115 protein-coding genes and 1 pseudogene (2 of these 116 cut by a window edge) are annotated in these 115,343 nt (G+C 42.0%); 89 read left to right on the top strand and 27 right to left on the bottom strand.

Annotation, left to right across the window (positions count from 1 at the left end):
- The 8 genes from GQY27_RS09860 to GQY27_RS09890 form a co-directional block, all read left to right on the top strand.
- A protein-coding gene (locus tag GQY27_RS09860; protein ID WP_160033789.1) for a thiamine pyrophosphate-dependent enzyme crosses the window boundary here: on the top strand, positions 1-2,175 show its 3' portion. 123 nt of this gene lie to the left of the window's left edge; only the last 2,175 of its 2,298 coding nucleotides appear in the window; the start codon falls outside the window, past its left edge; its stop codon occupies positions 2,173-2,175.
- 323 nt (positions 2,176-2,498) lie between these two features.
- Positions 2,499-4,133 carry a formate--tetrahydrofolate ligase gene (locus tag GQY27_RS09865; protein ID WP_160033791.1) on the top strand — a complete coding sequence of 545 codons (1,635 nt, stop codon included), beginning with the start codon at positions 2,499-2,501 and terminating at the stop codon, positions 4,131-4,133.
- A 188-nt stretch (positions 4,134-4,321) separates the two neighbouring features.
- On the top strand, positions 4,322-5,488 hold the full coding sequence (locus tag GQY27_RS09870) for a DUF4317 domain-containing protein (protein WP_160033793.1): 1,167 nt from the start codon (positions 4,322-4,324) through the stop codon (positions 5,486-5,488).
- A 195-nt stretch (positions 5,489-5,683) separates the two neighbouring features.
- Positions 5,684-6,199: a DUF4241 domain-containing protein gene (locus GQY27_RS09875; RefSeq protein ID WP_160033795.1), complete on the top strand. Its 516-nt coding sequence runs from the start codon at positions 5,684-5,686 to the stop codon at positions 6,197-6,199.
- 14 nt (positions 6,200-6,213) lie between these two features.
- Positions 6,214-6,300, top strand: a complete 87-nt coding sequence (locus GQY27_RS22165; RefSeq protein ID WP_527250287.1) for a tRNase toxin domain-containing protein — start codon at positions 6,214-6,216, stop codon at positions 6,298-6,300.
- A 5-nt stretch (positions 6,301-6,305) separates the two neighbouring features.
- Entirely contained in the window at positions 6,306-6,812 is a 507-nt protein-coding gene (locus tag GQY27_RS09880) for a Cdi1I family immunity protein (protein ID WP_236570544.1), read from the top strand.
- A gap of 381 nt (positions 6,813-7,193) precedes the next feature.
- Positions 7,194-8,426 carry a cation:proton antiporter gene (locus GQY27_RS09885; RefSeq protein ID WP_160033799.1) on the top strand — a complete coding sequence of 411 codons (1,233 nt, stop codon included), beginning with the start codon at positions 7,194-7,196 and terminating at the stop codon, positions 8,424-8,426.
- A 29-nt stretch (positions 8,427-8,455) separates the two neighbouring features.
- On the top strand, positions 8,456-8,944 hold the full coding sequence (locus tag GQY27_RS09890) for a cation:proton antiporter regulatory subunit (RefSeq protein WP_160033801.1): 489 nt from the start codon (positions 8,456-8,458) through the stop codon (positions 8,942-8,944).
- A 154-nt stretch (positions 8,945-9,098) separates the two neighbouring features.
- On the opposite strand, the gene GQY27_RS09895 is transcribed toward GQY27_RS09890, so the two are convergent.
- Positions 9,099-10,040 (bottom strand): helix-turn-helix domain-containing protein, encoded by a 942-nt coding sequence (locus tag GQY27_RS09895; RefSeq protein ID WP_160033803.1) that lies wholly within the window; start codon positions 10,038-10,040, stop codon positions 9,099-9,101.
- 226 nt (positions 10,041-10,266) lie between these two features.
- On the opposite strand from GQY27_RS09895, the gene GQY27_RS09900 reads away from it, so the two are divergent.
- The gene (locus tag GQY27_RS09900; RefSeq protein WP_160033805.1) at positions 10,267-11,286 is read left to right on the top strand and encodes a glycoside hydrolase family 88/105 protein; all 1,020 of its coding nucleotides are present in this window, start codon (positions 10,267-10,269) and stop codon (positions 11,284-11,286) included.
- A 12-nt stretch (positions 11,287-11,298) separates the two neighbouring features.
- Positions 11,299-13,482 (top strand): 1,3-beta-galactosyl-N-acetylhexosamine phosphorylase, encoded by a 2,184-nt coding sequence (gene gnpA, locus GQY27_RS09905; protein ID WP_160033807.1) that lies wholly within the window; start codon positions 11,299-11,301, stop codon positions 13,480-13,482.
- Between the two features lie 138 nt (positions 13,483-13,620).
- Here gnpA and scfB read toward each other — a convergent pair whose 3' ends face one another.
- Positions 13,621-15,012 (bottom strand): thioether cross-link-forming SCIFF peptide maturase, encoded by a 1,392-nt coding sequence (gene scfB / locus GQY27_RS09910; protein ID WP_160033809.1) that lies wholly within the window; start codon positions 15,010-15,012, stop codon positions 13,621-13,623.
- A gap of 18 nt (positions 15,013-15,030) precedes the next feature.
- A complete protein-coding gene (gene scfA / locus GQY27_RS09915; protein ID WP_160033811.1) occupies positions 15,031-15,180 on the bottom strand; it encodes a six-cysteine ranthipeptide SCIFF in 150 nt (49 codons plus the stop codon).
- 210 nt (positions 15,181-15,390) lie between these two features.
- Between scfA and GQY27_RS09920 the strand changes: the two genes are divergently transcribed.
- The 3 genes from GQY27_RS09920 to GQY27_RS09930 all read left to right on the top strand — a co-directional run bounded on the left by GQY27_RS09920 (position 15,391) and on the right by GQY27_RS09930 (position 18,430).
- Positions 15,391-16,008, top strand: coding sequence for a sugar O-acetyltransferase (locus GQY27_RS09920; RefSeq protein ID WP_160033813.1), 618 nt, complete (start codon positions 15,391-15,393; stop codon positions 16,006-16,008).
- A gap of 295 nt (positions 16,009-16,303) precedes the next feature.
- Entirely contained in the window at positions 16,304-17,854 is a 1,551-nt protein-coding gene (locus GQY27_RS09925; RefSeq protein WP_160033815.1) for an acetamidase/formamidase family protein, read from the top strand.
- A gap of 102 nt (positions 17,855-17,956) precedes the next feature.
- A complete protein-coding gene (locus GQY27_RS09930; RefSeq protein ID WP_160033817.1) occupies positions 17,957-18,430 on the top strand; it encodes a hypothetical protein in 474 nt (157 codons plus the stop codon).
- A gap of 104 nt (positions 18,431-18,534) precedes the next feature.
- Here the strand turns inward: GQY27_RS09930 and GQY27_RS09935 are convergent, their stop codons facing one another.
- The 4 genes from GQY27_RS09935 to GQY27_RS09950 all read right to left on the bottom strand — a co-directional run bounded on the left by GQY27_RS09935 (position 18,535) and on the right by GQY27_RS09950 (position 22,468).
- The gene (locus tag GQY27_RS09935) at positions 18,535-19,887 is read right to left on the bottom strand and encodes a uracil-xanthine permease family protein (protein WP_160033819.1); all 1,353 of its coding nucleotides are present in this window, start codon (positions 19,885-19,887) and stop codon (positions 18,535-18,537) included.
- Positions 19,888-19,926: 39 nt separating this feature from the next.
- Positions 19,927-21,291: a guanine deaminase gene (gene guaD, locus GQY27_RS09940; RefSeq protein WP_160033821.1), complete on the bottom strand. Its 1,365-nt coding sequence runs from the start codon at positions 21,289-21,291 to the stop codon at positions 19,927-19,929.
- Between the two features lie 136 nt (positions 21,292-21,427).
- Positions 21,428-21,805, bottom strand: a complete 378-nt coding sequence (locus tag GQY27_RS09945) for a class I SAM-dependent methyltransferase (protein ID WP_160033823.1) — start codon at positions 21,803-21,805, stop codon at positions 21,428-21,430.
- Between the two features lie 237 nt (positions 21,806-22,042).
- Complete coding sequence (locus GQY27_RS09950; protein WP_160033825.1) at positions 22,043-22,468, bottom strand: GNAT family N-acetyltransferase; 426 nt, start codon at positions 22,466-22,468, stop codon at positions 22,043-22,045.
- A gap of 213 nt (positions 22,469-22,681) precedes the next feature.
- On the opposite strand from GQY27_RS09950, the gene GQY27_RS09955 reads away from it, so the two are divergent.
- Both GQY27_RS09955 and GQY27_RS09960 read left to right on the top strand, forming a co-directional pair.
- Entirely contained in the window at positions 22,682-23,533 is an 852-nt protein-coding gene (locus GQY27_RS09955; RefSeq protein WP_160033827.1) for an aminoglycoside phosphotransferase family protein, read from the top strand.
- 43 nt (positions 23,534-23,576) lie between these two features.
- Positions 23,577-24,146 carry a GNAT family N-acetyltransferase gene (locus GQY27_RS09960; RefSeq protein WP_236570545.1) on the top strand — a complete coding sequence of 190 codons (570 nt, stop codon included), beginning with the start codon at positions 23,577-23,579 and terminating at the stop codon, positions 24,144-24,146.
- Between the two features lie 53 nt (positions 24,147-24,199).
- Here GQY27_RS09960 and GQY27_RS09965 read toward each other — a convergent pair whose 3' ends face one another.
- Together GQY27_RS09965 and GQY27_RS09970 are read right to left on the bottom strand one after the other, a co-directional pair.
- A complete protein-coding gene (locus tag GQY27_RS09965) occupies positions 24,200-27,304 on the bottom strand; it encodes an MMPL family transporter (protein ID WP_160033831.1) in 3,105 nt (1,034 codons plus the stop codon).
- A gap of 315 nt (positions 27,305-27,619) precedes the next feature.
- A complete protein-coding gene (locus GQY27_RS09970) occupies positions 27,620-28,261 on the bottom strand; it encodes a TetR/AcrR family transcriptional regulator (RefSeq protein ID WP_160033833.1) in 642 nt (213 codons plus the stop codon).
- Between the two features lie 184 nt (positions 28,262-28,445).
- Here GQY27_RS09970 and GQY27_RS09975 point away from each other — a divergent pair, with 184 nt between their 5' ends.
- The 14 genes from GQY27_RS09975 to GQY27_RS10035 all read left to right on the top strand — a co-directional run bounded on the left by GQY27_RS09975 (position 28,446) and on the right by GQY27_RS10035 (position 41,283).
- Complete coding sequence (locus GQY27_RS09975; protein WP_160034013.1) at positions 28,446-29,822, top strand: MATE family efflux transporter; 1,377 nt, start codon at positions 28,446-28,448, stop codon at positions 29,820-29,822.
- A gap of 219 nt (positions 29,823-30,041) precedes the next feature.
- On the top strand, positions 30,042-31,661 hold the full coding sequence (locus GQY27_RS09980; RefSeq protein WP_160033835.1) for a Na/Pi cotransporter family protein: 1,620 nt from the start codon (positions 30,042-30,044) through the stop codon (positions 31,659-31,661).
- 320 nt (positions 31,662-31,981) lie between these two features.
- Positions 31,982-32,296: a DUF2628 domain-containing protein gene (locus GQY27_RS09985; RefSeq protein WP_160033837.1), complete on the top strand. Its 315-nt coding sequence runs from the start codon at positions 31,982-31,984 to the stop codon at positions 32,294-32,296.
- A gap of 220 nt (positions 32,297-32,516) precedes the next feature.
- Positions 32,517-33,545, top strand: coding sequence for a helical backbone metal receptor (locus tag GQY27_RS09990; protein WP_160033839.1), 1,029 nt, complete (start codon positions 32,517-32,519; stop codon positions 33,543-33,545).
- Positions 33,546-33,605: 60 nt separating this feature from the next.
- Entirely contained in the window at positions 33,606-34,559 is a 954-nt protein-coding gene (locus GQY27_RS09995) for a FecCD family ABC transporter permease (protein WP_160034015.1), read from the top strand.
- Positions 34,560-34,562: 3 nt separating this feature from the next.
- Complete coding sequence (locus GQY27_RS10000; RefSeq protein ID WP_160033841.1) at positions 34,563-35,336, top strand: ABC transporter ATP-binding protein; 774 nt, start codon at positions 34,563-34,565, stop codon at positions 35,334-35,336.
- A 19-nt stretch (positions 35,337-35,355) separates the two neighbouring features.
- The gene (locus GQY27_RS10005; RefSeq protein ID WP_328802985.1) at positions 35,356-35,877 is read left to right on the top strand and encodes a HugZ family pyridoxamine 5'-phosphate oxidase; all 522 of its coding nucleotides are present in this window, start codon (positions 35,356-35,358) and stop codon (positions 35,875-35,877) included.
- Positions 35,878-35,930: 53 nt separating this feature from the next.
- Entirely contained in the window at positions 35,931-36,392 is a 462-nt protein-coding gene (locus tag GQY27_RS10010) for a DinB family protein (RefSeq protein WP_160033843.1), read from the top strand.
- A 292-nt stretch (positions 36,393-36,684) separates the two neighbouring features.
- Positions 36,685-36,819, top strand: a complete 135-nt coding sequence (locus tag GQY27_RS21915) for a hypothetical protein (RefSeq protein WP_268893025.1) — start codon at positions 36,685-36,687, stop codon at positions 36,817-36,819.
- Between the two features lie 31 nt (positions 36,820-36,850).
- Positions 36,851-37,114, top strand: a complete 264-nt coding sequence (locus tag GQY27_RS10015) for a B-box zinc finger protein (RefSeq protein ID WP_160033845.1) — start codon at positions 36,851-36,853, stop codon at positions 37,112-37,114.
- A 61-nt stretch (positions 37,115-37,175) separates the two neighbouring features.
- A complete protein-coding gene (locus GQY27_RS10020) occupies positions 37,176-37,973 on the top strand; it encodes a prolipoprotein diacylglyceryl transferase (protein ID WP_160033847.1) in 798 nt (265 codons plus the stop codon).
- Between the two features lie 27 nt (positions 37,974-38,000).
- Positions 38,001-39,443 (top strand): radical SAM protein, encoded by a 1,443-nt coding sequence (locus GQY27_RS10025; RefSeq protein ID WP_160033849.1) that lies wholly within the window; start codon positions 38,001-38,003, stop codon positions 39,441-39,443.
- Between the two features lie 146 nt (positions 39,444-39,589).
- Positions 39,590-40,165, top strand: coding sequence for an RNA polymerase sigma factor (locus GQY27_RS10030; protein ID WP_236570546.1), 576 nt, complete (start codon positions 39,590-39,592; stop codon positions 40,163-40,165).
- Positions 40,162-41,283 carry a DUF4179 domain-containing protein gene (locus GQY27_RS10035; RefSeq protein ID WP_160033851.1) on the top strand — a complete coding sequence of 374 codons (1,122 nt, stop codon included), beginning with the start codon at positions 40,162-40,164 and terminating at the stop codon, positions 41,281-41,283. Before GQY27_RS10030 ends, GQY27_RS10035 begins: the two co-directional genes overlap by 4 nt.
- Before the next feature lie 108 nt (positions 41,284-41,391).
- On the opposite strand, the gene GQY27_RS10040 is transcribed toward GQY27_RS10035, so the two are convergent.
- Positions 41,392-42,516 (bottom strand): ROK family transcriptional regulator, encoded by a 1,125-nt coding sequence (locus GQY27_RS10040; RefSeq protein WP_160033853.1) that lies wholly within the window; start codon positions 42,514-42,516, stop codon positions 41,392-41,394.
- A 249-nt stretch (positions 42,517-42,765) separates the two neighbouring features.
- On the opposite strand from GQY27_RS10040, the gene GQY27_RS10045 reads away from it, so the two are divergent.
- The 7 genes from GQY27_RS10045 to GQY27_RS10080 all read left to right on the top strand — a co-directional run bounded on the left by GQY27_RS10045 (position 42,766) and on the right by GQY27_RS10080 (position 49,540).
- Entirely contained in the window at positions 42,766-43,542 is a 777-nt protein-coding gene (locus GQY27_RS10045) for an SDR family oxidoreductase (protein WP_160033855.1), read from the top strand.
- Between the two features lie 47 nt (positions 43,543-43,589).
- Positions 43,590-45,119, top strand: a complete 1,530-nt coding sequence (locus tag GQY27_RS10050) for an FGGY-family carbohydrate kinase (protein WP_160033857.1) — start codon at positions 43,590-43,592, stop codon at positions 45,117-45,119.
- 75 nt (positions 45,120-45,194) lie between these two features.
- The gene (locus GQY27_RS10055; protein WP_160033859.1) at positions 45,195-46,523 is read left to right on the top strand and encodes an MFS transporter; all 1,329 of its coding nucleotides are present in this window, start codon (positions 45,195-45,197) and stop codon (positions 46,521-46,523) included.
- 106 nt (positions 46,524-46,629) lie between these two features.
- Complete coding sequence (locus GQY27_RS10060) at positions 46,630-47,091, top strand: hypothetical protein (RefSeq protein WP_160033861.1); 462 nt, start codon at positions 46,630-46,632, stop codon at positions 47,089-47,091.
- 579 nt (positions 47,092-47,670) lie between these two features.
- The gene (locus GQY27_RS10070; RefSeq protein ID WP_160033863.1) at positions 47,671-47,991 is read left to right on the top strand and encodes a nucleoside triphosphate pyrophosphohydrolase; all 321 of its coding nucleotides are present in this window, start codon (positions 47,671-47,673) and stop codon (positions 47,989-47,991) included.
- A gap of 165 nt (positions 47,992-48,156) precedes the next feature.
- Positions 48,157-49,176 carry a WXG100 family type VII secretion target gene (locus GQY27_RS10075; protein ID WP_160033865.1) on the top strand — a complete coding sequence of 340 codons (1,020 nt, stop codon included), beginning with the start codon at positions 48,157-48,159 and terminating at the stop codon, positions 49,174-49,176.
- Positions 49,177-49,186: 10 nt separating this feature from the next.
- Positions 49,187-49,540 carry a PIM7 family immunity protein gene (locus GQY27_RS10080; RefSeq protein ID WP_160033867.1) on the top strand — a complete coding sequence of 118 codons (354 nt, stop codon included), beginning with the start codon at positions 49,187-49,189 and terminating at the stop codon, positions 49,538-49,540.
- A 475-nt stretch (positions 49,541-50,015) separates the two neighbouring features.
- Here GQY27_RS10080 and GQY27_RS10085 read toward each other — a convergent pair whose 3' ends face one another.
- Together GQY27_RS10085 and GQY27_RS10090 are read right to left on the bottom strand one after the other, a co-directional pair.
- Positions 50,016-50,240: a hypothetical protein gene (locus GQY27_RS10085; RefSeq protein WP_236570547.1), complete on the bottom strand. Its 225-nt coding sequence runs from the start codon at positions 50,238-50,240 to the stop codon at positions 50,016-50,018.
- A gap of 99 nt (positions 50,241-50,339) precedes the next feature.
- Complete coding sequence (locus GQY27_RS10090) at positions 50,340-50,516, bottom strand: hypothetical protein (protein ID WP_160033871.1); 177 nt, start codon at positions 50,514-50,516, stop codon at positions 50,340-50,342.
- Between the two features lie 324 nt (positions 50,517-50,840).
- Here GQY27_RS10090 and GQY27_RS10095 point away from each other — a divergent pair, with 324 nt between their 5' ends.
- From GQY27_RS10095 to GQY27_RS10105, 3 genes are read left to right on the top strand one after another with little or no spacing between them, the layout of a single operon-like run.
- Positions 50,841-51,224, top strand: a complete 384-nt coding sequence (locus tag GQY27_RS10095; protein WP_160033873.1) for a hypothetical protein — start codon at positions 50,841-50,843, stop codon at positions 51,222-51,224.
- Between the two features lies 1 nt (position 51,225).
- A complete protein-coding gene (locus GQY27_RS10100) occupies positions 51,226-51,714 on the top strand; it encodes a hypothetical protein (protein ID WP_160033875.1) in 489 nt (162 codons plus the stop codon).
- Positions 51,715-51,761: 47 nt separating this feature from the next.
- On the top strand, positions 51,762-52,241 hold the full coding sequence (locus GQY27_RS10105) for a GNAT family N-acetyltransferase (protein ID WP_160033877.1): 480 nt from the start codon (positions 51,762-51,764) through the stop codon (positions 52,239-52,241).
- Between the two features lie 22 nt (positions 52,242-52,263).
- Here the strand turns inward: GQY27_RS10105 and GQY27_RS10110 are convergent, their stop codons facing one another.
- Together GQY27_RS10110 and GQY27_RS10115 are read right to left on the bottom strand one after the other, a co-directional pair.
- A complete protein-coding gene (locus GQY27_RS10110) occupies positions 52,264-52,848 on the bottom strand; it encodes a GNAT family N-acetyltransferase (protein ID WP_160033879.1) in 585 nt (194 codons plus the stop codon).
- A 275-nt stretch (positions 52,849-53,123) separates the two neighbouring features.
- The gene (locus GQY27_RS10115; RefSeq protein ID WP_160033881.1) at positions 53,124-54,095 is read right to left on the bottom strand and encodes an aldo/keto reductase; all 972 of its coding nucleotides are present in this window, start codon (positions 54,093-54,095) and stop codon (positions 53,124-53,126) included.
- Positions 54,096-54,321: 226 nt separating this feature from the next.
- Between GQY27_RS10115 and GQY27_RS10120 the strand changes: the two genes are divergently transcribed.
- Positions 54,322-54,513, top strand: a complete 192-nt coding sequence (locus GQY27_RS10120) for a hypothetical protein (RefSeq protein WP_160033883.1) — start codon at positions 54,322-54,324, stop codon at positions 54,511-54,513.
- Positions 54,514-54,640: 127 nt separating this feature from the next.
- On the opposite strand, the gene GQY27_RS10125 is transcribed toward GQY27_RS10120, so the two are convergent.
- The gene (locus tag GQY27_RS10125) at positions 54,641-54,976 is read right to left on the bottom strand and encodes a nuclear transport factor 2 family protein (protein WP_160033885.1); all 336 of its coding nucleotides are present in this window, start codon (positions 54,974-54,976) and stop codon (positions 54,641-54,643) included.
- Between the two features lie 135 nt (positions 54,977-55,111).
- Here GQY27_RS10125 and GQY27_RS10130 point away from each other — a divergent pair, with 135 nt between their 5' ends.
- Together GQY27_RS10130 and htpG are read left to right on the top strand one after the other, a co-directional pair.
- Positions 55,112-56,428, top strand: coding sequence for an Imm26 family immunity protein (locus GQY27_RS10130; protein ID WP_160033887.1), 1,317 nt, complete (start codon positions 55,112-55,114; stop codon positions 56,426-56,428).
- A 101-nt stretch (positions 56,429-56,529) separates the two neighbouring features.
- Positions 56,530-58,416, top strand: a complete 1,887-nt coding sequence (gene htpG / locus GQY27_RS10135; protein WP_160033889.1) for a molecular chaperone HtpG — start codon at positions 56,530-56,532, stop codon at positions 58,414-58,416.
- A gap of 80 nt (positions 58,417-58,496) precedes the next feature.
- On the opposite strand, the gene GQY27_RS10140 is transcribed toward htpG, so the two are convergent.
- From GQY27_RS10140 to GQY27_RS10155, 4 genes are all read right to left on the bottom strand, one after another.
- Complete coding sequence (locus tag GQY27_RS10140) at positions 58,497-59,174, bottom strand: DUF1796 family putative cysteine peptidase (RefSeq protein ID WP_160033891.1); 678 nt, start codon at positions 59,172-59,174, stop codon at positions 58,497-58,499.
- Positions 59,175-59,255: 81 nt separating this feature from the next.
- Positions 59,256-59,522, bottom strand: a complete 267-nt coding sequence (locus tag GQY27_RS10145) for a hypothetical protein (protein WP_201450715.1) — start codon at positions 59,520-59,522, stop codon at positions 59,256-59,258.
- Positions 59,523-59,655: 133 nt separating this feature from the next.
- Positions 59,656-60,297 (bottom strand): hypothetical protein, encoded by a 642-nt coding sequence (locus GQY27_RS10150; protein WP_160033893.1) that lies wholly within the window; start codon positions 60,295-60,297, stop codon positions 59,656-59,658.
- Positions 60,298-60,492: 195 nt separating this feature from the next.
- The gene (locus GQY27_RS10155) at positions 60,493-61,509 is read right to left on the bottom strand and encodes an NAD(P)H-binding protein (protein WP_160033895.1); all 1,017 of its coding nucleotides are present in this window, start codon (positions 61,507-61,509) and stop codon (positions 60,493-60,495) included.
- Between the two features lie 238 nt (positions 61,510-61,747).
- Between GQY27_RS10155 and GQY27_RS10160 the strand changes: the two genes are divergently transcribed.
- The 18 genes and pseudogenes from GQY27_RS10160 (at position 61,748) to GQY27_RS10245 (ending at position 76,289) form a co-directional block, all read left to right on the top strand.
- Positions 61,748-62,455, top strand: coding sequence for a response regulator transcription factor (locus tag GQY27_RS10160; RefSeq protein WP_160033897.1), 708 nt, complete (start codon positions 61,748-61,750; stop codon positions 62,453-62,455).
- A gap of 5 nt (positions 62,456-62,460) precedes the next feature.
- Positions 62,461-63,681, top strand: a complete 1,221-nt coding sequence (locus tag GQY27_RS10165; RefSeq protein WP_160033899.1) for a sensor histidine kinase — start codon at positions 62,461-62,463, stop codon at positions 63,679-63,681.
- A 170-nt stretch (positions 63,682-63,851) separates the two neighbouring features.
- Positions 63,852-65,126, top strand: coding sequence for an ArnT family glycosyltransferase (locus tag GQY27_RS10170; RefSeq protein ID WP_236570548.1), 1,275 nt, complete (start codon positions 63,852-63,854; stop codon positions 65,124-65,126).
- Positions 65,101-65,853 (top strand): annotated as a pseudogene (locus tag GQY27_RS10175) (glycosyltransferase family 2 protein). Before GQY27_RS10170 ends, GQY27_RS10175 begins: the two are co-directional and overlap by 26 nt.
- Complete coding sequence (locus GQY27_RS10180; RefSeq protein WP_236570549.1) at positions 65,837-66,388, top strand: DUF2304 domain-containing protein; 552 nt, start codon at positions 65,837-65,839, stop codon at positions 66,386-66,388. Before GQY27_RS10175 ends, GQY27_RS10180 begins: the two are co-directional and overlap by 17 nt.
- Before the next feature lies 1 nt (position 66,389).
- Positions 66,390-66,734, top strand: a complete 345-nt coding sequence (locus GQY27_RS10185; protein WP_160033901.1) for an EamA family transporter — start codon at positions 66,390-66,392, stop codon at positions 66,732-66,734.
- 230 nt (positions 66,735-66,964) lie between these two features.
- Positions 66,965-68,359, top strand: a complete 1,395-nt coding sequence (gene hemG / locus GQY27_RS10190; RefSeq protein ID WP_160033903.1) for a protoporphyrinogen oxidase — start codon at positions 66,965-66,967, stop codon at positions 68,357-68,359.
- A gap of 125 nt (positions 68,360-68,484) precedes the next feature.
- Positions 68,485-68,652: a DUF3934 family protein gene (locus GQY27_RS10195; protein ID WP_160033905.1), complete on the top strand. Its 168-nt coding sequence runs from the start codon at positions 68,485-68,487 to the stop codon at positions 68,650-68,652.
- A 235-nt stretch (positions 68,653-68,887) separates the two neighbouring features.
- Positions 68,888-69,106, top strand: coding sequence for a hypothetical protein (locus GQY27_RS10200; protein ID WP_160033907.1), 219 nt, complete (start codon positions 68,888-68,890; stop codon positions 69,104-69,106).
- A 69-nt stretch (positions 69,107-69,175) separates the two neighbouring features.
- Positions 69,176-69,712, top strand: a complete 537-nt coding sequence (locus GQY27_RS10205) for a hypothetical protein (protein WP_160033909.1) — start codon at positions 69,176-69,178, stop codon at positions 69,710-69,712.
- A 113-nt stretch (positions 69,713-69,825) separates the two neighbouring features.
- Positions 69,826-69,993, top strand: a complete 168-nt coding sequence (locus tag GQY27_RS10210; RefSeq protein ID WP_160033911.1) for a hypothetical protein — start codon at positions 69,826-69,828, stop codon at positions 69,991-69,993.
- A gap of 156 nt (positions 69,994-70,149) precedes the next feature.
- Positions 70,150-70,671, top strand: a complete 522-nt coding sequence (locus GQY27_RS10215) for a GNAT family N-acetyltransferase (protein WP_160033913.1) — start codon at positions 70,150-70,152, stop codon at positions 70,669-70,671.
- Positions 70,672-70,867: 196 nt separating this feature from the next.
- Positions 70,868-71,491 (top strand): deoxynucleoside kinase, encoded by a 624-nt coding sequence (locus GQY27_RS10220; RefSeq protein ID WP_160033915.1) that lies wholly within the window; start codon positions 70,868-70,870, stop codon positions 71,489-71,491.
- Positions 71,488-72,141, top strand: coding sequence for a deoxynucleoside kinase (locus GQY27_RS10225; protein ID WP_160033917.1), 654 nt, complete (start codon positions 71,488-71,490; stop codon positions 72,139-72,141). Before GQY27_RS10220 ends, GQY27_RS10225 begins: the two co-directional genes overlap by 4 nt.
- 299 nt (positions 72,142-72,440) lie before the next feature.
- Positions 72,441-73,793, top strand: a complete 1,353-nt coding sequence (locus GQY27_RS10230) for a sodium-dependent transporter (protein WP_160033919.1) — start codon at positions 72,441-72,443, stop codon at positions 73,791-73,793.
- A 189-nt stretch (positions 73,794-73,982) separates the two neighbouring features.
- Positions 73,983-75,023 (top strand): hypothetical protein, encoded by a 1,041-nt coding sequence (locus GQY27_RS10235; RefSeq protein WP_160033921.1) that lies wholly within the window; start codon positions 73,983-73,985, stop codon positions 75,021-75,023.
- 37 nt (positions 75,024-75,060) lie between these two features.
- Positions 75,061-75,582: a hypothetical protein gene (locus tag GQY27_RS10240; protein WP_160033923.1), complete on the top strand. Its 522-nt coding sequence runs from the start codon at positions 75,061-75,063 to the stop codon at positions 75,580-75,582.
- A 71-nt stretch (positions 75,583-75,653) separates the two neighbouring features.
- Positions 75,654-76,289, top strand: a complete 636-nt coding sequence (locus GQY27_RS10245; RefSeq protein ID WP_160033925.1) for a DUF975 family protein — start codon at positions 75,654-75,656, stop codon at positions 76,287-76,289.
- A gap of 81 nt (positions 76,290-76,370) precedes the next feature.
- Here GQY27_RS10245 and GQY27_RS10250 read toward each other — a convergent pair whose 3' ends face one another.
- Positions 76,371-77,411 carry a serine hydrolase domain-containing protein gene (locus GQY27_RS10250; RefSeq protein WP_160033927.1) on the bottom strand — a complete coding sequence of 347 codons (1,041 nt, stop codon included), beginning with the start codon at positions 77,409-77,411 and terminating at the stop codon, positions 76,371-76,373.
- Positions 77,412-77,643: 232 nt separating this feature from the next.
- On the opposite strand from GQY27_RS10250, the gene GQY27_RS10255 reads away from it, so the two are divergent.
- From GQY27_RS10255 to GQY27_RS10270, 4 genes are all read left to right on the top strand, one after another.
- Positions 77,644-78,516, top strand: coding sequence for a polysaccharide deacetylase family protein (locus tag GQY27_RS10255; protein WP_236570550.1), 873 nt, complete (start codon positions 77,644-77,646; stop codon positions 78,514-78,516).
- 24 nt (positions 78,517-78,540) lie between these two features.
- On the top strand, positions 78,541-79,218 hold the full coding sequence (locus tag GQY27_RS10260; protein WP_160033929.1) for a YkyA family protein: 678 nt from the start codon (positions 78,541-78,543) through the stop codon (positions 79,216-79,218).
- 172 nt (positions 79,219-79,390) lie between these two features.
- Entirely contained in the window at positions 79,391-80,272 is an 882-nt protein-coding gene (locus GQY27_RS10265; RefSeq protein WP_160033931.1) for a radical SAM/SPASM domain-containing protein, read from the top strand.
- 93 nt (positions 80,273-80,365) lie between these two features.
- Entirely contained in the window at positions 80,366-83,683 is a 3,318-nt protein-coding gene (locus tag GQY27_RS10270; protein ID WP_160033933.1) for a DEAD/DEAH box helicase, read from the top strand.
- Between the two features lie 87 nt (positions 83,684-83,770).
- On the opposite strand, the gene GQY27_RS10275 is transcribed toward GQY27_RS10270, so the two are convergent.
- Entirely contained in the window at positions 83,771-84,007 is a 237-nt protein-coding gene (locus GQY27_RS10275) for a DUF896 domain-containing protein (protein ID WP_160033935.1), read from the bottom strand.
- A 221-nt stretch (positions 84,008-84,228) separates the two neighbouring features.
- Between GQY27_RS10275 and desA the strand changes: the two genes are divergently transcribed.
- From desA to relB, 12 genes are all read left to right on the top strand, one after another.
- Positions 84,229-85,296 carry a Delta(5) desaturase DesA gene (gene desA, locus GQY27_RS10280; protein ID WP_160033937.1) on the top strand — a complete coding sequence of 356 codons (1,068 nt, stop codon included), beginning with the start codon at positions 84,229-84,231 and terminating at the stop codon, positions 85,294-85,296.
- A gap of 124 nt (positions 85,297-85,420) precedes the next feature.
- Entirely contained in the window at positions 85,421-86,542 is a 1,122-nt protein-coding gene (locus GQY27_RS10285) for a sensor histidine kinase (protein ID WP_160034029.1), read from the top strand.
- 16 nt (positions 86,543-86,558) lie between these two features.
- Complete coding sequence (locus tag GQY27_RS10290; protein ID WP_160033939.1) at positions 86,559-87,158, top strand: response regulator transcription factor; 600 nt, start codon at positions 86,559-86,561, stop codon at positions 87,156-87,158.
- A gap of 223 nt (positions 87,159-87,381) precedes the next feature.
- The gene (locus GQY27_RS10295) at positions 87,382-88,131 is read left to right on the top strand and encodes a methionine ABC transporter ATP-binding protein (RefSeq protein WP_236570551.1); all 750 of its coding nucleotides are present in this window, start codon (positions 87,382-87,384) and stop codon (positions 88,129-88,131) included.
- Complete coding sequence (locus tag GQY27_RS10300; protein WP_160034033.1) at positions 88,131-88,802, top strand: methionine ABC transporter permease; 672 nt, start codon at positions 88,131-88,133, stop codon at positions 88,800-88,802. Before GQY27_RS10295 ends, GQY27_RS10300 begins: the two co-directional genes overlap by 1 nt.
- Positions 88,803-88,849: 47 nt before the next feature.
- The gene (locus GQY27_RS10305; RefSeq protein WP_236570552.1) at positions 88,850-89,710 is read left to right on the top strand and encodes a MetQ/NlpA family ABC transporter substrate-binding protein; all 861 of its coding nucleotides are present in this window, start codon (positions 88,850-88,852) and stop codon (positions 89,708-89,710) included.
- A gap of 237 nt (positions 89,711-89,947) precedes the next feature.
- Positions 89,948-91,852 (top strand): PAS domain S-box protein, encoded by a 1,905-nt coding sequence (locus GQY27_RS10310; RefSeq protein ID WP_160033941.1) that lies wholly within the window; start codon positions 89,948-89,950, stop codon positions 91,850-91,852.
- 387 nt (positions 91,853-92,239) lie between these two features.
- Positions 92,240-92,851: an ECF transporter S component gene (locus GQY27_RS10315; protein ID WP_160033943.1), complete on the top strand. Its 612-nt coding sequence runs from the start codon at positions 92,240-92,242 to the stop codon at positions 92,849-92,851.
- Positions 92,852-92,889: 38 nt separating this feature from the next.
- Positions 92,890-94,344 (top strand): ABC transporter ATP-binding protein, encoded by a 1,455-nt coding sequence (locus GQY27_RS10320; RefSeq protein WP_160033945.1) that lies wholly within the window; start codon positions 92,890-92,892, stop codon positions 94,342-94,344.
- Positions 94,335-95,129, top strand: a complete 795-nt coding sequence (locus GQY27_RS10325; protein ID WP_160033947.1) for an energy-coupling factor transporter transmembrane component T family protein — start codon at positions 94,335-94,337, stop codon at positions 95,127-95,129. The genes GQY27_RS10320 and GQY27_RS10325 overlap by 10 nt, the downstream gene beginning before the upstream one ends.
- 162 nt (positions 95,130-95,291) lie before the next feature.
- Positions 95,292-95,573 (top strand): family 4 glycosyl hydrolase, encoded by a 282-nt coding sequence (locus tag GQY27_RS10330; RefSeq protein ID WP_236570553.1) that lies wholly within the window; start codon positions 95,292-95,294, stop codon positions 95,571-95,573.
- 413 nt (positions 95,574-95,986) lie between these two features.
- A complete protein-coding gene (gene relB / locus GQY27_RS10335) occupies positions 95,987-96,415 on the top strand; it encodes a type II toxin-antitoxin system RelB family anti-toxin (protein WP_160033949.1) in 429 nt (142 codons plus the stop codon).
- 108 nt (positions 96,416-96,523) lie between these two features.
- Here the strand turns inward: relB and GQY27_RS10340 are convergent, their stop codons facing one another.
- Entirely contained in the window at positions 96,524-97,321 is a 798-nt protein-coding gene (locus GQY27_RS10340; RefSeq protein ID WP_160033951.1) for a formate/nitrite transporter family protein, read from the bottom strand.
- A 522-nt stretch (positions 97,322-97,843) separates the two neighbouring features.
- Between GQY27_RS10340 and GQY27_RS10345 the strand changes: the two genes are divergently transcribed.
- The 8 genes from GQY27_RS10345 (at position 97,844) to GQY27_RS10380 (ending at position 104,711) form a co-directional block, all read left to right on the top strand.
- The gene (locus GQY27_RS10345; RefSeq protein ID WP_160033953.1) at positions 97,844-98,779 is read left to right on the top strand and encodes a metallophosphoesterase family protein; all 936 of its coding nucleotides are present in this window, start codon (positions 97,844-97,846) and stop codon (positions 98,777-98,779) included.
- Positions 98,772-99,428, top strand: a complete 657-nt coding sequence (locus GQY27_RS10350; protein ID WP_160033955.1) for a glycerol-3-phosphate responsive antiterminator — start codon at positions 98,772-98,774, stop codon at positions 99,426-99,428. Before GQY27_RS10345 ends, GQY27_RS10350 begins: the two co-directional genes overlap by 8 nt.
- A gap of 272 nt (positions 99,429-99,700) precedes the next feature.
- Positions 99,701-101,029 carry an ABC transporter substrate-binding protein gene (locus GQY27_RS10355; RefSeq protein ID WP_160033957.1) on the top strand — a complete coding sequence of 443 codons (1,329 nt, stop codon included), beginning with the start codon at positions 99,701-99,703 and terminating at the stop codon, positions 101,027-101,029.
- A 14-nt stretch (positions 101,030-101,043) separates the two neighbouring features.
- Positions 101,044-102,159, top strand: a complete 1,116-nt coding sequence (locus tag GQY27_RS10360) for an ABC transporter ATP-binding protein (RefSeq protein ID WP_160033959.1) — start codon at positions 101,044-101,046, stop codon at positions 102,157-102,159.
- Between the two features lie 4 nt (positions 102,160-102,163).
- Complete coding sequence (locus GQY27_RS10365; RefSeq protein WP_236570554.1) at positions 102,164-103,051, top strand: carbohydrate ABC transporter permease; 888 nt, start codon at positions 102,164-102,166, stop codon at positions 103,049-103,051.
- Between the two features lie 91 nt (positions 103,052-103,142).
- Positions 103,143-103,970 (top strand): carbohydrate ABC transporter permease, encoded by an 828-nt coding sequence (locus GQY27_RS10370; RefSeq protein WP_236570555.1) that lies wholly within the window; start codon positions 103,143-103,145, stop codon positions 103,968-103,970.
- Between the two features lie 46 nt (positions 103,971-104,016).
- A complete protein-coding gene (locus tag GQY27_RS10375; protein WP_160033963.1) occupies positions 104,017-104,292 on the top strand; it encodes a hypothetical protein in 276 nt (91 codons plus the stop codon).
- A 152-nt stretch (positions 104,293-104,444) separates the two neighbouring features.
- On the top strand, positions 104,445-104,711 hold the full coding sequence (locus GQY27_RS10380) for an excalibur calcium-binding domain-containing protein (protein ID WP_160033965.1): 267 nt from the start codon (positions 104,445-104,447) through the stop codon (positions 104,709-104,711).
- Positions 104,712-104,817: 106 nt separating this feature from the next.
- Here GQY27_RS10380 and GQY27_RS10385 read toward each other — a convergent pair whose 3' ends face one another.
- From GQY27_RS10385 to GQY27_RS10400, 4 genes are all read right to left on the bottom strand, one after another.
- Complete coding sequence (locus GQY27_RS10385) at positions 104,818-105,015, bottom strand: hypothetical protein (RefSeq protein ID WP_160033967.1); 198 nt, start codon at positions 105,013-105,015, stop codon at positions 104,818-104,820.
- 368 nt (positions 105,016-105,383) lie between these two features.
- Positions 105,384-106,532 (bottom strand): mannitol-1-phosphate 5-dehydrogenase, encoded by a 1,149-nt coding sequence (locus tag GQY27_RS10390; protein WP_160033969.1) that lies wholly within the window; start codon positions 106,530-106,532, stop codon positions 105,384-105,386.
- Positions 106,533-106,570: 38 nt separating this feature from the next.
- Positions 106,571-108,538, bottom strand: a complete 1,968-nt coding sequence (locus tag GQY27_RS10395) for a PTS mannitol transporter subunit IICBA (protein WP_160033971.1) — start codon at positions 108,536-108,538, stop codon at positions 106,571-106,573.
- On the bottom strand, positions 108,535-110,670 hold the full coding sequence (locus GQY27_RS10400) for a BglG family transcription antiterminator (RefSeq protein ID WP_160033973.1): 2,136 nt from the start codon (positions 110,668-110,670) through the stop codon (positions 108,535-108,537). The genes GQY27_RS10395 and GQY27_RS10400 overlap by 4 nt, the downstream gene beginning before the upstream one ends.
- Before the next feature lie 436 nt (positions 110,671-111,106).
- Between GQY27_RS10400 and GQY27_RS10405 the strand changes: the two genes are divergently transcribed.
- Complete coding sequence (locus GQY27_RS10405; protein WP_160033975.1) at positions 111,107-111,526, top strand: organic hydroperoxide resistance protein; 420 nt, start codon at positions 111,107-111,109, stop codon at positions 111,524-111,526.
- 153 nt (positions 111,527-111,679) lie between these two features.
- On the opposite strand, the gene GQY27_RS21495 is transcribed toward GQY27_RS10405, so the two are convergent.
- Entirely contained in the window at positions 111,680-111,844 is a 165-nt protein-coding gene (locus GQY27_RS21495) for a hypothetical protein (protein ID WP_201450716.1), read from the bottom strand.
- A 173-nt stretch (positions 111,845-112,017) separates the two neighbouring features.
- Between GQY27_RS21495 and GQY27_RS10410 the strand changes: the two genes are divergently transcribed.
- The 4 genes from GQY27_RS10410 to GQY27_RS10425 all read left to right on the top strand — a co-directional run.
- The gene (locus GQY27_RS10410; RefSeq protein WP_160033977.1) at positions 112,018-112,395 is read left to right on the top strand and encodes a hypothetical protein; all 378 of its coding nucleotides are present in this window, start codon (positions 112,018-112,020) and stop codon (positions 112,393-112,395) included.
- A gap of 292 nt (positions 112,396-112,687) precedes the next feature.
- Entirely contained in the window at positions 112,688-113,158 is a 471-nt protein-coding gene (locus GQY27_RS10415; RefSeq protein ID WP_160033979.1) for a GNAT family N-acetyltransferase, read from the top strand.
- Positions 113,159-113,571: 413 nt separating this feature from the next.
- Positions 113,572-115,308: an ABC transporter ATP-binding protein gene (locus GQY27_RS10420; protein ID WP_160033981.1), complete on the top strand. Its 1,737-nt coding sequence runs from the start codon at positions 113,572-113,574 to the stop codon at positions 115,306-115,308.
- Positions 115,301-115,343 carry the start of an ABC transporter ATP-binding protein gene (locus GQY27_RS10425; RefSeq protein ID WP_160033983.1) on the top strand. The gene runs 1,799 nt beyond the window's last position, so the window shows 43 of its 1,842 coding nt (coding positions 1-43); the start codon lies at positions 115,301-115,303; the stop codon falls past the right edge of the window. Before GQY27_RS10420 ends, GQY27_RS10425 begins: the two co-directional genes overlap by 8 nt.

Genomic DNA, 115,343 nt, shown 5'->3' on the forward strand with positions numbered 1-115,343 from the left:
TATTTCCCAATTACGCCGTCTACAGAAATCGCTCAATATCTTGATATGATGCGTACGCGCGGCGAACACGATATCAAGCTGATTCCAGCTGATGGTGAACACGGCTCTGCCGGTATTTGCTATGGTGCAGCTGCTGCCGGAGCACGGGTATTTAACGCCACTAGCGCAAACGGGTTCCTGTATATGATTGAACAGCTTCCCGTGCAGGCAGGTACTCGTTTTCCGATGGTCATGAATCTGGTAACACGAGCGGTCAGCGGCCCACTGGATATCCGAGGGGATCATTCCGATCTTTATTACGGCCTGAACACCGGCTGGGTAATACTGACAGCCCGTTCACCGCAAGCAGTATATGACCTCAATATCATGGCGCTGCGTATTGCTGAACATGAAGACGTACGTCTGCCCGTTATCGTGGCTTATGACGGCTTTTTCACATCGCATCAGAAACGCCGGGTACAAATATTTACGAACCGGGAAACGGTGCAGAAGTTTGTAGGGGAGCAGGCGCCGGCATTCCCGCATGTGCTGGACGAGAACAATCCGATCGTCGTTGGGGCTTATATGAACGGCGACGATTTGATCAACAACCACTATCAGCAGTCAAACGCCATGTACCGTGCGGGCGAGGTATTCAAGGAAGTGGCAGAGGAGTACGCGGCTTTGTCGGGAAGATCCTATTCACCGCTTGATCTGTACCGCATGGAAGATGCGGAGGTCGCTTTATTCCTGCTCAATTCCGCGGCCGAATCGTCTAAAGACGTCGTAGACCGGCTTCGGGCAAAAGGGATTAAAGCGGGCGTAATCAGCCCGAATATTATTCGTCCGTTTCCGGCAAAAGAAATCCGCGAAGCGCTGACTGGTGTCAAAGCGCTGCTTGTGGGTGAACGTGCCGATTCTTATGGTGCGAATGGCGCTAATCTGACGCATGAGGTCAAATCGGCCTTGCAAGATTTACGCGGACCGCAGCCGATTGTGCTTTCCCGCATATTTGGCCTTGGCGGGAAAGATTATTACGCAGATGATGCCGAAGCTTTCTTTGCCTTGACGATCGAGGCAATGGAGCTGGGCTATGCAAAGGTTCCGTTTGATTATTACGGTCAAACACCGGGAGATGAGGCGAAAAAACTGCAGCCGGTTATTGCACCGATGAACGGAGACAGCTATAAATCCGGTCTGATTACCGTAAAAGTGGATGAGGCAACAAACAAGCTGGCTGTTAGAGTACCGCCGATGCGGGCACTTGCCGCCAAGCCGAAACGCTTTGCATCGGGTCATGGAGCCTGCCCGGGCTGCGGTATTTTCCCAGCACTGGAGCTCTTTTTCAAAGGGATCGAAGGTAATGTCGTTACTTTATTCCATACTGGCTGCGCTTATATCACCACAACGGGTTATCCGTATAACTCGCATAAACAGAGTTTCATTCATAACTTGTTCCAGAATGGGCCGGCTACTTTATCGGGTACAGTAGAAGCGTTCCTGGAGAAGAAACGCCGGGGAGAAATCGAAGTTCCCGAGGATTTCACATTTGTCATGGTCACCGGGGACGGCGGTATGGATATTGGTATGGGTTCAGCAATTGGGACGGCGCTCCGGGGCCATAACCTGATTATTCTGGAATATGATAACGAAGGTTACATGAATACGGGAGCACAGCTTTCCTATTCCACTCCTTTAGGACATATGACCAGTACGTCTGGCGTTGGCAAACAGCAACAGGGTAAACATTTCCATCACAAAGATACGGTGCAGATGATGGCAGCGGCGCATATTCCCTATGTATTTACAGGGACAGAAGCATTTCCGCAGGATCTTGTGAAAAAGGCGGCAAAAGCACAGTGGTACGCCCAAAATGTAGGTACCGTCTACGGTAAGCTGCTAATCACATGTCCGCTAAACTGGAAATCAAGCGATAAGGATGGGGAAAATATTGTTCGTGCGGCCGTGAATTCATGCTTCTTCCCGCTGTATGAAGTGGAGCAGGGAGAAACGAATATTACGTATGATCCTGATGCGAAGAAGAAACGCATTCCGCTTGCTGACTGGCTGAAATATATGGGCAAATCAAAACATCTGCTTAAGGATGAAAATAAAGAAATGCTTGCAGAGTTTGAGAGAGAAGTAGAGCGGCGCTGGTCGATTCTGAAAGCCAAGCACGAGAACCCGCTGCTTTAATGGCGAAAGAACATTCGCAGAAGTACAAACGGTGAGTGGCTAAAAAAGCGCTGGTTACAGCAGAGGCTAAATCACTGGCAAGGGATAATAGGGTAACTAAGCTAGCTTTATTCCTAATCTGTGTCCTCATTTTCAAAAAATGAGTATGTACTAAAATCGCCTCAAGATGGTTACCTATCTTGAGGCGATTTTTTTTATAATATAGAAGGAATAACGGAAAAGATAGAGAACGACCGGATGTAGAGAGAGCAGGATTTTGAGGGCTTGTGAATTCATGTTAACATCTGAATAGTGAATTAAACAGGAGAGGTATGAAGGCATCTATGAAACCAATTACAGAAGTTGCAGCAAAGCTAGGGCTGGATATGGATCAGCTTGAACTTTACGGAAAATGGAAAGCAAAGTTATCCGAGGATGTATGGGAATCCATCTCACATCGTCCAGACGGAAAGCTTATTCTTGTTACCGCGATGAATCCAACGCCAGCAGGAGAGGGCAAGACGCTCACAACGATTGGACTCACACAAGGATTGAATCGGATTGGACGGAAGGCTGCCGCCGCACTGCGTGAACCATCGCTCGGACCATGCATGGGCATGAAAGGCGGAGCCACAGGCAGCGGTAAAGCACAGATTGTGCCGGCTGAGGACATTAATCTCCACTTTACGGGCGATATCCATGCGATTACAGCAGCACATAATTTGCTCGCAGCACTCATCGATAACCACATTTTCCAAGGAAATGATCTGCGTCTTGACCCAGCTCGTATTGTCTGGAAACGGGCGCTTGATATGAATGATCGGCCGCTGCGTCAGATCGTCATTGGTATCGGCGATAACAACGGCACCGTGCGCGAAGATGGCTTCCTTATTTCGACGGCTTCGGAAGTAATGGCGGTGCTATGTTTAGCTGAAGATATGGATGATTTAAGAGAGCGGCTGAGCAGGATCGTGGTGGCATACGACATGGACAAGCGGCCAGTGACGGCGGGTGAGCTTCGGGCTGTAGACGCGATGTGTGCCCTGCTTAAAGATGCAATCCATCCGAACCTGGTACAGACGATTGAAGGTGACCCGGTGTTCGTCCACGGCGGGCCGTTTGCGAACATCGCCCACGGATGCAGCAGCATACGGGCCACCCGTCATGCTCTTAAGCTGGCGGATTACGTTGTGACAGAAGCAGGATTCGGTGCAGATCTCGGCGCGGAGAAATTCATGGACATTAAGTGCCGTAAGGGGAATCTGCATCCTTCGGCTGCGGTTATTGTCGCGACTGTACGTGCGTTAAAATACAATGGCGGTGTACCGAAGCAGGAACTTCTGGCGGAGAATGCGGAAGCGATACATACTGGTTTCAGTAACTTACGCCGGCATGTGGAGAACATGCGTACCTTCGGTGTACCGGTAATCGTTGCGATTAACCGCTTTGCGACAGATAGAGAGGCAGAGCTGGCGCAGGTTGCAGAGCTCTGTGCAGGGCTTGGTGTAAAGGCCGTTATCTCAGATGCCTGGGAACATGGCGGCGAAGGCTGCCGCGAGTTGGCGCAGGAAGTGGCGGAGCTTGCTGATGGGTCTGCAGGAGAAACGTTCCAGCTGCTTTATCCTAATGACATGCCGATTACGGAGAAGATTGAGACAATTGTTACGCGAATTTACCGCGGAGCTGGAGTCAAATATCGCCCGGCTGCGAGGCGAGCACTAGAGGAACTGGAGCGGCTTGGTGTGCGAGACCTTCCTGTCTGCATGGCGAAGACACCATACTCTTTTACAGATCGACCTGCTGTACTCGGGGCGCCGGAAGATTTTACAATTGAAGTTCAGGATATCCGCTGGTCTGCTGGTGCAGGGTTTGTTGTCGTCCTGACCGGGAAAGTAGTTACGATGCCAGGGCTGCCTGTAGAGCCAGCGGCATGGCGCATAAGACTTGATGAGGCTGGGCATATCGAAGGCCTGTTCTAATATGCGGCGTTAGACAGCTGTCCTTCGTAAAGTGATGATTATAAACAAACGATCCTGTAAGATGTGCTAAAATATCTAGGCAAAGCCTTTCTAGCGAATGCTCTTTCTTTTCGTATATACTGGAATCAATTTCATAACTCATTAAAACGATAAAACCAATTAAGTTCTTAGGAGATGTATGACGAACCATGAACAAGAAAGAAGTCGCGCACATACGCAAGCAGTTTAAGATGGATCATGATTTACTGAATATTTACGATATTCTTAACGTGTACATTATGAAGGAAACAAACGAAGTATATCACTGGGAGCGGAATCCTTTTGAATTAGTGGAGCGTGAGAAACAGGAGCTGCACATGGGCAATTTTAAAAAACTGCTCACTGGTGAATTAGATCAGAAATTATTCGAACTTAAGTTTCAAGAAGAAGCAGAAGAACCGGCGCAGGTGCTGTTGCACCAAGCTTTAGTAACAGGTGATCCCGAAGAATGGCAGGACCTTATGCTCCTGCTCGTAGATAAAATGTTGGTGGATGCCAAATATGAACGGGATACCGTAATTACGTTCGTGCGTGGACAGTATTACTTGCCGACCAAAGCCAGAAATGAAGAGGCTGAGGAAAGTGGGAAGGATGAAGTGTTTGCACATCCATTTATTCTATGCAGCGTGAATTCCACGGAGAAGCAGAAGAAGACTCTCTTATTTGACTATGTAGAGAGAGAATATAAGTACAATGTGAATGTAGATCCGATTATCAAGCTCAGTTCGCCGGAGCAAGGGTTCTTTTACCCAAGTGTGACGGACAACTACTCTGATGTGAACCGGATTCTATATTGTACGGGGAAATCAAACTTTCCTGATCCACATTTCATCGAACAGGTCTTAACTGCCGAAAGGTCTGTGACGGCGCTGGAAGAGAGAGCAATCTTCGAAGATATCGTGAAGGAAGTGGCGGGTGAAGAACTGGATGCTTCTACCATCGCACAGGTGTACGAGGAGATTCAGTATGTGATTGAAACGAACGAGGAGGAGGAAGAACCTCCGAAGCTGGATTATAAAGATTTAGAACGTGTCCTGACGGTAAGTGGAGTAGAGAACGTGACGCCCGAGAAAGTGGAACGGGCTTTTGAAACGATTATTGATGATAGGAACTATGAGCTGAAAGCAAGCAGCGTCATGCCGAAATATACTACAAAATCGATTAAAATCGATACCAAGGTAGCCACGATTTCAGTCAGCCCGCAGGATTTAAAGTATGTGAAACAGGTGAATTTTCAAGGGAAACGATGTATCATGATTGAGGTCGATGAAGATGTTGTAATTGAAGGTTTTACGCTTAGTACGGAGACGTTATAGAATCAGGTTCACAGTATTTGATTTTAGATTAACGGCATGAGTAATTCCAAGTTATGCTTTAAATAAATTTTTGAAAAATAACGGAGCTCCCTCACGAGGTTGCTTCGTTTTTTCGTCTATATCGGAAGGAAATATTAAGGAGGAAGATTATGTTAGAATAAGATCAACAAATTGCAATTATTGGAGGTAATCTTCTTGATCATTCAATTAGGTAAATTCGAAGTGAATTCTGGGCAACTGGTTGTCGCTGACCCTTGTTATGAACTAGATACCAATACCGTTATCATGGGTGTGTTAGAGCTTGCTGCGAATGGTCCTTGGATCGCGGAAGTAGAGAAGGTAGAAATTCCAGATTGGGGTGAAGCTAACGCTAAATTGACGGCTTATCATGAGTCGGTTGCCGAACAGGGAGCATTCCTAGAGTGGATTAAGTGTCCATTCGTGGTTGGAGTGGTTAGTGGACAGGCTGGGATTTTTGATAGTAACCATTACCGAATTCCTGATGAGGCTAATCACAGCGGTAATAATGATTCGGACAGCGAATGGTATTTAGCCTGTTGTGATATCACCGACAATGGGGAAGAAGCGGGTGTCCTGACGGGTGGCGTTGTATCTCGTACCGGTATGGGTGATGGTGCTTACGGTGTGTATATGGCAGTGAATGGGCAGAGTCAGGTAGTTGGTGTGAAGATTGTATTTATTAAGAATTAACTCTGTACTAACGAATCACATTCCTAGAAAAGAAATTAACTGATGGTCGGGGAGTAAGACTAAATAAAGACGGAACATTTAAGGGGTTTATTGACCAATAGAGGGAGTGGTTCGTTTGGAAAACGTTGAAATTATACTAGAGGACTTCCGAAAAGATGAGTTAGATAAGTTAATTTCTGATGAACTTAATATTGACTTAGTAGAGGTGAAGTCCTCCCATTTCTTTGACAACAAAAGTGGAACAGATATTGAATTTCATCAAATCAAAAGTTTCAGGGACGCACTTTCACCAATTGGAACGGGAAATGTTTTTCTGAAACAAGTGGAAATAGGATGTAGTTTAAAAGATGTGCTAATAATATTTTCCTTTGATGAAGAAATTGGAGATATTACATTTAATTTTTCCGAGAATGAGCTATACGAGGGCAAGAGTTCTGATGTAAGGCTGAACGTCAAAAAAATATTAGAAACTCTAGTAGATCTAAAAGAAAAATTTAATATTCCAAATATCAGGATCGGTTTTGAGCCTGCATCTGACGATGATACTTGCTTAGTGAAAATTGGTCAGGAAATAGTTGATTTTGAGAGTGCCGTAGAACGTATTTTGAGCTAACAATCCGAGATTTTGAAGGACATACACACACTATTGAGATTCTTTTATTGGTGGGGCTACCCAGTGCCGACTGAACCCATCAATCAACCTATAATGCATTTAGAGAAGTACTGGATATCCATATAATGATGATAAACTTTCAAAGCTCAAATTTTGAATTTTTGACATTTGAAGGTTTCTATGCAGGATAGATCTGGAACATATAGCATATTTATAGACAAACAAGGATTCTGCTTAATGCAGGGTCTTTTTTTATAGACCGATTTCAGCTCCCGAAAAAAAGTTTACAAAAGTTCACCAATTTATAAAATCGGTGGAAAATTTAATGCTATAATGGAAGTTGGTCTGCTGAAAATGTACATAGGAGGGAGATGAAGTTGTATGGACCATATGATTTTCGAAGTTGGAACCGCTTTATTACTTATTGCGATCTTTTCACTGATTGCAGGTAAATTCAAGTTTTCAATCATACCCTTTTTAATTGTTTTGGGGATGTTAGTTGGGCCGCACGCCCCGACGCTGGGTTTGATTGATTTGACCTTCATTGAAAGCAATGAAGTGATCACATTTTTAGGACGGATCGGGGTTCTGTTTTTATTATTTTATATAGGACTCGAGTTTTCCGTATCTAAATTAATTAAATCAGGCCGCAATATTGTGTTTGGTGGAACGGTATATGTTCTGATCAATTTTATTATTGGTTTAGCCTACGGTTTCATGGTCGATTTTCCGTTATATGAAACGTTAATTATTGCAGGGATGTTATCTGTATCCTCTACGGCCATAGTGGCAAAAGTACTCGTTGATTTCAGACGGACAGGTAACTCTGAAACAGAGCTCATCCTGGGTATGATTTTGTTTGATGATTTGTTCCTCGCTGTTTTCCTATCCGTGATGTCTGGTTTACTATTAGGGGGAGCAACGTCCATTGGCGGTATTCTGCTATCTGTAGCACTCTCGATGGGGTATATGTTGCTGTTCTTCGTCATCGCAAGAAAAGGGACGCCTTTGCTAAATAAGCTGCTGAATATTACATCCAATGAAATATTCATTATCGTTGTATTCTCACTTTTGTTCTTTATCGCTGGTTTTTCCGAGACTCTGCATGTAGCAGAAGCAATCGGGGCTCTATTATTTGGGCTAGCTCTATCGGAAACAACCCACAGTAAGAGGATCGAGCAGCTCGTGGTTCCGTTCCGAGATTTCTTTGGTGCTATCTTCTTCTTTAGCTTTGGTCTAAGTATTGATCCGTTAACACTGGGTGATGCTGCTTGGATCGCCGTTGGAGCTGTTGTGTTAACCATGATAGGGAATATTCTAGCAGGAATGATCGCTGGACGAAATGCGGGACTATCTCATAAAGCTTCGACCAATATTGGTCTTACGGTGATGGCTCGGGGAGAGTTCACGATCATTGTAGCTAATTTAGGTATATCAGCTGGATTGTTACCGATTTTAAAACCATTTTCGGCATTATACGTGTTAATATTGGCCATTCTTGGACCACTACTAGCGAAAGAATCAAAACATATCTATAATGGCTTAAATAAACTGTTTAGATGGAACCAAGTAAAGGAAAAACCGAAAGAGGAAAAATGGAACGAAACCATCTGATCTTGTTTAAATAATGGAGGTATACAAATATGGGAACTATAAGAGAATCTGATCTTCCTGGAATAGGAAAAAAGTATCAACTGGAAGCAAATTCAGGCAGCAAGATCGTGGTAGTCATCCATAATGATGGAAGAAGAGAGCTTTATCATTTTTTAGATGAGGATCCAGATGAGTGCATCTCTCAAGTAAGCTTGGATGATGAAGAGTCCAGACAGATTGCTTCGATTATTGGAGGCATGCAGTACAAACCTAAGGCACTTGATACGGTTCAAGTGACGCTTGATGAACTTGTCATTGAATGGTGCAAAATAGAACCGCATTTTAAAAGCATTAATAAAACGATCGAGGAATTACATGTTAGAGCTCGCACTGGTGCAACGATCCTTGCTATTGTAGAGAAGGGGAAACAAAAGATTAATCCTGGGCCGCAAGATAGAATTATGCTAGGGATGACGCTTGTTGTAGCCGGAGAGAGAAAACAAATTAAGCAGCTGAATGATCTGTTGTTAGAAGGGTAACAACAAAGGTTCGGTTGCCTTGATACAAAAAGTCGGTATACACCAGCTAATACCGTCTTAATGAACGACAAAAGACGCTTGGGATTCAATCCCTAGAAGCGTCTTTATTTTGTTTATTTTCATTCATTTACTTCTCTTACTTCCTCCCATCCGGCTATATCCACCCCGTAAACTCCAGTATAGATGCATTCGCAGATTGCGCTTCCAATTGCACCCCTTTACGCCACTGTTTAGGAGACATCCCCATAAGCTTGGAAAAGCACCGATTAAAGCTGGATATGGATTGAAATCCAACTTGCTCAGATATAGACAAAATGGAATCATTCGTCAGTTTTAATTGCTTGCAGGCTTCTTCAATTCGGGTGCTGTTTAGAAAATCGAGTGGAGACGTTCCCATCATTTCATGGAACTTTCTGCGGAAGTGTGTTGGGCTTAAATGGCATAAATCAGCCAGAAAATCAATAGTGATCGGTCTCATATAGTTTTTCGTAATATATTCTAGAACCGGTGAAATAACAAAATCACCTTTTACATTTTGCTCGATTTCTTGATCTGCCAAGGGGGTATGCATGGAGTGAATTCTAAGGAGTTCAATATATAAGGATAATAATAAACCGTAGGCACTTTCTCGGTAGTGAGTATTCTGCTGTTTTAGTTCTTCTACGACCGACGTTGCAAGGGTGTGAACCTTCGGATGGTTCTCTTTGTTTACTATGCAGTTCATTCCTTTTAGCATCTGAAGGTTGGGTTCGAAGTTGTGGTATGTACCTTTAAATGAATACCTAAAGAGGTCTTCCGGTGAAAAGAAGAGATAGGACCAGCGGCTGGCTGTATTTGGTGAACTATACGTCGTATGAGGAAGATACCTCGGAATAAAGGTTACATCGCCGGCTTGAAAAGGGACAGACTCTCCTTTGATCTCCATAAAGCCGCTATCTGAATGACAAATACCTATCTCCAAATGGTTATGAAAATGGAGATGATCGCTTTTGATGTCGGAAATCTTCCAGCGTTCACCGCTTAAGAGCAAGATCGGAAAGTTAAGAGGCAAGCTGTAGTGACGGTATTCAATGACCGGTTTCTTTTTTCTGGGCATACTCCATACTCCCATTCCGTTGATTTGTGCCTAGTATAGGATAACATTATGTCAAATTCAACCTTATATATGTTATAAATGGTTGGATTTGCGTAGTTTTGATTTGAATATGCTTAGATATAGCCCGTAAAGCGAATTACAATAGTATTATTAAAGCGCTTCCATTAGTGTGTCGGATCGCTCTCAATCACCATTTAAAATATGTATGAACGAGAGGAGAATACAGATGCTTCAATTAAATTATGACAGGGAAGAAATCGTAGGGATCATCGACAAAGTCGTCAAAAAAACAATGGCGATGGACTTAACTTGGGACTGGCCTTGCGGTGTGGCCTATTATGGGGTATCCAGAGCCTATCAAACAACAGGAAATAAAGAGTATCTGAATATGCTGATCCAGTGGGCAGATGAATATATCGAGCTTGGCCTGCCGCATTGGACGGTGAACACCTGTGCTATGGGGCATATGCTGATTACATTGTATGAAGAAACAGGGGATCAGAAATATTGGGATATTGTGATGAGCAAGGTGGATTATCTCCAGAACCATGCGCTTAGATTCGGTGATAACGTTCTGCAGCATACCGTATCGGCTAATAATGATTTTCCGGAACAGGCTTGGGCAGATACCTTGTTTATGGCGGCATTTTTCCTGCTCCGTGTAGGAACCAAATTGAAAGATGAGGCAATGATCCAGGATGCCCTAAATCAATATTACTGGCATATCAAATACCTGCAAGATCCTATCACCGGTTTTTGGTACCACGGCTATAACCATGTCAATCAGGATCATATGTCCGGATTTTTCTGGGGAAGAGCAAATGCTTGGGGAGCTTATACGATGTCGCAAGTGAAAATGCTTTTGAAAGATTGGTATTTGTATCCTCAGTGCATGGATGTGGAGTGTTCGCTTCGAGATCAACTTGCAGGGATAAAGCTTGTCCAGACAGAGAATGGATTGTGGCGAACAATACTTGATGATGTGGAATCTTATGAAGAAGTGTCTGCCTCTTGCGGTATTGCGGCTGCGATGATCAATAACGGCAATCCGCTGCATACCAAATATGTGCAAAAAGCGCTGAAAGGTGTCCTAGACCATATTACTGAAGATGGACGAGTACTCGGTGTATCAGGTGGTACAGCAGTGATGAAAGACCGGGAAGGGTATCGCAATATTCCAAAAGACTGGATTCAAGGCTGGGGCCAAGGCCTCGCACTTTCTTTTCTATCCGATATGCTTACATAGGAGGAATTAATCTTGTCTAAAAAAACAACGGGATCCTTTACTCTGCCAGGAGAATCAGGTTATGAGGCACTGACACTGCAGTTAGCAGAGCGGTGGGGTGCGGATGTAATCCGTGATAGTGACGGTACGAAATTATCCGATGAGATTATTAACGCGGGATACGGTATTTATTCTACGATTTGTATCATTAGAGATCATAACGAATGGGCAAGCGAGAATCTGGATAAGCTGCAGCAGTGTTTTTTAATTACAAATCCGAAGGTCGCTGTACAAGATTATATCTCGATCTATCTAATGGAGGACTTCTTTGACGAGCAGTTCCGAGTTAATGACTCCAAAGAGGCGCTGAAGTACTGGCAGGTGTATGACCGAACAACTGGGGAAGAAGTGCCCAGAGAACAATGGAACTATGAAAGAGAATCAGGAAATGTAGTCATCAGCGGAATTACTCCATGGCATAAATACACAGTGAGCTTCATGGTCTACCGGATCTGGGAAGAGATCTCCATGTACAATCACACAACGAATCACTGGGACAAAGAACATTTGATGCAGATCGATCCGATGTATGCGGACACGCAAAAGTATCTGCTGGAGTGGATGGAAGCTTGGTGCGAGCAGCATAAGGAGACAACCGTTGTTCGGTTTACCTCTTTATTTTATAATTTCGCCTGGATTTGGGGCAGTAATGAACGCAATCGCCATCTGTTCACGGACTGGGGATCCTATGATTTTACGGTAAGTTCAAAAGCACTGGATCTTTTTGAAAAGAAATATGGATATTCGCTAACGGCCGAAGATTTTGTGAATGGCGGAAAATATCGCGTCAGTCATATCCCAGCGGAGCAGCGAAAGCTGGACTATATGGCATTTATCAATGATTTTGTCATCGATTTCGGAAAGCAATTAATTGATATTGTCCATAAGCATGATAAGCTTGCGTATGTTTTTTACGATGACAGCTGGGTGGGGATGGAGCCGTACAATGACCCCTTTCAGGAATTCGGTTTTGATGGGATGATTAAATGTGTATTCTCTGGTTATGAAGCAAGGCTTTGTTCCGGTGTGAAAGTAGATACGCATGAGATACGGCTTCATCCTTATCTTTTCCCTGTTGGTTTAGGCGGGCTTCCTACCTTTATGGAGGGCGGAGAGCCTACACTTGATGCGAAAAAGTATTGGATCAATATCCGGCGCGCTTTGCTGCGTGAGCCGATTGACCGGATTGGACTGGGCGGATATTTACATCTGGTAGAGCCATACCCCGATTTTTGTGATTACATTGAGAAGATTGCGAATGAATTCAGAGAGATTAAAGAGCTGCACGATAAAGGAAAACCGTATCATATCAAGACAAAGGTAGCTGTTCTGCATAGCTGGGGCAAGCTGAGAGCCTGGACATTGTCTGGACATTTCCACGAAACGTATATGCACGATTTGATTCATATCAATGAAGCACTATCGGGGCTGCCGATTGAAGTTCAGTTCATTGATTTTGAAGATATCCGTCTGGGTGCTTTGCAGGACTGTGATGTAGTTATTAATGCGGGATCTGCCGGTTCAGCTTGGAGCGGCGGAGATCATTGGAATGATCACAAGTGTGTGGACTTACTGACAAAGTGGGTGTATGAGGGCGGTACTTTTATTGGAGTTAATCAGCCATCGGCAGTGGAAGGGTACGACACCTTTTTCAGAATGTCACATGTTCTCGGTGTAGATGAGGATACCGGTGCAAGGGTGGCTCATGGAAAATGGGCATATGAGGCTTCGGACGAGTATGGATTAGTACCTGAAGGAGCAAGTATAGCACCAAAGAATAACATTTATCTTACGGATGGATCAGCTGCAGTCGTGAGTGAAGTGAGTGGAATGTTGACGCTGTCTACTCATGTCTTCGGAAAAGGCAAAGGGATTTACCTTCCTTCTTTCGAATTCAGCTTAGAAAACACAAGATTACTGCTGAACATCATACGTTTTGCAGGTGATGAGTTACATGAAACAAAATATATTACAGATAACTTATATACAGAGTGTGCTTATTATCCAGAAAGTAACATATTAGTTGTGATTAATAACAGTGATGAGGTTCAAAGAACAACGATCGATACGGAGTATGGAAAACAAACCGTGGAACTTGAGCCGTATGACACGGTAATAAAAACGATTGGTGAATTGATAATTAATAAAACAGACTAAAGGATATCTGAAAGTTTAATTAGCTAATGCAAATCAAGGTAAAAATACGTTGTCATGTTATAAACAGAGAAAGTACACCACATATAAGTGTGATGTACTTTCTTATCTTTTCTTACATGTTAAGGAAAAGAGATAACTTTAAGAGTCACTTTCCATTGCTCTCATCGACTCAGCAACCTTCACCATCATGGAGCATTCCACACGCTTACGGAAGACGTCACAGCTAAAGTCATAGGTGCCGTTGATCGAACCTGTTGCATGCAGAGCATTAGCAGGGCAGCCGCCGCTGCAATAAAGTTTCGCCCAGCAATCTTTGCATTCCGGTTTTGAGTAACAGTTACTCTCCTTGAATTGACACTGCAGATCCGTCTGTGTGATCCCATCCCACAGATTGCCCATGCTGTAATCTTCATCTCCGACGAACTGATGACAAGGGAACAGCTCGCCCCATGGCGTTACCGCAAGATATTCTGTTCCCGAACCGCATCCCGTAATTCTTTTCTGGATACAAGGTCCTTCGGAGAGGTCCAGCATGTAATGATAGAATGTGAAGCCTTCTCCTTGTTCGTCACGCTTGATCATTTCTTTAGCGAGAATTTCATACTGGTTATAAATCTCTGGGAGATCTTTTTCAGTTAGTGCGTAAGGCTCCCGTGGATCACAGATAACCGGCTCCATCGAGATTTTATCAAAACCAAGGTCCGCGATATGAAAAATATCATTTGTGAAATCCACATTATTCCCCGTGTAGGTTCCCCGCACATAGTATTCTTGGTCTCCGCGCTTTTGAACGAATTCTTGGAACTTCGGCACAATATGGTCATAACTGCCTTTTCCATTCACCGTTGTACGCAGCCGGTCATGAACTTCTTTTCTACCATCCAGACTAAGTACCACGTTGTACATTTCCTGATTTAAAAATTCGGTAACTTCATCGTTCAGCAGCATGCCGTTTGTCGTAAAAGTGAAGCGGAATTTTTTCTTATATTCTTTTTCTTTGCTTCTGGCATAAGCAACAATCTGTTTAACGACTTTCCAGGCCATAAGCGGTTCGCCGCCGAAGAAATCAATGTCTAGGTTCCGGTGATGACCTGAATTCTCTAGAAGGAAATCGATCGCTTTTTGTCCAACCTCATAGCTCATGATTGCCCGGTTGCCGTTATATTTCCCTTGACTCGCGAAGCAGTAATCACATGATAGATTGCAGGTATGTGCAACATTGAGGCACAGCGCTTTCACATATGTTTTACGATTTCTTAAATCCATAGAAAGATTCTCATACGGATCGCTTGTAAAGAGCTGGCCTGTTTCTTTGAGTTCCTCAACAGCTGCGATCGTATCGCGAATATCTTTCTCCGTAATGTCTGCGTCTTGCTTATATTCTTCAAGCATCAACTTCAGAATGTCTTCTGGGGGTGTCTGCTCATAGAGTCCAATAATTTTATATGCCAGATCATCAACAACATGCACCGAACCGCTGTAGGTATCGAGCGCGATATTGTATCCGTTCAGTTGATATTGATGAATCATTCTTAGTAATCAAGCTCCTTACTTGTTCATTGGGTTTTCACAACGCTGGTTAGCAACCCCGCAAGAAGTCTTGCAAGCGGATTGGCAAGAAGTTTGGCAAGCACCGCATCCGCCGTATTTTTCTGTATCCATTAGTCTGCGAGTACTTAGTGTTACAATTCTTTTCATCCTGATAACTCCCCTGTCTTAAATTCATTTCAAAAGTAACAAAATGATATGTACTTCAATGAGTTATGGTATCTATAACCAAGGAGGTATAGCAATCAAATAGATCACACTTGGGATAACTTTAGAAGATTTCTAGAAAAAGTTGTAATGATCCTGCTATTCAAGATAAGCTTATCCAGAGTACATATTCACCAAGAAAGGCGTGATCATATGAATATATATGAAAAAATGCATTCAGGCGAAATTTATAGCTGCACCGATGAAGAGTTGATGAATAAACAAATGAAATGCTTAGAAAAGCTCTATGATTTTAATGCAACGCGTCCATCTGAAGGAGAAAAGCGCCAAGCGCTTTTGAAAGAGATGTTTGCTGAAATTGGAGATGACTGCTATATTGAGCCTCCGTTTCATGCCAATTGGGGTGGAAAGCATGTGCATTTTGGAAGCAATGTGTATGCTAACTTTAATCTGACGATGGTAGATGATACGCATATCTATGTCGGGGATTATACAATGTTTGGCCCAAATGTGACGGTTGCTACCGGAGGTCATCCCGTTCTGCCCGAGCTGCGTGAGCCTGTAACCCAGTTCAACATCCCCGTTCATATCGGCAGGAATGTATGGATTGGTGCAGGTGCTGTGATTCTTCCAGGCGTAAAGATTGGTGATAACACAGTGATCGGTGCAGGCAGTGTGGTAACCAAGGATATTCCAGCGAGTGTGGTTGCCGTGGGGAATCCATGCCGTGTGCTTCGCGAAATCAATGAGCATGACAAGGAGTACTATTATAAAGACAGAAAAATAAATATAAAAATGGATACCGTTTAGTAAAAACGAATAAGAAATTATCAATAAGAGAAGTCGCCAATAGGGCGGCTTTTTTGTTGTCTTACGATTAGTATTTCTAGGATCAATCCACATTTTAGATAAGCCCACATCCTCATATTTCCGACTCTTAATCACTTCCTTCATGCTTAGAACCATCGAAAACAAAGTAATTGATCAAATATTAAATTCAACCTAATAAAAATGTTTATATTGTTCATGGAAAAACCGTTTGCTATAATCAATCCCATATTAAGTAAGAAAAAGTAACATATACTAAATATTGAGGGGATGAATTATGAAAAAACGTAATTTATGCAAATTTTATGTTGCCTTATCCATGTTTCTTTTGGTGAATCCGAGTTATGGAGTTAGTAATGCTAACGCAGATAAGGTGGGTAGCCTCCCTAAAACTCACTATCTCGCAGCAAATGCAGATAATATCCGCTGGGGGAACATCGGAGTAGGCAAGCCTGTCCTTACCGTAAACTCAGGAGATATTGTTACTGTCGAGGCAGTGACCCATCATTCGGGGGACGATTATGAACGAATGATTCAAGGGGATGAAGGAGTAGAGGATATTTTTCATTGGACTGAGAATGAGAAAAAGGAGTCGGATCGCGGACCGGGCGTACATATTATGACAGGGCCAATTGCTGTCGAAGGAGCAGAGCCTGGAGATGTACTTGAAGTCAAGATACTCGATATGAGGCTGCGTCCAAATGGGAATGAGCAGTATGCAGGTAAAACGTATGGTGCCAATGTTGCCGCCAACTGGGGGTACTTATATGGTGAGATGATTGAAGAACCAATGAAGCGTGAAGTGGTAACGATCTATGAGATGGACACAAGCGGGGGAGTAGATTACGCAAAGGCACTGTATAATTTCAAATGGACTCCTCAGACCGATCCAAATGGAAAGGTACATTCGACAATTGACTATCCGGGTGTGATTGTTGATCATGATACGATTGATAAAAATAATAATGTGCTGAAAGACATCCAAATTCCGGTGAAGCTCCACTTTGGAACGATGAGTGTAGCACCAAAAGAAGCGGATATTGTGGATTCGGTTCCTCCTTCTTATTATGGCGGGAATATTGATGATTGGCGTATCACCGAAGGGGCTACGATGTACTATCCAATCTCCGTTCCCGGAGCATTACTTTCTATAGGTGACCCACATGCGGGGCAAGGAGACTCTGAACTGAATGGAACAGCCATTGAGACTTCGGTAACTGGCGATATCCAAGTTATTCTTCATAAAAAGTCATCACTGAACAAAAAGTTGAGTGGACTTAACTTTCCATTACTTGAAAATGAGAATGAGTGGGTTGTACATGGATTTAGCTATGCGAATTACTTAGAAGAGCTAGGGGAAAATGCTCAAGAGGACATTTATAACAATTCATCTATCGACAAAGCGATGAAAGATGCAGCGCTTAAAACTAAGGCTTTCCTGATGAAAGGGATGAACTTAACCGAAGATGAAGCCTATTCATTAATGTCGGTATCCACCGATTTTGGTATAACTCAAGTCGTTGACGGTAACTGGGGCGTTCATGCTGTGATAGGAAAGAAAATGTTCGGCGACTCTGAACGAAAATTAATGCGACTGCGTGACAGTTTTGATCAATTCGGAGCAGAATTGGACTGGGAGCCTAGAGCGAAAAAGATTTCAATTACCTATAACGGGAACACGCTGACTGCAGTAATAGGAGAAACGACAGCTGAATATAATGGAGAAGTTATAAAGTTAATTGCACCTATTGAGATGATTGATAATCAGGCTCAAGTTAGTGAGTATTTTGTTAGCTTCTATAAAGCGAAAATGTCCATCAAGATGTGAACGAAAACCGCTGTGTTACTGTATATTTGAAGGAATGATCGGCTCAACCGGGAATAATATAATTATCTAAGAAAGTTTCTTTCACCAAGAAGGAGGGGGGGCATGCGTCAGTCTATTATCATCCTGCTCTGCTGTACATTGCTTGTAGTAACGGGATGTGCTCCTAGTAAAGAAATTCGTAGCGATAAAGTGAAAGAGTTTAAAGAACGTATGCTGTTTACCTATGAAAATATAGAAGAGCTGTCCATCCTGTTTACGGAGACGACAATGGTATTTCGTTATCAGATAAATAATGAGGAAGAAAAGGGACAAATTTTCGAGGAAAGTCGCAATTTTTTTCTAAGCAGTGAAGTTCAGGAAGGAATCGTAAAGGGAATGTTTGTAAAAGAGCATGCTGACCGAAATTTTTCATATCCAGATGTGGAAATTTCTTTTTCACTAGGCAGCAAGCAGTTGACTGATTTCAAGTATACGGCGAGCTACTATGGTTCGAATACGGATCCGGCCGTCGTTGATCATTATGACACTTGGTATTATTTCAATAGAGAAGGTGAAGTAGCGCAGGTAAAAGAATAGGAAAACGCGTAAGAAGCTACTCGTATGGAGCAGCTTCTTACGCGTTTTTAGAGTTAAAAGTATAAATTTAGATGCATTCTTTTGAGTCGATATAGTATTCTATCTTACTTTGCACTCGGCAGTATTTTATTGAGCACAATCGCGGTAACCGAGGCAACCAGTATAGGAGAGCCCAAGATATACTGCACGAAAGTAGGCATGGAAGATAAGAATTCATCAGGAATGAGCACTAAAGCAAGTGTGAAAATCATCGGAATCGAAATAATGTACACTTCTTTTTCGCCCATGGTTTGATTCTTGATTACTTGCAGTCCGTTAATAGCGATAATTCCGCAGATGATGGAGAATACACTGCCGATGACGGCAGATGGAATCGAAGAGATCAGCACGGCGAGTTTACTAAGACAACCGAAGAGGACGAACCATCCTCCTACCGCGAGAAAGACGCGGCGGCTGGCGATACCGGTGATCGAAATAATTCCCGCATTTGTAGAATAACCAGTAACCGGAGTCGAACCGAGCAGGGATGCAACCAGGCAGCTGATACCTTCGCCAACCACACCTTGGTTAATATTCTTATCCGTTAACGGCCGATCAATTACGTTACTGATGGCAAACCAAGTACCTGTTGTTTCTGCCATGAGTACGAGATAAACAATGACCATAGTAATAATCGCTGAAAGATTGAAAGAGAATCCAAAATCTTTAAAAGGAATCTGCGGCATGCTGAACCATTTCGCATTAGCGACTGCTGAAAAATCCAGAACGCCCATAAAGCTTGCTGCAATACATCCAGCGATTAATGCCATAAGTACGGATGTGATTCGGAAGAAAGATCCTTTTTTACCTAAAAGAGAACCAAGAATAACGAAAAACATGAGTACAGCACCGGTAATCAGTGCTAACAGAACATTTTGCTGAACGGTAGCACCGGAAGCTTCATAAATATTATCTTGCAGTGCAACAGGCAGTAGTGATAGTCCTACGTTAAAGATAATCGTACCGCCAACGACAGGCGGAATGAAGTTTTTGACAATCGTATTATAAACACCGGTAAATCCTAGACCGATTACAAGCAACGAACCCACCAAACTTGCACCGAGAACAGAACTCCAACCTAATTCCCCGCCGCCGCTAGCAGCATAAATGCTGATGATCGCACCCAGCGGAACATAAGACGGGCCTTGGGCCATAGGCAGTTTCATACAAAAATAGGATTGTACGATCGTACCGATCCCTGCAGCAATAAAGGTAGATTGAATCAAAGCACTTGACTGATTGGATTGTAATCCAAGTAATATTGCGACTAGGAAAGGCACCACATAGATATCCATAGCGAGTACGTGTTGTAAGCCTAGGAAGGCAGATTTGAAGAAAGGTACTTTCTCATCCGGTAAGATCGTTAGATGTTGTGATCTTATTTCTGTATGATCTTGATGCTCTACTTGTGTTTTCACTCCTGATGCACACCTCGGTTTTTCTCTATTTTTTAATTCCTAGCGTGTATGAACTTTCTCGCCTTGCACCCAGACTTCACGGATATGCTCAGGCCTTACAAGGTACATCATTTTTTGGAAAACATCATGTAAATCTTCATCTTTATTATAAATAGGTAACTTAGCAGTGGGTAACTTCGTATCGATCACCTGTGCATCCCATACATAGCTTTCTTTAATACGACCGATCGGTAAGCTTAAGCTTTCTCCGCCGCCGGCTGTCGCCAGATAGAATGCTTCATTAACGGTAATCCGTGAGTCCGGAACGCCGCGATCCTCCGCAGGAATGTTAGGATTGACACCATCTTCCAGCATACGGGAAGAAATGACCGCTTGTCTTATGTTATCGAACAGACTAGGAGAGAAACCACCGGAAATATCAGATCCAAGGCCGATCTCTACCCCTTTGGAGTGGAACTCTTTAACAGGGATGACGCTGTTCGCAAAATAAGCATTAGATACAGGACAATGAGCAATCGCTGTTCCGGTCTCCGCAAACAATTCGACATCATTGTTGTCCAGAAAGTTGCAATGAGCCATGACCGATTTATCACGAAGCAAGCCAAAATCATTCAGGGCAAAAGCATCGTTTTTATTAAAACGATCTTGTACATATCCATGTGCCCAGTCACTTTCACTGCAATGGGACTGAACATAGGTATCGTATTTCGCTGCCAGTTCTCCGAGTCCTTGTAAACCTTCATCTGTACAGCTTGGAATGAATCTTGGTGTCACGACAGGGTAAACCCCTTGTTTGGTAGTTTGGGCTAGTTCCTGTACAGCGATAATGAATTCTTCCGTATCGGCTAGAGCAGTCTTCGTATCTACATCTCGATAGTTTTCTGGATTACCCTCGGGGTCGTCCATCACTACTTTTCCGACGAGCCCCCGCTGACCTTTACTTGCACAAATCTCAGCGAGCAGGATACTTGCTTCTTTATGCACAGTTGCAAAATAAAGAGCGGTTGTGGTCCCGTTGGCAAGTAAGGTGCTTACCACATCATCATAGACTTCCTTGGCAAAAGCGAGATCCGAGAACTTAGACTCCAGTGGAAAGGTGTAGGTATGTAACCAATCATAGAGGGGAATGTCAAGTGCAGTTCCAGACTGAGCCCACTGCGGCGCATGTACATGCAGATCGACGAAACCAGGCAAGAAATATTGCCCTTCCTCTAGGGAATGGAAGTTAGGTTTTCCTTGATATGCGTCTAGTATTGTTTGATATTCTGCGTCATGGGGCGCTACAATCTTTTCAATAATTCCATCTGTATTAATACAGAAAAGATGATTTTTTAAGATATCAATTTCTTTAGGAGACTTACTGGTAAACGCTGTGCCTTGAAATATTTGCTTATAATTCTTCATACTTACCGCCTTAATGTTCGTTTTTATGATGTGTTTTGTTATTATAATCTGTGAAAAATGATTAGTCCATAATAAAAGGCGGATATATGTAAGCTTTTGCCTTTCATCTCTTAAGAATAACAAAAGAGATACTCTCCTATGAGTATCCCTTTTTAGTAAGGTTTTGTGTTACATGCGTTGTTACTTTCGAGCTATGATCAAGCTGTTCCGCGTCCATCTGCAGAAAACGGACATTAGGTATGCCAGACTTCGCAGCATTTTTAGTTGCGGTTTCCATCATTCCTGTGGAATGGTCAATCCCAACGAGTAATAGTCCAGCATCGGCAATGGAGAGGATTGCTTCGCCCCCGCCCGTTCCGATATCAAGCAGGAGATCTGACTTCTTCGTTACTTTTGTTACTTCATTATAAAAGTCCCACGGTAATGCCTCCGAGACACATTTCATCTTACTAAAATCCCAGCCAATGCGTTTTCCTACATTATCATAAAAATCTTTGTATTCGAGTGCATTCATTTTTTTCTTCCACCTTCCAAATTGAGGTTCATAAAAAGCGATAGAATGAACAGAGCCCATACTATTCAAATAATTAGTTACTATGGTCAAAAGGACAGACCTGTCCCTTCATAGCTGATACGCGTTTTTATCCAGCCCGGCAACTAATTACTTCGAACGCTAAGGAAGTTCATCCCATTCACCTCATTCAAAAGATTTCTTCCATTAAAGGTATTATGAAATTGATTCATGTACCTATTAATTTTTTAAATCCTTTTTTAAGTAATAGTGAGTATGCCCGCCTGCATTATGAATCGTTCCATATACTTCATAACCGTATTTCAAATAGAAATCCAGCGCTTGAAAGCTAAGTGTATCGAGTTTAATGAAATCGCATGATCTCTGCCTGGCTATTTCTTCGATCTCTAATAACAGCTTTGACCCATATCCAAGTCCGCGAATTTGTTCATCCAGAATGAGATAGTGGATCTCCAGCCAGTTCCAGCATATGTCCCCCACAACTCCTCCCAGAGTTTCCCCGTCTGCATTTTTTAGAAAAAGATTCAATTCTTCGTACCTATCACTAAGTTCTTTAGGGAAGTGAGCATGATTAAATGCAATCAGCTTGTTACGTACACAAGTCCTATCTTCATTACTATGTTCAGCAGAAATATGCAGTTCCATGATTCATCACTCCTTTGTAGCATAATCTCAAATCTTTCAAATCTCATATGAACTTACCTTATTTCGAGCGTAACGGGAAAGTAAAAAATGTTTTATATTCATTTGTACCTGATTTTCAAAGGTATCCTAAACTCTCTAAGCGAATGTAACAAGGATACGACAAATAGGCTATAACATGGAGAAAAAAAGGAGCTGATATCACTGCTACGTGACATGGACTGGATAGAGAAAGACCCTTTACTGGATGAGCTGTTAGCTCAAAATCCACCGATCATTGTACAGCCCATGACTCAAGGAATGGAAGCAGAAGTATTTAAACTATGTATACAGGAAAAATGTTTTATTCTAAAAGTGTGGAACAAAGTTTCTAAGCCGAATATTGATTATCAGTACCGATTGTTATCAGGATTATATGAGCAAGGTTTATCTGTGTCGAAGCCTCTCGGATGGGGAAAAAAACGTTCTGAACAAAAGGAACAAGTACTGCTCACCTATGATGATGGCGGAGAATTACAAGATTATAGTGAAAAGAAAATGCAGGAGATCGCGGCTCTTTTATATCAGATTCATCAGGTGAATGTGGAGAAACTACTTCCGCTGACACTTCCTAAATATGATTTCGTTTCTTATTATTTTCCCGATCTTAATCAGCATCCGGATCTATTACTCGTGGTAACTGAAGTGGCATCCTTAACTTCTATCGAACATTCTAATTTAATCCATGGTGATTTTCACTTAAATAATTTGGTGGAGAAGAATGGACGTATGACGATCATTGACTGGACGAATGGACAGCTCGGTGATCCGAGATTTGACTTTTCTTGGTCTCTTTTTCTAAAGCGAATCTATATGTCTTCTTTCCTTGCCGAAACTTTCTCTACTGCTTATCTTTCCTTACATCCTATTCAAGAAGAAGACAGAACTAAATTTGAAGCTATTGCTTATTTGCGCTGGATTCTGCTTAACCGGTTTGCACAAGGGCCGGAAGGAATAGACCTCATGAAAAAAGCAAACGCCATTGCTGCCCGTAATCCATTCTTGAAAGATCTAACCTTGCAGGGATAGACCGGAACGTAAGAAGAATATGGTGAATGACAAGGAGGAGAACATGGATCCCATTTTTGACTCGTTTCCTATTCTGAAATCAGACATACTTGTACTTAAGAAAGTAGAAGAGGAACATGTGGATGAATTGTTCGAAATATACAGCAATGACGTGATATTTAGATACTGCGGAATCCTTCCGAGACACAACAAAGACACGGTGAGGAAAATGGTCGGGTACTTTGAGCGAGACTTCAATAAACAGACTCGTGTAAAATGGGGGATTTTTGCTGAGGATCAGCCGGATCGGCTGATTGGTATTATTGAGGTGTTTGATCTTAATCACAAGGTGAACATGGCCACGATGGGTTACTTCTTAGCGGAGGCTTATTGGGGTAGGGGGTACGCAACGGAAGCGGTTCGCTTGGTGCTTGAATTCCTGTTCCTCCGTGCAGGTATTAACCGAGTTCAGGCAGATGTGATGCCGCAGAATGAAGTCTCCAAAAAGGTGCTCCTCAAAAACGGTTTTATGAAAGAAGGTACGCTCAGACAAGCAGCAATTTGGTCAGGAAAAGGGGTTGTGGATCGGGAAATATTCGGCATTTTAAAAGAGGAGTATGATCACTCTAAATAAACAAGAAGCAGAGCCTATTGTAGGCATCTGCTTCTTTTAACAACTGTATATCGTTATTGATGTAACGTAGACTTCTCATTTGAGACTGAGTCTTTTCTCTTGCCGAATGCGTTAGGTAACATAATCAAGGCAGGAACCAGCATCGGAAGTAATATGAAGCAGAGTACAAGGAGACCTGCAATGACTGCAGAAGCCAGTTCAATCAGCAGGACAAGTCCTGATGGGATGAGTGTGGCAAAGGTGCCGCCGAGTATAATCATGGCGGAGATGATGACGCCGCCAATATTTTTGGCTGATTCCACGAGTGCTTTTGCAGGGTCCAGTTCCCCATATTCTTTATAGCGCATCATGAAGAAGATACTATAATCGACTCCGACCGCCACAATAATGATGAAAGAGAAGAAAGGAACAAAGGATGATACGCCGTCAGCACCGAGGATCTGATAAGTAACCAGGTTCGTTGCAGCCATGGCAGCAAAGTAAGAGACAATCAGAGATATTACAATATAGATGGATGGCAGAATGGAACGAATGACAAATAGCAGTACAAGGAATACCCCGATAATTACGATCACTGCTGTTCCGTTAAATGACTCCAGCTGTACTTTATTGGTGTCATAAGTTGTTGAGCTTGGTCCGGCTGCTCCAAATACCGCTCCGTCTAATACAGTTCCTTTAAGTCCCGAAGAAACGGTATCGTTAATCTCTTCAATGGTGTCCATCGCTTTCTTGGAATAAGGATCATCATTTAAGATAACCATCAATTTCGTAATTTTACGATCTTCGGACATGAAATTATCAAGTACCTGGGCAAAATCTTCTCCTTCAAGCGCTTCTCTAGGAATGAAGAATGTTTTCGAAGATTCGAATTGCATCAGGAATTGGTTGGTTTTTCCAAGTCCCTCCGAAATATCTTCAAGCCCATTTCCACTTTGATGAAGTCCATCTTTTAATGAAGTTAGACCGCCCGAAAACTGAGATAAACCGTTACTCAGTTCTTTTTGCCCCTGATTCACTTTAGCCAAAGCAACATTTAATTTATTCATATTTGCAGCAATCTCATCCGCGCCGCCAGCGCCTTGATTCAGTCCAGAGCTCAGTTGTTTTGCTCCGTTTTCTAATTCCTTGAGTCCGCTGAGAATCTGTCCCTGAGCACTGTTGATCTGGTCTAGACCGCCAGTAGCTTGTGTAAAGGCGCTGTTTAACTTTTCAAAGTTCTCGTTGAGCTGTGTCAGCCCTCCAGCCCACTGGGCAATGCCGCCTTCGAGTGCCGCACCCTGTGTCTTCAGCTGCACATAAGTATCATCTGATGCAAGTTCACTATGGGAAGCACCTAGGGCAGTGATTAGTCCGTTAATCCCTGTCATTCCTTGCTGAATGCCGGGGAGCTGGTTCGCTAGTGATTCATATCCACTGCCAAGCGCCGTGTATTGTTTTTGGATTTCACCGAGTCCGCTAGAGACTTGTGCTGAGCTCTTTTGTATGGAAGAAAGGCCACTGCGAATCTCGGAAATCCCAGAAGAAAGTCCGGTTGCTCCGGCAGCACTGTCACTCATACCGCCTCCAAGTTCTTTCACCGCATCTGTTAGCTGCTGATAGCCTGATGTGATCTCTCCCGAACCGGAAACGAGCTGATCTACTTCGGAAAAGTCAGGTGTAGTGAGTCCTGCTTCCATCTGTGAAATTCCATCTTGGATCTGATCGACCCCATCCTTGGAAGCAGAGATCCCCTCCGTTATAGCTGAGGTCTGGTTATTGGTATACAAATCCGGAATTTCCTCAAACTGCGGCTGCGTTACACTTGATACGCTGTCAACTCCTTCGAGCTGATTAAGGGAGTGGGTAATGGAATCAATTACAGCCAGGGCATCATTGTTATCCACCCTCTCATCACTTTGAATGACTACATTCGTAGGCAGAGCCTGACCTTTATTGAAGTTTTCTGCGACTAGGCTGAACCCTTTTGTTGAAGGGTAGGCGTTACCGAGTTCTTTCAACTGATCAAAAGAAAGCGTCTGTTTGCTGAACAAGAGCACAGGAATCATGATAATTATAATAAGCGCGGTAGTAATCACCGGATATTTTACTGATATGGTAGCGAGCTTGGTCCAGAACTTGCTGTCTTTATGGCCGTTATTTTGTTTGGCAGGCCAGAATAATTTTTCCCCAAGTGTCTTCATAAAGAAGGGGGTCAAGGTATAAATCTGCACAATTAATACAATCGCACCAATGGCAACCACGTTCGCGGATTTGTAAATCCCGAAGTTTGAAAAACTTAGTGCAGCAAACGCAATAAATACGGTTAATGTACTGTAAAGAATGGTTTTGCCTGCGGTTCGGAACGTAGTGAAAATAGCTTCATTAATCGTTGCACCATGAGCAAGTTCCTCTTTAAAGCGGTTGAATAAAAGAATGTTGTAGTCGGTACCGATCCCAAACAGAATGAGGACAAGCAACATCTGCGTTACACTGGTGATCGGGAAATTCAATTTTTCAATAATTTGTGCTGCAATGCCCATGGATACGAGATAGGTAATTCCCACCGTTAGTAGCGAGATAAAGGGTATGAGCAGTGAACGGAACATAATAATGAGAACGGCCAGAATGAACATAACGGTTAATAAAGCACTTTTTTCTACACCTGCCGTTGTCGCTTCCAAATAATCGTTCTGTATAAAATCTTCACCGCTTAGATAAAAATCAGTATCTATATCAGCGAGTTCTTGTTCAAGTTGTTCCTTAATAACGGCAACTTCACGATCTCCTTTATCGAGACTGAAGCTGACCATAAGGGTTGTTCCATTCTCGGAGAGAAGAGAGGATTTCGCCTCTGGGGTAGAAAAAGGATCGATCATATCGTGTACACCGAGTTCAGCACTATGATCTCGTATGTTTTCTATACCTGCTTCAATCTGAGTCAGATCCGTATCAGACAGTTTATTTTCATTATGAAAAACAATAATATCGCTTGTACCTTGATCTCCTGTCATTTCTTTTAGTAGCTCACTTGCTACTTTGGAAGGACTGTCTTTGGTGAGCGGATCTTGGCCTCTCTCATGCAGAATCGCGTTAACATCTGGCTGAAATACGGTGAGTAAGCTTGCGCTAACTAGCCAAATGGCTAGAATAAGCCAGCGCCACTTTAGTATCTTTTGCATTCGTACATTATCTCCCTTGATCATGGAATAGTGGCATAGCTTATGGTACAGAACATTAGTAAACAGGTGTTCATTATAATGCTAAAAAAAGAGATGGTCACCCCATCCTTCATTCACTCTGTAGAGGTGAATCCAAAAGCTTGGACTCCAAAACCCAATGATCCGCTCGGTTGAGGTGAACCCATTGGTTTGGAGATACTCCTAAACAATAATTCATTCAGTAGAGATGAATCTAAGGTTTGCGAGTGCTCGCAATTTTTTTATCACTAAGTAAGATGATCAAAAGAATTGCGATTGCTCACAATTTTTTTATCACTAAGTAAGATGATCAAAAGAATTGCGATTACCACAACAAATTTTCTCCGCAATCCCCACGGAGAACACCTGCAGCAGCTCATCAACAAGATATTTAATAGTTGCTCCGTCCCGGTGATCGCGGAGAATCAGGCATATCCCTTCAATGATGGTGACAGCAAGCATCTGAATAGTTAATTGATCTTCGGTGACCAAGTCAGTTGTTTCCCGAGTCAACGTAAATACCTTTTCTAGAATCTGAATAACAATCGCAATAAGATCCTGTTTTGCCGATGCGTAAGCCGAACCTTCACTTAAGGTTAATAAGATTTTGATCTCTGTACTTGAGTCTTTCAGCAGTGCTACAATGGTCTCATCCACCATTTTCATATACTCGAATACCTCGTCACTGTGAATGGTGAAGGTATTCTCTATTTCTTCCTTAATTGCGATGGTGTACGAAATAAACTGCTCATGTGCTCTGCCCATCAGTGCCTGGAATAAATCATCCTTGTTCTTAAAATAGCGATAAATGTTACCTGTTGTTATTCCTGCTGCGGTCGCAATTCGTCTCATTGAAGACTGCGCATATCCGTATTGTTCGAATTCAGACAGGGCTGCGCTTAGGATATTATTTCGGATTTCTTCTTTTAAAATTTGCATTAATGAACACCTGTTTACTTTTATTGGAATAACGAAAGTATAGTCGAAAACTGGTCTTTCTGCAATCATTATCATAAAAAAGAAATACTTCACAACCAATACTTAGAAAATCATGCTATACTATTGGGCGATGTTGTAAATACAATGAAAAAGAGATGATTATCCTTTGAGTAATCCACTTCCTATGTATAAAGAAAAATCGAATACCTTCTTGAATAAATATTTTACTGGAAAGACGCTTGATTTCAGGCAAATTATCGCGATTATTATCCCGATATTTGTGGATCAGGCTTTTATTATTTTAATGGCCCTGTTAAATACAGCGATGATTGCATCATCCGGCGTTGCTGCCGTAAGTGCCGTGAGCATGGTCGATTCGATCAATATTTTCCTCGTTAACGTATTTGTCGCGGTAGCCACAGGGGGAACCGTCATTGTTGCTCAGTATAAAGGGAGCCGTAATGAGGAGATGGTATCGAAATCGGCTACACAGGCTATTACAGCAGTAGCGATTCTTTCCGTAGTCATATGCGGGCTGGTTATTACTTTTCATAACCCTATACTGAATTTGTTATTTGGTAAGGCGGAGGCAGAAGTTTTTGAGAATGCTCGAGTCTTTCTTATAGGCAGCTGTATTTCTTATCCGTTCATTGCGATATTTCAGGCCGTAACTGGTGTTCTACGCGGGGTAGCAGAGACGAAGGCTTGTCTAGGGTTGTCACTCATCATGAACCTTACGTATCTTGGACTGAATATTTTGCTTATTACTGTATTCGATATGGGAATTATGGGTCTCGTTATTTCCATGATCACAGCACGGGTGCTGGGTATGTGTATCTCGATGTATTACCTAATAAAAATAAATCAGACTCTAAAATACAAGGTTAAAGAAGCTCTAAAATTGGATTTTTCAATCCTCAAAAGGATTATGGCGGTTGGCATTCCATTTGCCGCTGAGCAGATGTTCTTTAACGGCGGGAAACTGCTCACTCAGACGTTTATTGTTCAGCTTGGAACGCTAGCGATTACCGTGAATGCAATCAGCGGCTCTATATCACTGTTGTTCCAGATTGGGGGCAGCGCGCTTAGTATCGCGATTGTCACTGTAGTAGGTCAGTGTATTGGTAATGGGAATATACCGGACGCAAGGAAATTTATTAAGTCATTTATCGGCTTGTCGACTGCGTTTTTTATTGTGGTCGCTGCTCTTATCCTTCCGCTGTTTCCGTTCATCGTTGGATTATTCTCGCCGCCGGCTGAGATTGTACCTGATATCTTTGCACTCACACTGCTGATTGCCATTATCCAGCCGATTTTCTGGTCGATAAGTTTTATTCTTCCTTCTGCACTGCGTGCAGCTGGAGATTCAAACTTTACCTCCTTAACTTCTTTACTGTCGATGTGGGTTCTCCGTGTATTCTTAGGATATTTTCTGGGAATTACACTGGGACTTGGGATCATGGGGGTATGGATCGCTATGGTCACGGAGTGGAGCGTTCGCGGGGTGATTTTCTGGATTCGATTCCGCGGAGACAAGTGGTATCGTCGTAAACTGATATAATCTAATATTATCATCGGAGAGGGCTGAATCGTCAGCTCTCTTTTTTTTGCATTCAATTACATTTATCACACCCATATTAGAAACATCTTAAGTATTTTCCTTATTTTGTACTAAAAATATCATAAAATGTCTAAACTTGAATTATTCATTTCGATTCGTGAGTATGATAAATTAAAAAAGGTTTGGACACGACCAATAACTGAGGGAGGCTTTCATATATTGGATTGGCAAGAGATATTGTTTAAGTTTGTCGGGGGACTCGGCATCTTTCTATTTGGTATCAAATTTATGTCAGACGGTCTACAAAAGTCGGCCGGTGACAAAATGCGCGGGATTTTGGAAAAGTACACTACAAATCCGATATTGGGCGTTCTAGTTGGAATTATCGTTACTTGTTTAATTCAGTCCTCTTCTGGGACGACAGTAATGGCAATTGGACTTGTAAACGCTGGACTTATGACACTTAGACAAGCAATTGGGGTTGTGCTCGGTGCAAATATCGGTACAACGATGACTGCATTTATTGTCGGGATCAAAATTGAAGAGTATGCGCTGCCAATTATTGCAGTAGGTGCCTTCTTTTTATTTTTCCTGAATAAAAAGAGATTTCAATACATTGGCCAAGTCATCTTTGGTTTTGGTATGTTGTTTCTCGGATTATCTACGATGAGCGGTGGAGTGAAACCGCTTAGGGAATTGCCGGCTTTTACTGATTTTATGATTCAAATGGCCGACCAACCTGTACTGGGTCTTATTGTAGGTACCATCTTTACCATGGTTGTACAAAGTTCTAGTGCAACCATTGGGATTCTGCAGACGATTGCGGATGAAGGGATGATTAGTCTCAGAGGATCTTTGCCGATTCTTTTTGGTGACAACATCGGTACAACGATTACAGCAATCCTTGCATCCATTGGGGCTTCAATCGCAGCAAGACGTACGGCTTTGGCGCATGTTATTTTTAATGTATGCGGAGCTATTATCTTCATGCTCTTACTGCCTGTTGTACTCTGGGTAGTACTGTGGCTGGGAGAAGGCGTGAATATTCGGATGCAGATTGCGTATGCCCACGGATTGTTTAACGTGACGAACACCCTTATCTTCCTGCCGCTGATTCCTGTACTGGCCTGGATTGTAACCAAAGTCATACCAGGCAAGATGGATGAGATTCAGTTTAAACCGATCTATCTCGATGATCGTCTACTTGCAACACCAGCTGTCGCATTAGGACAAGCTCAGCATGAAATTGTGCGTATGGGTCAGTATGCAAGAGAGTCGTTGCAGGATGCAACGAAGTTCTTCTTCGATCGGGATACGAAGTATGCCGACCTAGCTTTGCAAAAGGAAGAGCTTATTAATGAACTCAATCGCAAAATAACAGATTACATCATTCGCATTCACCAGAAGAACGGTCTGCCGGCAGGTGAGTCGGAAAAAGCTTCTGGCTGGTTTCAAACGGTTAGTGATATTGAGCGGATCGGCGACCATGCAGAGAATGTTGTAGAGCTTGCAGAGTTCAGTATCAACCACAAGATTTTGTTCTCGGAAGCGGCTACGAAAGAACTGCAAGAAATGATGGAAGTGGCAGATCAGACGGTAGAGAAGGCGCTCATTGCACTGGAAGGACAGGACACCGAGGCAGCTAAAGCCGTGTTGGAACTGGAAACGAAATTGGATGACCTTGAAGTTGTGTTCCGCAAAAATCACATCATTCGTCTAAACCAAAATATCTGCTCAAGCAGTGCAGGAACCATTTATTTGGACTTGCTTACGAACCTTGAACGGATCGGAGATCATTGTAAAAATATTGCTCAGTTCGTACTTCACGAACAGCACTAAAGCACTAGAGAAGAAGGAAACCCCCTTTCAGCCATAGCTGAAAGGGGGTTTTTTTATGTGCTGGCAATGAGACTATAAGATCATTTTTCCATTTTATTCATGGAGAATATAATTAAATTCCAGTAATATATGAGAAATACATTATTAATTTTCAGGGGAATCAACGATTTTTACAAAACGGCGTTATCCCAGATGATAATTAATAATAAAAGAAGACGAGTTTTGTCAATGAGGCGTACATAAGACCTATGGTAGTCAGAATTAGGTTCAGTTCTAACCCAAGTGGCAAGCTGCCTTTTACAAGAACAGGGGTGCACGTTGTGAGAGTAGTATTAGCTAATGAAGCAGGAGTAACAAAGGACGTTAAAGTAGGATTTAGTTGGACCACGTTTTTCTTTGGTTTCTTTCCAGCATTATTTAGAGGGGATTTGAAATGGGCAGCCATTATGTTTATCCTTTCTGTAATTTTTGCCTCCTTTACATTGGGAATTGGTGCGTGGATTTGCGGTATTGTATTTTCTTTTGTTTATAACAAGATTTATATTAAAGAACTTTTGGAAAAAGGATACCGCCCAGTAAATGAGTCCGATCGTGCAGTGCTTGAGCGTAACAACATCATATCTAGAATAGCGTAAACGCAAAAAACCTTTTAACGAATCCATCGTTAAAAGGTTTTTTTATTTTATTCATGTGAATTGAAAGAAAAGGAGAGAAGAACACAAACTTAGTGGGATTAATCCATGGTTGAGCCGGAAAAAGTCCATTGATAACCATTATCAACCAACGTATAATGATAATCATTATCAATCACTCGTCTACATAGAGAAATAACAATAAATCAGGGGGCATGAAGGTATGAAGAAGGGTTCATCGTGGAAGTTAGGAATGATCGCTTTAACCATGGTTGTTATGGTGGCGTGTGGGAATCAGGAAGGTTCCGGCAGTGGGACTAGTTCTGATGCTCAGCAGCAAGCAGCCGCTGATACGACAGCAACTGCTGGATCGGAAGACACTACTCTTGCAACCAATGATACTGCTGCAACGGTCGAGGTAGACGAAGCATTAGTAGAAGAAATCTTAGCTCAATTTGATAATAAAACACCGAGTACGACCGTAACATTGTCTGTAGCCATTACAGAATTATTTAATGACTTAGGATTATCGCTAGAAGGTGTACCAACCACACAAAGTGAACTGCCAGCAGCTTATCAAGATGTACAGAAAGTTGGGTCATCTCATCAGCCGGATCTTGAATTGATCGCAAGTCTGACCCCTGATGCCGTACTGGCACCCGAATCGATTAAAGACAGTATTAACAAAATGCTGGAGCCATCCGGTTTAAAGGGGGCATATCTACCCGTTGATTCGCTAGATGGTCTCGAAGCTTCACTGGTTGCCATAGGGCGTCTCTATGGCAAAGAAGCAGAGGCTGCGCAAGTGCTGAGTTCTTTTGCTGAACAGGAATCGGAAATTGTCAAATCAGTAGAAGGAAAAGAAGCTCCATCTGTTATGTTCTTATTCGGTTCCACAGATTATCTCATGCTGATGAATGAAGATACATTTGCCGGCAGTCTTGCTAGAAATCTGGGAGCAACAAATGTACTTACGGATACACTGCAGTCCACCGAGACGTATGTTCCTTTTAATATGGAAAGTGTAGTGGAAGCCAACCCAGACGTGATTTTACTTGTAGCCCACGGCGATGCTGAAGCGGTAGCGAAAAAGTTTGAGGAAGATGTGAAGAAGAATGGTGCATGGGAGAAGATGGATGCGTTCAAGAATGGAAAAATGAAAACACTGGATTACAACTTGTTTGGTGTCGCTTCTCTATCCAAAACGCCTGACGCTTATAAAGCACTTTCCTCCGTTTTGTACGAGGAATAGGGGGTTTATGAGCTTGTGAATACAACAGGGCAGCAGAGAAGCCGGAAGTTTCTTCTTGCAATGACGTATCTCATCTTACTGATCATCATTATTCTTGCGATAGGTATCGGAAGCGTGAGGTTATCTCCTGCGGAAGTCCTCCAGACTTTAACCGGATCGGGAAGTGAACAGTGGAACACCATCTTATGGAATATACGTATTCCCCGCGTGATCCTCGCACTCATCATCGGGGCTAATCTAGCAGTATCGGGTGCGCTGCTTCAAGCCGTAATGCATAATCCGCTGGCAGACCCTGGTCTGACTGGCGTTTCTAGCGGTGCTGCGGTTACTGTGCTTTTTATTATGCTGGTCATGCCGGAGTTATCTTCGCTTATTCCCATTGCAGCTATTGTCGGCGGAGGGATCGCTGCAGCGATGGTTTATGGATGGGCCTGGACGAAGACGCAAGGGATAACGCCCATACGCATTATTTTATCAGGGGTAGCGGTGAATGCAGTATTTGGCGGAGTTATCGGACTGTTATCTATTCTATATAGTGATAAATTACCTGCTGCGCTCTCATGGATGAACGGGAGTTTATCGGGAAAAGGGATGGATACGGTGTTAACAATTCTACCTTATTCTGCGGTGGGATGGATCATGGCACTTCTATGTATACGGCAGGCGAATATTTTACGGCTTGGAGAGCAGGCAGCACATAATCTCGGTCAAAACATAAATCGGGTGCGGATTACGCTTTCTTTTGTTGCTGTTTTTCTTGCTTCTGTCTCTGTCTCCATGGTAGGGCTTGTCGGCTTCGTTGGACTCATTGTTCCGCATATGGCACGTATGATGATCGGTTCGGATTATAAGTACAGTCTTCCTTTTAGCTTAGCCCTTGGAGCTGTCGTATTAATTATAGCCGATACGATTGGCAGATCGATGTTTAGTCCGCTTGAAATTCCGGCAGGCATTGTAATGGCAATGGTCGGAGGGCCTTATTTTCTCTATCTGATGCGTAAAGGAGGGGCCTAGATCATGCTGCAGGTGGAATCAGTACATGTACATTATGGAGAACGACCAATTGTTCAGGACCTGTCGCTTACCGTTCAAAAAGGAGAGGTTGTTTCTATTATCGGACCGAATGGGTCAGGGAAATCAACACTGCTCAAAAGCATATCTGGCCTTATTCCTTACGCAAGCGGCAGAGTGACCATTGAGGGTAAGGAACTTCAAGAAATGAATGTCCGAGAAGTGGCGAAGCAACTATGTATGTTGTCTCAATCAAATGTAAGTCCGATGGATATGACAGTTGGAGACTTAGTCGGTTTTGGACGGATGCCCCATAAAAAGTGGTACGAACAACTCACTCAGGAGGATCGTGAGATCATTCAGTGGGCACTTGAACAGACGAATATGACAAGGTATGAACACCGTTTGGTTCACTCCTTATCAGGCGGGGAGTCAAGAAAAGCTTGGCTTGCCATGGCTCTCGCCCAGCGTCCCAAGCTGCTATTACTCGATGAACCGACTACCTATCTGGATATTGCGCATCAACTGGATGTTCTGGAACTGGTGAAGACGCTGAATAAGGTGCTTGGGATTACGGTAGTTATGGTGCTGCATGATCTGAATCATGCGAGTCTATACAGCGACAAAGTATGTGTCATTCAGAACGGGGAGCGAAAAGCATATGGAACTCCGAAGGATGTACTAAACCTAGAATTAATCCGCAGTGTATACGGCGTCGAGGTCGATATAGAGTTAACGAAAGATAGAAAACCTAGAATACACGTACTTCACAAAATATAAATAGAGCAGGTGGAAACAGATGATGAATATGACCCGTATCAATATGGAAGAAGTGAAAAATAACTATTTACAATTTGTAGGTGAGCTGAGATCGCTCATGTTAAGTACGTTAGATGAGGAAGGGAACCCCTTCATTTCCTATGCTCCTTTTGTAGCGCATGACAATAAAATGTACATCTATATCAGCCGCATTGCAAATCACTATCATTATATGGACAATCGCCCGCAAGTGGACGTGATGCTAATTGAAGATGAAGCAGCTTCGGGTAATTTATTCGCAAGACAGCGGGCTCGCTTCCCTTGTACAGCGAAAAATGTGGGAAATGAGGGATACCCAGAAGTATTCGCTCTATTCGAAGAAAAGTTTCCGGCGAAACTAGTAACGATGCTGCGGGGACTCGATTTTTCCTTGTTCGAGCTTACTCCCAAGACAGGAAGATACGTGGCAGGCTTTGGTCTTGCCTTTGATCTAGACCTTGCTGGTGACCAGATTGAACATGTAGCCCGCGATGGTCATGCCAGCAGCGCAGCAGCGAAATAAGGGAATAACCCGGTAATGTAAGATGAAATAGAAACAAGGAGGAGAGAAAGAAAATGTCTACCTTTGCTACAATCATGCCCGTATGGAATGCACTTCAAAGCCGTTTTCTAAATACAGTAAAGCAGCTGACTAACGAAGAACTTGCACTTCGAATGGACGATACTTCGATCGGGTATATGCTCAGGCATAATGCCGAGGTAGAGTATATGTTTGCTGCATGGTTTTTTAATAAGCCGATGCCGGAAGAGCTTGTGATTCATACGAACCGGGGGGCTGCACGCAGTAAAGAAACATTCACAAATCTAGCAGAGCTTGTATCGTTTTTAGAGGAGTCTCAAACCTGGCTTATTGCGGGAATGTCGGAGCTGCCTGAATCTGAGTGGAACGAGATAAAAAAATGCCCTATTGGCGAATCCACACCGCTTGAAGCCGTAGGAAGGCTTATGTATCATACAGGAATTCATGCAGGACAGATTTCATTTATAAAGAAACAGCATACAGCAAAGCAGGTATAAGAATAGAGTAGATTAGGAATTGAAGTCGTCAGTAGGGTCTAGACAGATAAAAGTTTGGTGAAGAGTGAGAGAGCCTATAGATCAGGCAGATGGGTAGAAAATAAAAGATAAATAGATGGAGCCCGAGAACCCTCTCTCGGGTTCTTTTGTATATCTAAGCAGAATGATTATTTACAGGCAAATCAATTTTATATGGAAATAAAGCTTTTATATATCCAGTATATGGATTATTATGGTACATAATCTGTTAGCTCTAGCTAGGTTCATAGCCTATAGGAATGACAACCATAACATGGAAAAGAAAATGAATAATCAAGCGATTATTGATCAGGCCCAAATTACAGCGGTGGAGCAGAATTTTGGAATGAGTCCTGAACTGGTTGAAGCGCTCAAGGCGAAAGGATACGATCCTTTTATTAGAAAATAAATAACAAAACAACCCGAATAGAGGTGAAGTGATGGCGGAATTTCTCTGTATGAACCATCCGGATCAGCAGGCTGTTGCTCAGTGTAGAAGATGTGGTAAGCCGATCTGTGAGGATTGCTATGACCCAGCGACAGGATATTGCCGTGATCAGTGTATCAATAATGGAGCTGTTCCTTCTGTTCAAGAGCCTAAGAAAAATGTCTTTTTGCAAGTCGTTGTGGCAATCTTAGCGATCATTGGAGGACTTGCCGTACTCTTAATTACGATATGCGGTGCCTTTCTGTTATCGTACTAAAGGTATTATGAAAATGATTCACTAATGTTAGTTATTACTATCGATGTCTAGGAGTGGACTGATGGATTTTCCTGTGTATCTTACTATTGGGTCCTTACGGATTCACCCCCATGTACTATTCGAATCCCTTAGCTATTTTATCGGATTTAGGGTCTATCTGTGGACACGAAGACCGAGCGGGATGTCTGCCCTGACAAGTCTGCAAATTTTAGCGGGTACGATTCTGGGTGCAGCGATTGGTGCCAAGTTGCTGTTTTGGCTTGAAGACCCGGTCGCTACCTGGGAGCATCTTCGTCAAGGACAACTCTTATGGGGCGGAAAGACCATTGTCGGAGGGTTACTCGGAGGACTGATCGGGGTGGAACTTACAAAGCGCTGGGTAGGATGGTCCCAATCGACGGGGGATGATTTTGTGTATCCGCTGATGCTCGGTCTTTGTATAGGAAGAATCGGATGTTTTCTTACCGGACTGGATGACCATACCTATGGTACGCCGACGACATGGGTTACGGGTGTGGATTTTGGAGATGGGGTCGCTCGGCATCCAGCGCAGCTCTATGAAATCTTCTTTCTTATTATATTAGCTATACTGCTCATCCCGCTTTATCGTCAAAGCCGTGGTAAAAGCAGTACATCTACTCAAGTAAAGTATGTATCTGGAAGGATGTTTCAGTGGTTTATGGCAGGGTACCTATTGTTTCGTCTTGGTATTGAATGGATCAAACCAACGCCGCATCCGTATCTCGGACTGAACAATATTCAGCTTGCCTGCATCGCTGGTGTGCTTTATTATGCTTGGCTTATTTATGGCAAGAAGAAGGTAGATCATCAAATAACGAGTTCGAATATGCAAGCCTAAACTGTATTTAACAGGAGGAGCGATTTCATGCCTAACCGTCCTTATCTCTATCACGAACTGACCAACAGTATATGTACGACCTGTTATCGCAAAGTAGAAGCAAAGGTAATTGAAGAAGACGGCAAAATCTACATGGTCAAAAGATGCCTCATTCATGGACCGGAGAAAGTGCTGATCTCCACCGATGTGGAGTATTATCACCGGACTCGTCAGTTTATTAAGCCTTCAGAAATGCCGCTCGTGTGGAATACTCCGATCAAGTACGGATGCCCTTATGACTGCGGATTATGTCCAGATCATGAGCAGCACAGCTGCCTAACCTTACTAGAGATTACCGATCACTGTAATCTCCAGTGTCCGATCTGTTTTGCAGAATCTTCACCGCATCGTACCTCGTACCGGTCACTTGCTCAGATTGAATTTATGTTAGACCGTATTATCGAAAATGAAGGCGAAGCAGACATCGTGCAAATCAGCGGCGGAGAGCCGACGACACATCCTGATTTTTTTGAAATTTTGGATATGTGTAAAGCGCGTCCCATCAAACATATTATGGTGAACACGAATGGAATTCGTATTGCACAGGACCGGGAATTTGCCCGTAAGTTATCTGAATATACTCCTGGATTTGAGGTCTATTTGCAGTTCGATAGTTTTGAAGCACATGTACTGAAAGAGCTGCGAGGGGCAGACCTAAGACGGATACGCCAGCAGGCGATTGACCATTTAAATGAATTTAACATTTCTACAACCTTAGTTGTTACGCTGAAAAAGGGCCTTAATGACGGAGAGATTGGTGACATTATTCAGTATGGTCTTCAGCAGAAAGCCGTTCGCGGTGTCACCATCCAGCCTATTCAGGCCGCAGGGAGACTCGAAGGATATGACCCTGCAACTGATCGCCTGACGGTGAGTGAAGTAAGGCAGATGATCATTGATCAGTCGGGAGTATTTGACGAAGATGATATTTTGCCGGTTCCATGTCACCCGGACTGCCTCGCCATGGGATATGCGCTGAAGCTTGGCGGACAAGTTATTCCGCTGACCGGAATGATTGATCCTGACATTTTACTTGAAGGGGACAGCAATACGATCGTATTTGAACAAGATCCGGTGATTAGGGATAAAATGTTTGAGCTATTGTCGACCGGCCACTCGCCGGAGTCTTCCGCTCTATCATTGAAAAGCCTGCTCTGCTGTCTGCCGCTCGCAGCCGTTCCCGAAGAGATTACGTATGACAACGTGTTCCGGGTGATCATTATGCAGTTCCTTGATGCGCACAATTTTGATGTGCGTTCTGTCAAAAAGTCCTGTGTTCACATTGTCCATCCTGATGGACGAATCATTCCTTTTGATACTTATAATTTGTTCTATCGGGACGATAAAGAAGAACTGCTGAAAGAACGAAAGAATGAGATTGTAACCGCATGGGATCGAGATACCAAGGTCGTACCAGTGAGTGAGAATTAGATTTTAGGATAGAGTAGGGTCGGAGAGCAGAGATGCGATCCGGCTTTTATTTTTGTGTGAAGAATTTATCGGAATTATTTTAATGTAATGTCACATTTCAGAACTATGAATTGTTATATAGGCGTGGAAAGGAGGGAGAGGCACCTTTGAACTCTATACAGTGGAACAGTGCAGATGATCGTGAGCAATTACATTTAGATCATATGATCCAGAGGATACAGCAGGGAGAGACCGAGCCCTATAGAGTCATTGTCGAGAAGTATCAAAGGCAAATCTATGTATATTGTTATTACTTATTAAAGCAGACCGAAATGACACAGGATGCGGTCCAAGACATTTTTATTAAGGCGTATGAGAACATAGCAAGCTACACGAGACCTGGTTCTTTTTCAGCATGGCTCTACAAAATTGCGTACAACCACTGTATGAATCTTAATAAAAAGAAATTCCGAGATGTAGAGCTGCTCAAAATCTTTAAGCATACTTACTCGGCAGAACTGGCATACAAGAAGGACGCCCAAAGCACTGACAGATTAGAGATCCTAATGGATCAGCTTTCTTTTGATGAAAAACATATTCTGCTGCTTCGCGCAGTGGAAGACTACTCTTATGATGAGATCGGACAAGTCATGAATATTAAGGCCGCTACGGCGAGGAAGAAATTTGAGCGTATACGTAAAAAACTGATCAAAAGAAATGGGGAAGGTGGGCTGCGTGTATGAAGAATCATTTACATAAAAAAGAGGAACCCATAGATCAGGTTATCCGAATGATACGAGAAAAAGAGGTTCCTATTGATCTCACGGATCGGGTGATGGAGGAGATTTATCAAAATAAAACAAACCGCAGGGGGCGAAAGAAGATGTGGAGGAAAATGGTGGTTTCAACGGCTATTGCGGCATCAGCAGTTATGGTGATTGTAGGGAGCGGATTTGTGTCACCAACGATGGCGAGTTCGTTGCAGCAAATTCCGGGAATGAAGAGTATCTTTGCATTTGTGGATGATCTTGGACTGAGAACAGCATCAGAGAAAAAATTAGCAGCTACCCCAAATGTTAGTGTGGTTCGAGGGGATACCACATTTACGGTCCCTGAAATCATCTATGACGGCACGAGGGTATCACTCAGTCTAGTACGTACGACGCAGGATAATTCGGATGAGTCAGGAGAGAAGCTGAACGAAGATCTAAGCGGCTATACGCTGCAGATCAACGGAAGAGATATAAACGAGTATGCACCCAAATATGGTGGGATATCTCAATTTTATCACCCTGGAGCATCTGAGAATTCTGTGATTTTGGAATTTTCCGATTTACGAAATCAAGAAGGAACACCTTTTCCTGATTCGTTCATCCTTACTTTAAACCTGGAAGTTAAACCATTTGAGGACCCTGTCGTTATGCATATCCCTGTTGAGAAGACGAAACAGGATATCGTTGATATTTCTCCTAATGAGACCAAGACCCATGGAATCTATACAGTAACTTTAAAAAGAGTAGAACTAACACCAATAACGACAAATATCTCAACTCACTTCGTTCTGCCAGAAGGAATGAAATATGATCCGCTAACGACAGGTTTGGATTACGATGTGTATGATGATGAAGGTAATGAGCTGAGAATAGTTAGTGGAAATGGGAGAGGTCAGGCAAATAGCTCTGGAATGATTTCAGATCTCCGGCTAGAACCTTTTACTACGCTCCCGTCTAAGATCATCATCAAACCTTATCAAAATATATATAGTGACACCGAAAAAGGGAAGTTTAAGTTTGACGAGGAAGGGAATGTGATGAAAACCTATTTTCCTGAACTTGAGTTTGAAGTGGATATTGAGAAATAGTTCTTTTATCAGCTGAGGCGGGGAAGAATTGAATTAGAAGAAATGAATTAGAGAAATTAGAAAAAAGTAACCTTGATTTAAGGTTACTTTTTTTATGCTTATTTTCGTTTAAATCTCATTCAAAAAGGATTGAATAAAAGTGATGGCAGCGCCATTAGAAACTCCATTTTCAGATGAACGGCTAATATAAATAAATGGCTCATTGCTAGGAAAAGCAGTGCGCTCATACACTTTTTCATGAAGAAGTTGGATATCGTGCTCATTTAAGTAAGGAGAAATATGTCCGCCCAGAATAAACTCCCTATTAATGACAAGATGAATGTTGTTGATTGATAGTGCTAAATGATCTAAGAACACATTCCATCTTTCCATATAGGAAGGATTCCCGGAACGTAACTGCTGAAAGAAAAATTCTAATGATTCATCTTCTTTTAGCAGCGCACTGACAGAACAAAGTGTTTCCATACACCCTGTTTTTCCGCAGTAGCAAAGAGAACCGCGTGGATCAATTGTCATATGTTCTACCGTGCCGCTATGTCCTTCATTCCCCATATCAATTTGGCCATTGATAATAATGGCTCCTCCAAGATGCGTACCAATCGACAGATAGACAGCATCATCAATATCCTTCCTGATCCACAGTTCCGAGGTTGCAGCACATTTAGCATCATGAAAAAATCCGCAAGGGTAATCAAGGTGCTGTGAAAAAGCAGAAATGTGGAGACCGGTACAATTTAATATTTTTCCGTAGGTGATGTTTTGTCCATCCGCTGATGTTAACGCTTGTATGGCAAAACCAACACCCAGAACTTGCTCCTGTTCTATCATAAGAGAGGAGATGAAAGCTTTTACAGCTTGACTCACTTGCAGGAAGTAACTTTCTTCATTTGCGTATGTAAGTGACAGGTTGGTTTTATGAAAAACAACACCAAGCAAATCTACTGCGGAAATACAAATTGTATTTCTTTGAATTTCAACTCCTATGCTGACACGAGCCTGCGGACATAATGCATATGCCGTTGCACGTCTTCCAACCGAGGATTCAAATTGCCCGCTCTTTTCAATCAGTTTTTCCTTTTCTAAGCGAACTAAATTTTGAGTGACCGTTGGCAGACTCAGATGAAGCCGTTGTGCGATCTCTTGTTTTGAGAGCTTCTCATTTTGATAAATAAGATGATAAATCGATGAATAATTACTTTTCTTTATATCTTTAAATGTAATGTTATGATCCATGAATAAACCCCATTATATAAATGACTTTTATAAAATTACTTTAAATATAACATAGCTATCGAATACATAACAATTGGAAGCAAAATAGAAGTGACTAACGAATCATAAAATCCATGCAATTGGTGTGAAATAAGTCGCTGTTTTTTATGGAAGGTTGACTTTTCTTATCAAGTGGGTATATTATGTAAATTAATTTTATCAATCTATTTAATAAAACTATTTTACAAAATAGAAAGGGGAAATATACTTATGGGGATTATTGAAAAAATGAGATTAGACGGAAAGAAGATCTTCGTTACAGGTGGAGCGAGAGGAATTGGTAAAAGTGTTGCAACCGCTTTCTGCGAGGCAGGAGCTGATGTGGCTATCGTGGATTTGGATTTTGAAGAAGCAGAGAAGACAGCTGCCGAACTCGAAAAAAACCATGGAATCCAAGCGATTGCTATTAAAGCCGACGTTACAAATCCGGAAGATGTAGATTCTATGATTACAAAAATCCTGAGTGCTTTTGGACGTTTAGATGTTGCTTTCTGTAATGCGGGAATCTGCCTGAATATACCTGCTGAAGAAATGACGTATGAACAATGGAAAAAAGTAATCGATATCAATCTTACCGGGGTGTTTTTAACAGCCCAAGCCGCTGGAAAAGTAATGTTAAAGCAAGGCGGAGGTTCCATTATTAACACAGCTTCGATGTCAGCACATATCGTAAATGTACCGCAGCCGCAGTGTTCTTATAATGCTTCTAAAGCAGGAGTCATTCAACTTACAAAATCTCTAGCGGTAGAGTGGGCAACTAGAAATGTGCGCGTGAATAGTATCAGTCCAGGATACATAGGAACAGAACTTACATTGAATTCCCCAAGCTTACAACCATTAATTGAACAATGGAATCAAATGGCGCCTCTTGGCAGAATGGGGAGACCGGAAGAACTACAATCCATTTGTGTTTACCTTGCAGGAGATACCAGCAGCTTTACTACGGGAGCAGACTTTGTAGTGGATGGCGCTTTTACTTGTATCTAATCTAATAGACTTAACGAATGAAACAATTACATCAGGAGGTGACATCCTTGTTCTATTTACTCGGTACAGATATTGGTACATCAGGAACCAAAACAATCTTAATGGACACAGAGGGAAATTTAATTGCCCAAGATTTACAGGAATATGATGTACTTACACCGAGACCTTTATGGGCTGAACAGTGGCCAGATGTATGGCTCGAAGCTGCGAAGGTTTCTATTAAAAACACAGTGAAGAAGGCAAATGTTCCAGCAGAGAAGATACGCGGAATTGCAATTAGCGGTCTGTATGGAGGTTCTGGAATTCCGTTAGATGAAAATATGGAGCCTATTAGACCTTGTATGATCTGGATGGACCGTAGAGCGGAAGAAGAAACGAAATGGGTTCTGGACACGATTGGAGAAGAAAAACTATTAGATATTACTCACAATGGAGCAGATCCTTATTACGGTTTTACCAAAATATTATGGATGAAAAATAATGAATCGGAAAACTGGGAAAAAACAAAATTATTTTTGCCCCCAAATGACTATGTTATTTATAAACTAACCGGAAGCATTGCAATTGATTATTCGTCAGCAGGAAACATTGGCGGTATTTTTGATATGAATAACAGAACATGGTCTAAAGAAATGATGGATGCCATGGGAATTCCTATGTCGATGATGCCTGAAAACATAGTAGAATCCACAGATATTATCGGAGGACTGACAAAGGACGTGGCAGCTGAACTGGGACTCTCTGAAGGGATGCCAGTGATTGCAAGCGGTATTGACTGCGGGGCAGCGAATATTGGACTTGGTGTATTTGAATCTGGTATTTACGCAGCTGCAATTGGAACCTCAATGTGTGCAGCGTTAATTTCGGACAAACCAATCAAGGGAAAGAATCTCATTGTCTGGCCCTATCTCTATGACGCTCAAAGGCTTTCTTATTATTTTGCCGGAGGTGCCACAGCAGGAGCAATTGTGAAATGGTTCCGTCAAACGATGTGCCAATTTGAAGTGGAAGCCGAGAAAAATGGCGGTGAAAATGCCTATGATGTATTGAATAAGCAAGCAACTGCGATTCCCGCTGGCAGTGAGGGTCTTATTGTTCTTCCTTACTTCATGGGGGAAAGAAGCCCAATATGGGATTCAGATGCAAAAGGAACGATGGTTGGACTTACTCTGGCACATACAAAGGCTCATATCTATCGTGCATTTCTGGAAGCGGTTGCGTTCTCATTGCGTGATGCAATGGAAGCAACGGGGGAGAACTTAGGTGAATCTATTATAATCGCCGGCGGCGTAACAAAGTCAAAAGTCTGGAGACAAATCTTTGCCGATGTGACGGGTTATTCCGTTGTCTGTCCGATTCATGATGTGGAAGCCAACATGGGGGATGTCATGCTTGCTGGAATTGGGACAGGACTTCTATCGTATGAAGATGTGAAAAAGTGGCAGGTACTGGATCAGAAGATTATGCCCGACCCCAAAAACCATGAGAAATATAATGAATATTACCGTGTATATAAATCTATTTATCATCATTTAAAGCAAGATATGAAAACGTTATCAAGGTTATCAAAAATTTAGAGTGGTTCACATGGATCTTTTTTCATGAGATCAGGGAAATTGACATCAATAGATTAGTAGGGACGGAGTGAAAATATGTCTAAGTGGAAAAAAAGAATTGGTTACGGCATTGGCGATCTAGGATGTAATCTTGTGTTCAGCACAATGGGTTCCTATCTGCTCTTCTTTTATACTGACGTTTTTGGAATAACAGCAGCAGTTGCAGGTACGTTAATGTTATTAACGAAAATAATCGATGCTTTTGCAGATACCGGCATGGGACTATTAGTAGACCGAACACATACCCGATGGGGTCAAGGAAGGCCTTATTTTATCATTGGTGCTATTCCTTTTGCTGTATTTACGATTATGACATTTATTGTGCCTGATTTCAGTATGACAGGGAAAATTATTTGGGCCTATGTTACATATACCTTGCTGAACATAGCTTACTCGGTTGTTAATATACCATTAAATACGATTGTACCGAGATTAACTTCAGATAATCATGAGCGGAACTGGTTAGTATCGACAAGAATGATCTGCGCCTTACTTGGAACCGCTTTAGTTATGTCAATTACCATGCCAATGGTAGATTTTTTTGGACAAGGTGATGAACAAAGAGGTTACTTAATCACAATGAGCATCTATGGCATCATGGCACTTATCATATTTGTGATTACTTTTATGAGTACCAAAGAGGTTGTTCCGCCAACCATCAATTCTGGGAAATCTTCTTTCAAAGAAGACTTTAAGGGATTAACCGGACAAGCTGCCATATTCTTTATCGTGAATTTTCTCTATTTTGCTCTTTTTGTAATACGAAATACAACTGTAATTTATTATTTTACTTATAATTTGAACCGTCAAGATTGGCTTACTTTTGTTGGGCTATTCGGGATTTTATCGGGTCTGCCTATGCTCATTATTTTACCTTGGCTTCAAAAGAAGGTGTCAAAAAGAAATATACTGCTTTTAAGCACGATCATTTACATCGTAGGAGATTTGCTTATTTATTTCGGAAAATCCTCATCGTTTTTAGTCATAGCAGGGCTTGCGATCACAGGGCTTGGTATTTACGGGATCTTCGGAGTTACATTTGCTATTCAGCCCGATATTATTGATTATTCAGAGTATAAGAAGAATAAAAGTATATCTGGGATGATTGCTGCGATTCAAGGTTTCTTTGTAAAAGTAAGCTTGGGGCTCGGGAGTTTCTTAATTGGGGTTGTTCTAAAAATGGGAGGCTATGTTCCCAACGCCACACAAAACTCAACAGCACTCAGCTATATTGAACTCTGCTTTATTTGGGTGCCGCTAATCATTTGTCTGTTGATTGGAATTACCATGTGGTTCTATAAACTGGATGACCAGCGGGCAGCGATGGATGTAGAGCTTGAAAGACGACGTGCTCTTATTCAATAAAATGTTTATATAATATTATTACTAGCTTCCTTGAGTATAAATCAGGGAAGCTTTTTGATATAAAGGGGATAATATCCTGTATATTAGTGGGAATAGAGGTGATATTGTGATCAAGTATAAATATACAATCGAGTATAGAGAAGACTTTAATGAAGTCATTTTAGATTTTGATATAGATAAATCTTTAGAAAATGGTTATTTGATTAGTAATTCATTAGGATCAGATATCTTTGGAGATTTAAATATAGTTAAAGAAGAAGTCGATAAGCTATATGGTTTACTACTAGGAAAAGGGACTCTAATTAAGAGTGGGGGAAATGTAAATTTAATCAATTCTGATAAAGATTTTACAACAATAGAGGATATTTATTCAGAGGGAGATGAAGAGGATATTATATGTAGAGTAGAAACAATAGAATTCATAAAAATTATACTAATTTGGGCAAAAGAAAATTTTGAGTATAAAAAACAACGTGGTGTTTTGACAGAAGAAAAGGCAATTAAAGCAATCAATTGGGCAGAACAAAAATGGATTCAGATCATTGAATTTGATTCTATACAGAAGTGAATTAAATAAATATAAACGGTAAGGCTAGACATCTATTGACGGACACACATCAATGCATAACTCTACTTAAATGCTAAAGAGCTACATAGACAGGTTGATTATGGTCAGATAACTATCATGAGTGCTAGATAAATAAAAAGGTTATCCAGACTCGACCAATCTGAAAGACTGTGGAATTGAAAGAAAGACAATGAGGAGGAGACCATGGCAGTTTTTGTATTGATGTTAAAGGAATTTGAGGACGAAGATAGAGTAGTGTATCTATAATGGTCCAAATGAAAATTCAATGGGGAAAATTGAATATGACAAAAGAAAGAAGGTTATAAACTAACTTTCGTCAATTGATTCAATTGAATTCGCTGATGAGTTCTTCTTTAAGAGAGCAGGGCAACGTCTAGCAAGAATGATTATTAAAGAAAATTATAATTTTGTTGATCGAACAACTATAGAATCTTGATAATATGTACGCGACTTGCTTTTCATTGATAGATAGGAGTGGATTTTTAGGAAACCATGTTTTTATAATTTTATGAGTTAGATTAATGTTAGATTGAGATCGAGAGGAGATTGATATAAAACGTGCGAACCTATAATAAGCTAGTAAGGGATTTAATTCCGAATATCATTCGGTCTCAAGGGAAACGGTGTAAGACTTTGATTCTAGAAGAGGAAACTTACAAGTCAGCGCTGAGAACAAAGCTGGAAGAGGAACATAGAGAATATCAAGAAGCGGAAACAGATGAACTTGCTAATGAAGAATTAGCGGATATGCTGGAGGTCATCTACGCACTGGCTTCTGTTCATGGTATTAGTGAAGAGGATTTAAACAAGATTCGTAAAGAAAAGGCAGATCAGCGAGGGGCAATTAAAGAAAAGATATTTCTCGTGGTGGTGGATTAGTAGAGTCAGTGATGAAAAACATATCTATTAATTCATTGAATTTTCCTTTTTATGAAGTACATAAGATAGAGATTGAATAGATATTAAAGGAATAACGGTCGATGTAAAGTTTTCCATTATTTGATAGAATTTATTCACTTAACTAACAGTGAGAGTGAAATCCTTATGGTGAAAATAATGGTCTCACCTGATCAGCTGATGGAAGTTGTCGAACACTTCTTGAGCCAGCGTCAGGAACTGGAACAAATGTGCAATCAATTAGATAAGCAAATTTATTTTATAAGTGAAGGCTGGTCAGGAGCTACAAAAGAACGTTTTTTTCATGAGTATTTATCGGCCAGGCAATCTCTGGGTGTGACGATGGAAAAAATTTCGTCGATTGCCCAGCAGCTGAACTTTATAGCAAGGAGTTTTGCTGAAGCGGATGGTGAAGGAGGATCGGCAATCGTTATGCCTAGCTTACCTCCAAAAGTCGAGGCAAAGCTAGAAAGTGGTGTTGATTATACTGCCTCTGCGCTTAAGGGAGTAGGAGCTACGATCGAAGGGCTCTTTGACGATGCAGTTGGTACAGTAAAGAGTTTTTGGGAGAGTCCCTTCGGAACAGTATATGATATTGGATATGCATTTACAGTTGGGAGAGTAGTCGATGTATTATTAGGTGCACGCTTTGCTTGGGATTATGCCTGGGGGACAGGAACTGCACGATCAGACGCTGAGCAATTGTTAGAACAAATAAAACGAACAGAGGAAGAAGAAGGTAGAGGGTATTATACTGGCTATGTAGTAAGTCAGGCAGCTTCTTATTTAACGATAGGAAAGCTTTTGAAGAAAAATCGGCATGATGACCCGGGTGGTTCGGGAGGTTCGGGTGGAAATGGCAAGACTGAGGGGACGAGTACTCCTAAAGGGAATTTCGCAGGTGAAATTATTACTGAAAACATTCCTAATATGTCTAAACAAGAAATTCTAGACAACTTGCCAAAAGATTGGGGATATACTGACAATAATGGTTTTGTTCATATTAGAGATACCAAGGGAAACATTCGTATGAGAATCGATCCACCTGATAAGGTAACAAAGTATGATCATGTTCATTTGTTTGATGAAAATGGTAACCCGGTTGATATTAATCAGAATATTGTTGATAGAAAAAGTTCTGATGCTCATATCCCATATAAGAAGTGAGGTGACATGGATGAAGGCAAGAGAAATCTTAAGTGAAATTGAAGATATGCATTATTGGGATGCTAGAGTATTAAAATTTGATTCGAGTTTCTTTGGTGACGAAATGACCCTTGTATATGAGGATACAGAGCGGAATGTCGAATTGTCCTTTAGGGGATGTACAGAATTTTCCCTTCATACAACACTTGATGACAGGAGAAGACCCATAAGAGAGATGACTAGATCTCAAATCCCTTATTTTCTTCAAGATATTGATATCACAGATGTAGAATGTGGAGATTATAATTTACTGAAATGCAAAATCTTGATGCCCCCTCTTAATATAGAAATAGTGTGTAATTTTATTTCAATTGTAAAGATATAATTTTGCTAAATATCCTGAGTTGATTGGCAGAGTCGTAGAATTTCAAGTTGACCGTAAATTGTAGAATTTTAGAAAGAATAATGTTGCTAGAACTCTGTCTGGCTCCGAACCTTTCAATGTTCTTTTTTAGGTGAGTTGGATAACGAATGAATCTATCATTTAACCAAAGAACACAACTAACTCATGTTATACCGAACAGGTCTATTATGGTAAGATGCCACCATGATTGACCTGCTTTTTTGTTATCTTTGGTTTTGAGAGTTACTTTGGTACAGTGTATGGAAGACATAAATTCACAGTATAGAATGACCGGAAGATTGCGAAAACGATGAGATTTTAGCCTACATCCTAAATAAGAAAAACTCTTTCCAAGAATGAAAATGCGAATATGGCCGGGAAGATCAACAGTGAGGTCCTGCTTGCTTTTCAAGAAATATCAGCAGGAATGGAATCTCAAACAGTGCCTTGCCTGTTTCTATTCTTGCATGCTAGCTCCCATATTTTTCAGCATTCGCCTTCCAATGGTGCTTTGACCGAGCAGGGTAAGCCAAATGACTACATAATAGGCAATGATCGCTATTGTATTTTCGCCAACATAGATGACAAAGCAGAAAAAGATGAGCACAGCGAGTCCGATGATCCCATTGAGAAGCAGTGGCTTCATATCCATATAGAGAGAGGTAAGAGCCAGTCCCAACAACAGAATGACATAATCTCCTGGAGATTTACTAGCATACATAAAGGTAAAACCAATGATATTAAATCCAACAGCGACAAAATACATCGTTTGTTTTATATACTACTTCTTTAGATAGAATAGATTGCATATTGCTGCTACGGGAACTGCTGTGCACAGGATCGCGAGTACGATATCCAGACTTCGGTAACTTGCAGCGATCCCAAGAGCAGTACAAATCCATAACAACCTAACCATAAGTCCATTTCGTTTATGCAGTTCACTTAATTCTTGCGTCATTCCTTATTTCCTCCCAATTAGGTGATAATTATCTTTAGGGACCCTGTGTTATAGAAATGTTCCTGCAACGTTTAAGCATCACCTTCGTTTTTATGAAAGGTTGGATATATTCGTAGGCGAAAAGAACTCCATTATAAAGGCCTATATTACTATATCGTATTAAATCCTTTCATCCGCAAAGGAAGGTAAACGCATTATAAGATAGTGATAAAGATAAACGTCCCGTTTTGCAAGGGTGTTTTTTTGTGGGTTTTAATTCCAAATCGCTAATATAAATGTATAATAATGGAAAGCAGAGAGAGGATCAGGAAAGGAGAGGATCGTATGGAACAGCAGAATGAAGAGAAGCCTGAGCAGCCTGGTAAAGCCATACCGAAAAAGGTTGAACCGCTAACGGTCAGTGAACTATTTACCTTGGGGCGAAAACCAGCAGAGGATTTGGTATATCTCTTGTTTTGGATTGGAATGATTGGGGTCTTATACAATGCTTTTGTATTCGGAAAATATATCTCAGTGACTTTCACCCTCATGAATACACTTTCAAGTGATTTTTATGAAACTTCGACTACAGGGGGAAAACATATCCTTTTTGGTTTTGTTGCAGGTGCAATTGGTTTTTGTGTTCTGTTCGTTCTATGGAAAGTATGTTGTGAGCTGTTACTCCTTATATTCAAATCTCTTCAGAAGTATATAGGATCGAGTTACTGAAATGAAAATGAGAGGTCTTAGTTTACTAATCGTTCTGCTTGTTTTGTCCTCGGCTTGTAGTAATCGCACAATACCAAAGGTAGACTCCCCAGCTGGTGAATTTCTAATAGAACAAGGTTACGAAATCATCTGGCAAGAAGATATAGTGTATGAACATAGGCTTGAAAAAGAAGACCTGACACAGCTGCCCCATCAAATGTACTGGAGTGTTCAATCTGTCGATGCCGCTTCGTACATAGGAAAAATGATTTATATCACTACGTTTTATGTTAAGAATCATCCGTTAGATCAAGCTCCTGCTAACCTAAAGGGCCAGACAATCGTATATGTAATGCAGACGGAGAATGAGGTGATTGGCGGGTACAGCTTACCTGACCTTGATGATCCTACAGATGGCTGGGTGTATTCACTAGACGGACGGACACTGGAGGAGTTCTCGGGGATGGACTTTGGAACATGGAAACAACAGTGGGACAACAAGTACAAGTGACTACTATTAAAATACGCTCCGCGCGGATATGAAGGATGGTCAAACCTATGAACCATTTGAAATTTATACCGATGAGTCAAAAGCACGCAAGAACCATAGCCACATGGACATACCCTGAACCTTATTCGCTATACAACATGGTTGAAGATGAAGAGACTATAGAGGAACTAACGGAGGGGAGTTACTATGCCGCACTTGATGAAGAAGAGCAACTTATCGGGTTTATTTGTATAGGAGAAGCAGCAAGGGTTCCAGGAGGATATGCAGCAGGAATTTACAATAATGAACAGCAAATCGATATAGGTTTAGGGATGAGGCCTGACCTGACAGGGAACGGGCAGGGCGGTTTGTTTTTAAAAGAGAGTCTTTCTTTCCTTCGCAATCTTACGAACCATTCGTCATTACAGCTCGTTGTTGCCACATTCAATGAACGGGCTATGAAAGTATATGAGCGAGCTGGATTTCGTAAGGGACAAACCTTCCTTAGCAGGGACAGGGAATTCATATTGATGAACATCGAGTTCTAGTTCTATTTAGCGGGGGAAATCTTTAAAATTCTTTCCCTCGTATTTTTGAGAAAACCATCGTGTCCGACAGCTCCCCATAGACATCCAGACTGTCTCCGCGTAGAATTCCTTCAAGGATAAACCCGTTCCGCTCGGCTACTCTCGCGCTTTTCCCATTTCTTGCATCACAGCGAATTTCGATCCGATTAGCCGAGAGTTCATGAATTGCGTAGTTTGTTATGGCTTCTACAGCTTCACTCATATAGCCTTGTCCTGCATAGGAGCTTCTAAGCCAGTAACCAATTTCAAATTTGCGAACATCCCAGTCAATCCCGTGCAGCCCGCTGCTTCCGACAAATTGTCCATTTTCTTTGGAGAATAGCATGAGTCGTAAATCGGAGCGCTTCAGAAATTTCAGATGTGCCTGCCTAATATTAATTTCCGAGTTCTCGGGAGTAAGCGAGTCATTCGCAAAAGGCATCCATGGACGCAGTTCTTCCATGCTCTCCTGAACGGCTTCATAGGAGGCAGCGCCATCCCCATATTTAGGTGCTCGGATGATCAGCCTTTTACTTTCAAAGGATTCTGGAATCGTGAGCATGATCTTTTCTTTCGTCTCGTGGGTCATATCGCTAACCTCCAGCGGAAAAATTTCTCATAAACATAACATGGAATGTATTTTACTGGCAATTAAATTATTTAGGAGAGTTGATAAGTTGTATAAGTACGCAATTACAAAATATAATCCTCGTTTTCAAATAAAATCGCTTCATTCGTTAGATTCACCCGGTGTTATACATAACTAAAGCAAGTAACCCACTCGCTAGTTTTCACTGGAGTAGGTTACTTTTTTTGATTACAATGCTAATTCAAATGCATCAAAGGCACTTTGTGCAGATCTACCTAAATACGGTACGTAGCAAAAGGTTTAGCATGGATAAATGGCTCACTGATCTGATCCAGTTCAGTCCCGAGCTCTGAATTCATATCAATCTCAAGGCTCTTGATATTATCATCTAACTGCTCTGTTCTTGTCGCACCCACAATAACGGTAGATACCGCTGGGCGGTTCATAAGCCAAGCAACAGATAAAGCACTCGGGGAGTAACCATGGGAAGCGGCAAGATCACTTACCTTACGTCCAAGCTCCAAATTATGCTCTTCTAGGAACCGGTTGAAGTTTGGATCTGTCACGGCACGTGAACCAGCTGGAGCACTGTTTTTGCTCGTATATTTCCCAGTCAGGATTCCTCCCGCAAGCGGGAAGTAAGGGATGATTCCAACACCTTGGTCAAGACACATCGGAACAAGTTCAAGTTCGGGCGTACGATCTGCCAGGGAATAACTCGTCTGAGTAGATACATAGCGCACGAAATTCCGCATCTCGCTAATACCGAGTGCCTTCATAATCTCCCAAGCAGCATAGTTAGAAGCGCCGATGTAGCGTACTTTACCGGAACGTACCATGTCGTCGAGTGCCCGAAGGGTTTCTTCTAGAGGTGTGTTTGGATCAAAGGTATGAATCTGATAGAGATCCACATAATCAGTTTGGAGTCGTCTCAGGCTGTTCTCCAGCTCAAGCTGCAGGTGATAGCGGGAAGATCCACGCCCGTTAGGCTTATCGTCTGCGACAAGACCTGCTTTTGTAGCGAGCACGACTTGATCTCGCTTCCCTTGCAGCGCTTGTCCAATGATCCGTTCTGATTCGGTTCCTGCATAAATATTGGCTGTATCAATAAAGTTGATGCCATGATCGATGGCGTGATGGAGAATACGGGCAGAGGTTTGCTCATCCGCTCTCTTACCAAAAGAATTCGTGCCAAGCCCAAGCTGAGAGACTTGAAGTCCACTTTGACCTAGATAGTTATATTTCATTAGAACAATGCCCCTTTCGAGATCTTCGGTAGGATTAGTCAGAAATGATCTATAGACATTAAGTATATTATTTCCAGAGATTGAGAGCAAAAGAGGTAAGAAGAATAGGGTAAATCCAAGCCTGGTTTATAGATATAGTTACAACTTCATTATTTTAATAAATTATGAAATTGATTTAGTAGATCATTAAATTTAGTATAGAATGGAAAAAAGGGAGGGTGTATGTATGATAATCGTAATTCCCTTACTTATTTTATTTTTAACTATGGGCATCTATTTCCTTGTGAAGTCGAAAAAGGATTCTTCCAATAAAGGCTTCTATGAATGGATAGGAATTTCTTTAATTGTAATGGTCATCTTTTTTGTTCTGCTTTCTTCCTATCAATTCATTGCTCCGGATGATCATATAGGACATTAGCAGCTACCAGAATCTTTGAGTGGAGTAATCAATATTCTGAAATGAAGAAAGTCTTACAAAGAAAGGTAAGCCCCCGATCTTTTATGACTGGGGACTTACCTATTTATTTTATATCTAGCTTGATGAATTAACCAATAAAACGTACATGTGTGATCAGACCATCTTCAACACGGTAGACAGGAACAGCATACAGTAGATCTGTTCTTCCGCTATGTCCGCTGACTTCTTCATGATCGATGACATAAGGACCGTTCACAATCCGGGTTAGAATCTTCGCATGCAGCTCAGGACTAACTTCAAATGTCTTCATGTATCGAGTGCGAATCTCTTCTCTGTTCGTTTGTTGTACATTACCTGCAGCATCTTCAATAACACAATCGGGATGGTAAGTACGGAGTAATGCTTCAATATCACGTGCATTGTAAGCTTCAAGCTGAGCATCAATAACTTGGGTGATAGACATAGGTAAGTCTCCTTTACGTATGGGAAGATGGGTAAATGATGAATTCATTTGTTCAGAATATAACAATTTTTACCACACTAATCAACTACTAACACTTACACAAGCATAAGAACAATAATGAGGAGCTGGATTTACTTGATCTTATCAAAAGATACCCATAAGCATATTACAATTGGACACATGACGTTATTTATTCCTGATTATGATCTGGAGCGCTACTTATTTACCACAACCCTTGCGAACCAATTCGGAGTACAGACGAATACACAAGCGGGTCTTCTTTTGTTAGAGAAGATTCAGGAAGAGGAAGAAAGGTTGCTGGATCGGATTACCTTTGAATATGACGATGGGGGAATTATGGTTCATACTAGCGAGGACCAAGCGGAGGCAATCCTTCAAGTGATTTTCTTGGCGCATGATCTCATGGTTCCGCCTTATCAGATGAACCTATCTGATGAAGAAAAGATTAGTGCAATCGAGTACTGCAGAAATTGGGTTAGACCAACCCTGCAAACATGGAAGACTGGTGACGTATTTACGATCCCTTTGATGAATGAGGACTATGCCTACGGACAAGTAATAGGGGAGACTGCGGAGAAAAATCCGGTATGTGCCCTCTTTGAATGTTGCTCGGAAGAGGTGTTAGATCCTTCTTATATCGTAAATCAGCGTCCCATTGCCATTTTACCGTTAGCAGGCGACAAAATACATAATTTCACCTTTCAGGTGATTGGAAATGCTCCCGTACTTATTACCGGGGAAGGAGCCGTATCCGAATATCAAGGAGGAAAAATCAAACGTTTCTCCAATTCTTATTTCACCGAATTAGCAAATGCTTATTATAGACTTACGGATTGGGAAAATTCTCTACATGACTATAATACGTTGCTATTACCAGGGATCGAGGGGCCATGTGATGAGAGCCTAAGACCAGTGCCGAATACAGTTATTGACGTTATTCCCGGGGAGCGTATTGGAAAGCTCTATCTTGGGATGAGTGAGAAGGAATGCAGCGAGGTATTGGAATCCTATAGGAAAGAGCATCTAAAAGGTCTTTGGAATTATTCGCTTCATGATGTTTTTCATATCGACTATGATCAGGAGGGGAAGATCTCTTTTATAGAGATGTTTACAGGTTATGAACCGGAACTTCTTCAAGTCCGTATCCATCTGCCGGAACAGACGGTGGATGCCTTTCACACGAAAGCAAGGATACTGATTCCGATGATTGATAAAGTATCGCCTTATGATCGGTCCCAAGAGGATAATGGGTATGCTTATTATTTCAAAGAGTTAGGACTGGCATTGTGGCGAGGAAATGTATTTGAAGAAGAACAGATGGAGGAAGCATGGTATAAGGAAATGTGTGCTGAAAATCAGCAGGACGAGCTGCGATTTATGTACTTTGAGACGGTCAGTGTGATGGTTCCAGATTATTATAATCAGTCCTGAAACTTGACATTAAAAAATGGAATATGGTATATAAAAGGAAGACTTAGCACTCTCTTTATTAGAGTGCTAAAATAGGTTAACGAGTAGAAGGGAGACTATTCATGGCAACGAAACAATTCCAAGCGGAATCCAAGCGTTTACTTGAAATGATGATTAACTCCATTTACACCCAGAAAGAAATTTTCTTACGGGAACTGATTTCTAACGCAAGTGATGCGATTGATAAAATGTACTATAAAGCTTTGGTGGAAGATCAGCTGACTTTCCAGTCCGAAGACTACTTTATTAAAATTTCGGCGGACAAAGAAAACCGCACCCTAACAATTTCCGATACAGGGATCGGGATGACTCAAGAAGACCTGGAGAATAATCTCGGGATCATCGCGAACAGCGGCTCTTTTGCGTTCAAGAACGAGAATGAACTTAAGGACGGACACAATATCATTGGTCAGTTCGGGGTTGGTTTTTACTCTGCATTCATGGTGGCTGACAAGATTACCGTGATTACAAAAGCATGGGGAAGCGAGCAGGCTTACAAGTGGGAGTCCGAAGGTGCAGATGGATATACCATTGAATTAGCAGAGAAAGACAGCGTGGGAACAGATATTATTCTTCACATTCGTGAGAATACAGAAGAAGATTCTTATGACGAATACCTTGAAGAGTACCGTCTCAGAACAATTATTAAGAAGTATTCTGATTTCATTCGCTATCCGATCAAGATGGATGTGAAGACACAGAAACCGAAAGAAGATGCAGAGAACGAGTTCGAGGAAGTTATCGAAGAACAAACCGTGAACAGCATGGTGCCGATCTGGCGTAAAAATAAAAACGAGCTCACGAATGAAGATTATGAGAACTTTTATTTTGAAAAACGTTACGGTTTCGACAAACCGCTGAAACACGTTCATATCAGTGCAGACGGTGCAGTAGTATATAATGCCATCCTGTTTATACCGGAAAAAACACCGTTTGATTACTATACAAAAGAGTATGAAAAAGGACTTGAACTTTACTCTAACGGTGTTCTTATTATGGACAAATGCGGTGACTTGCTGCCAGATTACTTCAGCTTCGTGAAAGGGATGGTAGACTCCGAGGATCTATCACTCAACATTTCCCGCGAACTTCTGCAACATGATCGTCAGTTGAAACTGATTGCGAAGAACATTAAGAACAAAATCAAATCCGCACTTCAATCGATGATGAAGGATGAGCGCGATAACTACGTGAAGTTCTATGAATCCTTCGGCAGACAGCTGAAATTCGGTGTATATAACGACTACGGCATGAATAAGGGCGATATTCAAGATCTACTCCTGTTCTACTCTTCTAAAGAGAAGAAGCTTGTGAGCCTGGCTGAATACGTATCCCGTATGCCGGAAGATCAGAAGTATATTTACTACGCAACAGGTGAGTCTGTAGAACGTATTGACCGCCTGCCGCAAACGGAGCTTGTAGCCGATAAAGGATACGAAATTCTGTACTTCACAGATGATGTGGATGAGTTCGCAATCAAGATGCTTCAGAACTATCAGGAGAAAGAATTCCGTTCTGTATCGAGCGGTGATCTTGGATTTGAAGCGGATGCAAGTGAGCAGGAAGCAGAAGCGAAGGAAAATGAGAACAAAGAATTGTTCGAGCAAATGCAAGAACTCCTTGGCGGTAAAGTGAAGAAAGTCAAAGCTTCCAAACGTCTGAAATCCCATCCGGTTTGCTTATCTGCTGACGGCGAGATTACGATTGAGATGGAAAAAGTGCTGAACGCGATGCCTAATGCGGATGGACAGCAGGTGAAAGCCGATAAAGTACTGGAAATCAACGCAAACCATGAAGTGTTTAACTCACTCAAACAAGCATTTGAGAATGATAAAGAGAAGTTTGCTGTGTACACTAGCGTACTGTACAATCAAGCACTTCTAATTGAAGGCTTGCAGGTTGAAGACCCTGTTGCTTTCACTAATGATATTTGCAAAATTATGGCGTAAATTCAAATGTTCAAAAACCCTTCCTTTATGTAATTATAAGGAGGGGTTTTTATTTTATATGTCTAATCAACTTATTTTCCTTAGTGGTTAGTTAATTGGATGCCCCCTAGAATATAATCCCAGCTATTATAATCGTTCATATCATTAGGAACATCTAACGCGCAGGTATCATTCATCTCCCAATTTACTTCTTGTACAGATGTTAAATCATTTATGGGATTAAGTATTAGGATGGAAAATGAATTAGGTTTTAGTGTATCAGACAAAATCGAATGTAGCTCTGCTACCTGTTCATGAGTGGCTGACCATCTAATGAACAGCGTTTTTTTGCTGTTTATTAATGTGTTCCAGAATCGATCTATACGTAAATCAAGCTTCTCCTTAAATGGCGGATAGCTTGCAGACCAATGGTGATTCGGAATAACCGGAAAGTCATGGACTGAAACGATGTTATACAGCGTATCCCGAACAAAATAAGATTTCACTAAGGTATTGTCATTATCGGCTGAGAAGGCAGGCAGGCCATCCTTCAGATAATAATGTGTTTCTTCCAGTAAGGTTAGATTTTCTAGTTTCATAAAGTTCTGAAATTTGTTTTTATATAGTTTATTAACCTCAGTTAATGAATAAGAAATCATCCAATCGAGAGGCATAGAGAATTTTCTCAAACTAGTTCTTTGTAGATTTATAGCGGGGGCACAAGACATGCCTAAACTTACGATGAGTTCATAGCTTTTCTTTACGTCTTGTAAGTTCATGGAGTCACCCCTTTTCTGTGAAATTTCGTTTCTATTCAATTATATACAAACCCCCCAAGAATGATTGGGCATTCATTAGAACTAACTATTATCAACGATAAAGAAGGCTATAACGAAGATGACAATATAAATAGTAATCCCAATCGCCATCCATAGTAAGGATGCTTTCGCATAATTGGACTTGTTCGGGTTGGTAGAGCTGCTAAAAGCCCAAATAAATAAAAATATGAGGTTCACGAGCGGGATAGCCATCAGAAAAGTAACAAGCATCCAACTTTTCACCCCTACCACTGGCGCTTCCGGAGCATCATACTTTTTCGGTGTAACATGAGGATCATTATCTATCACTTTTCTTCATCTCCTAACTTATGTATTTTTCTGTGTATGAACCAATTTCATATACATTAAAAATTCTGTGAAATTATTCCGTTATATAAAATACCATCTATTTGTAAAAAAACGACAATACTTCTCACTCATTTTATTTTAACCTCAGGGTGTGTTCTCCTGATGCTGTATGGAAAATAAGATGTTTTTTATCTTTCCACGTAGGATCATTCATTCCAAGCACATCTTCAGCGGAGTCATATTGTCTAAAATCCATATAACTATAACGGTTATTGAGTTCTTTCAATAGGAGGCCCCCCAGCATGTACTGATAAAAGTCATAAGAATACATGGTTTCTCCTAGACTAGTTGCAGAGTATAGAATGACTACCGCTTCATTTCCGATCGGTGAGTGAATTGTTGTATAATGTTCATCATTGATTGCATGGCTGAAGTACAGAATGAGAAAAACAATAATAACTCCAGGCACAAATGCAGCAACAATGGTATAAATCTTAGCTCTGATTCCCATAGAAAACAGCACAATACTGTTGAAAATAAACATGGATAATACTAGACTGTCTGGTGGAAATAAGCGGAGATAATAGCCCATGCTATGTAGTACAATAAGCAGCACATCTATACCAAGAAGTATGGAAATTATTCTATAAGTCACCTTACGGGTCATAGAAGAGGATGTGCCCTCCGTCTTATGATCTATATCTATATCTTGCATATGTTCTTTTGGATGATTCATTTTTGCTGCTTTATACTCCAGATGATCTCGCTTGTTCATAGAACCCAGCACCCTTCGCTGTAAATAACATGATCTTAAGATATAAACACTACATACATAAAATGGTTACACTAAAAATACATAGCTGTTTATTCTTTTAGAGCTTAGATATATGATATTGACGCGTAAAACAACGCGTCAAAAAAACCGCACTAATTAAATAGGCGGTCCTGTATGAAAACGTATGATTTGGAATTAATTCTTTTTGTTCGGATCAGGAAGGTCACGAGGATTCCAATTCTCCGCTTGAGGCTCAAGCTGCTTAAGGTGAAGATCAAAAGCTTTCATAACCCACAGATGAATGGCAGCCTGAGAGTACTTATAGATAAACCAAGGTAATGAAGGTACATAATCGTGAATCCCTACGATACATTCTCTCGAATTTGGCAACTGTAAAAATTCAAGTCTCCCCTTATGAACTTCCCGCCTATTCACCAAAATTCCGCCTGTAATTCGGTACAAAGCATGAGATGAACTGCTTTTTGTTTGATCATAGGTTAGTTCGAGCATTGGAACTTTTATGGCCCTAGGAAGAATGCGGACAATCTGATCTTCACTTCTTGTAATCCGAAGGAACGGTTTTGTTATACGTGACAGCCACTCGGTGTAATAATGTAGAATCCACTTTGCATTTTTCCCTTCCGGTAAACAGAGCCGCTGTACGGATCTCACATCTGATTTTATTAAATTTTTCGCTACATCCTTCACTGAGTAAGGAGAAGTCGACGGACCACCAAACGGTTCTATCCAAAAGGTAACAGTAGGCACACCCGATGAGGTTAAGATCTGCTCTACTTCAAGTCTGCCTCGCAAGTGACGGGATCTGTCTTTGTTATCTATCTCCGCAGGGGCCAAGGTACAGATATATATGATTTTTTTCATCTTGTTGCGCTGAGCTGCTCTGGCAAAATGCCCTGCTAAGATCGCATCCATATCCTCAGATCTGCCCTGAGTTAGTTTGGCGGAAGAATACATGAATTGACTAATATAAATGGCATAGTCTGCTCCTCGCAGTGCTTCTTCCACATCGTCATAGGAGAAAAAGTCACAAGCGCGCCAAGTAACATGCTCTGTATCTTTATGTAGGTCAGCCCGTCCGGATAAGGCGATGATATGGTAATTCTTTTGTAGTTCGGTCATTAGATACTGGCCGATATGCCCCGATGCGCCGGTAAGGGCAATGACGGGACGATAATGCTCTTCTTGATCCATTGGGTTGTTTCTCCTTTGTTATTGCTTAACTGTTAATTTCACTACCTTTGTTTCCATCTTAACTTCCGATGAGCGGTATAAAAAGCGTGAGATTGCTTATTCTAAAGAGAATCATCCACAGTAATTTAAGCTAATATTAAGATATTTACGACCGTAATATTAAGGTTTCTGGTTTATAATGCTATTTATTAAAGCATAATCTTAGATTTTAGAATATTCAAAGAGGTGTGAAAGCAGCATGTCCAGAGAAGCAATCTTACTTGTTGATGATGAAAAGGAAATTATCGAACTCATTGAAATTTATTTAAAGAATGAAGGATACATAATATTTAAGGCATTCAATGGGGTGGAGGCCCTCGAAGTACTGCGCAACAACCCAGTTGATTTAATTATTCTCGATGTCATGATGCCACAGATGGACGGAATTCAAGCATGCATGAAAATACGAGAGAAAAACAATACTCCCATTATCATGTTGTCTGCAAAAAGCCAGGATATGGATAAAATTTCAGGCCTGAGCATCGGTGCGGATGATTATGTTACTAAGCCTTTTAACCCGCTTGAACTGGTCGCCCGAGTTAAATCACAGCTCCGCCGGTACAAAATGCTCAATAACCGCAGTGATTCGGGCGAGGATGAGATCGTGATTGACGATCTTGTGATTAATACCGCTACTCATACCGTGACGGTGGGGGATCAGGAAGTAAAGCTGACGCCCCGCGAATTTGATATTTTAAAGCTTCTGGCCGTTAATCAGGGAATTGTTCTGAGCATGGACAAAATATACGAGGAAGTCTGGAACGAGCCGTTCATGGACTCGAAAAACACGGTCATGGTACATATCCGCAAGCTCCGCGAAAAGATTGAGAAGGATACTCAGCATCCTGCTTATATTAAAACGGTTTGGGGCATTGGCTACAAAATGAGATCTACAAAGGAGATGTAAGGGATATGAATACGAAAGTATACATCAGTATTCGTTGGAAATTCCTTGCCATATTTCTTGGATGCATGGGACTCACACTGCTGTTCGTTCTGCTTGGGGGGTTGCTCGCTTCCTATGTTATCAAAATAAGCCCCTATAACGTGCCCCTGGCGTGGATCATCAACCATGTTGGATCTCAAAACACCATCCTTATTTGTGGAACAGCTTTTTTTATCACTTTATATATCTTTGCGACCCGCCCGCTTGTCTTACGTGCGAAGGAGCTTGCAAGCGTTCTTGAGGAAATGGCGGACGGACGGCTTCATATGACTGTAAAGGTGAAGGCCACTGATGAACTGGGTACAATCGCAGGTAACATCAACAGCGTGTCTGAACAGATTCATACGTATCTGGAAGAGATTAACCAAGGCCTTGCGAAAATTGCTAAGGGAAATTTCGAGCATGAAATTCCGGTTAGAGAAAACCATGAGCTTGGCCTGATTGCAGAGAGTATCAACGCGATGAGCGAACAGCTGAACCGTTCCATTCAAGAAGAGCGAAACGCGGAGAAAACGAAGAACGATTTAATTACCGGTGTTTCCCACGACCTTCGAACCCCGCTTACTTCCATACTCGGATTCTTAGAAATTATTGATAAAGACCGTTATACGAGCGAGGTGGAACTTCGCTATTACATGAATATCGCGTATGAAAAATCACTTAGTCTCAAAAAACTCATCGATGATCTATTTGAATATACCCGTATTAACAACGGCATGCCTCTTCATTTACGTGAACTGGATGTAACGGGGCTTATTGAACAGCTGGCTGAGGAATTCGTTCCGAGTCTGGAGCAGGCGAATATGACCATTCGAACGCATGTACCGGATCATCGGGTGATGATTAAGGCAGACGGTGACCAGCTTGTTCGTGCATATGAAAACCTCATTTCTAACGCGATCAAGTACGCAAAGAGCGGTAAATATATAGACATTTATATTGAAAAAAAAGATGGACATGTTGTTGTACGTATCTGTAACTATGGGCAACCTATTCCGAAGCGGGATCTGCCTTATATCTTTGAACGTTTCTACCGCGTCGAACAGTCCCGTTCAAAAGAAACGGGCGGAACGGGTCTAGGACTTGCGATCACAAAGAGTATCTTCGATGTGCATGGGGGCGAAATCTCCGTAGAAAGCTCACCTAGACAGACGGTGTTCGAGACTCGACTGCCCATCTTGGAATAGACTAAAGGCTGTTTTAAATAAATCAATGAAAAACTTAAGAGTTTGTTAAGCATTTAGATAAGAACCGTTAAGAAGTGTCTTGTAGTCTTGACTTTAACAAGAGGAAAACAAGCCATGGCGAACGCCATTGCCTCTGACATATTTACTTCAGGAAGGAGCAAGACTTACGAATGGACACGATGGCGTCTAAGATGCTTACCCATAAAAAAACACTGCTGATAACGATGATCGTACTGATCTTCGCACTGGCTGCTTTTGTAAGACTCGACTTTCTCGTCTCGGTCAATCATAAAGTATCGCATGATACGGTGAATTACGACATTATGGTTCGGCAGTTGCTGGAAGATGGAATTTATGCTTATAAGGATACGGAGCCAAACGCCCAGGTTACGCCGGGTTATCCGCTTTTTATGGCGGCGGTTTATAAGATGGTCGATTATCAGCATAATGATCCCTTTCCGTACATTCGATATATCCAAGTTGGTATCAGCCTTGTTACCCTGGGGCTGATTTATTCCATTGCCCGAAAACTGGCAGGCCAAACGGTTTCAATCATTGTGCTGCTCATAAGCGCAGTATATCCTCCGTTCATTTGGAGTAACGGCGCAGTGCTCACAGAGGTGCTGGCATGCTTTTTCTTAATGCTTTATATCCGTCTACAGCTTCAGGCGTTTGAGAAGAAAACACGAACCCTCGCTCTGCTTAGCGGTGCGGCAATGGGCTTGCTTGTGCTGACGCGTCCGGAATTTTTAATTCTAATCCCAGCGGTTTACGTGTTTTATTACTTTTGGAAAAAGAACTTTAAGCTCACATTGAAATTACTGCTGTTCACCTGCATTGGTACCGGGGTTGTTCTCTCACCTTGGGTGATCCGCAACATGGTAACACTGAACGAGGTCGTCATTGCTTCTACACAGGTCAATCCATTCGCAGCAGGTACTTATCCAGATAAAAATTATGATGATGGACTGGTTGACCGTCACGGTAAGACTCAAATGGAGGTAGCAAAAGAGCGGCTGAAGATCGGTTTTACTGAACACACCTGGACCTTTGTAAAATGGTATACCGTTGGTAAGCTAAAATATATCTACTCCAATATGTATTTTGGCAGCGGTCATACCCCGATCTACAGTGTACTTCCAAGTCCGCTCGGCAGTATGCTTCATTTGGCACTTGTCTATTTTTGTCCGGTCGCTTTGATTGCTGCTGTTCGGAAATGGAGAAAGCCGCTCACGCTGCTTACGCTGATCGTTGTGGTTATGACGGTGACACGCTTAGCATTTGTACCGGAATACCGATATAACTACACTTCCATGCCACTGATTATTATGCTGGATACGGTGGTCGGCGTCGCGATCATCCGCTGGTTTTGGAATAAATACGTAAGACCCTCACATTCACAGAAAGGAGCTGTTATCTATGACGAATCAACCAACCATTCCTAATTCTTCGCTCAAAGTGCTTGTCATTGTTCCTGCTTATAACGAGGCGGAAGGTATTGGGCAAGTGATCCACCAGATTCGTCAGGATATCCCTTATGTGGACGTGCTGGTCATCAATGACGGATCAAGTGACGACACCAGTCGGATCGCGAGAGCTGCAGGTGCGAGTGTTATCGATTAGACCTGCAATCTGGGTATCGGCGGAGCGGTGCAAACGGGTTACCGCTATGCGGCTGAACATCATTACGATTATGCGGTGCAGATTGACGGGGATGGGCAGCATAATCCGAGTGATCTGAATCAGCTTCTGGATGCAATCCTTGAGACGGGAGCGGACATGGTCATTGGTTCTCGCTTTATTACAAAGGAAGGGTTTCAGTCGACCTTTGCGCGCAAAATGGGTATCGGTCTACTGTCTGCCCTATTGACCCGGCTTACCGGTCAGTCCGTAACCGACCCAACTTCAGGGTACCGCTTCTGCGGGAAACGCGCGATTTCTCTGTTCGCTCGCGAGTATCCGACTGACTACCCAGAAGTTGAAGCACTGATGCTCTTGTATAACCGGAAACTCACCTTTACTGAGATTCCTGTCATTATGAAGGAACGTCAAGGCGGGGTATCTAGTATCTCGGCGATGAAATCCGTGTACTATATGTCCAAGGTGATCCTATCTGTCTTACTCATGAAAACCATGAAAAAGAGAGCGTGGGAACATGGCTATGAATCTTAATGTTTACTTCGTCAGCTTTTGTATCAGCTTAGCGTTTGCCACTACGATTCTATATTTAATTCGCAAGCGAAAATTAAAGGAGCAGTATGCTCTGCTTTGGCTTTTGATGAGTGCGATCATGATGATTTTATCTTTATTTCCGTCCATTTTGGATGGGCTGGCGGTACGCATTGGCATTTTCTATGCTCCGTCGCTGCTTTATTTGCTGAGTGTTGTTGCTATACTATTCATTCTGCTGCATCTGACGATCACCGTATCTTCTCTTACCAACCGGGTCGTCATACTGACGCAAACGCTGGGGCTTACGGAGGAACGTATTCAAAAGCTCGAAAGACAGGTCGAAAAAGCAGCAGAGGTACAGGGATTAACTACAGCGGAAGATGAGGAACAAGGGATAGCCATACCTGACTTCTCGCCATCCTCTGAGCAGCATCTTAAACGTAAACAATCCTATGACCAAGTTTGCCCCTCATCATTAGACCCTGATGTTAATGTTGTTCTTCGTCATGATCCAAGCAGGGAGGAGATCCGGTAATATGGCTTATGCTTTGTTATTGCTCAATATATTACTACTCGTCTCTGGCCAGATCGTTTGGAAAATGGGGCTTGAACAGCAGGGAGGCATTCAGCTAAGCAATTTCGTGTCGGTCCTGTTTTCGCCACTGATCCTGCTTGGTATCCTGTTTTATGGCTTGGCTACGGGGCTATGGTTTATTGTTCTCTCCAAGCTACCGCTAAGTGTAGCCTATCCGCTGCAAAGCCTTGCTTATGCGATTGGAATCGTGGCTGCCTGGTATATCTTTGGAGAAAGTGTCCCCCTGAACCGCTGGATCGGAGTGGCAGTCATTGTTATCGGTGCGGCTATCATTGCTGCAAAATGACGGTTCCGCTAGACTAATTAATGCTCGTGCGGAGCATTTTATCCATAGAGAGAATCTGCATCTGTCTAATCCTTACGTTGAGCAAGCAATCAACATGATAGGATGGGCAGATGCTTTTTTGTATTCAATTACGTTTTGTCCTAAGAACGAACAGGCAGGGTATGGTATACTTTACTCCATCATTTAGATGTTAAATAACCATATACTTCAGATATAGTAGGTGAGCGTTTGTGAAGACGATAGCTGTAATTGGAGGCGGCATTACCGGATTATCCGCAGCCTATACCTTGCAAAAGGAAATGGAGAAAAGAGACTTTGCTGCTCGTGTTATTTTACTCGAATCGAGCAGTCAGCTGGGCGGCAAGATCTGTACTGCTCGCGATGACAGCTTCACGATGGAGACGGGGGCAGATTCCATTGTCACTCGTAAAAAACATATTTTTGAAGTCATTGAAGAGTTGAAGCTTACGGAAAAAGTGGTCTATAACGAGACAGGGATTTCTTTCATCCACACGGATGGAGAGCTCAAGCAGATTCCGGAAGATGCGATGTTTGGGATCCCGATGAGCATTGAGTCTCTTGCAGAGACCACACTGATATCTCCCGAAGGAAAAGTTGCAGCTTTGAAAGACCTTTACACGCCCAATAAGATGTTTACAAAACAGGACTCGCTTGGGGATTTCCTTGAGGCATTTCTTGGCACAGAATTGGTGGAAAAGCAGATTGCACCGGTGATTTCCGGGGTGTATTCAGGCAAAATTCATGAACTCACTCTTGCATCAACGATGCCTTATTTATTGGATTACAAAAATGAGTATGGGAGTCTCATCCGTGGCCTGGATGCTCATCGAAGCGAGCTGAAAGGTCCCAAAGAAGGTAAGAAATTTTTATCTTTTGAAGGCGGAATGTCTGAACTTATAGATGCCTATGAGCAAAAACTGACGGATGTAACCATCTGTAAGAATACGGCCGTTACCCAAATCGTTCATGGACCGCAGGAAGGAACCTATACCATTTCCGTTTCTGATGGAGAAGATATAAGTGTAGATCAGATCATTCTTGCTGCGCCCCATAAGGCAGTAGCAAAGATGCTTCAGCATGAAGAACTAAATCGCGATTTTGAACAGCTGCGCAGTTCATCGATGATCAGTATCTATCTCGGGTATGATGTACCAGATGAGCGGCTTCCGGCGAATGGGACCGGATTTATTACTTCTGGAAGCAGCGATCTCATCTGCAACGCCTGCACTTGGACGAGCCGTAAATGGAAACATACTTCGAAGAAGAGTCAGCTGCTAGTCAGACTCTTTTATAAAAGCATAAACCCAGCCTATGAACAGATGAAAGATATGTCACAAGAAGAACTGATGCAAGCAGCAGCAGAAGATGTACGGAAAAGTCTTGGTCTGTCCGAAAATCCTGTTTCTTATAATGTAAAAGTATGGCATGAGGAAATGCCGAATTATCACCGGACTCATCATCAGTTGGTTCGTTCACTGGAAGAGAAAATGTCAGCACACTATCCAGGTATTTTTCTCGCTGGTTGTTCTTATTACGGCGTAGGTGTTCCAGACTGTATTGCGAATGGGGAGGAGACTGCCGCTAAGGTAATAGAACAGCTATAGAAGGACACAAAACTCATGGTTTGTCAGGGGAAGCCGAATCCTAGTTCTTCATGTCTTTACTGTACTTATCGCTATTTTTCCTGTATAGTTCAGGCATAATATAGGAATAGAGCTGGAGTGATTCGATGAGTAAGGCAAAAGGTAAGGGCGGAACAGGAAGAGGAACAGGAAAAAAAGGATGGAATCGCTGGCAAGCAGGCGAACGCCGTGCTAGCAATTCTCCTAAACCATACAAGAGTAAAGGGACAAAGAAAACAGAGAATAGTGAAGCCGGCTCAGCCGATCATCGCTAATTTTTATGACATATGAGATTGAAAAGACATGAACTAAAGAACTCGCCATTTCGGCGGGTTTTTTTGTGTGAGCAGACTATATATGACCTTTGTTAAAGAAATGATGAAGGTCCGGTGTTTTACTATGATGATCATGAACCCTTAGTTCAGGTAACAACAGAATCCGCTTTTTTATTTGCTTTAGGTTGTAAAATAGCCATTCTTATTTCCTTTCTTAGTAAAGGAGGAATGAGCAATGGAAAATCTAAACTTGGAAGAAATGGTCTATCTTATTACGAATATAGGTTTCCCAATGGCGGTGTGTGTTATTCTACTTCGCTATGTGCTGCAAACCATCGGGTCACGCCTTGATAAACTAGATAGTTCTTTACTGAGACTTAACCGGAGCATCAGAGAGCTGGGTACCGAAACGAAGGCAAAACATACAGCGTCTGAACGGAAAAAGGAAGAGTGATGAGACTCGTTCTGTTATACTGGGTCTTTGACAAACGTACTCCATCCCGAAAGGTTGATACAAAACAAGATGAGAAAACAATTCCTACAAATAAGTCTAATGGCAGCAGGACTGATTTTGTGTCTGTGTTTCCTGTCCGCATGTGACAAAGAAGCGGCTGAATCACATGTTCAAACTCCCCCTGCGCAGCAGGATAAAATCATTTATAAGCTGGAAGAAGAGAATGAAGCTGACCATGCTGAATGGGATGAAGAAAAGGAGCAGATAAATAAAGTAAGCACTCTTGTGTATACACATTTGGAACAGGAGGGGAAAGAATTTACAGGAATAGCTGAGTTCTCGAACGAGTCGAATGAGCCGATCACTATTGAGATGAGACTGCCGCAAGAAGCAAAGCAGGCACTGTCGAAGCCACGCATCTCCGTGCTTGAAAGAAAATTAAAAACAACAGTATACGAAGTTTCATTTTCGGCTAATGAAGATTTCTTTAAAGACAACTCAAATACAGAAGTTTTTTATGAGCTTCAATGGAAGCAGCTTATAGGCGATACCATGCATACGATTACGAGGTTTGAAAGTTCGGTAGAAACAAGTGATCTTCTCTAGCTTACTTCCATATTATAACAACAGGCAAGCAACTCTCTGCGTTTCGAATTCTGTAAGAAGGGTAATTTTCAAACAAGAAGGTGACCATACTACTTACGAAGGAGGAAATGATTATGTTGAAAAAAAGAGGTTTGTTGTTAACAGCTGTTGGTGCTGGAGTGACATACTTGATGAGAAATAAAACGGCACGTGATAAAGTGTTTAACACAGTATCCGGTATGATGAGAAGTTCGCGTTCTTCCCACGGTGGACGAAAATCACCGCGCGTTGATTTGAACTAGAAAGATCGGTAGAAGATAACTCGGCCATACTCGTGGTACGGGTTATTTTTTTTGCTTCCGTACTCGGCAGAACTGGATTAGCTGCACGTCAAATGGTAGACTGGTGCTAACTTACGTGAGGAAGAATGAAGGGAACAACAAGAAGGAAGTGACTTTATGAGCAAGATTCAGTCCCCTGTGTTTGAACAGGTGTATAGCATTATGGAGGAATCGTTCCCTCTGATTGAATATCGCACGTTTGAAGGACAGCAAGCTTTGCTTGCGAATCCAAGCTATCGACTGCTCACCAAAGAGAATGACCTGGGTGAGGTCATCGCCTTTCTGGGCGGTTGGGAATTTGATGAATTCTGTTTTGTGGAGCACATCGCTGTAAAACCATCTATTCGCGGCGGCGGGCTGGGTAAGCAGCTGATGATGGACTTTATAGCCCAGATGGATAAACCGGTCGTGCTTGAAGTGGAACTGCCGGATGAAGAAATGAGTAAGAGAAGGATTGGATTTTATAAGCGGCTTGGTTTTCATCTGAATTCCTATCCCTATGTGCAGCCGCCGCTTCGAGCGGGACAACCCGATTTTCCTCTGATGGTAATGAGTTATCCAAATCTGCTTACAGAGGAGCAGTTTCAGTCTTACCGGGATACCCTGTATGCAGAGGTATATCAAGTAGAACCAAAATAGAGAGCGATCAATCATTCAGACCATTTTTCAGAGCAACTGCATGGGGAATGGTTTTTTTGCTGCTTATATCAATTTTCAGGATTGGGAATTGTCATGTTTTCTTCCTTTTTTTAATCGGTCCGAAAATAGATATTCTGTGATACAATAAACTCTCTATGACGGTAATATCGGTTACGAATATAACAGGAGGATTCACATGACAAAAGGCATGTTTATTGCGGTTGAGGGTCCAATAGGAGCTGGAAAAACGACGCTGTCGTCTATGCTTTCCAAGGAACTAGATATCCCCTTATTAAAAGAAATTGTAGAAGAGAATCCGTTTCTCGGAAAATTCTATGAAAATATAGATGAATGGAGCTTTCAGCTCGAAATGTTCTTTTTGTGTAATCGGTATAAGCAGTTGGAAGACACGACGACGAACTATATCCAGCATCACAAAAGAGTTATTTCCGATTATCATATCTATAAAAACTTGATTTTTGCACAGCGTACGCTGAAGGGTGTCAAAAGAGAGAAGTATCGCAAGATCTATCACATCCTTACTGATGATCTTCCGAAACCAGATCTTATTATATATATCAGAGCGAATCTTGATACACTGCTTAAACGAATTGCCAAACGCGGTCGCTCTTTTGAACAGAAGATGGACCCTGCTTATCTAGAACAGCTTATTATAGATTACGATGAAGCAATGACGTCTCTTGCTGAGCGAGAGCCGGATACAAAAATTATTACAATTGACGGTAATCAGATCGATTTTGTCGCAAGTCCTGAACAATTTGACCTGATTGTGTCTGAGATAAAGGAGTACATTCGATGAACGACTATAACATCCCGCAGAATGCTTTGATTACGGTGGCGGGTACGGTAGGTGTAGGAAAATCCACCTTAACCGCTGCACTTGCGGATCGACTTCATTTCAAAACCTCTTTAGAGAAGGTGGATCATAACCCTTATTTGGAGAAGTTTTATCATGATTTCGAGAGATGGAGCTTCCATCTTCAGATTTATTTTTTAGCGGAACGTTTTAAAGAGCAAAAAAATATTTTTGAAGCAGGAGGAGGGTATGTTCAAGATCGTTCGATCTATGAAGATACGGGTATTTTTGCTCAAATGCATGCAGACAAAGGCACGATGAGTGTAACGGATTTTGAGACGTACACAAGCTTATTTGAAGCAATGGTGATGACTCCTTATTTCCCTCATCCAGATGTACTTATCTATCTCGAAGGAAGCCTGCCATCGATCTTGAACCGAATCAAAGAACGCGGCCGCGAGATGGAAATTCAGACAGATCCGTCCTATTGGGAAGAGATGCATGGACGTTATGCGAAATGGATCGGTGAATTCAACGCTTGTCCTGTGCTCAAATTAAACATTGATGAGTATGATGTGCATGATCCTGCTTCCTTAGACAGCATACTCACGGAAGTTGGAAAGACGATTACTAAGCATAGAAACAATAAGTAAATCTAGGAATAGGCTCCTCTCGGCACATGGGTGTATGAGAGGGGTCTTTTTTATTTTATTATTTTGAAGAGATGTAACAAAGTCGAAAAATAAGATATATCTTAAAAAATGAAATAAATAGAAAAATAATTTTCGTTTTGATGTATTTTTATGACTCTAATTCAGGTAAAAAGACTTATTCGTTATTTAACATAACATTACATATATACGTTTAAAGTTCTATCTTGTATAATACATTATTATTTATTTAGTACTTAGTCATAAATATTAGTACGGATTTAACCGAGATGGAGGGCTTCATGGGACCAATTAAGACAAATGAAAAAGGCACGGGAACCAGCGAACGGTTCTCTTCTTCAAAAGGATTTATACTAGCCGCAATCGGCAGTGCAGTTGGACTTGGTAATATGTGGAAATTTCCTTATATCACAGGGGAAAATGGGGGCGCAGCCTTCTTCCTATTATTTATTGCATGTCTGATTGCAGTAGGACTTCCTGTTCTACTTGCTGAACTGTCAATCGGCCGTGCGGGCCGGGGAAGTGCAGCATCATCCTTCGTAAAAGCAGGGGGAGGAAGAATCTGGGGGAAACTAGGCTTTATCTCCGTTATTGCTCCTTTCCTAATCATGACGTTCTATATCTTAGTAGCTGGCTGGACTCTTCACTATGCAGTACTGTCCTTTAGCGGGCAGATGAAGGCGGGAGTAGATTTCGATGCTCAGTTTGTTAAGTTTACAGGAAGTTACTTGCCTTTAATCTGGGCATTTGTTGCGATGGCGATCGTAGCTTTGGTTGTTATAAAAGGGATATCTGGGGGAATTGAGAAGTTTAACAAAATACTCATTCCTGGAATGCTTGTTCTGCTTGTCATTCTTATGATTCGTTCGATTACACTGCCAGGTGCGATGGAAGGTGTGAATTTCTTCTTGGCTCCTGATTTCTCAAAGCTTTCTCCAGAGGCCGGACTTGTTGCACTAGGACACGCTTTCTTCTCTTTATCTTTGGGAATGGGTACAATGATTACGTACGGAGCATTCGTGGATCGGAATCAATCGCTAGGATCAGCCACTCTTGCTGTAGGTGTAGGTGATTTGATCTATGCTTTCATAGCCGGTCTGATTATTTTCCCGACAACATTTGCTTTTGGGATTGATCCGAGTTCCGGACCAGGGCTTGTATTTGTAGCTTTGCCGGCTGCTTTCTCAGCGATGCCGCTGGGCTGGTTGTTCGGAGGTCTGTTCTTTGTTCTGCTGGCAATTGCCGCGCTGACTTCTCTAGTATCCTTGCTTCAAGTACCAGTTACGCATGCGATGGAAAAATGGAACTGGAGTCGTAACAATGCAGTGTGGATTCTTTCCCTGCTGATCTTCTTGGTGAGTATTCCTTCAGCTCTTTCCATGGGTCTGATGAAGATTAACATTGGGGAACGTAATTTCTTTGACTATGTAGATTTCTTTGCTTCGAACTGGCTGCTTCCTATTGGCGGACTCATTGTTACTCTATTTGCGGGATACTTTTGGAAGACGGCTGCAAAAGAAGCAGGCCTTACAGCAAAATGGTTCCGCGTCTGGATGTTCATGCTTCGTTATGTGGCGCCGATTCTGATGATTTTCGTATTCTTACATTCAACTGGAATTTTAAAATTCGAATAAAGCAGAAACAAAATATAACGAAATTTAAGGCTTCCCATTCTTACAGGGGGGCCTCTTTTCATTATCTTATGAAGATGGATAGCAACAAACAACAAATTTCGACAATTATCTCTGCATGCATCTGCTATATTGAAAATACATCTTTGAAAGATAGGGTGAAACTGTTCCTTCGAGAGGGGAGTTTCTACAATGAAAAGTTTGCGAAGAATGGAGTTATTGATCATAAGTCTGCTAATGATTGTATTGACTTTGATTACAGTCATTTTGTTTTATATCCAGGGTAAAGAGCGTACCCCCATAGATCACAGAAGTCCAGAGATAATCTCCGAATCATATGAGACCAAGCAGTATGCTTATTCAGAGGAGAGTGGGGATCAGGTAAAGGAACCAGCTAATCCCTATTTTCCTAATGATCTTGCTGTGCCGCTGACGTCTGATCAAGGCAGAATTAAAGATCAGATTTCTTTTGCGATACATTCGATCCGAAAGACAAGCATTTTGATCCATACAAATGAGGGTGAAAAAACGTTTAGCACCCCACCCCAAAATAACAGCATGATACTCGAAGCATTTGGCAGCATTAATTTATCCACCGCCAAAGCCGATATTCCCGAACCATCCGATGACGAAATTATTTACATTCGTTTTCATGCAGAAGACGTAGTGTACTCGGTTGCTTATGATCTGAATAGTAACACCTACCTGCTAGGTGGACGAAGATATTATGCTGCATATAACACGATAGTATATCTGAATTTATTTTGCCGGCCCAGCACAATCTTAGCTACGCTCGGTGAAATGAGGATGGCGGACATGGAGACGGAAGATCCCTCAGAGTATGTAATTAATCAAAGTGTTCATTACAAGACGAGTGAACTCAAGGTGCAGAATCAGAACTTTGCTGAATGGGATGATCAGATCAAGGGAGATCCTAAGTACATACAGCAGACGCATTTTTATTCGATTTTGGATGACAAAATCAAGACCATTCTTGTAGACGAGAAAAATGGTGTTTTATTTACGGGTTTAAGTGTCTTTTTTACGAAAGGCGAAGTAGAGACGGCTGATGGAATATCCATTGGCAGCAGCACGTATGATGTGGTAAGCCGGCTCGGAGAGCCGAGTAAAATGACCAAAAGTAGATGGAGCTACCAGGTGGATGAAAAGCATTATCTACATCTGTATATCAAAGAAAAGAAGGTTCAGTATATGTCACTTTCATTTCTTTAGGCTGGAATCTTGATAGGTAATATGGAAAGGAGCTATTATGTTTGACCCTACTGTTTTTGATAACTTAAAAGTAGCACTGGAGAATGAGCTGTATGATATGGACAATTTAGATCAGCGTATATGCATAACGGGCAGAGTAGACCGGATGGAATTTGCGGTGATGTCACGATTATTTCGTATCCAGTTTCAATTAACGGACGATAATCTGATTACGGGTGAAATCGAACTTGCAGCTTCACTACAAGAGCTGGCCTCTGAAATTTTGGAACAGAAGGGCGCAGAGCCAGGATGTGTACTGACCATCAGATACAGAATGCCAATATCAAACCCCGATAAAAACTGTCCGCAGATTCAGCAGGTGATAGAGAAAATTTGGCCGAATCAGACGCTGACCCAGACGATTAGTTACGTATACGATCCAAGGAAGCTATCGCCGATGCTCAGTACAACCGAAATATTATTTCCTCGAAAAATTAATGAAGAACAGATAAATGATATTCCAGAACTAGCACTCTATGCCGTGCAAACAGTTCAGGAGCTGAGAGACCAAATAAAGTAATCTTTACGCAAGGTTCCCTGTGCTGAATAACCGTGCTATAATCGAGTTTTGACAGGAGGAATGAATAAATAATGGGCATTATGAAAATGAAACGCCGCTCACTTGATGCGCTGAAAGGAAACTGGGGAAAAGCCATCTTACTAACGGTCCTTATCTCCATAATTACCGTACTTATCCCAACAGCGATGGATATGCAAAGAAGTGGAGGGTTTGAGTCCTGGGTTAACGATGAGGCACCTGGGTCCCTTTTTAGTTTTGTATATGAGATTGTATTAATGCCGTTTTATGTCGGCGTATCATGGTTTTACATCAGTCTTATTAGGAAAGAAAAAGCACAGATCCGCAATATTTTTAAAATATACCAAGATGGTAGATTAACCTTAAAGTTAATATGGACGTATATTGTAATGATCTTCTTTATCCTGTTATGGACTCTGCTGCTCATCGTTCCAGGAATTATTAAAAGTATTTCTTATTCGCAGACGTTGTACGTATTAAGGGATCATCCTGAATATTCAGCAACCCAAGCGATCACGGAGAGCAGAAGACTTATGGACGGATATAAGTGGAAATATGTTTTGTTCCTTCTTAGCTTTATTGGATGGTTTTTGTTAACAGCTGTAACCTTTGGACTTGCTTGGTTCTTTGTAGGACCTTATTTCTCAGCAGCACAAGCTGTATTCTATGATGAACTCAAAGAGCAATAGATTACCTTAACGTACCTCTTACCCTAAGACTTTTTAGAAATGAAAAAGCTGACGCCTTAGGAAACGGAAGTTCCTAAAGCATCAGCTTTTTTTAGTCCATTGCTTTGCTGCAAGCAGAAGTTCCATTCCCATGGTAGTCGGGTTTAGATGACTGTGATTACGAATATTTGATAAGATCACCACACCAAACGGCAGATCAGGACGAAAACCTATGAAACTTTGATATCCATGAGTGCCAGCGCTGTGATAGAGAATTCCTTCTTGTGCATTCTGATGCCAGCCTAACCCGATTCTGAATTGGTTATTTTTTTGGAAATAGTTTTTTTGGGTAATAGAATAAATATCAAAAATTTCCCTATTTGGATGTACACCCATATGGGCTGAAAGAAAAGTCAGCAGATCACTAGCTGTAGAACGGAGTGCACCCGTACCGGGAAAATCATGCAGCTCTATTGGTGGAGCAGCAACGCGTCCTCTGTATCCAGGAACGAGTCTTGTTATCCCTTCGTTTTTGAGATGAATAGAAGTGTCTGGCATTTCTAAGGGGATGGTAATCATGTCTTGTACAGCGTGTTCATAAGAAGTCTGCATCTCTGTAGCAAGAATATGACCAAGCAGACCGATCCCGGCATTGGAGTAACGGTAAGTCTTTCCTACACTTTCAGCGGTAGCGCGCCGTAAGTAGAAAGCAGCTTCAGACAAATTGAAAGTGGAACAGGAGTCACGGCTTTTCTCAGAATCGAATAAGTTACGGATTTTTCTCCAGATTTGCTTTTCCGGAAGACCCGAGGTATGCGTCGCCAGATGACGAAATGTAACCGGTGAGTTTGGAGGGAGAAGCGGGATATATTGTCCTAACGAATCATCGATATCAAGGAAACGGTCATGATGTAAATGTGCTAGTAATGTCGTCGTGAATAGTTTTGTAATAGACCCGATTTCATAGATAAGTTCACTGTAGTTTGTCGTAGTATAGGGATGGATATCACCTATTCCATAGACTCGTCTTTCGTTTCCGTACACGGTTCCAATAACAAGTACGGACTCTTTATGTTTGTTATAATAGGTTTCGAGATTCCGATTAACCATACTTTGGATGATTTGTGACAAATACGGACTCACGATTCGGTATGCTCCTTTGGAAAAAAGTTGTATGTAGTTATTACGTTTATTTTATCTGAATTGTAACCTCGTTGTCATTCAACAGATAGTGAATTCCTTTAATCTTATATCTGGGGCTAAGAAATAACCACAAATTATGACAATTCCTCTTTTACGTCAAGTGGAATCGACAGCGAATGTAGAAGACTATGGCGTAAAAGAATCTATCATATTATAGAAAGAAGTGACAACCTTGAGAAGACAACGGAAACAAAAACGCCCCGTATTTCGGGGAAGACAAGCAAGAAGAAGAATTCGTTTTGATCGAGTATTGATCGCCGCGTTTATTTTGGCACTCTCAGTTTTTCTCATATGGAAGATTGGAAGTTTTGCTTTAGATCGATTCCCACAAGTGGCAGAATCCTCGGTGGAAGTCCAACAACCTAGTATGCTAGGGGGATTTAACGTTGTACCGATGGCGAAAAAAGAGCCTGTTCGGTTTAAGGGTAAAGTTCAAAAAGTTGCATACCTCACTTTTGATGATGGTCCAAGTAAATATACGAATGACATTCTTGATGTTCTTAAAAAGAATAAAGTGCAGGCAACTTTTTTTCTGGTAGGGACAGAAATACATAAATATCCGGATGCGGTGAAGCGAATGGTAGAAGAGGGCAGTTATCCTGGGATGCATACCATGACTCATGAATATCAGACCCTTTACAAGAGCGGAAGTTCTGCCAATTTTATAAAAGAAGTGAAGCAGGAACAAAAGATCATTCAAGATTTGACTGGATATAAACCGTTTTTGGTTCGTGCCCCATTTGGCAGTGCTCCGCAGATCGGTGAAAAGTTCCGAGGCGATATTGCGAAAGCACAGTTTAAGCTGTGGGATTGGACCGTGGACTCTCTGGATTGGGATTTGCCGGGTAACCCGAAACAAGTCATTGCCAATGTAAAACGAGATGTACACAAGGATGTGGAAGTTATTTTATTCCATGAGAAAGAGCAGACAGTGGAGGCACTTCCGGAGATTATCAACCATCTGAAAAAGAAGGGGTATAAGATTGAAGTCTATAACCCGGACAATCATCTGGTTATGAATTTCAAAAATGATCTGCGCTTATAAATAGATACAGGAGGATTTAATTTTATGTGGTCAAAAGGGAAGCTGGGTACTCTGCTGATCGTATGCATGGTACTCCTTGCAGCCTGCAGTAAAGAGGATGCGCTTAATACGATGAAAACCATGGAAGATACGGTGAACACAGAGAATCAGATGCAGGAGCATTTACAGCAGATTGCGAATCTAGAAGGTCAAGATTTAGAGTTATATGATCTGATTATGGAGCAAGGGAAAGAGGCGGATGCGAAGCTGGATGATTTGCTAGAAGATGCCCTTAAACATGTAGATGATCGCAAAGAGCACCTGGAATCAGCTAAACAGATTATGGATGCGGCCCAAGTGAAAAGTGAATCTTGGAGATCGGCTTTGGATGTCTATAATAACGATGCGAAAGAGCAGGAAATGGTTCAAAAGGCAGACCAACTGTGGAATGATTATGAAGCGCGTCAGGCGACATTTGGAGAGTTTTATGAACAGTACAATATGAGCTTGGCCAAAGATAAAGAGTTGTACGTCCTGCTTGAAGAACAAGATGAAGCCATTTCATTATCCAAGCTGAAAAGTAAAGTGAGCGAACGCAATAAAGCTTTTGCGGCAGCAAATAAATTGAAACAAAAATTCAATCAGGAAACGTCTGTTTTTAATAAAGAGCATGAAAGTTTTGTAGCAGAAATGCAGCAACACTTATCCAAAAACAAAAGATAGTACAGATTGAGGCAGTCCGCACATCGTTGTGGCTGTCTTTTTTATGGGAGGTCTTTAATTTATTTGCTGGCGTCCTTCGTAAAACAGCTTTAAACGGAACTTCTACTGGTCGTATAGAGCAGGCTTCTTTATAATGTAAGATATAATAGATAACAGATTGGAGTACATGGGCTTGAAAACATTCAAGAAAGTTTATGTTGAGATTACAAGTATCTGCAATTTGGCTTGCAGCTTCTGTCCACAGACGAAGCGACAAGCAAAGTTCATGGATTTGAATACATTTAATAACATACTTGATCAAATTAAACCACATACCCAACATATTTATTTGCATGTAAAAGGGGAACCTTTGCTTCATCCGAAGCTTGATCAGCTCCTTGATGCAGCTGATGCGAAAGGCTTTAAAGTCAATATGACAACGAATGGAACGTTAATTGAAAAAGCGAGACATCGTATTCTTGGGAAACCTGCAGTGAGACAAATGAACTTCTCTCTTCATAGTTTTGATGGTCATGAGGGAAGTGAGGATCGCGAAGGATATCTCTACCGTATCATTGACTTTGTAAGAGAAGCGGTCAAACAAAATATTATCGTTTCGTTCCGGCTTTGGAATCTAACCGAGGACAATATGACGAATTTGCAAAAACAACGGAACCGGGAAACACTAGATATATTGGAACAGGAATTTGGACTCGATTTTAAGATTGAAGAGAAAGTAACACCAGGTAGCGGTGTGAAAATCGCTAAAAACATATATCTAAATCAAGATCATGAATTTGAGTGGCCGAGTCTTGCTGCGGAAGAAGATGATGGGAAAGGCTTCTGTCATGGACTTCGTACACAGGCAGGTGTGCTCGTAGATGGAACTGTTATTCCATGTTGTCTCGATGGAGAAGGGGTAATTAACCTCGGGAATATCAATGCAACCCCATTCTCTGAGATCGTGGAGAGTAAACGTGCGAATGATTTATTTTATGGATTTTCCCGCCGGGAGGCAGTGGAAGAATTATGCCGTAAATGCGGTTATCGCAAACGTTTTGGTGCCGGTGCATAAAACTTATGATAGCCTCTGTCATCATGTTAAGAAAGGCGTCCTTAGGGACGCTTTTTCTCATAGACTGAGGATAGGGAAAGGGAAGTATATCGAATGAATATCATGCTGAATCGACGAAAAATAAAACTGCTTTGCGGTCCCCGCTTTTACGAGCAAGGAGAATACACGTGTGATTCAGGCGGTGTAGGAATTACCTTATCTAATGCAGACAAAGGACAGTTCCGAGCAGTAGTCAAAGATGGGACCAAGAATAGATACGATGTTGAAGTGAACTTAGATCGGAATGGAGATGTACTGGCCAGTTGTTCATGTCCAGCATTCCCTGTACACGATTACTATTGCAACCATATAGCGGCTGTACTCATTCAGATTAGTTATTTGCAGGAGGAAGGTACGGCTAAAGTTAGCGCTTATCCATCATTGCTGCATAAACCGGATCTTGAACTGCCGGAGGGGTACTTAACGCCAAGGATTCAGCGTGCAGATACCTCTGAACAGGCAGAAAATCAGCGAGCAGAAGATATTCTTTCTTTGTTTAGCAGCAGTCCACGTATTTCGGCGGCGGCGGCAAATACCATTTTGGATACAAGAGAGCGGCTGTCGGTCCAGTTTATTATTAAAACCGTTCCTTATGGATTTCATAAGCAAATGATTGGTCTTGAGATGAAACTGGGTCCTAAACGATTATATATCGTGCAGCAGGTAAAACAGTTTTTGAGTCGTCTAGCGCGCAAGGAATCACATGTGTTCTCCAAACATTTCACGTATGATCCTGAAGTTCATTGTTTTTTGCCGCAAGATTACGCGGTCCTTGCTGAACTCATTCATCTAGAGCGTCAAGAAGAGATGTATCTGGAGTCACTAGGCGGATATCCGGGAATAGGAAAAGCCCGCACTCAAGATCGAATGCTGCTGATCCCGCCGCTGGCTTGGGAGAAAGTTGCTCCGCTACTATCGAGAGCCGGAGATGTTTATGTACAGCAGGGAGAGGAACTGTTTAGCAGTTTTTTGCTGCCTGATCAGACGCTTCCTCTTGATTTTGAATTTTCAAAAGCGTTAGATCACAGTGGATTTCAGCTGGAAATACCGGGACTCCTTCAGATGATCGTTCTAAGAGATTATTCTATGGTGCTTCATCGCGGTGTTTTTTATAAGATTCCAGAGCAATCAGCTCATCATTTAGCAGGACTTAAGGATAAATTAACATCTAAAAAATCTCCTGTACTTCGTATTCCTGCCCAGCAGATGGGGCCTTATATGGAGAAAGTTGTACCAGGACTCATGCGCCTTGGCCGTGTGCATGTGGGGGAAGAAATTTCGAGTCAGATGGTGAAAGTTCCGCTTAAAGCTCGGCTGTATTTAGACCGAGTGAGAGAGAAACTGCTGGCAGGGCTTGAATTTCAGTATGGAGATGTCGTGATTAATCCGCTGGAGGAGAGAGAGCGTACTCCGGCAGGCCGTATCCTGATTCGTGACAAGGTGCAGGAGGAGCAAATCCTGCGGCTCATGGAAAGCAGCAGTTTTGCGAGAACGGAAGCAGGATATTATCTGGAAGATGAGGATGCAGAGTTTGATTTTCTGTATTACACCATGCCTCAGATTGAGCAGCTTGTTGAGGTGCTTGCCACCTCCGCGGTAAAAGTGAGAGTTGTCACCGCACCGGTGATTCCTTTCATTCGAGCTCATTTCGATGAAAGAACGGACTGGCTTGAATTCAAATTTAATATCAAGGGAATACCGGATGATGAGATTAAAGAAGTATTAACGAGTGTGGAGGCAAAACGTAAATATCACCGGCTCAGAAATGGAGCTTTGCAGCCGCTGACAACTCCTGAGTTTCAGGAGATGGTGAGGCTGATGAATGAGATGGGGTTCCGTAAGGGAGATTTAAGCAGAGGAGAAGCCAAACTTCCTGTGTACCATGGTTTGTCACTGATGGATAAGCAATCAGAGCAGATTGAAATAAGTGACACCCTCCAGCAGTTCCTTGAAAGTCTCGCCCATCCTGAGAAGATGAATGATCCGGTACCTTCCTCTCTGAATGCAGAACTTCGTGATTATCAGAAGACAGGTTACAGGTGGATGAAAATGCTGGCTTCCTACCGGTTTGGCGGGATTTTAGCTGATGATATGGGACTTGGAAAAACCCTGCAAAGCATCACGTTTATTCTGTCAGAGATCGACGCCATGCGCGAACACAACATGCCGGCACTCATCGTGTGTCCCGCTTCGCTTGTATACAACTGGCATAATGAACTTAGCAAATTTGCTCCTGGTCTTCGAACTGTTATTGCAGATGGAAGCAAAGGAGAACGGGGAGAAGCCATTCGTCAGATGCGTGAAGTGGATGTGGTCATTACCTCGTATCCAATGCTTCGAAGAGACGGCGACCTGTATACGAAGCAGCAGTTCCATATCCTTATTCTGGACGAAGCACAGGCGTTCAAGAATCATTCGACACAGACGGCACAATCGGTCAAGCAGCTCTCGGCGAAACACCGTTTTGCACTTACGGGTACTCCGATCGAGAACAGCCAAGAAGAACTGTGGTCCATTTATGACGCTGTTTTCCCTGAATTATTTTCCGGAAGGAAAGCTTTTCAGGAGTTGTCCAAAGAATCGATTGCAAAACGAATCCGTCCATTTCTGCTGCGTCGGGTAAAATCTGATGTACTGCAGGAGCTACCCGATAAAATTGAATCACTGCAAGCTTCCGAACTTTTGCCAGAGCAGAAAAAGCTGTACATCGCTTATCTTGCCAAGCTGCGACAGGAAACGGTAAAGCACTTAAATGAAGAAGGATTTCAGAAGAACCGTATTCGAATTTTAGCAGGGTTAACGAGACTGAGACAGCTTTGCTGTCATCCGGCTTTGTTTGTGGAAGGATATAAAGGAAGTTCTGCGAAGTTTGAGCAGCTGATGGAATTGATTGAAGAGAGCCGCAGTGCAGGAAAACGAATCTTGTTATTCTCTCAGTTTACCGAGATGCTCGGAATCATTGGCAGAGAACTTGGATATCAAGGAATTCCGTTCTTCTACCTGGATGGTCAGACACCAGGACAAGAAAGAGTTGAACTCTGCGAGCGGTTTAATCAAGGAGAAAGTGATCTTTTCCTGATCTCGCTGAAAGCAGGCGGGACAGGGCTTAATCTGACGGGTGCTGATACCGTGATTTTGTATGATCTATGGTGGAATCCGGCAGTTGAAGATCAAGCAGCAAGCAGAGCACACCGTATGGGGCAGAAAAAGGTAGTTCAAGTAATACGTCTAGTGACCCAAGGAACGGTAGAAGATAAAATGTACGAACTTCAGCAGCGCAAAAAGAATCTAATCGAAGAAATTATACAGCCTGGGCAAGAAGCAATTTCCCCGCTCAGTGAGCATGAAATTCGTGAGATTCTTTCAATATAGTGTTTAATAAAAAAAGGATAGGGACAGGGCGTAACTGCCTTGTTCCTATCCTTTTTGATCTATAACGAAATATATCCGCCTTAAGCTTTAGTTAAGCTTCGATTTATTTTGTTGTTGCTCAATTTTAAGCTTTTCTGGTGTAACATCTTCACCATTGGGATCAACAATGGTCAGACCGGAAATAGTGGACATCACTTGTCCGCGGATGGCTTTCAGATATTCTTTACGCAGGACTTGCTGCTCAGCAAGCTCTTCCTCAGTCAAGCCTTCTGTTTTTTGCTTGCGGCTTAGTTCGTTAATTCTATTAATTGAAGGGATGATCATTCTTATCTACCTTCCTTTCATGTAACAGTTGTATATGACAGTTTACTTGAAGTATTAGCAATATGCAACCTGAAGATTATAAAATGGGCGTGTTCCTTTTGTCAATGGAGCATGACATTTATCATATATTATCACTGACGTTTATGACTTACCCATATGACAGTCTCCCCATATAATTAAGGTATTATATGCGTAGAGCTTACGCGTGAAGGAGAACTGCCATGTCTGCATCCTTTAAAACTCAATTAAAAAAAGAAGTAGCCCCTTACGAGAAAACAGAACTGAAATCCAGTATCATTCAAATGATTAATACATTGGTACCTCTTTTTTTACTCTGGTATCTGGCCTTTGAAAGTCTGACGGTTTCCTATTTTATAACTTTGCCTCTATGTCTGATTGCTGCCGGATTTGTCATTCGTGCGTTTATTATTTTTCATGATTGCTGTCATGGGTCTTTCTTTAAGAGCCGCAAGGCGAACGATATCGTAGGTACACTCGTTGGTGTCATTTCCCTTACTCCTTATATGCAGTGGAAGTATAGCCATTCGATGCATCATGCAACCAGCGGTAATCTCGATAAGCGAGGAACAGGCGACATCTGGATGATGACAACCGAAGAGTATCAGTCGTCTAAATGGATGACAAAATTGTATTACCGCTTGTATCGTAATCCCATTGTTTTGTTCGGAGTTGGCCCGATCGCTGTATTTTTGCTTCAATATCGTTTTAATCGGAAAAATGCAAAACGTAAAGAGCGTATGAATACGTATTTGACCAATCTGCTGATTGCAGCCGTTTACGCTGCTTTGTGTCTTGCAGTAGGCTGGGAAGCTTTCTTACTGATTCAAATTCCTGTTTTCTATTTTGCAAGTATGCTGGGCATCTGGCTCTTTTATGTACAACATACATTTGAAGATTCCTATTTCGAAAGTGAAGAAGATTGGTCTTATGTTCAAGCAGCCGTAGAAGGCAGCTCATATTATAAACTTCCTAAAGTATTGCAGTGGATTACAGGGAATATTGGTTTCCACCATGTGCATCACCTAAGTCCAAGAGTGCCGAATTATCATTTGGAGGAAGCACATAATGCGACACCTCCTCTGCATAAAGCGACGACAATCACCGTGGCAACCAGTCTAAAGGCCATGCGGTTCCGGCTTTGGGATGAGAAAAGCAAACGTTTTGTTACCTTTAGAGAATATAAGAAAGTGCTTCACGAGCAGAAGCTGGAGCTAGCTCATAAAGAGATCCGTAAGGATAAGGTATCTACTTCAGCGCCTGTCAGTTAAAGCACAGGATATGATACAATATTTCATAAGCTAAAAATGAGAGAAATGACTATAGATGCTTGGAATCTATAGTCATTTTTTCTTGATATTTCTGAATAGAAGCAGGTGTGAGTTCGTGAGTATGATGCATCGTTGGCAGGACGTTTTCCGCAAGAATACAGGTCTTAATCCGTATGTATGGTTAGTATGTTTCATCCTTCCGTTCTACTTTATCATTGGTTCTTCTTCCAAAGGATATGTCGTGTTTGGTATCCTGGCGATTATGTTGTTTTTTGCATCTAATTTGCTGGGGCTTATGATGAAGGGGTGGCCGGTATATATCTGGTATGGGCTGCAGATCGCCATTTCCATTTTAATGGCACTTATTTTTGGATTTGTTTATTTCTCCTTATTTCTCGCTTTTTTTATTGGTACGATTCAAAATAAAGCCGGCTTTATTACGTTATATACAATTCATTTAGTCAGTACCTTTTCCACCATCAATTATTTGCTCGCGTCTGCTAATCTTCTCGTGATCAAACAGCTGCCTTTTGTACTGATTAGCATGATCGCTGTGATTCTATTGCCCGTCAGTACATATAACAAGAATAAACAAGACTCGCTACAGGGTCAGCTGGAAGATGCGAATAAACGGATATCGGAACTGGTCAAACAGGAAGAAAGACAGCGTATTGCAAGAGATTTACATGATACACTGGGGCAAAAGCTTTCGCTTATCGGTCTGAAGAGTGAACTTGCCAGTAAGATGGTAACACGTAATCCAGCTCGAGCTCAGGAAGAGATGAAAGATGTGACACTAACAGCAAGAACTGCACTTAAGGAAGTACGGGAGATGGTCACCCAAATGAGAGGCACAAGGTTTGAAGATGAATTATTCCGTGTCAGACAGATACTGAAGGTTGCGGACATCGAGCTGCTGATCGAAGGAGAAGATAATCTGACAGGCGTCTCCCTTATGGCAGAGAATGTGCTGGGTATGTGCCTAAAAGAAGCCGTTACGAATGTCATTAAACATAGTGAAGCGAGTATATGTGAGATTACGATCGAACCGGATCATACCGAACTTGTTATAACCGTAAGAGATAATGGAAAAGGGATGAAAGACGCGCCCGAACGAATTCGCGGTAATGGACTTCGGGGAATGAGAGAACGTTTGGAATTTGTTAACGGCAGCCTTGAGATTACTTCGGTAGAAGGGACCAAGCTGCGAATTGCAGTGCCCCGGGCCGTTCAGCGTCAAATGTGAGAGGAGTTTGAGTGATATGATTCGTATAGTAATTGCTGAGGATCAGCGAATGCTGCTTGGAGCCCTCGCCTCCTTGCTTGATTTAGAAGAAGATATGCAAGTGATTGGACGGGCGAACAACGGAGAAGATGCCGTTAACCTTGTCAGGGAGCATCAACCCGATATATGTATTATGGATATCGAAATGCCGATCAAGAGCGGACTTGATGCAGCGGAAGAAATGAAAGACCAGGATGTGAAAATCGTTATTCTGACTACATTTGCTCGCAGCGGCTATTTTGAACGGGCACTAAAGGCGGGCGTCAGTGGATACTTGCTGAAAGACAGTCCAATTGAAGAACTAGCACAAACGATTCGAAGCGTTATGGCGGGAAGAAGAATCTATGCAGCGGAACTTGTGGACGAAGGTTACGGGGAGAAAAACCCGCTTACGGAACGGGAGAAAGCCGTTCTGGAATTAATTGCTGATGGCAAAAACACGAAAGAAATTTCAAATGAACTATACATCACCACAGGAACGGTAAGAAATTATGTGTCCGTCATTTTAGACAAGCTCGGTGTGGGCAACCGGATTGAAGCCATTAAGCATTTTAAAGAAAAAGGCTGGTTTAAATAAGAAAATAGAGCTTTCATTAAATTGGAAGCCGTAATCCTCTGAATTTCTTAAGAAAAATTAGAGTCAAATCCCTATCGATATGGTATGATTTGAAAGTGCGAAATGAAATTGACAAACTGGAATTTAGCATTTTTAAGAAGTATCATGATAGAAATACATGCTCGCACGAGACGGAATGTCTTGCGCGGGTTTTCTTTATGTCAATATTGAAGGAGGAATAAGCTTGATATCGCTAGACCATGTCAGCAAGAGTTTTGGTTCGAAGAAGCATGGAGAGCGACTGACGGTAGTAGATAACGTTTCGCTACATATCGAACAGGGTAGTATTCATGGCATTATCGGGGCAAGCGGCGCTGGTAAATCAACACTGCTTCGCATCATGAATTTGTTGGAGAGACCAGAAGGTGGACAGGTTTATATAGGTGGACAAGAGCTTACGCAGATGAGGGAAAGGGAGCTCAGAGAAGCTAGAAGAAAGATCGGAATGATTTTTCAGCACTTTAACCTGATTGAGAACCGCACCGTTGAAGGGAATGTAGCCATTCCTCTTGAGCTTGCAGGTGTGAAAAAGGCGGAACGTATAACTCGAGTACACGAATATTTACGTTTTGTGGGTCTTGAGGACAAGGCAAAGCAGTATCCTGCGCAGCTTAGCGGGGGACAAAAACAGCGTGTGGCCATTGCAAGAGCACTTGCCAACGAACCTCAGGTGCTGCTATGTGATGAACCCACCTCTGCACTTGATCCGAAGACTACTTCGGGTGTGCTTGAGGTACTTAGACACGTTAATGAAGCATTGAAGATTACGATCGTTATTGTGACGCATGAAGTACCGGTTGTTGAACGTCTGTGTACGGCCGTATCTTTTATGGATGCAGGGAAGATTGTACGGACACTTCCAATAAAGGAAGGGACATTACCACCTGATATGCTCGCCTGGTATGAGGAGCAGGGAGCAGGTGACAGCGAATGATGAATTTTTATGAAACATATATAGCGAAGTACGAAAGTGAAATGTGGGAAGCCATCGGACAAACCTTTTTTATGGTTGGCGTCTCACTGGCGGCTGCGATCCTAATCGGACTTCCGCTGGGAACACTGTTATACTTAACGCGAAAAGGACATAAATACGAGAATGTTGTATTATTCACCATACTTGACGTTATCGTAAATATCATTCGTTCTTTTCCATTCTTGCTGCTCGTGGTCTTTATGATTCCATTGACTCGAATGATTGTAGGCACCGCTCTTGGTACAACTGCTGCCTCTATTCCGCTTGCTGTTGTAGCCATCGCAAGTTACGCAAGACTCGCTGAGCAGTCGCTGCTTGAAGTGTCGAGAGGTGTAGTTGAGGCTGCATCCTCGATGGGAGCGAATCTGTTTCAGTTTATTTATAAATTTTTGTATGTTGAGGCAAGAGCGGGCTTAGTACGAGGATTAACGTTGTCTGCGGTCAGCTTTATTTCCTACTCCACGGTTGTCGGTGTCGTTGGCGGCGGAGGAATCGGCGATTTTGCTATCAGGTACGGATATCAGCGGTACGAAACCGAACTTATGGTATTCACGATTGTCATTATGATTGTATTCGTGCAGCTTATTCAGTATTTGGGAAATCTTTTGGCACGTGCTCTGGATAAGCGTTAATAAGTGCAATGTTATGCTTTTGAATATGAGGAGAAGAGGAATATCTGATGATGAAGACAAAAAAGAATGGCCTGAAACAATGGTTTGGACTTGCTATGTTGGCGGTACTTATGTTAACTCTAGCTGCTTGTAGTTCAAAGAGCAGTGATGGGGGCGTTCAAGGAGATTCAACTGCTTCTCAAGAAGGTGAGAAGCAGCAGATAAAAGTAGCCAGCAGTCTGTCTGCAATGGTAGATATGATGGAAGCGATAAAACCGGTGCTTGAAAAAGACGGGATTCAGCTTGAAATTGTGAGTGTATCTGATAATATTCAGCCTAATGAAGCTCTAAAGAATAAAGAAGTGGATGCGAACTTCTTCCAGCATAAAGTGTTCATGGAGCAATATAACGAAAATAATGACGGAAACCTCGTCATGGTTACACCCATTTATCACATTATTTACGGTGGTTACTCTAAGAAATACAACAGTATTGAGGAGTTACCAGAGGGTGCAACGATTGGAATTCCGAATGACCCAGCCAATATTGGACGTTCCCTTGCGATGTTTGCTGAGAACGGAATGATTACACTAAAGGATGGCGTGGGTATGAACGCCCTTCAGTCGGATATTATCGAGAATCCGAAGAACTATAAGTTCCAAGAAGTAGATCTTCTCATGCTTGGCCGTGCCTATGATGATGTGGATATGGTTACTCTCTATCCTGCCTATGCTTCACCGCTCGGTTTAACACCTAAGGATGCGATCGTCACCGAAACGCTGGATGAGGAGTTTGCGATATCGCTGGTTGCACGTGAAGACAACAAAGACTCTGAAGCCATTCAAAAACTGGCAGCTGCACTGACAAGTGATGAAGCTAGAAAATTTATTGAAGAGAATCATAAGGATACAATGATCCCTGCATTTTAAATAGGATAAGAAGAGAGATGACATGCCTTGTACGGCACATATGTTATCTCTCTTTTTTTGTGAGGAATGATGGCGAAAAAGAGAGGGAAAAGGAAAATTCCCGCTTTGCTTTTTATATAATGAGTATAATAACCGCTTTTTACAAAAATATTGATCAATATGGCAGTTTTTCATAAAACAACCCGTCCACAAGTCTTCTTACTAGTTGTATAATAGTCCATGTGAGGAGGTGCTGAGATGAGTGACCTGGAACGATTAGAAAATATAAATTTAGTAGAGCATATTTTTACTCAAGCGCCTGTTGGGGTTGCATTCGTATCACTAGACGGTAAATGGATCGATGTGAATCCTGCAGCATGCCAAATCATAGGGTTTAGCAGAGAAGAGCTTATTACGCTTCCTGCACTTGACTATATACTATCAGAAGCTATACCGCCAACTGAGCTTGCACCAAAGATGTCTTCTGGTTTCGAGAATGAAAAACAATATCTACATAGAAACGGTAATGTGGTCTGGGCTTGTGTCTATATATCTTTATATTGTGATCAACAAACGGGAGAACCTGCCTATTACATTGTTCATATGATAGATATCACAAGCAGCAAGGTCGCAGAACTGAAACTATTAGAGAGTGTGGAAAGGTATACATCGCTCAAAAAGTATAATCATGATGCGATTATTTCTTTTGGGCTGGACGGAATGATCATCAATGGCAACCAAATGGCAGAACATCTTACGGGATATGCAATTTCTGAATTAATTGGTACTCGAATCTCTCGTATTGTAGGGGAAGAAGCCATTGCCAATCTTGCTTTTGTAGATCAGGAGTATACGGCGATTGAGCGTGATATTAACGTGGTACGTCATAAGGATGGACATGTGGTGGAAATACTCGCTACGCTCGCTCCTATTATTATTCATAATCATAAAGTCGGTTTTTATCTTATTGCGAAAGACATGACCGAACAGAAACGGCTTATTATTGAAAAAGAAGCTGCGGAAAGAACGAACAAAGCAAAAAGTGAATTTCTGGCGATGATGAGTCATGAGATACGTACTCCGATGAATGGTGTCATTGGAATGACGGATTTACTGCTGGAGACGGAACTATGTGATGAACAAATGCAGTATGCATCCATCATTAAGCAGAGCGGGGAAGCGCTTCTTACGATTATTAACGATATTCTCGATTTCTCCAAAGTCGAATCTGGGAGAATGGAGCTATCAATTGAACCCATGCAGTTAAACTCGCTTCTTTCTGATGTCTACTATCTAAATCTGCCAAGAGCTAAAAATAAAGATTTACATGTGGAAATATCAGTCGATGAGAGTATTCCTGATAAGCTGATGGGCGACGGTAATAAGCTGAGACAGGTTCTAATTAATCTGCTCAGTAATGCGATTAAGTTTACACAGAAGGGAACCATTTCTTTATCCGTGAAGAAGATCGACCAAGACGATGATGAGGTGTGTCTTGAATTTGAAGTTTTGGATACGGGTATTGGGATTCCAGAAAGTAAAGCAGACAGACTGTTCGAACCTTTTTACCAAGTAGATCATTATATGACAAGACAAATCGAAGGAACGGGACTCGGTCTTGCGATCAGCAAGAAGATGGTAGAATTGATGGGCGGAGAGATAAGGTATGAGCCTAGAAGAGACCAATCTGGCTCACGTTTTGTGTTTACCGCTTATTTCTCCCTGCAGACCAACCTCGATTTTATAGAGGATAGGCATATTCAAAGAAGCGATGATGAAATAGATAGCGGGCTTCGTATTCTTGTCGTAGAAGATAATGAGGTTAATCAGATCGTCCTTGTTAAAATGATGAATAAATTAGGTTACAAGGCTGTGGTTGTTCCTAACGGAAAAGAAGCACTGAAAGCTTGTTTGGAAGAATCCTATGATATCGTGTTTATGGATATTCAAATGCCGGTCATGGATGGAGTGGAATCTACACGCTTGATTCGTGAACAGCTAGCAGAGGATAGTCCTTATATTGTGGCTGTAACAGCACATGCGATAAAAGGGGATCGGGAAAAATATATGTCTTTGGGCATGGATGAATATATAAGCAAGCCATTAAGTATGAATTCATTATCCGAGGCTATTGAGAAGTTTAAAACTCTACGATTGAATTAAGTGCCGTACATGATCCTCCCTGATCCTTGTGATTTTATAGAAACAATTGCCAATAAAGCATATTTCATGTACATTGTAACTAACTTAAAAAGCATGAACGGGAGCTTGATGAAGTCAGGCTGAGAGAGTGGCCTTATGCCGCTGACCGTAGATCTGATCTGGGTAATGCCAGCGTAGAGAACGAATATCGCGAATCGTATGTAGGAACAAATGTGATGCATGAATGTAGAAGCAGCCAGCTGAACGATATGATATGGGGTAACCCTCCAAGCTAATCGCTGCCGATGCAAGTGTATCCTTTGTCTTTTAGATGCGAATACAGATGCGTCCTTACCTGGCCTGCCCGAATTGGGGAGGCTTTTTTATATTCTAAGGAGGAATTTGTACATGTTTCAGACAGAAGGCGATCGTTCAAAGTCAGGGCGCAAAGGGCTTACATTAACCGATATTCTAGTTACCATTGTGCTTGCCGTTGCATTTGGAATCATCTACAAGATCTGGGGACCTACTTATGATCTAGTCAAACCGTTCGGACTCCATGCGGAACAAATGATTTATGGCATGTGGTTTATGGCAGGGACCTTTGCTTTTCTCGTCATCCGTAAACCTGGTGTCGCTCTACTAGCAGAGATTGCGGCTTCAACGGTAAGTGCATTTCTAGGAAGTGAGTGGGGGATTTCTACGCTGATCTACGGTGCGGTACAGGGGCTTGGTGCTGAACTTATGTTTGCACTTTTTTTATATCGAAAAGTGAATGTATGGATTACGTCACTTGCTGCCATCGGCTCAGCAGCCGGCTCCCTAATCCTCGATTTTGGATATGGTTATATCGATTCGCTGCAAACGTGGAGTTATGCGCTGCTTATTGGACTGCGATTAGCCGGAAGTATTGTATTAGCCGGAATAGTTGCTTATTCACTGTATAAAGCTTTGGAGTTAACGGGGGTAACGAAATCCCTGAGAAAGACGACGAAAGAGGATATGGAGGCACTGCATTAATGTGCCCTTCTATAACAGGTCCAGTGGAGGGCAATATCATGCAAATAAAGGAGAAAGCACACGTTACTCAGCCGCCAGCAGCCGTCGCTATTGACGGTCTTCGTCTCAAGTTTCCTGGAGAATCACAAATTTGGTTTAATAAATTATCTTTAACCATAAATCAAGGAGAAAAAGTGTTACTGCTTGGTGCGAGCGGCAGCGGGAAGTCAACACTGCTTCAAGTATTGAGCGGACTTATTCCTCATTCGGTTGATGTGCCGATGAAGGCGGATCACATATGTATTCCTGATCATCCAGGGATTGTATTTCAAGATCCAGATACTCAATTTTGTATGCCTTATGTGGATGAGGAACTAGCTTTTGTGCTAGAGAATCGTCAGGTTGCCCGAGATGAAATGCAAGCGAAGATTAGAGAACTTCTAAGTCTTGTTGGACTTGACTTACCTGATTTACATACACCGGTGCAAGCTCTCTCCCAAGGCATGAAGCAGCGTCTAGCCATTGCTTCGGTACTTGGAGTAGAACCGAGTGTCCTCTTTCTAGATGAGCCGACAGCACTGCTGGATAAACAAGGGACGATGGAAGTATGGGATACGATACGAGCGATTACGGAAGATCGCACTGTGATTATTGTTGAACATAAAATTGATTATATTCTTGATTATGTAGATCGTATTATTGTCTTAAATTCCGAAGGAGAGATCATGGCAGATGGCGATGCCGAAGAGATCTTCCGTCAGCATCAGCAGACGATCGCGAATTATGGAATCTGGCATCCGGGGATTTGGAAGAACCGTCCTAGACCTTTTAGGAAGGGAAAAAACATAGCTGCTGAGAAAGAGACAGAACCGCTTCTGTTGCTTCAGGGTTGCATGATTCATCGCAGCAACAAGCCTGTTATTCGAGCAGAGGAGCTGCAGGTGCTGCCCGGTGATTTTATCGGAATAACGGGACACAATGGTGCGGGGAAGAGTTCATTTTTGCTCGGATTAATGAAGCTTCTCCCCATCACGGGTACGTATCTGATAAACGGCATAGAGCTCAAAAATACGAAGCAGGCAGCACAACATATCGCCTATGTATTTCAGAATCCAGAAATGCAGTTTATTACGTATTCCGTATGGAACGAAGTAGAATATTCACTGCTGTTTGAGCCCATATCGAAGGAAGAACGCCGAGTGCGGGTGGAAGAATTGCTGCGAAGATTCCAACTAAATGGACTAGAGAACAGGCATCCCTATGAGCTGTCCCTTGGGCAAAAAAGAAGGCTGAGTGTCGCTTCTGCAGTCGTTCGTAATCCCCGTGTATTGCTGCTTGATGAGCCTACATTCGGGCAGGATGCAAGGAATACATTTGCCATGCTGGATGAACTTGAACGTCTGCGAATCGAAGGAACAGCCATTATCATGGTGACTCATGATGAGGAAATCGTGGCCCGGTACTGTACTTCTGTATGGCAGGCAGCAGAGGGGAGAATCACCACTTGCCACTAAATATCCCATACCAAGAAACTTGGCTGCACCGGGTTAACCCCGGATTTAAGCTGATTACGTTTGCTTTGATGTTTCTTGTGGTCATCCTAATCCATAATCTCAATATGATGATTTATTTAACAATCGCTATGCTCCTTCTCTTAATCGGTTCCGGTCATCCTCCGCTTCGTTTACTCCTGTACGCATCCCCATTTATTCTGGTGTTTATATCGACATCGACAGGAATGATGTTTTTCGGAAAAGGAGAAACGACTTGGTGGAAATACGGCATTATACATATAACAGAAGAGAGCTTTCTACGCGGCGTACATCTGGGCTGCAGGGCATTATCGATGGCTGCAATCGGCTTGTTATTTGGGCTGACAACGAGACCTGTGCGCTTGTTCTACTCTCTGATGCAGCAGTGGAGACTTCCGCCGAAATATGCGTATAGTTTCCTCGCTGCGATGAATCTGATCCCGATTCTCGTCCATGAATTTCAGACACTTCGGCATGCTTTAATGATTCGAGGAGGAGGGGACCGAACACCTAAGTGGAATATATACGCGCTGATAAAATCCTATGCGATTCCGCTGCTGGCTCAAAGTATTCGAAGAGCGCAGCGAATTGCCGTGGCGATGGAGGCAAAGGGGTTTCAAAGTGAGAACAAACGGACTTACTATTATCATATTGGATACTCAAACCGTGACATTTGGTTCATTGTTTATTTTATAGGGGCGGTTGCATCAGCTTATGGACTTGGTATTACGGTTCCTCTTGTAGCGCACGCTGTGGATGTGAGATAGCGGGTGGTGAGATAGAGACAAATGAGAATAAAGTGCGAATTTTATGCGAATTTAGTAAAAAAGAAGTCATGATGTAGACAACGCTTCCTATCTTGCGATTTCTGCAATATGGGAAGCTTTTCATGATGTTAATAAACATAATCCGGATATGGTAACCGAGTTGTGTCCGCAGGGCGTTACAGTAGTGGACTAACACACAAAGATTCTTCGACAACTGATCGGCGCCAATCTTTGAAAGACGCAGAATATGTCATTTGTACGATTCGTGTCGGCGATTTGGAGGCTTTTGCGAGCGATGTCGATATTTCTCTGAAATTATTTTTGACGAGTATTCTCTTCAGAAATAAACTCCTTTGTTCGATAAAAAAGGAAGAGGGAGAGATGGATATACCTGAAGGTAACACAGGAAAATATATACAAATAATTGGTGTACTGTTACATTAATAAAAAAGAAGGTATAGGAGGAAATAAGATGAGTCGGCGTATAGATATGGTTATTATGTTTGGTTACTTGTGTATCCTCCTGTTCGGTGTAGTAGTAAAAGAAATTCCAGCTTCATTTGGAACGAAAGGCTAACACAGCATCAAAGGAAATAGAAAGGAATAACCATAAGAGTAATACATAGGATGACAGAAGAGACTGTATTTCTATTTATGAAATCAGTCTTTTTTTGTAAACTAAGGAATCAATTGACCACTAAATGATTCAAGTCTATAATATTAACATAGCTGTTAAGTTTACGAATAGATTCATTTTTTAAGGCATATTTTAAGTATAGATTGCATTACATAAGGAAATAAGAACAACATGAACATTCATAATATGATGCTAAAGAGCAAAGGAAGGGTTATTAGAAATGATTAAGACTGAAACCGCTTACCGCAGAGCAAAAGAAAAGCTAAAAGACCACAAGGCCTATATTGCAAATGAGAAACTTCGGTTAGAAAGTATGGGTCTTAGTAAAGACCAAATTTCACACGCTGTTCAGCCGCTGCTTGCTTTTAAAGGGGAGCTTGAACAAGATATTCAACATTATGAAATGATTAAACAAGGAATCTTCCTCCCGATTGAGACGATTATGGAAGTCGGTAAGAATTTAATTGCTCATCGGATCTATATGAACTTATCTCAAGCCGAGCTTGCGAAAAGACTAGGGGTATCAGAAGCTCAAGTATCAAGAGATGAACGGAATGAATATGAAGGAGCAACAACAGAGAAGATCCAAAGTGTGATGAATGCACTTGGTTTAAGAACAACCATTCATATTGAAACAGCTGCAGTGTAATAAGGGAGTAGGGGACTAAGTACGGACCGCCCCTTGTATAGAATGAATGCATAAACAGGGTGTAGGAACAATAGTTGTTCCCGCACCCTGTTTTCTATTAAGCGTATGTTAGTGTTTTATTTCTTCTTCATCATCCTCAAACGGCTTATTGATATAGTAATAAAAATAACCCATCATAAATACGCCGCCGACCATATTACCAATAGTAACTGGAATTAAGTTGTGGAGTATGGCACCAATCGTGATCGTTTCCGAATGATCCAGCACAAGTGCGATTGCAAAGGTACACATGTTAGCAATACTGTGTTCATAACCTGATATAAAAAAGCAGAAGACAAAGAGGACCATCGCAAACAGCTTAGCGCCATTTTCCTTCATGAACATCGGTACAAAAAAAGCGAGGCATACGAGCCAGTTACATAGAATAGCCCGGAAAAACAACTCGACTACGGTAGCATCCAGCTTATGCTCTACTACATTAAGCAGGAATGAGTTAACACTAGGAGAAGCGTAGAGATTCGTTACATCAATGAGAAACGCGAATACCAGGGCACCAAGCAGGTTACCCGCATAGGTGAGTCCCCATAGCTTATAGACGGTTCTCCATTCCATTTTTTTCTTAAGAGCTGCATAAGTAAAATAAAAGGTGTTTCCCGTAAATAGATCTGCTCCCCCATAAGCAATCAAGATGATCGCTGCTCCAAATGTAAGTGCGGCCATGGGGTATGCTGCCGGTGAATCTGCTATGTAAAAATAGTTACCTGTCTTAAAAGCAACAATAACTCCGAACCCAATGAACATACTGGCAAGCATCGCTCGCAGAATGTACATTTTCCAATCTTTTTGGTAGACTCTTTGCTTTTTTAGCGCATATTTCTCAACTTGTCGTAAACCTTCTGCTTCCAAATGGATCCCTCCGTATTCTGCGAAACAAATAGTAAATCGATAATGATTTCCATATTCTTTACAAGATTATGTCCAGGTTCGAGTCATTGTATGTATATCCAGTCCAAATACTTAGGAGAATGTATCCGACCTCAACCTAAATTAAAATAAGCGATCGGGATATGCAATCCTATGAATTATTTCACATTGGAGTTATGAAGTTGATTCATGGATGTAAATAATAAAAGGGCGCGATTGAGTATTCGTGCCCTTCTTCCATATATACCACCATAATAACAGATGATCACACTATATTGCGTAAATATGCAAACTTATTCCAATAGATTATGTAAGAATTCGCCTTATTCATAAAATCTCCAAGTGTAAACTTTAATTTATTATTTTTAACACAATTTGATTTAAATGTAAACACAGTTTGCTAAAGATACATATTTACAAAAAACACGATTGGATAAAGATCACAGATAACATTCTCCCTCTATACTTTATTACAGATCAACTCAAAGGAGAGTGTACAAGACCATGAGGATTGCGCTAATAGGTGACTTACATTATCATGAGGCAGATCAAACACTTGGCAACTGGGTAGAAGCAAGAGATGCATTCTATAAAAACATGCTGCACCATTTTTTAAGTTCTGAAGCCGACCTCTATATATCACTTGGGGATCTGACCAATCTAGGAACAACGTGCGAACTGCGCGAAGTTTACGAGATTATACATTCCTATGAACGCAGGTTTCATCATGTTTTGGGTAATCACGATACGTACACTCAGCCTAAAAAAGAAATTCAAAAACAAACAGGGCAAGCCTGTTATTACTCGATAACGATGGAAGACTTCATTCTTGTATTCCTAGATACAACAAGAGAGATGGATGCAAAAAACTGGGGAGGCTGGCTTGACGAGGAACAACTAAGCTGGTTTGAACAAGTGGTCCAAATGTCAGGAGCAAAGCCGATGCTGGTCTTTGCACATCACCCGGTCCATTTAACAACGACAGGTTCGGATCGTGAAAAAGGATCCATCGATCCTTCCATTGACATGTGGCGTATTCTCCGCCAGAAAAAAGGAACAGGGATCTATTTTAACGGACATACGCATGTGGATTCAATTATGGAACAGAATGGTTGGACATTTATTCAGCTGTCTGCTTGTCTGGATCAGCAAGCCTATCGTATCGCGGAAATTACAGGAGAAGAAGTCCGAGTTCAGGCTGTAGATATTACAGATTCCACGCTCGCTGACCAGTTACCTGATATTTTTACTTATATGAATCATTTTAGAGCCACTCCGCATGCTCGCGGAAAACAACAGGAACGGGAATGCTCTGTGCAACTGCTGGGTGAGCGATTGAACGAAGCAGATTTATTTGAAGCATTGGAAGCGGAGCTGAATGAAGAGGACCTGCAAATTAGTGCAGACAAAAGACGCGGAGGAGATAAAGCGCATGTCTAACCGTGTATCTCAGCTAGCTCTAGGAGTAGAAAACCCCAAACTTTCCGCTAGAAAAACAAAACAGCAGCATGCTGTGGAGGATCTGCTAAAACGTCTATCCGAGTATCGTAATGTCGCGTCCGTTCGGGATGTGCGTTATCTTGAAACCGCCCTTTCTTATCGAGATCAGCTGAGTGCAGTATTCCTTCTTACCGGAAGCATTGGTGTAATTAAAAGTTATGTGGAATTATTTCAAAAGCATCATATTCCGGTATTCGTGCATGTGGAGAAGATCGGGGGGCTTTCTTATGATCAGCAGGGGCTTGAATATGTAGCGAATGCCATACGGCCGGACGGGATTATTACAACGAAGATCCAAGTCGTCAAGAAAGCACAGAAATTAGGGCTTACTACCATCCAGCGATTCTTCCTTGTTGATTCGGATGGGCTTACCAATATTGCGCAAAGTCTCGCTCAGGTAGAACCGGATGTGATTGAAATCATGCCGGCACGTATTCCCGAGGTGCTTCACAAGGTGAGAGAAATGACAGACATTCCCGTCATCTCCGGAGGACTTTTGCGAAAACGAGAGCATGCGGAAGCATGTATATTGGAGGGAGCAACCGCCATTTCTTCGTCTAGTCAGCAGATGTGGGAAAAATCATTCTAGGACGATTTCTTCGAAATCTAATCTATAAAGTTTATTCTTACTTAACATGATTCTTTAATTCGGTTAACAGTAACGTCTTATGATGAGAAGAGATAAGAGAACTAACGTATTTCCTGACAAGTAAATAAGTACCCGGGTTGGAGTGATGGAGAAACCTAATCGGATCAAGAGAGCCTGTAACTGGCTGTTCTTGATCTGATCGAGGTTTCTTTTTGTTATATCAGGTAGCTGGGGTTAGGTTCATGAAGTTCATTCTAAGGAGGATACAAAGGATGAGAAGAGGAAAGAGAAGGAACTTATTAACATTGGTACTAGGAATGAGCGTTTTGCTTGCTGCTTGCGGTACGGATTCAGGAGGTAGCAATGTAACAAGTAAGGCAGGTGCTGCCCCCGGGAACAGCGGAAATATGGAAGAGAAGATACAGATTAAATACTGGTATGCCTATGGAGAAAAGATCGAAGAGGCAAAACAAGAATTAGTCAAACGCTTTAATGAGTCTCAGGATAGAATCGAAGTCGTTGCTGAGTACCAAGGCAACTATGATGATTTACATGCCAAGGTACAAGCTGCTTTTGCTGCAAACAATGCGCCGGCCGTATCGGATCTAGAGATTTCCTCCACTGGGACCTTTGCCAGGTACGGAATGATCACCGAGCTTACGGCTTTAGCAGAACAAGATAAAGAAAAACTGCAGATTGATGATTTCAATCCAGGACTGATGGGGAATGCCTATGTGGATGGCAAGCTATACGGGTTGCCGTTTATGCGCAGTACACCGATTATGTATATGAATGTCAGCCTTCTAGAAGAGGCCGGGCTTGATCCTGCTGGACCGAAGACATGGGACGAATTCGAAAAGTACGGCAAAGTATTGAAATCAAAAGGGAAAACAGCAATGACAATGCCTACCGATATCTGGTTCTACGAGGGACTTGTAGCACAGTCTGGTGGTCAGGTATTAGCGGATGATGGGAAGTCGGCGTTATTTAACTCTCCTGAAGGTGTTGCTCCTGTAGAGTTCTGGAAGAAATTAGCCGGCGAAGGAATCATTAAAATTCCAGTTGGGGATGAAGCCGGAGCAACAGCGGAAAAAGACTGGGCTAACCAGACATCTGCATTTCGATTTGGTTCAACCGCAGGGGTTGCCGGTGCTATTGAAATCTCACAAGGAAATAACTTTGAATTTAACACGGCCTTTATGCCGGCGAATAAATCATATGGCGTTCCTACAGGCGGTTGTCAGCTCGTCATTACATCAAAACTTAGTGAAGCAGAAACAGCGGCAGCTTGGGAATTCCTTACCTTCATGACAACGTCTGAAAGTACAACATATCAGAGCAAACATACAGGATATCTGCCTACTCGCATCTCAGCACTCGAAAGTGAAGAATTACAGTCGCTCTATAAGGAATACCCGCAATATAAAGTTGCGGTAGATCAGCTGGCTTATGCCAGACCTCGTCCGATGGAGACGGCGTATCCAGAAGTTGCGAAGATCGTAAAGAATGCCATTGAGAAAACATTGCTTGATCCTAAAATCTCTGCTCAGGATGCGATGAATGAAGCCAATGAGAAAGCCAATACACTGTTAAGTAAATAAAAGGAGTGGAGAAGATGGGCCAAATTGAACTAAAAGGAATCAGTAAGTTTTTTAAACAGGAAGAGGTAATTAAGGACCTTGACCTTACGATAAAAGATGGTTCATTTACGGTGCTTGTCGGTCCATCTGGCTGTGGTAAATCAACAACGCTCCGCATGATTGCGGGGCTTGATGACCAGTCCAGCGGAGATATTTTTATTGATGGAAAGCGAGTGAACGGAGTGCCTCCAGGTATGCGTGATGTGGCGATGGTATTCCAAAACTACGCACTTTATCCAACGATGAATGTTCATGACAATATTGAATTCGGACTGATTAACCGGAAGATTCCGAAGAAGGAACGCGAGACACTGATTGCGGATATCGCAGAAATTGTAGGCCTGAGTGATTATATGAAAAAGAAGCCGGAGATGCTCTCCGGCGGACAGCGCCAGCGTGTCGCTCTTGCTCGCGCTATGGTTAAGAAACCAGAGGTCTTTATTCTCGATGAGCCCCTCAGTAACCTTGATGCGAAGCTCCGCCATCAGATGCGGACAGAGCTGATTCAGCTGCATAAAAGGCTGGGAACGACGTTTGTGTATGTAACCCATGATCAGGTAGAGGCGATGTCTATGGGCGATGAGATTGTCATTATGAATAAAGGGGTCATTCAGCAAGCGGCTTCTCCCATTGAGCTGTACCATAATCCAGCAAACCAGTTTGCTGCTCAGTTTATTGGAACACCTGCGATGAATATTCTGCCTTATAAAGGGATTCATTTTCCTTCTTTATCGGCAAAAGGCAAAGAAGAGATTGGACATTTCGGATTTCGTCCTGAGCACGCACAGTTGCAAGACGGGCATGAGTTAAAAGGAGAAGGCCTTAGAATCAGTGGAGAAATCGTTACCAGGGAAAGTCTCGGGGCAGAGAATATATACCAGATCCAGTCGAGCTTCGGTATGTTTTCCGTTAAAACATTCCTTGCTCCTCTTATGATGAATAACATGGTTACCGTGACGATTCCATATGAGCAGGTGTACTATTTTGACTCTAGCGGGAAGAGGGTAAGACAAGCGGAATATAGAGCTGCTGTCACTCTAAATGGAACGCCTGCATCTCTTGAACTCATTTCGGTGAGCGGAGGAGGCTAGAGGCATGATGAGTTCGACATCAAGCATATGGCATAAGCTTAGACCCTATGGAATGGTAACGCCGGCACTAGCCGTATTTGGAGTGTTTTTCATTTATCCTATTTTTTATATGATATATCTCAGCGTTTTTGACTGGAATTTTGTCAGCCCTACAAAGGATTATGTCGGTTTGCAAAATTTTTCGGCCTTATTGTCGGATGATGAGTTTCGTCAAGTCATACTAAATACGACAATATACACCGTTTCTACGGTTCTTCTCACCCTTAGTATTTCTTTACTGCTGGCTCTTTGGTTAAATCGTTCCGGAGCTTTCTATGGATTTGTCCAAGGGGCCATATTCAGTCCGCATATTATTTCTTTAGTATCCATTTCACTATTATGGAGCTGGCTGATGGACCCTGAGTATGGGCTGCTGAACTGGGTTATCAGCTTATTTGGATTTGGGCCATTAGAGTGGTTATCTCATCCGGATACTTCCCTCATGTCACTCATTCTGGTTGCCGTATGGAAAGGGATTGGATTTAACACCCTTGTCTTTATTGCTGGCTTGCAAAGTATTCCGCAAAGTATATATGAAGCAGCTGCACTGGATCGTTCCAAACCATGGCGTACGTTTATGCGATTAACGCTGCCGATGTTATCTCCAACGCTGTTTTTCCTGGCAATTATGAGTATGATTGGTTCCTTTCAGGTGTTTGAGACGATTGCCATTATGACACAGGGCGGGCCGGTGAATTCCACAAACACCTTGGTCTATTACATTTATCAATATGGTTTCCGTTTCTTTAAGATTGGCTATGCTTCAGCCGCGGGAGTGATTTTGCTGGTGATTGTCGGGATCCTTACCCTTATCTATTTCCGGCTATTATCCAAAAAGGTGCATTATCGGTAACAGGGAGAGGAGGCTACTTATGAATATGCTTGAACCAGCAGCAAGAGTAAAACGCACATCCGGAGACAAGGTGAAAGAGGAAGCAAGCAGTATGAAGGTGATGAACCGCCTCCTTACTGTCATTAATGTGATTCTAATGGGAGTGCTTGTTCTCATCTTTGCTTTACCCTTTGTTTGGATGGTGTCCACGTCACTGAAAACACTGCCGGAAACGATGATCTTTCCGCCTGAGTGGATTCCGGCAGCTCCGCAGTGGCAAAACTTTATTCAAGCCTGGAACTCAGGACCGTTTCTTCACTATTTTATGAACAGCGTGATGATCTCAGCAGGCATACTGCTGCTGCAGATGATTACGATTATTCCTGCTGCGTATGCGTTTGCGAGATTTGAGTTTAAGGGATCAGGTATTTTGTTTGGACTTGTCATGGTCACACTGATGATTCCTTCTCAGCTCATTTTCTTGCCAGTATATCTTGAACTTAGTTCCTGGAATCTGCTTAATACGCATCTTGGGCTGATTCTACCTTTTGCATCCAGTGCATTCGGGATATTCCTTCTGCGCCAATCGTTCAAGCAAGTGCCGAATGAACTTATTGAGGCAGCTCGTCTAGATAAAGCAAAAGAGTGGAAGATCATGATAAAGCTCATGATTCCAATGGCTCGTCCTGCACTTATTACCTTCGGATTGTTTAGTTTTATTAGTCACTGGAATGATTATTTCTGGCCGCTCGTGATGACAACGAACGAAACGGCGCGGACCCTTCCGCTCGGGATTGCCAAGATTCGAGAAACAGAAGGACTAACCACCTGGAATGTACTAATGGCAGGCAATTTGATACTTGTTATCCCCATTCTAATTATTTTCTTCTTTGCACAGCGATCGATTATTAAAGCGTTTGTATATAATGGTGTGAAATAAGGACATATGTATATGAAGACAAGCTGTTTTCAAGTGACTAGAACCTATGGTTAAATGGTATCCGGAGGTGATTTATATCCTGAACCCGGATAAGAAAAAACGCAATCCTAAGTTTGTTATAGCGGAGGCTGTTGTTACCGCCCTCGCCCTAATTTTATTAATTATATCGCTAGTGAATTCAGGTATTTCTCTAGGCTGGTTTTTCCTCAGTATGTCTGTGGTCTACGCTATTCGGTATTGGGAGCTTCGATCATGGATTCAAGTGCTTTCTATGGTGATTTTGGCTCTAGGTGCTGTAAGTTTGTTTATGTTGGGACAATAAGTGAGCAACAAAAAAGAAAAAAAGAGACAGAAAAAAGAGACGAAAAAGCCCTTTTAAAGGGTTTTTTCTATTTATTTCATTTAATTTCCTTTTAGGTTAGTTTAAAATAAATAATGGTGTTGTATACATATCGTATCGGGGGTAGTGTGTAAATGAGAAAATTCCTAAAAGTGTTGTTGGTAACTATGGTTTCTGTTTCCATATCATTTGGGGTAATGGGTGAGATTCATGCTGAAGGCGCAAAGAAGTATAAGAACTGTACTGAGCTGAACAAAGTGTATAAAGGCGGAGTCGCCAAGTCTTCTTCCATTAAAAATAAGGGAGGCAAAACGAAATATAAACCACATGTTTCTGCATCGCTGTATGAAGCAAATAAATCAAAAGATCGGGATAAGGATGGGATTGCTTGCGAGAAATAGGGGAATAGGGGATAGAATCCATAACAAAAGCCGATATTCGCTCCTTATCAAAAGAGTGGACATCGGCTGATCAAGTGAAAAATAATATAGGATAGAGGTTTAGAATTCAAAATGGGACAGGAATGAGCGTAGAGCAATGTCTAATTTCCTGAAAAGGAATACTGACGATACCTTGTGTGTGTTTTAGACGAAGCTTCTTATAAGGAAGCTGAAGACTTACGACCCCTGAATAAACAGATCCATCGGTTAAGGAAAGATGTACAGAATAACCTTTTTGCTCAGCAATTTGTAGTTCTTTCATCATAGAAATTCCTCCGTTCGCTTTTGATTAGTTCATAATAACTATGTCGGTAGCAGGAAGAAAAAAGTGAAGTCATATTTTTGTAATCGCTTTCTTTAAATATAAAGGAATTTCCTTAGCGAAAACAAGGTGTAATTAGTCCTGTTTATCATTTAAATATACTTATAGAATACCCAAATGGATAAAACATTTAACATATTTGCGAAAAACCTTATATACAAATATCAATCTCAACACTCATCAAAACGATAAATTTGTAACTACATATAGACCAATAGAACCATTTCAGCAGAGAAAGCTGCACTAAAAATATAAAAAGCCGTCATCCTTAGAGGATGACGGCTGAGCTATTCAGCTTCATATAGCATGTATTAAGCTTTGGAAGTCTTCGCATATTCTTCACAGATGATACGGTGATCTTCACTGCCTTCCGTAAATCCAGTAACAGAGTATACAGTAGCTTCGATGCCATTTTGGGCAATTTGCTCTTGCAACTCTTTAGACTGCGGATCTTGCGGATTATCATAATGGAATGCAGCTGCAATACCTTTTAGAAGAGCAACATGGCCAAGTCCATATTGAATCGCCATATTAGCAGGACCTACTAGACGATCAGCAGGACCGAGCTTACGCAATGGCTCACGACCTACACGAATAACTTCATCGCGAATATATGGGTTTTTAAAGCGTTTTTCAATCTTATCAATGTATTTATAGTGTTCTTCTTTATCAAAACCATGTTTCTTGATCAGGGCATCGCCGCTTTCTTCCATTGCCTGACGCACCACTGTGCGAATCTCATCATTATTGATTGCTTCTTCAATGGTCTCCATACCAGCCAGGTAACCAAGGTAAGCGGTAATTGCATGACCAGTGTTTAGTGTGAATAGTTTACGCTGTACATAAGCAAGCAGGTTATCTGTCAATTTCATACCTGGAATTTGAGGTACTTCACCTTTAAGGGAAGGCTCTTCTACGATCCATTCGTAGAAAGACTCAACACCGACATCAAGCATACTCTCGCCTTGGTAAGGAGGAACGATACGGTCTACTGAACAGTTAGCAAAACCTACATTTTTCTCAGCATATGCTTTACCTGCCTCGGACAAGTGAGTGTATACCTGTTCTTCCAAGTGCTTGCTTCCGCCAACCATGTTTTCACAAGCGATGATATTCAGAACACCTCTGCCTGCTTCTCTGCGAGCTTCAATACCTTTAGCAATCGTAGAAGCAATGATTTTCAGAACATTCGGACCTACTGCAGTCGTTACGATGTCGGCCTCAGCCACTTCATTAACGATATCTGGACCATTGGAGAGTACACCGGAAACATTCGTAATTGTTTCTTGTCTTTGCTCTAGATCAAGAATATGGATTTGGTAGCTTTTTTTCTCGTTTAGTTCATTAATCATTTGTTCATTAATATCGGCAAATACGACATGGTAAGAAGCTTGGGAGAGAAGGGCGCCGATAAAGCCGCGCCCAATATTTCCTGCTCCAAATTGAATTGCTTTTTTCATATGAAAAACCCGCTTTCGTTTTAAAGATTTGGTATTCTTTATTCTCCGAAAATGCTGTAGATTTCATTAGGATCTTTGGATTGTGCCAGTCTTGTTACGGTAGACTCATCTTCAATGGCTTCTGCAATTTTCGTGAGAATCTGTAAGTGTTCTCTACCTGCTCCAGCGATCCCGATAACGAGATATGCACGGCCGCCTTCGAATTCAACACCTTCTGGATATTGATGAACGACAATACCGCTTGTTTTAATTTCTTTCTTCGCATCGCCTACTCCGTGAGGAATCGCTACACCGTTACCGATGTAAGTTGTTGCTACCCCTTCACGTTCAATCATAGCATCCACATAATGTGGTTTTACATATCCTGCTGCAACAAGGGCTTCACCTGCACGGCGGATTGCATCTTCCTTACTTTCAGATGGAAGCTGAAGTACAATGTTTTCTTTACGTAGTACATCGCCGCCTTTTGTATCTTCGGAAGTTTCTTTCACTTCTTCAGGAACTGCTTTGTCTGCTGCACCAGATACATCCTCTTTTGCGTGTTCAGGTACTGGAGAAGTACTTTGTTCTTGTTTTGCTTTTAAGTCTGCAATTAACTTGTCATAAATCGGATTGTTAACGAAGTTATCAATTGAGACGTGAATTGCATTCGGTGCTTTTCCTTTAGCCCGTGGTGTCAGGTTCTGCTGAGTAACAACAATGTCTGCATCGTTTGGAATATTCTCGATCGCTGTGTTTGTTACATCAATCGGCAGACCAGCTGCTTTTACTTTTTTACGGAAAGAAGTAGCACCCATTGCACTTGAACCCATACCCGCATCACATGCAAAGATGATTTTCTTAATTTCCGCTTTGTCATTCAAGTTTGCTGCAGGAGTCTCTGAGATCCCTTTACTGCTTTTTTTCATGCCTGCTACTGCTTCTTTAGCTTTTTCCAGGTCTTGTTCATCTGCAGAAGATCTGCGTAAGAATAAGGAAGAGAGCAAGAAAGATACAACAACAGATACAAGAACACCCGCAAGAATAGGGAGATAAGAACCTTTTGCTGACATTGCCATGATCGCAATGATACTTCCTGGAGAAGATGCAGCAATTAGACCCGCATCAAGCATGTTAAATGTGAATACGCCAGCCATACCAGATACGATAACAGATACGAACATAATTGGTTTCATAAGGACATACGGGAAGTAAACCTCATGAATACCACCGAAGAAATGAATGATTGCTGCACCTGGTGCGGATCCCTTGATGGAACCTTTTCCGAAAATACTGTAAGCAAGCAATACACCAAGACCTGGTCCTGGGTTTGCTTCAAGCAAGAACATGATCGATTGGCCCGTAGATTCTGCTTGCTGAATACCAATTGGGCTCAGAATTCCATGGTTAATTGCATTGTTCAAGAACAAAATTTTTGCTGGTTCGATAAAGATGGATACAAGCGGGAGAATTCCCCAGTTCAGCATCGCATCTACACCGGATGCCAGAATGTTAGTGAAAGCAGCAACGACAGGTCCGATACCGAAAAGTCCTGCAATAGCAAGAATCATCCCGATAATACCGGCAGAGAAGTTGTTAACAAGCATTTCAAAACCAGAAGGAGTTTTGCTTCCGATGTATTTATCAAACTGCTTGATTACCCATCCGCCGAGCGGACCCATAATCATGGCACCGATAAACATCGGAATATCAGCTCCAACGATAACCCCCATTGCGGCAATGGCACCTAGTACCCCGCCTCGATGATCGTGAACGGCTTTACCGCCGCTATAAGCAATCAGCAATGGAAGAAGGTATTTAATCATTGGATCCACAAGGGATGCTAGTGTAGCATTAGGGAAATAACCTGCCTCAATAAAGAGAGCAGTCAAAAGACCCCAAGCAATGAAGGCACCGATATTCGGCATAACCATTGCACTTAGAAAACGACCGAATTTCTGAGTTGCTTGTTTGATATTGCCCGTTTTTTTAGGGACAGATTCGCTAGTAACTTCCAGCGTACTCATATTTGTTCGACCTCCATTGTATATTGTTCCATTTTTCGCAAATATAGATCTTTCAAAATACCTTGAATTTCTTTCGTTAGGGCAGCTCGGCGAGCTACACTTAAACGAATAGCAAAGCCAGGACGGTCTATCAGTGATTTGCTGACTTCGCTCGCTGCTTCCAGATACGTACGTTCGCTTTGTTTTGGAGCTAATAAAATGATGGCAGAATAGAGATTCGCATCACTATCTGTGCCATAGGTCAGCGGTTCCTTAAAGCGAATAATACCAAGTGCTAAACGATGAATCACAGTCGATCTGCAGTGTAATAAAAAGATTCCCTCTGTAGAAAGGATCGTTTCTCCAAGTCGTTCCCTATCATGCAGTTCGAGGCTGAGCGTTGAAGCTTCTTCCTCCTTGGTCGTAAATTGTCTAGCAATCTTATCGATCAGCTCATTGATTGTCCTAGATTCCACCTGATCTTCAATCACCAGATTATTCATAAGGTCTTGAATACCTTGAATCAGATTCTTCTGCTTTTCAAGAGTAGCTGGCAGATAAGCGGTTGCTTCCTTTGAAGCAGGCTGTAGTTCTGGCAAAGGTTCAAGATGCTCTAAAGCAGATCTTATGCTTTTTATATCCGCGTCTCCAAGAAGAGGGGATACCTTGACTACTTGTCTTTTACTTGTTAGTTCTACTGTGGAGATTACCAGATCGACTTGTTCATCAAGCTCACTGATTTCTGCAGCAGAGATGGCATCGACAACTTGTAAAGAGGGAAACTGTTTCCTCACTCGAGTTTGGAGAAGACTAGAGGTGCCCATCCCGCTTGCACATACAATTAAGACGCGAACAGGTCGTTCCCTGTACTTAACTCCTGCATACTCCGACATCGCTCCGATGTGGAGGGCAATGTAACCGATTTCCGCTTCCGGTACAGGCTTTTCCAGATAATCTTCTAGCACTTTGGCGCACTTTTTTGCTACCTCATAAGTGTCACCATACTGCTCCTTAATCTGAGAGAGAAGAGGGTTCCGAATATCGAGCCCAAGCTTTAATCGCTCGATGGCAGGACCAAGATGACTAATAAAACCATAGAAAAGCTTGCTGTTACTTTTCAATTCAAAACCGGTTTCTGATTCTGCTTCTTTCAGAATTTTTCGAGCCAAACGAACGAGTTCAAAACTTATATTCTCATAAGCCGCCTCTGATTCTGCTTCGGTTTGAATCCTTGTCTCGGCACCCTTTAGATGCATGGTGATGTAGCCAACTTCATCTTCAGGAATCGTTAAATCGAGGGCTTCCTCTAAGCGATTTACAAGCATCTGAGCTGCATTGAAATCAGGATGCAATTGCAGTTCACGAAGCACGCTTGGTAGGACCTTAATACGCTGTCCTTTTTTGATTCTCTCGATCGCAAGAGCAAGGTGAACGGCAAGCCCAATAAAGGCGCTGTCAGTCAGCTTCATCCCGGTTCTTTCTTCGAGTTCTGTCAAATTCTTTTCAATAATTACGATCGTACGATCTTCAACAAGATTCAATAAACGGTTACGAATATGGTGCTGAATTCTCCCTATTTTTTGACCGCTTTCATTCAATGGGTCGCGAACTAAACGAATGAGTTCATACTCATCTACGCTTTCATGAAGCAGATGAATGAGTGCAGCACGATAATCTTTTTCGGTGCCTTCTACATAAACCCCGTATCCGGGTTTGCGTACTAATTTAATATGAAAGGCTTCGAGCCAACCTTCTATAAGATCCAGATCATGGCTAAGTGTACCTTCCGTCACTTTAAATCTTGATGCGAATGTGAAAAGTTTGATCGGTTCAGAACTCAGCAAAAGCTCACTAACAATAAAATATCGACGTTCATCTCGGGAATAACTGGCGGGAGCTTTAAAGCTTTCGATAAAGTTACCAACGGTTTCAAAAGCAGAAGGTTCTCCTTCAAGCATAAGACCAGCTCCGGGTTTGCGGTTTAGCGTAAGAGCATAATCGCTGAGCCATTCTTCCATAGCTGACAATTCGCGTTTAATCGTTTTTTCACTAACATCCAATTCATCTGACAGCTCACGTACGGTTACAAAGCGGCCTGGCATTGCAAGAAGAAACCGGGTCATTTGAATCGTTCTTTCACTGGGTTTCTTCATGAATCCACCTTCCTTGTAAAAAGTATACGAAAAACAAACTGGACAGACTTTCAGAAACGATATCAACTTGCAACTAGAAATTGTATAAGGTTTTTTTACTGGATTCAATAGAAATTCTAAACAAAGCTCTTGACAAATTCAAAGGAAAGATAGTGGGGTTTGTCCCCTACAACCTAGGGACATATCTAAAAAGGACACAGATCGTGTTCTGTATTGAAAAAACGATTTTCGGGATATCTGAAAAGAGCAAAGAGAATAAAATACATTCATTTTTAAAAAAGGATTTACTTTCAATATTAAATTGTGTACAATTGAATTGTTGATAATTAAATATGTTTGAGCTTAATTAAGTTAAGATGGAATTATTAAGATGAATTGAAACTAGAAGGAATCAAAAAAACAAAAATACATGAGTAGTCTAAAGGAGAATAAAACAATGAAAACATTATATGAAACAACCGTGATCAACACAGGTGGACGCCAAGGGTTTGTACAATCACCAGATAATACATTCCTGCTGGAAGTTGCATCCCCGCCTGAACTTGGAGGAAAAGAAACGACAGCGACCAATCCGGAACAACTGTTTGCTGCGGGATATAGTGCTTGCTTTAACTCTGCCCTAGAGTTTCAATTGAAGAAGAATCAAGTAAAGATTGAGAAGAGTACAGTAACAGCGACGGTGATGTTAAAAGCAGATCCTGAGGATAACGGAGTTAAACTAGAAGTCGAACTGAACGTTCGTATCGATGGATTGGATGAGGAAACAGCACAGAAGTATGTAAAACTAGCTCATGATTATTGCCCTTATTCTAAAGCCATTAAAGGAAATGTAAATGTTACGGTAGGTCTGGAATAAGCTTACTATTTAAATAGAAGAAACTGGTTAAAATTAATACGTGATTTCAATAAAAAAAGACTGCAGGCAAACTAGTTTAAGCTAGTTTGCCTGCAGTCAGAAATGGATACCAAAGCGGTATCCATTTTTTATTTGGGATGAGTACCGGAATCCTTACGTTTCCCATTGTTCCTGTTCTTTCTTCTTTTTCATGTCCTGACGCCATTTTTCATCTCTCTCGAGAGCCTCTTTCACATAATCTCGCGGTGGAATTTTAGCATTAATGTTAAGCAACAAGAAAATAATAATGAGTAAGAGTAAAAGTATCAAAAATACCATTTTGCGCCTCCTTATTATAGATTCTAACCATGGAGAGAACGATGATTCTGTGTTATAGTAGCTTTTCATTTTAAGATAAAGATAATGATGTGGTAATTTTTAATATTTAACCATAATTATAGCATTTTACCGTTGTTTACGAAGAGATATGTTTTAGATAGGGGAGAAAAGAAATGAATAAAGGAATGATTTGTGCCTTCTTATGTGCAGTTCTCTTATTGTTTCAACTCGAAACTGCTGAAGCTCAGGAGGCGACTAAGAGCAAAATACAAGCAGATAGCATTAGTACGATTTCTACTAAGATGGAGAGGATAAACAACCCTGATGAGGGAAAGGACTTGTCATTATCTAACGAATTAACGGAACAGATAATAGATAAGTATGGTCTTGAACCGCCAGAGCCAATAAAGCCGAAATTTACAAGTGACTGGGGCATAATCTATGGTGATATTATGATGAGTTCGGGCAAGCCCGCGCTTCAGCTGGGACCGAATGCCTCAAGAGATCTGGCTAAGCTTTTTACGTACATAATAACGATCGCAAATCTATAACTAGGATTACAACGTAAAATCCAAAATTCCTCTGCCATATCTTCAAGGTTACTACCTTGTCAGATGATCAGGGGAATTTTTTAATATTTTACCAAATTTATATAACTATGAGGTTTAACTCATAATCGCAAGTTATTGCAAATAGACAGCGCATTAGAACATGCCAATAAGACCATCATCCAAGTATACTTATAGAATGAATTCCAAATATACCTGCTCTATGTCGAACAGTATGCTGCTCAAGATTATTCTTGTTCAACATCGATGCAAAAAATCAGCGGAGGTACTCCTTATGCCCGATATGCTCGTGAAACTATATGACTTGCCTGAAGTAGAACCACTAAGAAGTTATGAACAGCGTACAGGGGTTACGATCCGCCGTGCGATCGCACCAGAGAAGCACGTTGTCGCTGACTGGGTGGGAAAGCATTTCGGAAAGGGATGGCTAAGTGAAGCGGAAGTTGCTTTTGCCAGGTTGCCTATAACATGTCTTATCGCGGTAGAGAACGGTAAGATGCTTGGATTTGCTTGTTATGACGCTACGGCTAAAGGTTTTTTTGGTCCTACCGGAGTGGATGAGAAAGAGCGTGGACGAGGAATTGGAAAAATGCTGCTGCTGTATGCACTGGATTATATGAAGCAGGAAGGCTACGGATATGCGATTATCGGAGGAGCAGGACCGGCTCCATTTTATGAAAAAACAACGAGTGCTACCGTTATTGAAGGTTCTGTTCCTGGAATATATAGAGGGATGCTCTCGTAAGAGTGAATTGAAAAGCACCCATTTATTGTATTGTTATTGTATGGTCAAAATATAGGTAAGCTTATCATGACCCCTTATTATTGCTGAGATGAGACGATCTTAGCAATAATAAAGGGTTTTTTATTGACACTTAATCCGCTGTATTACTTGCTTTTTTGTCTTCAACGGGCAAGAAAGTGAGATAAGAAATCTAATTGTTAGTACATTTTGTTTTGACAAGACCGAAATGAATTAAATTAAAAGTTGAACTGAATGTATCTTAAACTTCTGAATTTTTACAGTTTAATTTTCGTGGAGTGAAGAATGAGGTGGATGTATGCGCTATAATATGGATATTAGTGTATGATTTAGGGTATTAGTGGAGTAGAAATATTTAGATTATGACTATATGCTTCAAATTCGGAGGAATGAATATGGCCCTAGTGTTTACTTATTTACGGAAATACCGGGTAGCCGCAATCGCTGCACTCTTTATGCTGCTGCTCGAGCTTATGGTAGAACTGATTCAACCTTATCTCATTCAGAAGATTATTGATGATGGAATTCAGCAGGAGAACCTGAGCGTGGTATGGACATGGGGCGGATTTTTGCTGGGTAGTGCGGTAATCGCCTTTGTAGCAGGGATTTCGAGTTCTTTTTATGCAGCGCATGCCAGTCAGGGTTTTGGGTCGGATCTTAGGGAAGCTTTGTACGAAAAAGTGCAGGCATTTTCTTACGCAGTTTTCAACCGTTTTGCTACATCTTCACTTATTATTCGGCTTACTGGAGACATTACACAAATTCAAGACACGGTATTTATGAGTTTGCGCTTTGCAACAAGGTTACCGCTGGTTGTCATCGGCAGTGTGATTATGGCATTGATTGTCAACGTGAAATTGGGATTGTTTCTAGCGGTCACGGTGCCCATCCTGCTCATTTTTATTTTCTTCATTATGAAAAAGGTGTCGGTTCTCTTTAGGAATGTACAGAATCGGCTGGACGAAGTGAATGGAGTGGCGCAGGAAAACCTCATTGGTATACGGCTTATTCGTGTGTTTGTGCGTATGGGTCATGAGGTAGAACGATTTGGCCGTTCCATACATAAGTTAATGACTTCAACGATGTCAGCTCAGCGTCTCGCAGAGACAACCATGCCTTTTATTATGCTTCTTATGAACGCAAGTGTTCTGCTCATCTTATGGTTTGGACGCAAAGAGATTGTCGTAACGGGCAGTGCTTCCCTCGGGGAAGTCGTCGCCGTGATCAACTATTCCGTTCGTACAATGGGAGCATTATCGATGCTGTCATGGATCGTAGCAACTTTCTCCCGGGCTAATGCTTCCGTAGACCGAATTCAGGAAGTCTTGCAAACGGATCAGGATGTGTACAATACCAAGGAGAGTACCAGTTCTCCCAGTCCTGCAACGTTACAAGGGACCATTGAGTACAGAGGCGTTCATTTTCATTATCCAGAAGGGGAGATGAATGTTCTAAGTGATATTACATTTCAGGCGAAGCCTGGTGAGCGGATTGCTATTATGGGTGCCACGGGATCGGGAAAAACTTCGCTAGTTCAGCTGCTCCTCAGGTTATATGAGCCAAATGAGGGGACAATTACGATTCAGGGTCAGAATATTCAAGAGATACCGGTGGAACAACTTCGAGACGCGATTGGTTACGTACCGCAGGAAGCGGTCCTGTTTACCGGTTCCGTACGTGACAATATCGCTTGGGGCAATCAGAGTGCCAGCCTTGAGGAAATGGAAGAGGCTGCTCGCAAAGCTCAAATCCATGATACGATTCTCTCCTTGCCAAATGGCTACGATACCATGCTTGGGCAGCGGGGTGTCAACCTGTCAGGCGGACAAAAACAGCGTCTATCTATTGCTAGAGCACTCGTTCGTCATCCGCAAATTTTGATTCTCGATGACAGTACAAGTGCGCTCGATGTGAAGACGGAAGCTGCCCTTTTATATGAACTTAATGAATTATCTTGTACAACGTTTATTATTACGCAAAAAATATCATCTACTTTATCTGCAGATCTCATTTTACTGCTTGATGAAGGAAGACTGATTGCGAGTGGTACACATGAGCAGTTGCTTTTAGAATCATCTCTATATCGCCGGATCTATGAATCCCAGTACGGACAGGAGGCGCAGCATGCTTAAACAACTAGCCGAACCATTTCGTCAGGAGCGTTCCG

Origin of the sequence: Paenibacillus sp. An7 (assembly GCF_009870785.1) — a bacterium.
Classification (GTDB): Bacteria; Bacillota; Bacilli; order Paenibacillales; family Paenibacillaceae; genus Paenibacillus.

Excerpts from the sequence above, each read along its gene's own strand:
- GQY27_RS09865 (WP_160033791.1), top strand. The coding sequence starts at position 2,499 with ATGAAACCAATTACAGAAGTTGCAGCAAAGCTAGGGCTGGATATGGAT.
- GQY27_RS09870 (WP_160033793.1), top strand. The coding sequence starts at position 4,322 with ATGAACAAGAAAGAAGTCGCGCACATACGCAAGCAGTTTAAGATGGAT.
- GQY27_RS09885 (WP_160033799.1), top strand. The coding sequence starts at position 7,194 with ATGGACCATATGATTTTCGAAGTTGGAACCGCTTTATTACTTATTGCG.
- GQY27_RS09890 (WP_160033801.1), top strand. The coding sequence starts at position 8,456 with ATGGGAACTATAAGAGAATCTGATCTTCCTGGAATAGGAAAAAAGTAT.
- GQY27_RS09895 (WP_160033803.1), bottom strand. The coding sequence starts at position 10,040 with ATGCCCAGAAAAAAGAAACCGGTCATTGAATACCGTCACTACAGCTTG.
- GQY27_RS09900 (WP_160033805.1), top strand. The coding sequence starts at position 10,267 with ATGCTTCAATTAAATTATGACAGGGAAGAAATCGTAGGGATCATCGAC.
- scfB (WP_160033809.1), bottom strand. The coding sequence starts at position 15,012 with ATGATTCATCAATATCAACTGAACGGATACAATATCGCGCTCGATACC.
- scfA (WP_160033811.1), bottom strand. The coding sequence starts at position 15,180 with ATGAAAAGAATTGTAACACTAAGTACTCGCAGACTAATGGATACAGAA.
- GQY27_RS09920 (WP_160033813.1), top strand. The coding sequence starts at position 15,391 with ATGAATATATATGAAAAAATGCATTCAGGCGAAATTTATAGCTGCACC.
- GQY27_RS09925 (WP_160033815.1), top strand. The coding sequence starts at position 16,304 with ATGAAAAAACGTAATTTATGCAAATTTTATGTTGCCTTATCCATGTTT.
- GQY27_RS09930 (WP_160033817.1), top strand. The coding sequence starts at position 17,957 with ATGCGTCAGTCTATTATCATCCTGCTCTGCTGTACATTGCTTGTAGTA.
- guaD (WP_160033821.1), bottom strand. The coding sequence starts at position 21,291 with ATGAAGAATTATAAGCAAATATTTCAAGGCACAGCGTTTACCAGTAAG.
- GQY27_RS09945 (WP_160033823.1), bottom strand. The coding sequence starts at position 21,805 with ATGAATGCACTCGAATACAAAGATTTTTATGATAATGTAGGAAAACGC.
- GQY27_RS09950 (WP_160033825.1), bottom strand. The coding sequence starts at position 22,468 with ATGGAACTGCATATTTCTGCTGAACATAGTAATGAAGATAGGACTTGT.
- GQY27_RS09955 (WP_160033827.1), top strand. The coding sequence starts at position 22,682 with ATGGACTGGATAGAGAAAGACCCTTTACTGGATGAGCTGTTAGCTCAA.
- GQY27_RS09960 (WP_236570545.1), top strand. The coding sequence starts at position 23,577 with ATGGATCCCATTTTTGACTCGTTTCCTATTCTGAAATCAGACATACTT.
- GQY27_RS09965 (WP_160033831.1), bottom strand. The coding sequence starts at position 27,304 with ATGCAAAAGATACTAAAGTGGCGCTGGCTTATTCTAGCCATTTGGCTA.
- GQY27_RS09970 (WP_160033833.1), bottom strand. The coding sequence starts at position 28,261 with ATGCAAATTTTAAAAGAAGAAATCCGAAATAATATCCTAAGCGCAGCC.
- GQY27_RS09975 (WP_160034013.1), top strand. The coding sequence starts at position 28,446 with ATGTATAAAGAAAAATCGAATACCTTCTTGAATAAATATTTTACTGGA.
- GQY27_RS09990 (WP_160033839.1), top strand. The coding sequence starts at position 32,517 with ATGAAGAAGGGTTCATCGTGGAAGTTAGGAATGATCGCTTTAACCATG.
- GQY27_RS09995 (WP_160034015.1), top strand. The coding sequence starts at position 33,606 with ATGACGTATCTCATCTTACTGATCATCATTATTCTTGCGATAGGTATC.
- GQY27_RS10000 (WP_160033841.1), top strand. The coding sequence starts at position 34,563 with ATGCTGCAGGTGGAATCAGTACATGTACATTATGGAGAACGACCAATT.
- GQY27_RS10005 (WP_328802985.1), top strand. The coding sequence starts at position 35,356 with ATGATGAATATGACCCGTATCAATATGGAAGAAGTGAAAAATAACTAT.
- GQY27_RS10010 (WP_160033843.1), top strand. The coding sequence starts at position 35,931 with ATGTCTACCTTTGCTACAATCATGCCCGTATGGAATGCACTTCAAAGC.
- GQY27_RS21915 (WP_268893025.1), top strand. The coding sequence starts at position 36,685 with ATGGAAAAGAAAATGAATAATCAAGCGATTATTGATCAGGCCCAAATT.
- GQY27_RS10015 (WP_160033845.1), top strand. The coding sequence starts at position 36,851 with ATGGCGGAATTTCTCTGTATGAACCATCCGGATCAGCAGGCTGTTGCT.
- GQY27_RS10020 (WP_160033847.1), top strand. The coding sequence starts at position 37,176 with ATGGATTTTCCTGTGTATCTTACTATTGGGTCCTTACGGATTCACCCC.
- GQY27_RS10025 (WP_160033849.1), top strand. The coding sequence starts at position 38,001 with ATGCCTAACCGTCCTTATCTCTATCACGAACTGACCAACAGTATATGT.
- GQY27_RS10035 (WP_160033851.1), top strand. The coding sequence starts at position 40,162 with ATGAAGAATCATTTACATAAAAAAGAGGAACCCATAGATCAGGTTATC.
- GQY27_RS10040 (WP_160033853.1), bottom strand. The coding sequence starts at position 42,516 with ATGGATCATAACATTACATTTAAAGATATAAAGAAAAGTAATTATTCA.
- GQY27_RS10045 (WP_160033855.1), top strand. The coding sequence starts at position 42,766 with ATGGGGATTATTGAAAAAATGAGATTAGACGGAAAGAAGATCTTCGTT.
- GQY27_RS10055 (WP_160033859.1), top strand. The coding sequence starts at position 45,195 with ATGTCTAAGTGGAAAAAAAGAATTGGTTACGGCATTGGCGATCTAGGA.
- GQY27_RS10075 (WP_160033865.1), top strand. The coding sequence starts at position 48,157 with ATGGTGAAAATAATGGTCTCACCTGATCAGCTGATGGAAGTTGTCGAA.
- GQY27_RS10080 (WP_160033867.1), top strand. The coding sequence starts at position 49,187 with ATGAAGGCAAGAGAAATCTTAAGTGAAATTGAAGATATGCATTATTGG.
- GQY27_RS10090 (WP_160033871.1), bottom strand. The coding sequence starts at position 50,516 with ATGACGCAAGAATTAAGTGAACTGCATAAACGAAATGGACTTATGGTT.
- GQY27_RS10095 (WP_160033873.1), top strand. The coding sequence starts at position 50,841 with ATGGAACAGCAGAATGAAGAGAAGCCTGAGCAGCCTGGTAAAGCCATA.
- GQY27_RS10100 (WP_160033875.1), top strand. The coding sequence starts at position 51,226 with ATGAAAATGAGAGGTCTTAGTTTACTAATCGTTCTGCTTGTTTTGTCC.
- GQY27_RS10105 (WP_160033877.1), top strand. The coding sequence starts at position 51,762 with ATGAACCATTTGAAATTTATACCGATGAGTCAAAAGCACGCAAGAACC.
- GQY27_RS10110 (WP_160033879.1), bottom strand. The coding sequence starts at position 52,848 with ATGACCCACGAGACGAAAGAAAAGATCATGCTCACGATTCCAGAATCC.
- GQY27_RS10115 (WP_160033881.1), bottom strand. The coding sequence starts at position 54,095 with ATGAAATATAACTATCTAGGTCAAAGTGGACTTCAAGTCTCTCAGCTT.
- GQY27_RS10120 (WP_160033883.1), top strand. The coding sequence starts at position 54,322 with ATGATAATCGTAATTCCCTTACTTATTTTATTTTTAACTATGGGCATC.
- GQY27_RS10125 (WP_160033885.1), bottom strand. The coding sequence starts at position 54,976 with ATGTCTATCACCCAAGTTATTGATGCTCAGCTTGAAGCTTACAATGCA.
- htpG (WP_160033889.1), top strand. The coding sequence starts at position 56,530 with ATGGCAACGAAACAATTCCAAGCGGAATCCAAGCGTTTACTTGAAATG.
- GQY27_RS10140 (WP_160033891.1), bottom strand. The coding sequence starts at position 59,174 with ATGAACTTACAAGACGTAAAGAAAAGCTATGAACTCATCGTAAGTTTA.
- GQY27_RS10150 (WP_160033893.1), bottom strand. The coding sequence starts at position 60,297 with ATGAACAAGCGAGATCATCTGGAGTATAAAGCAGCAAAAATGAATCAT.
- GQY27_RS10155 (WP_160033895.1), bottom strand. The coding sequence starts at position 61,509 with ATGGATCAAGAAGAGCATTATCGTCCCGTCATTGCCCTTACCGGCGCA.
- GQY27_RS10160 (WP_160033897.1), top strand. The coding sequence starts at position 61,748 with ATGTCCAGAGAAGCAATCTTACTTGTTGATGATGAAAAGGAAATTATC.
- GQY27_RS10165 (WP_160033899.1), top strand. The coding sequence starts at position 62,461 with ATGAATACGAAAGTATACATCAGTATTCGTTGGAAATTCCTTGCCATA.
- GQY27_RS10170 (WP_236570548.1), top strand. The coding sequence starts at position 63,852 with ATGGACACGATGGCGTCTAAGATGCTTACCCATAAAAAAACACTGCTG.
- GQY27_RS10180 (WP_236570549.1), top strand. The coding sequence starts at position 65,837 with ATGGCTATGAATCTTAATGTTTACTTCGTCAGCTTTTGTATCAGCTTA.
- GQY27_RS10185 (WP_160033901.1), top strand. The coding sequence starts at position 66,390 with ATGGCTTATGCTTTGTTATTGCTCAATATATTACTACTCGTCTCTGGC.
- GQY27_RS10195 (WP_160033905.1), top strand. The coding sequence starts at position 68,485 with ATGAGTAAGGCAAAAGGTAAGGGCGGAACAGGAAGAGGAACAGGAAAA.
- GQY27_RS10200 (WP_160033907.1), top strand. The coding sequence starts at position 68,888 with ATGGAAAATCTAAACTTGGAAGAAATGGTCTATCTTATTACGAATATA.
- GQY27_RS10205 (WP_160033909.1), top strand. The coding sequence starts at position 69,176 with ATGAGAAAACAATTCCTACAAATAAGTCTAATGGCAGCAGGACTGATT.
- GQY27_RS10210 (WP_160033911.1), top strand. The coding sequence starts at position 69,826 with ATGTTGAAAAAAAGAGGTTTGTTGTTAACAGCTGTTGGTGCTGGAGTG.
- GQY27_RS10215 (WP_160033913.1), top strand. The coding sequence starts at position 70,150 with ATGAGCAAGATTCAGTCCCCTGTGTTTGAACAGGTGTATAGCATTATG.
- GQY27_RS10220 (WP_160033915.1), top strand. The coding sequence starts at position 70,868 with ATGACAAAAGGCATGTTTATTGCGGTTGAGGGTCCAATAGGAGCTGGA.
- GQY27_RS10225 (WP_160033917.1), top strand. The coding sequence starts at position 71,488 with ATGAACGACTATAACATCCCGCAGAATGCTTTGATTACGGTGGCGGGT.
- GQY27_RS10230 (WP_160033919.1), top strand. The coding sequence starts at position 72,441 with ATGGGACCAATTAAGACAAATGAAAAAGGCACGGGAACCAGCGAACGG.
- GQY27_RS10235 (WP_160033921.1), top strand. The coding sequence starts at position 73,983 with ATGAAAAGTTTGCGAAGAATGGAGTTATTGATCATAAGTCTGCTAATG.
- GQY27_RS10240 (WP_160033923.1), top strand. The coding sequence starts at position 75,061 with ATGTTTGACCCTACTGTTTTTGATAACTTAAAAGTAGCACTGGAGAAT.
- GQY27_RS10245 (WP_160033925.1), top strand. The coding sequence starts at position 75,654 with ATGGGCATTATGAAAATGAAACGCCGCTCACTTGATGCGCTGAAAGGA.
- GQY27_RS10260 (WP_160033929.1), top strand. The coding sequence starts at position 78,541 with ATGTGGTCAAAAGGGAAGCTGGGTACTCTGCTGATCGTATGCATGGTA.
- GQY27_RS10270 (WP_160033933.1), top strand. The coding sequence starts at position 80,366 with ATGAATATCATGCTGAATCGACGAAAAATAAAACTGCTTTGCGGTCCC.
- GQY27_RS10275 (WP_160033935.1), bottom strand. The coding sequence starts at position 84,007 with ATGATCATCCCTTCAATTAATAGAATTAACGAACTAAGCCGCAAGCAA.
- desA (WP_160033937.1), top strand. The coding sequence starts at position 84,229 with ATGTCTGCATCCTTTAAAACTCAATTAAAAAAAGAAGTAGCCCCTTAC.
- GQY27_RS10285 (WP_160034029.1), top strand. The coding sequence starts at position 85,421 with ATGCATCGTTGGCAGGACGTTTTCCGCAAGAATACAGGTCTTAATCCG.
- GQY27_RS10290 (WP_160033939.1), top strand. The coding sequence starts at position 86,559 with ATGATTCGTATAGTAATTGCTGAGGATCAGCGAATGCTGCTTGGAGCC.
- GQY27_RS10300 (WP_160034033.1), top strand. The coding sequence starts at position 88,131 with ATGAATTTTTATGAAACATATATAGCGAAGTACGAAAGTGAAATGTGG.
- GQY27_RS10305 (WP_236570552.1), top strand. The coding sequence starts at position 88,850 with ATGATGAAGACAAAAAAGAATGGCCTGAAACAATGGTTTGGACTTGCT.
- GQY27_RS10310 (WP_160033941.1), top strand. The coding sequence starts at position 89,948 with ATGAGTGACCTGGAACGATTAGAAAATATAAATTTAGTAGAGCATATT.
- GQY27_RS10315 (WP_160033943.1), top strand. The coding sequence starts at position 92,240 with ATGTTTCAGACAGAAGGCGATCGTTCAAAGTCAGGGCGCAAAGGGCTT.
- GQY27_RS10320 (WP_160033945.1), top strand. The coding sequence starts at position 92,890 with ATGCAAATAAAGGAGAAAGCACACGTTACTCAGCCGCCAGCAGCCGTC.
- relB (WP_160033949.1), top strand. The coding sequence starts at position 95,987 with ATGATTAAGACTGAAACCGCTTACCGCAGAGCAAAAGAAAAGCTAAAA.
- GQY27_RS10345 (WP_160033953.1), top strand. The coding sequence starts at position 97,844 with ATGAGGATTGCGCTAATAGGTGACTTACATTATCATGAGGCAGATCAA.
- GQY27_RS10350 (WP_160033955.1), top strand. The coding sequence starts at position 98,772 with ATGTCTAACCGTGTATCTCAGCTAGCTCTAGGAGTAGAAAACCCCAAA.
- GQY27_RS10355 (WP_160033957.1), top strand. The coding sequence starts at position 99,701 with ATGAGAAGAGGAAAGAGAAGGAACTTATTAACATTGGTACTAGGAATG.
- GQY27_RS10360 (WP_160033959.1), top strand. The coding sequence starts at position 101,044 with ATGGGCCAAATTGAACTAAAAGGAATCAGTAAGTTTTTTAAACAGGAA.
- GQY27_RS10365 (WP_236570554.1), top strand. The coding sequence starts at position 102,164 with ATGATGAGTTCGACATCAAGCATATGGCATAAGCTTAGACCCTATGGA.
- GQY27_RS10370 (WP_236570555.1), top strand. The coding sequence starts at position 103,143 with ATGAAGGTGATGAACCGCCTCCTTACTGTCATTAATGTGATTCTAATG.
- GQY27_RS10375 (WP_160033963.1), top strand. The coding sequence starts at position 104,017 with ATGGTTAAATGGTATCCGGAGGTGATTTATATCCTGAACCCGGATAAG.
- GQY27_RS10380 (WP_160033965.1), top strand. The coding sequence starts at position 104,445 with ATGAGAAAATTCCTAAAAGTGTTGTTGGTAACTATGGTTTCTGTTTCC.
- GQY27_RS10385 (WP_160033967.1), bottom strand. The coding sequence starts at position 105,015 with ATGATGAAAGAACTACAAATTGCTGAGCAAAAAGGTTATTCTGTACAT.
- GQY27_RS10390 (WP_160033969.1), bottom strand. The coding sequence starts at position 106,532 with ATGAAAAAAGCAATTCAATTTGGAGCAGGAAATATTGGGCGCGGCTTT.
- GQY27_RS10395 (WP_160033971.1), bottom strand. The coding sequence starts at position 108,538 with ATGAGTACGCTGGAAGTTACTAGCGAATCTGTCCCTAAAAAAACGGGC.
- GQY27_RS10400 (WP_160033973.1), bottom strand. The coding sequence starts at position 110,670 with ATGAAGAAACCCAGTGAAAGAACGATTCAAATGACCCGGTTTCTTCTT.
- GQY27_RS10405 (WP_160033975.1), top strand. The coding sequence starts at position 111,107 with ATGAAAACATTATATGAAACAACCGTGATCAACACAGGTGGACGCCAA.
- GQY27_RS21495 (WP_201450716.1), bottom strand. The coding sequence starts at position 111,844 with ATGGTATTTTTGATACTTTTACTCTTACTCATTATTATTTTCTTGTTG.
- GQY27_RS10410 (WP_160033977.1), top strand. The coding sequence starts at position 112,018 with ATGAATAAAGGAATGATTTGTGCCTTCTTATGTGCAGTTCTCTTATTG.
- GQY27_RS10415 (WP_160033979.1), top strand. The coding sequence starts at position 112,688 with ATGCCCGATATGCTCGTGAAACTATATGACTTGCCTGAAGTAGAACCA.
- GQY27_RS10420 (WP_160033981.1), top strand. The coding sequence starts at position 113,572 with ATGGCCCTAGTGTTTACTTATTTACGGAAATACCGGGTAGCCGCAATC.